This is a genomic window from Bradyrhizobium sp. ORS 86 (genome assembly GCF_045571475.1).
Lineage (GTDB): Bacteria > Pseudomonadota > Alphaproteobacteria > Rhizobiales > Xanthobacteraceae > Bradyrhizobium.
The window spans coordinates 3,922,344-4,036,921 of sequence record NZ_CP120699.1; the positions used below are offsets into that span (position 1 = coordinate 3,922,344).

Consider the following 114,578-nt stretch of genomic DNA (forward strand, 5'->3'; position numbering starts at 1 on the left):
GCGGTACGCACGCTGGGGCTGGAGATCAGGGCGGGGCTGCATGCGGGCGAATACAAGGTGAGCGGGGCGGAGGTCATCGGTCTCGCGATTCACATCGGCGCGCGCGTCGCCGCGAAAGCGCGAGCCGGCGAGGTCCTGGTCTCGAGCGCGGTCAAGGAGCTGATGTCGGAGTCTGGAATCCGCTTCAAGGATCGCGGCGCGCATCAGCTCAAAGGCGTGCCGGAGCGATGGCGCCTCTACCGGGTCGAACACTGAGGTGTCCCGCGAGAGCGGATACCCACCCCGAAGCGGCAGGGTTGGTTACATCCAACCTGGTTAGCCCTGATTAACCAGCGCCGCACTTCGATCGTGCCGTTTAAAACTGTCGCAATCCGCAATAATTATTGAGTATCTTGCGGCCGGCGATTCCCGTTAAGGGACCATGTCGCCGCTTCGGCAAATTTTCGGCGATTTTTGGGGACATTGAAACCGCATGTGCGGCATCGTCGGCATTCTTGGACGCGCTCCGGTCGCGGAGCAATTGGTGGATTCGCTCAAGCGGCTGGAGTATCGCGGCTATGATTCAGCCGGGGTGGCCACGCTGGAGAGCGGCGCGCTGGCGCGCCGCCGCGCCGAAGGCAAGCTGAAGAATCTGGAGGCCCGGCTCGAGGCCAAGCCGCTCGGCGGCCATACCGGCATCGGCCACACCCGTTGGGCGACCCACGGCAGGCCGACCGAGAACAACGCGCATCCGCACGCGACCGAGCGCGTCGCCGTGGTCCACAACGGCATCATCGAGAATTTCCGCGAGCTGCGCGAGGAACTCGAGGCCAAGGGCACGGCGTTCTCGACCGAGACCGACACCGAAGTGGTGGTGCATCTGGTCGACGACCTGCTCAAGGGCGGCGTCAAGCCGATCGAGGCGGTGAGGGCAGTGCTGTCGCAACTGCGCGGCGCCTTTGCACTCGGTTTCATCTTCGCCGGCGAGGACGATCTGATGATCGGCGCCCGCAACGGCCCGCCGCTCGCGGTCGGCCATGGCGACGGCGAGATGTATCTGGGGTCGGATGCGATCGCGCTCGGGCCGTTCACCGACACGGTGAGCTATCTCGAAGACGGCGACTGGGTGGTGCTGACCCGCAAGGGCGCGACCATCTTCGACAAGGACAACGCGATCGTTCAGCGCGAGGCGATCAAGCACACCACCGCGACCGCGCTGGTCGACAAGGCCAACTACCGCCACTTCATGGCGAAGGAGATCCACGAGCAGCCGGAAGTGGTCGGGCATACGCTCGCCCGCTACGTCGACATGGCAACCGAGCGCGTCACGCTGCCGGTGAAGCTGCCGTTCGACTTCAAGGACATCCAGCGCGTTTCGATCACGGCGTGCGGGACCGCGAGCTATGCCGGCTTCATCGGAAAGTACTGGCTGGAGCGGCTGGCGCGGCTGCCGGTCGAGCTCGATGTCGCCTCCGAGTTTCGCTATCGCGAGGCGCCGCTGCGCAAGGGTGATCTCGCGATCTTCATCTCGCAGTCCGGCGAGACCGCCGACACGCTGGCGGCGCTGCGCTACGCCAAGGCGCAGGGCGCGCATACGCTGTCGGTCGTCAACGTGCCGACCTCGACGATCGCGCGCGAGAGCGAGACCGTGCTGCAAACGGTCGCCGGTCCTGAGATCGGGGTCGCCTCGACCAAGGCCTTCACCTGCCAGCTCATGGTGCTGGCCTTGCTCGCCGTCGCCGCCGGCAAGGCGCGCGGCGAACTCTCCGATGCCGACGAGGCCAAGCTGGTGCACGGGCTCGTCGAGATCCCGCGCCTGATGTCGGAAGCGCTCACATCGGAGCCGCAGATCGAGAAGCTGGCGCGCGAGCTCTCGAAGTCGCGCGACGTGCTCTATCTCGGCCGCGGCACCAGCTATCCGCTGGCACTGGAAGGCGCGCTGAAGCTGAAGGAGATCTCCTACATCCATGCCGAGGGCTATGCCGCCGGCGAGCTCAAGCACGGGCCGATCGCACTGATCGACGAGCACATGCCGGTGGTGGTGATCGCGCCCTACGACAAGGTGTTCGAGAAGACCGTCTCCAACATGCAGGAGGTCGCCGCGCGCGGTGGCAAGATCATCCTGATGACCGACGCCAAGGGCGCGGCGGAGGCAACGATCCAGTCGCTGCTGACGATCGTGATGCCCGACATGGGATCAGCCTTCGCGCCGATGGTCTATGCCGTGCCGGTGCAGCTCTTGGCCTATCATACCGCTGTGGTGATGGGCACCGACGTCGACCAGCCGCGCAATCTGGCCAAGTCGGTCACGGTCGAATAGTCGCAAGCGGCGCCGTCACGAGCCTCTTCAAAAACCTGCTCGGATGGCTTAGCTGGGAGATGAATTACGGCCGCTTCGACGACCTGGAACCGCAATGACCTCCAACCAAGTGCCTCCCCTCAAGCCGGGTGATCTGCCGCCGGACGCCCCCCGGGGGCTGATGGCACGTTTTCGCAACTATTTCCTCACCGGCCTGGTCGTGGCCGGACCGGTCGCGATCACGTTGTATCTGACCTGGTGGTTCGTCACCTGGGTCGACGGCCTGGTCCGCCCATTCGTGCCGATCGCCTACCGCCCGGAGACCTATCTGCCGTTCGGCCTGCCCGGAGCGGGTCTGGTCGTCGCCGTGGTCGCGCTGACGCTGTTGGGCTTCCTGACCGCCAACCTGGTCGGCCGCTCGCTGGTCGATCTCGGCGAAAGGCTGCTCGGGCGGATTCCCGCGGTGCGCGCGATCTATCGCGGTCTGAAGCAGGTGTTCGAGACGCTGTTCTCCAGCAATGGATCGAGCTTCCGCCGCGTTGGGCTGGTGGAGTTTCCGTCGCCGGGCATGTGGTCGATCGTGCTGATCTCGCAGTCGCCGAGCGCCAACGTCTCGGCCAGCCTGCCAGGCAATGAGGAGCACATCTCGGTGTTCCTGCCGTGCTCGCCGAACCCGACCACCGGGTTCTTCTTCTACGTGCCGAAGAGCAAGATCATCGAAGTCGAGATGAGCGCCGAGGATGCCGCGACGCTGATCATGTCGGCCGGCGTGGTGCAGCCCGGCACCAACGACCAGAAGCGCGCCGCCGCGCTCGCCGGCATGGCCAATGCTGCGCGCATCGCCAACCAGGCCTCGCTGCAGCCGACGGCGCCAGCCAAGGTCGAGTAGGGGCATCCGCTCTCCCTCGTCATTGCGAGGAGCTCGCGACAAAATTGCGAAGCAATTTTGCGCTGAAGCGACGAAGCAATCCATCTATCCGCATATGCGGCGCGATGGATTGCTCCGCTGCGCTTGCAATGACGATGGGGAGGCGCGCGATGACGGCGGAATGCGTTAGCCGGCGCCGATCAGCGGCACGGCTTCGTCGCGTTCGTAGAGATAGAGCAGGCAGCGCAACGCTTCGCCGCGCTCGCCCTTCAGCTTCGGATTGTCCTTCATGATGCGCAGTGCCTCGTCGCGGGCCTGGGTGATGAGCTGGCCGTGCACGTCGGAGCGCGCGATGCGGTAGCCGGGCAGGCCGCTCTGCCTGACGCCGAGCACATCGCCTTCGCCGCGCAGCTTGAGATCCTCTTCCGCGATCCTGAAGCCATCGGTCGTCTCGCGGATCACCTTGAGCCGTGCCTTCGACATCTCGCCGAGCGGCTCCTTGTAAAGCAAGAGGCAGGTCGAGGCCTCCGAGCCGCGGCCGATGCGACCGCGCAGTTGATGCAGTTGCGCAAGCCCAAAGCGCTCGGCGTTCTCGATCACCATGATGGTCGCGGCCGGGACGTCGACACCGACCTCGACCACGGTGGTCGCCACGAGCAAGCCGATCTCGTGCGCGGCGAACTGTGCCATCACGCGATCTTTTTCGGCGCCCTTCATCTGGCCATGCACCAGGCCGACGCGATCGGCGAACCGCTTTTGCAAAGACTCGAACCGCTCCGTCGCGTTGGTGAGATGCTCGGTGCCCTCGGCCTCGGATTCATCGACCAGCGGGCAGATCCAGTAGACCAGCTTGCCGGCGGCGAGCGCGCGGCCGACGCCATCCATGACGTCCTCGATCCGGCTCATGGGCACGGCACGGGTGTCGATCGGCTGGCGCCCTGCGGGCTTTTCGCGCAGCTCAGAGACGTCCATGTCGCCGAAGTAAGTCAGCACCAGCGTGCGCGGGATCGGGGTCGCGCTTAGCACCAGCACGTCGACGGCCTCGCCCTTGGAGGTGAGCGCGAGGCGCTCGCGCACGCCGAAACGATGCTGCTCGTCGACCACGGCGAGCGCCAACGCCTTGTACACGACGTCGTCCTGGATCAGCGCATGGGTGCCGACCAGAAGATCGATCTCGCCGGCTTCAACCCGTGCCAAAAGCTCGCGTCGTTCCTTGCCTTTCTCCCGGCCGGTGAGGATCGCGACCCGCAAGCCGGCGCGCTCGGCGAGCGGCGCGATCGTCTTGATGTGCTGACGCGCCAGAATTTCAGTCGGCGCCATCAGCGCAGCCTGCTTGCCGGCCTCCGCCACGGCGGCGGCTGCGAGCAGCGCCACCACGGTCTTGCCGGAGCCGACGTCTCCCTGCACCAGGCGCAGCATGCGTACCGGCTGGCGCAGATCCTCGGTGATCGCCGCGACCGCGTCGCGCTGCGATTTGGTCAGCGCATAGGGCAGAGCATCGATGATCTTCTTGCGCAGATGCCCGTCGCCGGCATTGCGGTCGCCGGCGGGGCGGCGCAACTGCGCACGGATCAGGGCCAGCGCGAGCTGGCCCGCGAGCAGCTCGTCAAAGGCCAGCCGCGACCAGAACGGACCGTCGGGCAGGATGTCGGTCAGCTCGACCGGAACATGCACGCGGGTCAGCGCCTCCCGCAGCGGCGGAAAGTTGCAGCGGCGCAGCACTTCGGGGCTGATCCATTCCGGCAGATCCGGCAGCTTTGTCAGCGCCTGCGCGATCGCGCGGCGGAGCGAACCGAGCGCAAGGCCTTCCGTGAGCGGATACACCGGATCGATCCCGGACAGCTTTGCAAAGCTGGCCTCGTCGACCACACGGTCGGGATGCACGATCTGCGGGACGCCGTCGTACATTTGCAGCGTGCCGGACACATAACGCTTCTCGCCGACCGGCAGCAGCTTCTCGACATAGCCCGGCTGGGCTCGGAAGAAGGTCAACACGACATCGCCGGTCTCGTCGCTGGCATAGACGAGGTAGGGCGCGCGCGAATTGCGCGGTGGTGGCGGACGGTGGCGGTCGACGGTGACCTCGAGCGTCACCACGGTTCCCGGCGAAGCGTCGCGGATCTTCGGCCGTGTGCGGCGGTCGATCACGCTGGCCGGCAGGTGCAACAGCAGATCGACCAGCCGCGGCGTCTCGCTGCGGTCGAGCAGATAGCGCAACAACTTGTCCTGCTTCGGGCCGACGCCTTGCAGGGTCGTGACCGGGGCAAACAGCGGATTGAGCAGGCTGGGGCGCATCGGTGTCCTTCACACATGACCCGCGTCATGCGCGGGCGCCTGTCCTCGACCCGATCGAGGATGACCCGCGCATCCATCTTCAAAAGAGGATGGATTGCCGGGTCAAGCCCGGCAACGACGGCATCCCCAAAGGCTTCGACGGGCGCAAAGCCCGGCAATGACGGCATACCCCCAAAGCCGAGGGAAAGGGCTGACATGGCCCGTCTCCGTCGCTATATCAGCCGTCGCCCGGCACGTCCGGGCTTTTGGCGTTGGATGGATTTGGCTTATGACGGGATCGACACGGTCGAGCAGCGGGCTCGATGACCGCCGCAAGCGGCTTTTGTTTCGCTGCTGGCATCGCGGCATCAGGGAGATGGACCTGATCCTCGGCCGCTTCGCCGATGCGACGATCGGCGATCTCACCGATCAGGAACTCGGCGATCTCGAACGCCTGATCGAGGTGCCGGATCCCGACCTCTATGCCGCGCTGACCGGCGACAGAGTATTGCCGGCCGAACATGCCACCGCGCTGTTTGACCGCATCAAGTCGTTTCGTGTCGCGGACGCCAACGCATGAAACCAGCAGCCAAATCACCGGCCGCGATGCTGGCGCCGGGCCGGGTGCTGACCATCGCCAATGTCGCGGAGGGCGCCGAAGGGCTCGTCATCTCGGATCTGGCGCGCGCGATCGCGGCAAAGCCGAAACGATCCGCCGTGAGCCTTGCCGTGGTGTGCCGCGACGGCGCGCGCGTACAGCAGCTCGCCCGGGCGCTGGAGTTCTTCGCGCCCGATATCAGCGTGATGCAGATCCCGGCCTGGGACTGCCAGCCCTATGATCGCGTCTCGCCGCATGCCGGCATCCTGGCGCAGCGCCTGACCACGCTCGCCAAACTGTCGCGGCTTGCGGGAAGCGACAAGCCGCTGATCGTGCTCACCACGGTGAACGCCGCCGTGCAACGGGTGCCGGCGCGCGAGCTGGTCGCGGCGCAGGCGCTGTCGGTTGCGCCCGGCAACGTCGTGCCGATGGATTCGATCGTCGCCTGGCTCGAGCACAACGGCTACACCCGTTCGTCCACGGTGCGTGAGCCCGGCGAGTATGCCGTGCGCGGCGGCATCCTCGATCTGTATCCGGCCGGCCTCGACCAGCCGGTTCGCTTCGACTTCTTCGGCGACTCGCTGGAGTCGATCCGCACGTTCGATGCCGAGACCCAGCGCACGCTGCTCGACATGCGTGGGCTCGATCTCGTGCCGGTCTCGGAATTCCAGCTCACCACGGAAACCATCCGCCGGTTCCGCATGGGCTATGTTGCGGCGTTCGGCGCGCCGGAGCGTGACGACCAGCTCTATGAAGCCGTGTCCGAGGGCCGCCGCCATCCCGGCATGGAGCACTGGCTGCCGCTGTTCCAGGAACGGATGGACACGCTGTTCGACTATCTCGACGGTGCCGTGGTCGCGATCGAGCCGCAGGGCGAGGACGCCGCCCGCGAGCGCTTCAAGCAGATCGTCGACTATTACGAGGCGCGCCGCGAGGCGCTGGAGCATCCGGGCGGTGGCGCGATCTATAAGCCGCTGCCGCCGGACAAGCTTTATCTGACCGAAGACGAATGGACCAAGCTGCTCGGCGACGCGCCGCTGGCGCGGCTGACGCCATTCGCGGTGCCCGAAGGCGCGGGCGAGGTGTTCGATGCCGGCGCGCGGCAGGGCCGTAATTTCGCACCCGAGCGCGCCGATACCAACGTCAACGTATTCGAGGCTGTGGTCGGCCATGTCGGCGCGCTGCAATCGCAGCGCAAGAAAGTGGTTGTCGCGCTGTGGAGCGAAGGCTCGCGCGACCGCATGGGCGCGATGCTGCGCGACCACAAGCTGTTGAACCTCACCAACGTCAATACCTGGCGGATCGTGCAGGCGACGCCGCGCAACGAGACCATGCTGGCTGTGCTCGGCATGGAATCCGGTTTTGAAACCGACGAATTCGCGGTCATCAGCGAACAGGACATCCTGGGCGACCGCCTGGTGCGGCCGCGCAAGGCGAGCCGCAAGCTCGACAATTTTATCTCGGAGGTGACGAGCCTCTCGACCGGCGATCTCGTCGTGCATGTCGAGCACGGCATCGGCCGCTTCGTCGGCCTGCAGACGCTGGAAGTCTCCGGCGCGCCGCATGACTGCCTCGAGCTGCATTATGCCGCCGACACCAAGCTGTTCCTGCCGGTCGAAAACATCGAGCTGCTGTCGCGCTACGGCTCGGACAGCGCCAATGTCGAGCTCGACCGGCTCGGCGGCGGCGGCTGGCAGGCCCGCAAGGCCAAGCTGAAGAACCGCATCCGCGAGATCGCCGGCGAACTGATCAAGATCGCGGCCGAGCGCCAGCTCCACGAGGCGCCGAAGTTCCCGCTGCAGCCGCACGTCTATGACGAGTTCTGCGCGCGCTTCCCCTATGAGGAGACCGAGGACCAGCTCGGCGCGATCACATCGACGCTGAAGGACCTCGAAATCGGTCGCCCGATGGATCGCTTGATCTGCGGCGACGTCGGCTTCGGCAAGACCGAGGTGGCATTGCGCGCGGCCTTTGCGGTCGCGCTGGAGGGGCGGCAGGTCGCCGTCGTGGTGCCGACCACGCTGCTGGCGCGGCAGCACTCAAGAACCTTCATGGAGCGGTTCCGCGGCTTCCCGGTGAACGTCGCGCAGGCCTCGCGGCTGGTGTCGACCAAGGAATTGAACCAGGTCAAGAAGGGGATCGCCGACGGCAGCGTCGACATCGTGGTCGGCACTCATGCGCTGCTCGGCAAGACCATCAAGTTCAAGGACCTCGGCCTCTTGATCGTCGACGAGGAGCAGCATTTCGGCGTCAGCCACAAGGAACGGCTGAAGCAGCTCCGCGCCCAGGTGCACGTGCTGACGCTGTCGGCAACCCCGATCCCGCGCACGCTGCAACTGGCGCTGACCGGCGTCCGCGAGCTCTCGATCATCGCATCGCCCCCGGTCGATCGCCTGGCGGTGCGGACTTTCGTCGCGCCGCATGATCCGTTGATGATCCGCGAGGCGCTGCTCCGCGAACGCTATCGCGGCGGGCAGGCGTTCTACGTGGTGCCGCGCATCGAGGACCTCGCCAGCGTCAAGGATTTCCTCGACAAGAACGTGCCGGAGATGAAGGTCGCTGTCGCCCACGGCCAGATGCCGCCGACCGTGATCGAGGACATCATGTCTGCGTTCTACGACGGCAAATATGACATCCTGCTCTCGACCACGATCGTGGAATCCGGTCTCGACATCCCGAACGCCAACACGCTGATCGTGCACCGTGCCGACATGTTCGGCCTGGCGCAGCTCTACCAGCTCCGCGGTCGGGTCGGCCGCTCCAAGCTGCGCGCCTATGCGCTGTTCACGCTGCCGGCACAGCAGAAGATCACGGCACAGGCGGAGCGGCGGCTCAAGGTGTTGCAGTCGCTCGAGACGCTGGGGGCCGGCTTCCAGCTCGCCTCCCATGACCTCGACATCCGCGGCGCCGGCAATCTGCTCGGCGAGGAGCAGTCGGGCCACATCAAGGAAGTCGGCTTCGAGCTGTACCAGTCGATGCTGGAGGAGGCGATCGTCAACCTCAAGGCCGGTGTCGCCGAGCCCGCCGCGGACCGCTGGTCGCCGCAGATCACGATCGGCATGCCGGTCTTGATCCCCGAGGACTACGTCAACGACCTCAGCGTGCGGCTGTCGCTGTACCGGCGGCTCGCCGATCTCGAGACCGACGAGGAGATCGACAATTTCGCCGCCGAGATGCGCGATCGCTTCGGAGTGCTGCCGGACGAGGTGCGCTATCTGTTCAAGGTCGCTGCGATCAAGGCGTATTGCCGCAGAGCCAATGTCGAGAAGGTCGACGCCGGGCCGAAGGGCGCCGTGATCAGCTTCCGCGACAACGCCTTCGCCCAGCCCGAGCGGCTGGTCGCGTTCATCCGCCAGCACGGCCAGGCCGCGAAGGTGCGGCCCGACATGAAGGTCGTGTTCTTCCAGGATTGGGAGACGCCGGAGGAGCGGCTCGCCGGCACCACCGATATCCTGCGCCAGCTCGCCAACCTCGCCGAGAGCAAGAAAGCGGCGTGAGGCATCATCTCCAAGCTGTCCCGTCATTGCGAGGAGCGAAGCGACGAAGCAATCCATGCAGCCGTTGGCGTTGTTCTATGGATTGCTTCGCTTCGATCGTAATGACGGCCGCACTGTTCCCGCGCTACGATGCCGCGCGCTCCGGCGTCTGGTTGAGACGCGCGAGCAGTGATGTCGCACTGTCGCCTGGCAGCAGCGCGGCCACGTTGATGATCGGTTCGGCGCGCGTGTCGCGGCGCCCGTGATGAGTATGCCGCATCACGCTCGCGAGGCGTCGCGTGATCGCATGGGCGTTGCGCAGGTCGGTCCCGGTGAACACCACGATGATCGACTTGTCGTCCTGCACCGCGCCAAAATCGGCCTGGCGCATCAGCTTGCTGATAATCCGTGCGCCGTCGAATTGCGCGCGGGGATGGGCGTTGTCGAAGTCGAACCGCGCCACCGACAGCGTGCCGCCACGCTCGGCGGTTTGGTAGATCGTGGTGGCGAAGTCGCGGTCGAACGCCGCCTTGGTGAGCAGGCCCGTGCGGGCATCGATCAGGCCCTTGGCGTCGATCGCGCGCAGCATCCGGCCAAGCCGCGCCTCGAAGGCATGCTGCCGGATCAGCGGCAGGGCGATATCGGCGATGCGTAGCGGCCCGGCGGCGATGATCTCGAGATTGGGCAGATCGTAGCGCGGCGACAACTCGTTCGAGACGACGATCACGGGCAGGGGGCGGAAGCGAACGTCCTCGGTCAGCACCGTCAGGAATGCATCCATCACGCGTGGCGTAAATCCTTCGGCCAGCACGATGCCATCTATATCGCGGCTCGAGAGATGCTTGGCCGCGGCTTCGATGCTCAGTGCACCGACCACGCCGGCGCGTTCGCCGAGCGCGACCGACAGCGCCGGGTAGGCGCCGCCACGCCCGATCAGCAACGTGGTGGCTTCGCCGACGGGATCGATATCCGACATTGCGATCGGCGTCGGCGGCACCAGGCGCCGCATCACGGTCGCATGCAAAGCGCGCACGCGCAGGCAGGCATTGAGCCGCGCGATCAGCCGGTCGGGCAGGCCGCGCCTCTGGAAGAACGCGATCGCTGTTTCGGGCAGGGCGGTCGCGGGATCAACCGCGATCAGCGGCAGGTAGGGGGCGCGGGCGGCGGCGCGCTTGGCGAGTGTTGCCAAGGTCGGGTAATCGACGCCCTCCGTTGCAGCGATGATGGCCGCCGGCTTCACCTGTTCGATGGCGCGCGCGGCCTCGCTCCAGTCCGTGGCCACGACCGGGAACAGTTTCGTCTCGTCGAGAACGGCGGCGAATGACGGCTTCGCCGTCGCCGACACGATAAGGACCGGACCTTGTTGGGACATGGAAGAAAGCTCGGGACCTGTGCGCGGATGCGCAATGGCCCGAATGCTAAATCGGCACGCTTAATGTGGTGTCAACACAACCGTGAGAATGCGATCTATGCGGCGGGCGTGCGGTCGCGAAATGCCTCGACCATCAACGGGTTAAGCCCGAGCTCGGTCAATGCGTCGCGAGCCCGCGCATTGTCCTGCGCCCGTCCGGCGAGCTTATGGCCGCTGAGCCGGTCCGGCAGTGCCGTCAGGAGCCCGCCCTGGCCGAGGCGGCGCGACCATTCCTGGAGGTCCTGCGCCCGAAACCGGTAGCCGCCAACCGTCATGATACCAGACGGCGGCGCGGTGATGTTGATAGCACCGGTCGCGCGATCGGCCCGCGCGGCATATTCGGTGTCGACGAAATCGCGCGATGGCGGGGCGATCATGAGCTCACCGGGGGGCGGCGGCGGCGCGTAGGCAGCGGCCGGCACCATCGGGCCGCGGAGCCCCAGCGTCCCCTTCGGTGTCAGCAAGATCTCGCCGGCGATCGATGCGCCCGGCGCTTCCCGGGGGGCGCCTTGCGGGCCCAGCTTGATCGGGGCGGGTGATCCATCCTCGGCGCTACGGCGGGCACCGAACAGCCCGGCCTCGCCGAACAAATAGACATCGGTCAACGTCGAGCGCTGCGAGGTCCAGCATGCGCTGGAGGCGACCTGCTCCGGCGCACGCCACAAGCCGATGACGTTGCGCAGGGTGGGGAAGCGCTCCGACAGCCCACGCTCGTCGAGCCGCAGTGCGAGCTGCGCGGGGGCGATCAGCGTGTCGCAGGCATGGTCATTGAACTGCGTCTCGAGCACCTCCTCGTCGAAGGGGTGATGCAGCACCAGCGTTCCACCCGACAGCAGCCAGGCCACCAGCGATGCGCAGAGGCCCGCAAACGACATCGGCGCGAAAGCCGACATGATGGTGGCGCCCTGCGTCAGGTCGCTCTCCAGCGACATCGCGAGCCCGCCCGCGATCAGGCTGAAATGCGCGCGTGGCACGGGACGCAAGCCTTCACTGGTGACGTCGAAAGAAATCAGCGCGGCCTTGCGGCCATCTTGAATGATCGGACGCGAGGTCTGGGAGTCCTGCAGGATCGCCTGATCGAGCGAGGCCATGCCTTCGGGCAGATCGTCGCCGAAACCGCAGACATGACGGATCGAGAATGCCTCCGCTGCGGCGTTCATGGCGAGGTCGGCATGGGAGACGCCATCGATCCTGCTCGAGGTGACGATCGCCCGCGCCGCCGTACGGTTGAGTGCCGCCGTCAGCTCGGCGTGCCGCCACAACAGCGGCAGCGGCACCACGACCAGTCCGACGCGATGAGCCGCCAAGACCGTCAGCGCAAACTCGACCGTGCAAGGGAGCTGGACCGCGATCACCGAATTGGCCGGTAATCCGCTCTCGACGAAGTGGGCCGCGATTGCCGAGATCGCGCGATCGGCCTGCGCATAGCTGAGACGTTTGCGGGTCTGGCCGGTGATGCGTTGCTTGTTGAGGGGGTCGACGAGCGCCAGCGCGTCGGGCTGCCGTGCCAGGATCCGCTTGAACAGGGTATCGAGCGTTGGCGAGGTGATCGGCTGGTTCACGGGTTCAACGTCGGTTGCAACACTTGCTTCGCATCAAGACTCGGATCACTCCAGATCGTCAGTTGGATTGCGAACCGGCCTTCTGCCACCAGGTCTCCGGCAGGTAGCCAGACAAGGCCGTGGTCGAAGGTCGTTCTATCCGATTCCAGCGCGCGATCCATTGTTCTCCGACGTCAAAGAGGGGGATAGCGTAGAAGCCTGACATCAGCACCCGGTCCAATGCCCGCACCGCCGAGACAAAGGCCGGCCGGTCCCGCGCCGCCAGCAGCGCCGCGATCATGGCGTCGATAGCCGGATCTTTGGCGCCCATGTAGTTCCGCGTTCCCGGGACGTCGGCTGCCTGGCTCCCCCAGTAGAACGCCTGCTCATTGCCGGGTGACAGCGACTGGTCCCAGCGATTCGGGATCATATCGAAGTCGTAGGCGAGCCTGCGCTGCTCGAACTGCACCGCGTCGACCACACGCACCGAGACGTTGATGCCTGCGCGCCTCAGGTCGCGCTGATAGGCGAGCGCAATGCGCTCGTGCTCGCGCGTCGTCACCATGATCTCGAAGCTGAGCGGCGTTCCCGTTGCGCGCTGCTTCAGCACCGTGCCGTCGATCGCGTAACCTGCCTCGGACAGCAGCGCGAGCGCGTTGCGCAGCACCGTGCGGTCGCGTCCTGACCCGTCGGTGACCGGGAGATGGTACCGGCCGTCGAGGATATCCGAAGGGATGTGCGCGAGGTATGGCTTCAGCAAAGCGCGCTCGCGATCGTCGGCAGGGCGGCTGTAAGCCGACAATTCCGACCCGGCAAAGTAGCCGCCCGAGCGCGAATACAGTCCGAAATAATAGTTGCGGTTGATCCACTCGAAGTCGAACAACATCGCCAGCGCCCGACGCACCCTGACATCGGCGAACGTCGGCCGCCGGCTGTTGAACACGAAGAACTCGGAGGGGTGCGGAATGCCGATCTTGTTGGTGTCGCGGATCACCTCGCCATCGCGAACAGCGGGGAAGTCGTATCCCTCGTGCCAGCGCAACGGCTCGTTCTCGACCCTGAGGTCGTAGAGACCGCGTTTGAAGGCCTCGAACAGGCCGTTGGCCTCACGATAGAAGTCGAGCCTGATCTCGTCGAAGTTCCAAAGGCCGCGGTTGATCGGCAAGTCGCGCCCCCAGTAGTCGGGATTGCGAGTGAAGGTCACGCTGGCTCCGGGGCTGACGGCCGTGACCCGGTACGGTCCGGAGCCGATCGGCGCGGCCAATGTGGTGTCCTCGAACTTCGCGACGTCGATGGCATGCCGCGGCAGGATCGGCATCAGACCGAGGATCAGCGGCAATTCGCGATCGGCGACGCCGCCGAAATCGAACCGCACCGTGAGCGGGTCGAGCGCCTCGGCTTTTGCGACTTTCGAATAGTACTGGTGATGCAGTGGTCGGCCGTGATCACGCAGCAGCGCCAGCGAGAACAGCACATCATCGGCCTGCACCGGCCGGCCATCCGAAAAGCGCGCACGCGGATCAATGTGGAAGGTGACGTAGCTCCTGTCATCGTCGGTCTCGACGCTGCGGGCGAGCAGACCATACAGCGTGAAAGGCTCGTCATTGCCTCGCGCCATCAGGCTTTCGTAGACATAGCCGCGCTCATACGCATAGCCCCTGATTTGTTGCACCGGAACGCCCCGGACGATCAGCGGGTTGAGGCTGTCGAAGGTGCCGATCAGGCCCTGCACCATCCGGCCGCCCTTGGGGGCGTCTGGATTGGCATAGGGCAGATGGGAAAAGTCGGGCGGCAGCGCCGGAGCGCCATGCATGGCGATCGCATAGCTTTCGGCGCCCCCCGCAGGAGCCGCTCCCGTTGCCAGGATGGCCAACACAAGGAACAGGCTGGCGAGCGCGCGGCGCCCGAACCGCCCTGGAACAGGCGGGTGAAGTGTCGGATTTGATTCGCAAAACGTCACGGCGAGAGCTTTATCACAGGCTGCTGCGACTCGCCGTGACGGCGGCGCAAATCCGTTTGTCGGCATTGATCTTTCCGCGCGCCGCTGTATTGAAGGCGTGCAATCGAGCCGGGCAGCAACACCTGTCACGTATCCGCCTCAATTGACTAGGAGACAGCCGCCCAAACGGCTAACTGTCGGCGCCTGCAGCGGTTTCGGGCGCTGCCGTTCAGAAAGGGTTTTCCGCAATGAATTTCCGTATCTTGGCCGCCTCGGTTCGGCCGCAGGGGCGAATTGTCGCCCTGATGGCGGCAACGGCATTGTCTGCAACGCTCCTGGTTCCTGCCGCTCAGGCCCAGCAGCCGGCGCTGGCACCGAAGGCTGCGCCCAAGGCGGCACCGAAGGCGGCCCCGAAGGGCGCGCCGGCACCAGCGGCCCCGCAGCAGGCCGCTCCGCCGGCCGCGCAGCCGCCGCAGGATCAACAGATTCAGCTCATCTACGCCCCCTGGACCAAGTTCTGCCTGAAGGGCCAGGAGGCCAACGCCAAGCAGGTCTGCTTCACCGGCAAGGACGGCCGGATCGAGTCCGGTCAGCCCGTCATCGCGGCCGTGGTCATCGAGCCGGAAGGCGAGCCGAAGAAGATCCTGCGCGTGACATTGCCGCTCGGCATGCAGCTCGTTCACGGCACCCGCATCATCATCGACAACAATCCGCCGCAGCAGGCGCCTTACGTGATCTGCTTCCAGAACGGCTGTATGTCGGACTATGAAGCGACGCCGGAGATGATCAACAACCTGAAGAAGGGCCAGAACCTGGTGGTTCAGGCGATCAACTCCAACGGCGCGCCGCTGACGCTGCCGCTGCCGCTGAACGGCGAGTTCGCCAAGGCCTATGACGGTCCGCCGACCGATCCGAAGCAGTTCGAGGAAAACCAGAAGAAGCTGCAGGAAGAGCTGCAGAAGCGCGCCGAAGAGCAGCGCAAGAAGCTCGAGGGCGCGGGCGCTGCCGCTCAGCCCGGAGCGCCGGCGGCGGCTACCCCGCCGTCCAAGTAAGCTCGCCAAAACCATCGCACGACAAAAGGCGCCGGGACGGGCGCCTTTTTTCGCTGGCATAGGCCGCCGTTCGCTTCATTCAAGGTGCGGCGTCATGCGATCGCGTCTGGCTGATAGCGGTTTGCCGCGCTGGTCGCGCTGCACATCGTGTGCGATGTTTTGCGGTGGGTACGTTCCGATCGCGTGAGAATCGTGCGTTGCCCGGCCCGGGACGACCCCGGCATCGACGCAAAATCACAGAACAAACCTGGGAGGCCAGACGAAAGCGCAGCACGCGCCTTCGATCCGCAGGCACGCGTGTGTTCTGTGACCTCTGGCTCTCGTTTGCGGAAAAGTGACGGCTCGGTGCGGCTGGAACGCTCGGATCGCAAGACCGTCCGCAATGTAGTCATGGAATCCAGTTGATGTCTCAACGAGCAAGCCAGCAGCGGCTAGAACCGCTCAATCGTCCGTTGGGGCACCCGCCAGATCGCCGCACGTCGCTCGAGGGCAATGCCGGCGTCAGGCAGGACAACACCGCGTTCCATCCGGGCGTCGTGCATTTCGCGCTGGCGATGGGTGGCTTCGCGATCGGCATCACCGAATTCGCGACCATGAGCCTGCTGCCGTTCTTCGCGCGCGACCTGCACATCACGGCGCCGGAAGCCGGCCACGCGATCAGCGCCTACGCGCTTGGCGTCGTTGTCGGTGCGCCTGTGATCGCAGTGCTGTCGGCGCGGGGCGCGCGGCGGACCACGCTGATCGCGCTGATGGCCTTCTTCGCACTGATGAACGGCCTCTCGGGTCTCGCACCTGACTATCATACCATGCTGGTGCTGCGCTTCCTCGCGGGATTGCCCCACGGCGCCTATTTCGGCATTGCCATGCTGGTTGCTGCCTCGCTCGTGCCGATGGACAAGCGGACCGGCGCGGTGGGCCGCGTGCTCCTCGGCCTCACCATCGCGACGACAATCGGCGTCCCGCTGGCCAATGGGGTGGGGCAGGCGATCGGCTGGCGCTGGGCCTTCGCGATCGTCGCCGGTCTCGGCTTGCTCACCGCCGTCCTGGTTTTGATCTTCGCCCCGCGCGACGCCGTCAATACGGGAGCGAGCCCGTTGCGCGAACTCTCCGCGCTCGGACGCAAGCATGTCTGGCTGACGCTGGCGATCGGCGCCATCGGCTTCGGCGGGCTGTTCTCGGTCTACACTTATCTCGCCTCGACCATGCTGGCGGTGACGCATGTGTCGCCGGCGCTGGTGCCGGTCGCGCTATGCGTGTTCGGGGTCGGGCTGACGGCGGGCAACATCATCGTGCCGCGCTTCGCCGACCGCGCACTGATGGCGACCGCCGGCGGGCTGTTGCTGTGGTCGGCGGCGACGCTGGCGCTATATCCGCTGGCGGCGGCGAATTTCTGGACGCTGATTATCGACGTGCTGCTGATCGGGCTCGGCGGCGCGCTCGCCACTGTCTTGCAGACCCGGCTGATGGACGTGGCGGGCGAGGCCCAGAGCCTCGCGGCCGCGCTCAACCATTCCGCCTTCAACATCGCCAACGCATTGGGGCCCTGGCTCGGCGGAATGGCCGTCGCCGCAGGTTACGGCTGGACATCCACCGGTCTCGTCGGTGCTGGATTGGCGCTATCTGGCTTTGTCGTCTGGGCGATCGCCGCGGCGCTGGCGGCGCGCGAAGGGATCTGAGCCGCCGCCATCATGACACCGATGGCGTCATGAGATCTGCACGAAAGGGGAGGTCGCTAGTTCAGTGACGGATTGCGCGGACGATAGCCGCCCGACTTGTCCTTGATGAAGATCTCGGCCACCTGCGAATGCCGGATCGGCTCGCCGGAGTCGTCGGGCAAGAGGTTCTGCTCGGAAACATAGGCCACGTACTCGGTCTCCGAATTCTCGGCGAGCAGGTGGTAGAACGGCTGGTCCTTGTGGGGACGGACGTCCTCGGGGATCGACAGCCACCATTCCTCGGTGTTGTTGAACTCCGGGTCGATGTCGAAGATCACGCCCCGGAAGGAGAACACCCGGTGACGGACGATCTGCCCGATCTGAAACTTGGCGGTGCGCGCTTTGATCATGGCTCGTCGATAGACCATCATTGTGGCTGATGCTAGGGGCAAGGGAGTGATTTAGCCCTTGGTTGACCGATTCTCGTCCGGGGCTGACCGACCCGGAATACCGCCGAGAATCCACTTTCAGAATGATCGATATCCTCAATCTGGCGCTGCCGTATTTCGGCCTGATCTTCATCGGCTATGCGTGCGGCAAAGCCAAGGGGCTGCCTGAGAGTGGGCTCGCCTGGATGAATTTCTTCCTACTCTACGTCTCCCTGCCGGCCTTGCTGTTCGGGATCATGTCGAGGACCCCGTTTTCGGAGCTGAACAACCCGCCGTTTCTGATCGCGACCACGCTTGGAACCGTGATTGCCTTCTTCCTGGCGATGGTCGCCGGTAAGGCGATCGGCGGGCTCTCGCTGCGCGAAGCAACGCTCGCCGGCCTGTCGGGCGCCTACGGCAATATCGGCTATATGGGTCCGGGACTGGCGCTGGCCGTGCTCGGCGCCAAGGCGGCGGCGCCGACCGCGCTGATCTTCTGCTGCGACAGCATCTTCCTGTTCTCGATCGTGCCGCTGCTGATCGAGCTCACCGATCGCGATCATCCTTCGCTGCTGCATGCGCTCGGCGTGGTGATGCGCCAGATCCTGCAGAACCCGCTGATCATGTCGGCGGTGCTCGGCGCCTTGGTCGGCGCGCTTCATGTTCCGCTCCCGGTTGCGCTCGACCGGACCATCCAGTTTCTGCAGAACGCCGCCGCGCCGACGGCGCTGTTCGTGCTCGGCGTGACGGTCGCGCTGCGGCCGTTCAAACGGGTGCCGTGGGAGGTGCCCGGCGTGATCGCGATCAAACTGTTGATCCACCCGCTCGTGGCGTTTGGCCTGATGCTGCTGTTCGGTCCGTTCGCGCAGCCGTGGGCCGCCACCGCCGTGCTGATGGCCTCGCTGCCTCCGGCGTTGAACGTGTTCGTGATCGCCCGGCAGAACGACACCTGGATCGAGCCGGCCTCAGTTGCCGTGCTGATCGGGACCTTCGCCTCGGTGATCACGCTGACCAGCGTGATGTGGTTCATCCAGACCGGACGGCTGGCCTTCCCTTGATCGCCGCGGTCACCGCCGCCATGACGGCGCCAGCCCCTCGCGCATCGCGAGGCGGCGCAGCGGGCCGATCGCGCCGATCAGATGCAAGCCGGCGGCCCGCGCGGTCTGCATCGGCAGGAAATCGCTGAGCAGCGAGCGGTTGGCAAGATCGATTGCCCAGGTCCGGCTGGCGACGTCGGGGCGCCGCGCCAACTGGTAGCGCGACAGCACCCGCGGCGCGCCCGGGTCTTCGCCGCGCGAGACGGCCTGGCCGGCGATCTCGGCAATATCGGCGGCGTCGCGCAGTCCCATATTGAGACCCTGCGCGCCGATCGGCGGCAGCACATGCGCGGACTCGCCGACCAGCGCAACGCGGTCCTTGGCGAATTGCCGGGGCCGCTCGATGGCGAGCGGAAACACATGGCGTCCAGGTTCGACGTGGACGCGGCCGAGGATGGAATGGGATTGCCGCTCCGCCGCCGCGGACAGGTCGTCATCGCCGAGCGCCTTCAGCCGCTCGGCCTCCTTGAGCGCGCAGACCCAGACCACGCTGCTCCGGTTGCCGGAGAGCGGCACGAACACGCAGGGGCCGTGCTCGGTGTGAAATTCGGTCGAGATATTCCGGTGCGGCCGCGCATGCGTGATGTTGAAGGTGAGGGCGGATTGCCCGAGGTCGCGCCTGACAACCTCAATTCCGGCGGCCTCGCGGGACAGCGAGTTGCGCCCGTCGGCACCGACCACGAGGCGGGCCGACAAGGACGGACCCTGCCGCGTCTGCACCGTGACTGCCGTAACGTCAGGAAGAATCGCGGCGGCTTCGTCATCGAACCGCGTCAGCGCCGGCAGTTCGCCGGCGCGCTCCTCGAGCGCTGCGACCAGCGACCGGTTGTCGATGTTGAAGCCGAATTGCTCGCGCCCGATCTCCTCGGAAGAGAAGCGCACCTCGGGCGCACGGATCAGGCGGCCGGTATCGTCGACCAGACGCATCGTCTTGAGCGCCGCCGCTTTGTCGCCACAGCGCCGCCAGACATCCAGCCGTTCCAAGAGATCGGTCGAGGCTCCCAGCAGCGCGGTGGTGCGATTATCGGCATAAGGCGCCCGGCGCGCCAACAGCGCAGTCCTCGCGCCGGCAACGGCCAGGGCGACCGCGGCCGTCAGGCCGGCGGGACCGCCGCCGATTACAATAACGTCATAAACCTGAACATCGTCGGTCATATCAGGACAAATGACATGGTTGGCCCGATTTTCAAGCCGTCGGTGGCGGGCAAAGTTTCCGACGATTTACGCGGCGGAACGCCGCAACAGCGCACATGCAAAGCGGGCCGATTCCTGATAGCACTGCGGCTAAATGGACCAGATCAGCCAGCCGGATGCCGTGCCGGAACGGATGCGGACCGCCGCATTTTCCGTTCACATTTTCACGGCGCTGGGAGCGGGCGTTGCGCTGCTGGCGATGCTGGAGGCGGTGCGCGAGCACTGGGCCAGCATGTTCGGCTGGCTCGGGGTCGCGCTGATCATCGATGGCATCGACGGTCCGCTGGCGCGCAAGCTCGACGTGGTGCGCTTGCAGCCGAACTGGTCCGGCGAGGTGCTCGACCTGGTGGTCGATTTCGTCACCTATGTGTTCGTGCCGGCCTATGCGATCACCGCAAGCGGCATGCTGCTGCCGCTGGCCGCGCCCATCCTGGGCATCGGCATCGTGGTCTCGAGCGCGCTCTATTTCGCCGACCGCCGCATGAAGGCCGAGGACAACCATTTCCGCGGCTTCCCGGCGCTGTGGAATGTGGCAGCGTTCTATCTGTTCCTGCTGCATCTGCCGCCGATACTGTCGACGCTCGCGGTGGCGATCCTGATCGCGCTGACCTTCGCACCCTTCCATGTGCTGCATCCGCTGCGCGTGGTACGGCTGCGCTGGCTGACGCTTTGGCTGCTCGCGGCCTGGGCGCTGCTCGCCCTCTACACCGTGGCGAAAGGCTTCATAGTCGGGACGTCAGTCACAGTCGCACTCTGCGTCATCGCGGCCTACATCGTCGGCAGCGACACCTTGATCCGCCGCGTGAGGGCACTCAGAGCATGATGGAATTGATCGCGAGCCCGGAGGCCTGGGCGGCGCTGTTGACATTGACCGCCCTGGAGATCGTGCTCGGCATCGACAACGTGATCTTTCTCTCGGTGCTCGTCTCGAGGATTCCGCAGCCGCAGGCCAACCGCGCGCGGCAGATCGGCCTGTTGCTGGCGCTGGTGTTCCGCATCGTCCTGCTCAGCATCCTGGTGTGGCTGATCGGGCTGACGCAGCCGGTGATCACCATCAAGAGTGTCGCGCTGTCGTGGCGCGATCTCATCCTGATCGGCGGTGGCCTGTTTCTGATCGCCAAGGCGACTCACGAAATTCACGGCGAGGTCGAGGCGCGCGACGCTGGCGAGGAGGCCAAGCCGACGGCCAGCGCGTTCTTCTGGGTGATCGTGCAGATCATTATCGTCGACTTGGTGTTCTCGCTGGATTCGATCATCACCGCGATCGGCATGGCGCAAGACCTCGAGATCATGATCGCGGCAGTCGTGATTGCCTGCATAATCATGTACGTCTCGTCGGGGCCGGTGGCGCGATTCGTCGCGGAGCACCCGACCACCAAGATGCTGGCGCTGGCATTCCTGGTGCTGATCGGCGTGGCGCTGGTGGCGGACGGATTCAAATTCCACATCCCGCGCGGCTACATCTATTTCGCCATCGCGTTCTCGGCCGCGGTCGAGATGTTCAACGTGCTGGCGCGACGCAACCGCCGGAGGGCGGCGGGATAGGCCGGCTCGGTTGACAAGACGGCTCTGATGGCATTCGCTCGCCTCACTTGAGATCAAGGGAGCGATCGACATGACCAAGGCTGTGCGGGTGCACAAAGTGGGGGGCCCGGAAGTCCTGACCTATGAGGATGTCGAGGTGCCTTCTCCCGGGGCGGGCGAGGTGCGTATTCGGCAGCACGCGGTCGGCCTGAACTTCATCGACGTCTATTTCCGCACCGGCCTCTACAAGGCGCCTGGCCTGCCGTTCATCGCCGGCAATGAGGCGTCCGGCGAGGTTGTGGCTGTCGGTTCCGGGGTAACCAACTTCCATCCCGGCGATCGCGTCGCTTATTACCACAACCTCGGCGGCTACGCCTCCGAGCGCGTCATCCCGGCCGAGAAGCTCGTGAAGCTGCCCGACCACATCACCTATGAGCAGGGCGCCGTGCTCATGCTCAAGGGCCTGACGGTCTGGTATCTCCTGCACAAGACCTTCAAGGTCGAGCCCGGCCATCGTGTATTGATCCACGCCGCGGCTGGCGGCATCGGATTGCTCGCCTGCCAGTGGGCGCATGCGCTCGGGGCGCATGTCATCGGCACCGTCGGCTCAAAAGCGAAGGCCGATCTCGCGCTCGCCAACGGCTGCGACCACGTCATCCTCTACAACGAGGAGAACTTCGTCGAACGAGTCAAGCAGATCAGCCGCGGCGAGCTCTGCGACGTGGTCTATGACGGCGTCGGCAAGACCACCTTTCCGGGATCGCTGTCGTGCCTGCGCCCGCGCGGCCTGTTCGTCTCGTTCGGCAACGCCTCCGGTCCGGTGCCGCCGTTCCCGCTCGCCGAGCTCAACAATCACGGCTCGCTGTTCGCGACGCGGCCGAAGCTCAATGACTATGTCGGCACCCGCAAGGAGCTGCTCGAGGGCGCCGACACGCTGTTCGCGGCCGTGATCAACGGCAAGCTGCACGTGCCGATCAACCATGCCTATGCGCTGAAGGATGTGGCGAAGGCGCATATCGACCTCGAGAGCCGGGCGACCACGGGCGCGGCGATCCTGAGGCCGTAGTTCCACGTCGTTCCGGGGCGATGCGCAGCATCGAACCCGGAACCTCGAGCTCCCGGGTTCACGCTCCGCGTGCCCCGGAATGACTGCGATCATTGCTACGCCACTCTTCGTGCCGCGCCGACCTTCGTCAGCACCATATCCAGGCAATCGATCATCGCCGCGATCTCCTCACGCGTCACGTTGAGTGCCGGCATGAAGCGCAGCGTATCCGGCTGTGGCGAGTTGATCAGTACGCCGGCTGCGAAAGCCTGCGCGACGACCGCCACACCGATCGGCATCTTGAGATCGAGCGCGAGCAGAAGGCCGCGGCCTCTGATGCCACCGAGCCCGTGCCGCGACGACAGCCGCTGCAATTCGCTCTCGAGAAACAGGCCGGTATCGGTCACCGATTTCAGGAAGTCGGGCTCTCCGACTTGCTCCAGCACGGCGAGGCCGGCCGCGCACATCAATGGATTGCCGTTGAACGTGCCGCCCTGGTCGCCGTGATCAAAGCAGGAGGCATGCTCGGTTGCGAGCAGCGCCGCGAGCGGCACGCCGCCGCCAATGCCCTTGCCGAGCGTCATGATGTCGGGCTCGATCCCGGCATGCTGATGCGCGAACAGCTTTCCGGTCCGCCCGATGCCGGTCTGGATCTCGTCGACGATCAGGAGCAGGCCGCGCTGCTGAGTCAGCGCCCGCAACTCATGCAGGAATTGATCGGTCGCAGGCCACACCCCGGCTTCGCCCTGGATCGGCTCCAGCATCACGGCGACGGTCGAGGTTGAGATCAACCGGCGGACCGATTCGATGTCGTTCAGCTTCGCTTTCCGGAAGCCCGGCACCTTGGGCTCGAACAGCGGCTCGAACGCCTTCTTGCCCGAAGCCGACATGGTCGCGAGCGTGCGGCCGTGGAAGCCGCCCTCGAAGGTGATGATCTCGTGGGCGCCGTTCTTGTACTTGGCGCCGAATTTGCGCGCGAGCTTGATCGCACCTTCATTGGCTTCCGCGCCCGAATTGGCAAAGAACACCTGATCGAAGCAGCTCTGCTCGACCAGCGCCTTTGCGAGCTGAAGGCTGGGGCCGTTGTAGAAGGCGGGGCTCGGCGTCAGCAGCCGCTTGGCCTGCGCGGCCAGCGCCTCGGCAACCGCGGTCGGTGCATGGCCGAGCGGATTGACGGCCCAGCCCTGCACGAAATCGAGATAGCGGTTGCGGCTATCGTCCCAGAGGTAGGAGCCCGCGCCGCGCACGAACACGACCTCGGGGCGAGCGGTGATGTCCATCAGCGCGTCGAACGGATGGGCAGCGTTGGTCATGTCGATCTCCTCTGGGGTCAGTGTGGGGAAAGGGCAGGCCGAAAAGCGAGAAGGCCGCGCTTTGGGGCGCGGCCTTCTCGAAAACCTTGGCTGATCTAGTTAATCAGCGCTGGCGTCGGACACGGCGCGACCCATCATCGTCGTTGGTACGACGACGGCAGATGGCGCGGCGGTTGGTCCGGTTCAACTTCATGGCGCAGGCCCATACAGCCGAAGCGCCTCGCATGTCAAGCGTGTCAGAACCCTGCGACGCTGCCGTGCAGATCGTATTCGTCGGAGCGTTCGATCTTGGCGGTGACGATTTCGCCGACCTTGAGGGGGCGGCGGCTCGACAGATAGACGGCGCCGTCGATCTCCGGCGCATCGGCCTTTGACCGGCCCTTCGCCACGGTCGGTCCGACTTCGTCGACGATCACCTGCTGACGGGTGCCGACCTTGCGCTTCAGGCGCCTTGCCGAAATCCTCTGCTGGCGCGCCATCAGCGCATTCCAGCGCTCCTGCTTGACCTCGTCAGGTACGGCGTCGGCAATCGCGTTCGACGCGGCGCCGGCGACCGGTTCGTATTTGAAGCAGCCGAGACGGTCGATCTGGGCTTCCTCGAGCCAGTCGAGCAGGTAGGCGAAATCGGAATCGGTCTCGCCGGGGAAGCCGACGATGAAGGTCGAGCGCAGCGTCAACTCGGGACACTGCTCGCGCCACTTCTGAATCCGCGCCAGCGTCTTCTCCTGCGCCGCTGGCCGCTTCATCGCGCGCAGCACGTCCGGGCTCGCGTGCTGAAACGGGATGTCGAGATAGGGCAGCACCTTGCCTTCGGTCATCAGGCCGATGACCTCGTCGACATGCGGGTAGGGGTAGACATATTGCAGCCGCACCCAGGCACCGAGCTCGCCGAGCTCCTTTGCGAGATCGAAGAACTTGGCGCGGACGCTGCGGTCCTGCCACGGGCTCTCGGCATATTTCAGGTCGACGCCATAGGCTGAAGTGTCCTGCGAGATGACGAGCAGCTCCTTGACGCCGGCCTTCACCAGCCGCTCGGCCTCGCGCAGCACGTCATTGGCCGGCCGCGAGACCAGGTCACCGCGCAGCTTCGGGATGATGCAAAAGCTGCAGCGGTTGTTGCAGCCTTCGGAAATCTTCAAGTAAGCGTAGTGCCGCGGCGTCAGCTTCACGCCCTGCGGCGGCACCAGGTCGAGATGCGGATTGTGGGCCGGCGGCAGCGCACGGTGCACGGCCTCCAGCACGCTCTCATATTGCTGCGGGCCTGTGATCGAGAGCACGCCGGGATAGGCGGACTCGATCTGCTCGGGCTCGGCGCCCATGCAGCCGGTCACGATCACCTTGCCGTTCTCGGCCATGGCCTCGCCGATCGCCGACAGCGATTCCTGCTTGGCGCTGTCGAGGAAGCCGCAGGTATTGACAATCACGATGTCGGCGCCGTCATGATTGCGCGCGAGCTCATAGCCTTCCGCGCGCAATCTCGTGATGATGCGCTCGGAATCGACCAATGCCTTGGGGCATCCCAAGGAAACAAAGCTCACTTTGGGCGCGGCGGCCTGCTGCATAGATTTGATCTGCCTGATTGATGGGCAGGAGCTAGTCCCAATTGCCGAGAATTACAACCCTTTCCGGGCGCAATCGGCGTGTTATGGATGCGCCTTGCCGGGATTTGCGTGAGCGCTTTCGAGCCAAGTGGGTACCGGTCCGCGTTGAAGAACACGGGTCCAGACAGGAGGATGAGAGCATGACGCCGTCCAGTTGGATCGCATCGTGCCCGGTGGTCGATGAACGTTGAGACGTCTCCCAAGATCGTCATAGTCGACGAAAGCCCGATCCGTGCGGCTATCCTGGAGGAGGGGCTGCGGGAGGCGGGCTATTCGGACGTCGTCCATATCAGCGAGATGCAGAGCCTGCTGGCGCGGATCTACGCGCTCGATCCCGAAATCATCGTCATCGACCTCGAGAACCCGAGCCGCGACGTGCTGGAACAGATGTTCCAGGTCAGCCGCGCGGTCCGGCGGCCGATCGCGATGTTCGTCGACCAGAGCGACGCCGCCTCGATCCAGGCATCGGTGGATGCGGGGGTTTCTGCCTACATCGTGGACGGCCTGAAGAAGGAGCGCATCAAGCCGATCCTCGACCTCTGCGTCTCCCGCTTCAATGCCTTTGCCAAGCTGCAGGACGAGCTCGATCGCACCAAGCACGCGCTGGAGGAGCGCAAGGTGATCGACCGCGCCAAGGGCATCCTGATGAAGATGAAGGGGCTGACCGAGGAAGAGGCCTACGTGCTGATGCGCTCGACCGCCATGCGCGAGAAAAAGAAGATCGGGGAGATTGCGCAATCGATCCTGACAGCGTCGGAGCTGCTGAAATGACCATACCATTGCGCATCGGGTTCATTCCGCTGGTCGATGCCGCTGCGCTGATCGTCGCCGCCGACAAGGGCTTCACGGGGGCCGAAGGCCTCGACGTCACCCTGGTGCGGGAAGTGTCGTGGTCGAACGTCCGCGACAAGCTGAATATCGGACTATTTGACGCCGCCCACCTGCTGGCGCCGGTCGCGATCGCCTCGAGCCTCGGGCTCGGTCACGTCAAGGTTCCGATCGCTGCGCCGTTCAATCTCGGGCTCAATGGCAATGCGATTACGGTATCACCGGCGCTTTACGCCGACTTGATGGATGAGATTGACGGCGATCGCTTCGATCCGATGGCCACGTCGCGCGCGCTCGCCCGCGTGGTGGCGAAGCGGCGGGCGCGCGGCGCCGAACCGCTGACCTTCGGCATGACCTTCCCGTTCTCGACGCACAATTATCAATTGCGGTTCTGGATGGCCGCCGGCGGTGTCGATCCCGACGAGGATGTCCAACTCGTGGTGCTGCCGCCGCCCTACATGGTGGACAGCCTCGCCAACGGGCATGTGGACGCGTTCTGCGTCGGCGCGCCCTGGAATTCGATCGCGGTCGATCTCGGCATCGGCCACATCCTGCATTTCGTCGCCGACATCCTGCTCAGCGCGGTGGAGAAGGTGCTGGCGGTGCGCCAGAACTGGTCGGAGAAGCATCCCGACGTGGTGGCGGCGCTGGTGCGTGCGCATCTGCGAGCCGCCGAATTCATTGAGGATCCGCAGAACCGGTCCGAGGTGGCGCACATCCTCGCGCAGCCGGAACGGATCGGCGTCGACGCCAGCGTCGTCCAGCGCACGCTTGACGGCAGGTTGAAGATCGCGCCCGACGGCGCGATGCGGGAAAGCCGCCGCTACCTGCTGGTCGGCCGCGAGGCCGCGGCGCGGCCTGATCCGGCACAGGCCGCCTGGCTCTATGCGCAGATGGTCCGCTGGGGGCAGGCGCCCTTCAAGCCGGATGCGCTCAAGGCCGCGATGGCCGTGTTCAGGCCGGACCTTTACGATGCCGCATCGGGGCGCTCGGCAGGGCCCGCCAACCCGATCGGCGCCTTTGCCGGTCCACCGTTCGATTCCAATGACGTTCCGGGGCACCTGGCCGCCTTCAAGATTGGGCGCTGGAAACCTTGAATTGCCGTTTCCCTGGCTGACGCACGACAGCCGGTTCCAGCAGGCGCGCGTGGGACCGGTTCCCGATGGTTTGAATTCGAGCGAATAAGGTTCTCGCGTGAAGCCCTTGCGAAGTATTTTTTGCTCGATGCCGACTTCGTGAAGGCGGGACCATCACTATTTTCGCGCGCCGCTTGAATCATCGCGCGAACGATATTCCATAAGCCTGCAAATGGGGCGTTGGAGATCGACCATGCGCGAGCTATCGGCGGAAGCCCGCCTGCATCTTTACGCGCGAACCTTTTCACGGAAGACCGGGACCAGGATTCACACTGCGGCGCTCTACGGCGCCTTTGCGGTGATCGCGGCAATTGTGTTCGGCACGCTCTCCGTTCACCCGTTCTGACGCTTCGGGCCGAAGGTTCTCAGCGAAATCCCAAAGGGGTCGGCGGTCGCGCCGGCCCCTTTGCTTGCGGGAAACTCAGTGCGCGGTCTTGAACGGCGCGACCGTGATGCCGGCATGCTTCAATGCCTCACGGACGCCGCGCGCGATTTCGACGGCCCCACGGGTATCGCCATGGATGCAGACGGTATCGGTTTGCATCTTGATCACCTTGCCGGTGACGGACACCACCGCGCCGTCCTGCACCATCCGCACCACGCGGTCGGCGATCGCCTTGGGATCGTGCAGCACCGCGCCGGGCTTCTTGCGCGAAACTAGGTTGCCGTCGTCTTCGTAAGCGCGATCGGCAAACACTTCATGCGCCATCCGCAGGTTGGCGGCCTCTCCCGCACGGACCAGCTTCGAATTCGCCAGCACCACGAAGACGAGGCTGGGATCGACCGCCTTGATCGCGTTGGCGATTGCCTTCGCGGTCATGTCGTCTTCGCAGGCGACGTTGGAGAGCGCGCCGTGCGCCTTCACGTGGGTGACCTTGTGGCCGGCGGCAGTCGCAATCGCCTGCAAGGCGCCGATCTGATAGGCGACGAGGTTCTCGATCTCGGACGATTTCAGTCCGGGCACCGGGCGGCGGCCGAAGCCGTGCAGGTCGCGATAACCGGGATGTGCGCCGACGCTGACGCCGCGCGCCTTCGCAAGCTCGACCGTCTGCCGCATGATGTCGGCATCGCCGGCGTGGAAGCCGCAGGCGACGTTGACCGAGGTCGCAAGCTCGATCATCGCGGCATCATTACCCATTTCCCAAGGACCGAAGCTTTCGCCGAGATCGCAATTGAGGTCGATGGTTGAGGTCATGACGATCGCTCCGTTGTTGTTAGTGAGCTCTGTTGTTTGCATGATCTCCAAACATATTGCACGTGCCGCGAAGGAAAACCGCTCACACGTTTCCGGATCATGCTTATGGCACGGCGACCTGCCAGGTGGCGGCGTCGACGGCGCTGACGGCCTGGCCTGCGACGTTAGCATCTCTTAGCGCTTCAACGTTGAGCCCGAAATCCTCGATGCCGCGCAGTCGTTCCGGCAGGGAGCGCAGCAGCTCCTGGAACTTGCTTGCCTCCGCCTGCGCCTCGGCCATCGTTACGGCCTTGAATCGGAACGGGCGGCCGGCCGAGATCTGCGCGAAGCGGCCGAAGTCGGCTGATATCAAGGTTGCGATCTTCGGATAGCCGCCGCTCGTGCCGCGGTCCGGCATCAGCACGATCGGCTGGCCGTTGCCCGGGATCTGGACGCTGCCATTCACCGTGCCGTCCGACACGATGTTGTGGCCGTCGAGATGCTTGATGACAGGACCTTCGAGCCGGTAGCCCATGCGGTCGCTGGTGGCCGATATTTTCCATTCGCTGTCGAGAAACAGCTTTTTGCTCTCCTCGGAGAATTCGTCATCCTGCGGTCCGAACACGATGCGGATCGGCGCGTCATTGGTGGCCGGCAGCTCGATCCGGCGCTCGGCCGCGCCGCTCGCAGCTTGCGTCGTCAACTCGTCGCCATCCTGCAATGGCCGCGGATAGGGGCTCCCGAGCCCGGCGCGAGCGTTGACCGCGAGGCTTCCGAACATCGGCTCGCCTTCGATGCCATGTTCAATCGCGAGGTAGCTGAACGATCCGCCGCGGGCAAAGCCAAGCGTGAGGGTCTCGCCGTCCGCGAGCGCGGCGGAACTGTTGACCGCGATCGCGCGGCCGCCGATCTCCGCATTGCGTGACGCACCCGCAAGTCCCACCCGCACGGCGCCGCCGCGCGCCGTAAAGGTCGCGCCGAACGGGCCGATCTCGATCGCGGCGGCGAACAGCTCGTTGCCGACCAGCGCATTGGCAGCGGCCAGCGCCAACCGGTCCATGGCGCCGCTCGGCGTCAGGCCGTAGCGCTGCGATCCCGGCCGGCCGCCGTCCTGAACCGAGCTTGCGGGACCGATCGAGGCGACGACAAGCTTGCTCATGGCGTCACCAGTTCGGCGATGAATTCGCCGGCTTCGGCGGCGCGGTCCTGCTCGGCGAAAGTCCTGGCATCCACCGCCGTGAAGGTGATGGCGTCGCCCGGCTCCAGCAGGAAAATCGGATCGCGATGGAGCTGGTAGGTCCTGACAGCGGTGCGTCCGAGCAGATGCCAGCCGCTCGGGCCGGCAAGGCACTGGATGCCGGTCTGGATGCCGCCGATCGAAATGGTGCCGGCGGGGGTCAGCAGCCGCGGATCCTTCCGACGCGGCATGTGTAGGAACTCGTCCAGGCCGCTCAGGTAGGACCACCCGGGCGTAAAGCCGATCATCGCGACACGATAATCACCGGCTGTGTGACGCGCGACGATCTCGTCCGGCGTGGTATCGAGCGCCTTCGCCACGTCCTCAAGGTCGATGCCGTTCTCGCCGCCATAGGCAACGGGGATGCGCCAGCGCCGTGCGCCAGTCGCGGTCGGCAGCGCCTGGGCTGCCCGCGCGAGAAGCTGTTCGCCGAGCGCGTCGAAGCCAATCTGCACGGGATCGTAATGCACCAGCAGCGAGCGATAGGTCGGCACGGTCTCGGTGATGCCTGCAATCGGCTCCGCGGCGATGATGCGGTCGAGCGCCAGCACGCGCCGATTGGCAGCATCGTCGATGGTGCGGCTGAATTCCACCGTGATGGCACTGTCGCCACTCGGCAAAAGGCGGGGAGGGCTTAAGGGGTCGGCCATTGGGTCAAGCAAACTCGTCGCGCATCAAGCTAGCGTGTTTTAGCCCGGAACGGAATTCACCGCGTGCAAAATGATGCAGCAACTTCAATAAATTAATCGGCATGCCGACGATAAATTTGGATGATCGGAGGATTTCGCCACGGCCCTTGACGCAAGGGCTTCGCCCCGCAAGATGCAGCCGTTTGTTTCCTCCCACCGGAGCCTCAAGTCCCGATGTCCCTGTCTGCCGAAGCGCTCGCGACGCTGTCGCACGTCTCCACCGCCACCATCACCACGGTCCTGCTCAAGAAGGGCCTGCGTAACGTCTGGATGCGCGGCACCAAGCCGCTGCGGCCGGGCACAAAGCGGTTGGTCGGCCCCGCCTTCACGCTGCGCTTCGTGCCGGCTCGCGAGGATCTGGCGACGCCGGAATCCTGGTCGTCACCGATCTCGACCCGCACCGCGATCGAGGCAATGCCAGAAGGCTGCATTGCCGTGGTCGACGCCATGGGCATCACCGATGCCGGCATCTTCGGCGACATCCTCTGCGCCCGCATGGTCAAGCGCGGCGTGACCGCCCTGATCACCGACGGCGTCGTGCGCGATGTGGAGGGCGTGCTCGGCACCGGCCTTCCGGTGTGGTGCGACGGCTATGCAGCGCCGCCGTCGGTCGCGGGCCTGACCTTCGTCGGCTGGGGCGAGCCGATCGGGTGTGGCGGCGTTGCCGTGTTCCCGAACGACATCGTCGTCGCCGACCAGGATGGTGCGGTGCTGATCCCGCAGGCGTTCCTCGACCACGTGCTGGCGGAAGGGCCGGAGCAGGAACGGATGGAGGCGTGGATCGTCAACGAGGTGAACAATGGCGCCCAATTGCCCGGGCTCTATCCGATGAACGCCGAGACCAAAGCACGCTACGCCGCCAGCAAGAAATAACTTGAGAAGAGCGAGGTAAGCCCATGGATATCCACGTTGCCGGCTCGCGGCCAACCCGCCGCGCGCCGAAGGAGAATTTTACCGGCACCGTGCTGCAGGACCCCATCAACATGGCGCCTGCACCGGCGCGGCTGAACGCCTCGCGCGTGTCGTTCGAACCCGGCGCACGGACCGCCTGGCACACCCATCCGCTCGGCCAGACGCTCTATGTGATCTCGGGCATCGGCCGGGTGCAGGCCAAGGGCGGCCCCATCAGGGAGATTCGTCCCGGCGACGTCGTCTGGATTCCGCCGAACGAGAAGCACTGGCACGGCGCATCGCCCGGCAACGGTATGACCCACATCGCCATGCAGGAGGCGCTCGACGGCGTCTACTCGACCTGGATGGAGCACGTCACGGACGAGGAATACAACGGCAAGGTCGGCTGAGCCCCTGATCTGTGGCCCGGATTGCGCGGCGCTCAATCCGGGCCACGACATTCGATCACGACCAAGTGCGCCGAAGTGATGGACTTCGGCTGACTAGTCAAACCATGCGGCGTAGATCTTCTTGTAGGTGCCGTCTTCCTTCGAGATGTGGAGCCACTGGTCCACGAAATCCTTCAGCGCCACGTCGCGCTGCAGCCAATAGGCCTTTTCTGCAAAGTCGAACGGCTTGTCGGGATGCACCGCGCAGAGCACGCCCGGATGCAGCTTCTGTTGATAGCGTGTCTCTGACGCGTCGGTCATCATCAGGTCGGCGTCGCCCTTGGCGATTTCGTCGAAGATCTTCGTGTTGTCGTTGAACACACGGATCTCCGCGCTCTTTACGTTAGCGCGCGCGAAGCGCTCATTGGTGCCACCGGGATTGACGACGATGCGGATGCCCGGCCTGTCGATCTCGGCGAGCGTGTCGTACTTGCCCTGGTCGGCGCAGCGCGCAATCGGAGTCTTGCCTTCGCGCATGATCGGGGTCGAGAACAGGCCCTTCTTCTGCCGGTCGAAGGTGATGGAGACGCCGCCCATCGCGATGTCGAAATTGTCGGCCTCGAAATCCTTCATCATTTGCGGCCAGGACGTCGGCACGAATTCGACCTTGACTCCGAGCGCCTTGCCGAGCGCTTGCGCCATATCGACGTCGAAGCCGCGGAACGTCTTTGTCTCCTTGTCGAGATACGTGAAGGGCAGATAGTCGCCGGTCATGCCGACGCGCAGCGTGCCGCGCTTCAAAATGTCGTCGAGGCGAGACGGCGCTTGCTGCGCGTGAGCCACAGACAACAGCAGGGCCATGGCGAGGCTGACCAATACACGAAACATCAACTTCTCCGACAATTCCGATCATCGCAGTAACCGGCTCACGCCAGCGTCGCTAGCGGTCAACGGCCGGCACCGACCTCGATAAGCTAGGGCTCGTTGTTGTCCCTGGGGACGGGACCGGCGGGCACCGTGCGGCTGATCATCTCCTGCTTGAAATGCTCGAAGCGCTGCCGTGCCTCGGCCTCGCGATCGTCGACGAACTTGATCGCCGCGTTCGCCTCCATGGGACCGTTGACCAGCGGCGTCGATCCCTCGCCCAGGATCTCGTCGACGTAATAGCGTCCGTCGTCCTCACGCACCGTCCAGCGGAAGCGAAGTGCCGCCATCGGACCAGGGCCAGCTTTGGAATAGCCGTTGGCCTCAATCGGTTGGACCTTGACCTCGACCGGCAGGATCGGCTCCGGCTGGATTTGCTCTGCTTCGCTTGGCATCGGCTCGGCCTGCGTGGGCTCGCTCGGCAAGGGGTCGTCCGACGGAGGCAGAGGCGGAGGCAGCGATACGGCCGCCGACGGCTCCTCGACTGGGGCAGCCGGGGCCGGCGGATTGTCCGCCGCCTTGGCCAGTCCAGGAGGCGTGGTCGACTGGTCGAGAATGCTCGCGATCGCCGCAAGCGCGTTGTCGGTCGGGTCGTCGTGAGGCACGATTCGGTCTCCAGGCAAGGGTTCGCCGGCGCGACTCTATCTACCTGATCTAGCTGCCGTTTGTCAGCCTAAGCACAAATCGGTGGGCGCTTGTCGCGCCACGGGCGGACCTGCTCGAGCTGGCCGGCAAGACGGAACAGGCGTCCTTCTTCGCCGAGTTTGGCCGCGAACATCATCCCGAGCGGGAGTCCGGCCTTATTCCAGGCCAACGGCACCGACATCGCCGGCTGACCGGACATGTTGAACATCGAGGTGCCCGGCATGTAGCGGCGCAGGACCGGCGCGATGTGGCTCAGGTCCTCGGACATCGTGTTCAGCTCGCCGAGTCGAAGTGGCGGCGCACACAGCGTCGGGCTGAGGAAGACGTCGCAGCCTTCGAAGAAGGTCGCGAGCCCGCGTGAAATCTGGAACGCGGCAAGCTGAGCGGCGACGTAATCCGCCGGTGTCAGCTTGAGGGAATTCTGTGCGCTGGCGAGTGTCAGGTGCTCGACATCGTCGGAAGTCAAAGCACGGCCGAACCGTTGCTCGAGCAGCCGCACCGTCAACGCCGTGTTGCCGCCGACGATCGCGGTCATCACCGGAGCTGGATCGGCAGCAAGCACGGGCGCACGCTCTTCGACATGATGGCCGAGGCCAGCCAGGAGGTTGGCGACATCGCGAACTGCCGCGGCAATCTCCGGGTCGATCGCATCGCCGTAGGGTGACTTGTCGGTGAAGCTGATACGGAGCTGGCCCGGATCGCGGCCCACCTCCTGCGAGAACGGCCGCTCCGGAGGCGGCGCGACATAGGGGCTCGATGGTTCGGGACCGTGTACCGCGTCCATCATCACTGCGCTGTCGCGGACGCTGATGCTGAGCACATGGCCGACGGAGAAGCCGCCCCAGCCTTCGCCGCGGTCGGGGCCGACCGGGTTGCGCGCCCGGGTCGGCTTCATGCCGAACACGCCGGAGGCGGAGGCGGGGATCCGGATCGAGCCGCCGCCGTCGCTGGCATGCGCGACCGGCAGGATGCGCGCCGCGACCGCCGCGCCGGCGCCGCCGGAGGAGCCGCCCGAGGAGTGATCGAGATTCCACGGGTTGCGGGTTGGCCCGAACAGGCGGGTTTCCGTCGTCGGCATCAGCCCGAATTCCGGGCTCGAGCTCTTGCCGAAAATCGTGACGCCGGCGTCGAGAAAGCGCTGGGCCAGCGTGCTGTTGTGATCGGCGACGAACTCTTTCAGCAGGCTGGCGCCCGACGTAGTGCGCGTGCCCTCGAGCGGATCGAGATCCTTCAGGAGGAACGGCACGCCGGTGAAGGGGCCGTCAGGCAGACCCTTGGCGATCTGGTGCTCGGCATAATCGTAATGCTTGACAACGACCGCGTTGATCTGGGGGTCAACCTTTGCGGTACGCGCGATCGCCTCGTCGAGCAGCTCCTTTGGAGTCACTTCCTTCTTGCGGACGAGCTCCGCGAGACCAACCGCGTCGTAATTTCCGAATTCCTTGAAACCCATATGGATGCTCCGCATCGCCGGGCCGACCGACTGGATCGGCCGCGGCGCGAATGAGGGAGACTGAAGCTCAGTCGAGGACGTCCTGATTGATGATGTTCTGGCGCAGCGGATTGCCGTCCAGAACGCTCAGGATATTGCGCGCTGTCTGCTCGCTCATCCGATCGACCGCCTCGACGGTAACGCCGGCGACGTGCGGCGCCATGATCACGTTCGGCAAGTCGTGCAGGGGCTGGCCGACCGGCGGCGGCTCGACTTCGAAGACGTCGAGACCGGCACCGGCGAGCTTGCCCGAGACCAGTGCATCGTGCAGCGCCCTTTCATCGACGATGCCGCCGCGCGCGGTGTTGATGAGGTATGCGGTCGGCTTCATCCGCCTGAGCCGGGCCGCGTTGAACATGCCGACCGTCTCCGGCGCCTTCGGGCAGTGGATGGTGACGAAATCCGCACGCGGCAGTGCTGCGTCGAGGTCAGGCACCGCTTCGCAGTCGGCCGCCGTAATCTCCGCGGCGGACTTGTAGGGATCGTACACCAGCACATTCATTTCCATCGCCAGGCAGCGCTTGGCGGTGCGCGTGCCGATGCGGCCGAAGCCCACGATCAGAACCGTCTTGCCGTAGAGATCGAACGGCAACACACCGAGACGGCTCGCCCAGGTACCTTCCTTCACCATGGCGTGCATTTCCTGCGCGCGCTTGGCCAGCGTCAGCATCATGAACAGCGCCTGTTCGGCGACCGACGGGGAGTTTGCGGTGCCTGCGACCATCAGCGGGACCTTGCGGCGGGATAGCGCGGGCACGTCGACGGCGTCGTAGCCGACACCGATCCGCGTCACCACCTTCATGTCCTTGGATGCCTCAAGCTCAGCTTCGCCGAACCGGGTCGCGCCGAGCGCCACGCCATGCACCGGCGCGTGCTGCTCGAGCATGGCCTGGAAATCCTTGGCTGAGATCAGGTTGGGAAACTCGATGAGTTCGATGTCGTCCCGCTCGTTGAGGAGAGCGCGTGCCCCCGGCGACAATGTCTGGGTGACAAAAATCTTGTTCTTGTTGGTGGCCATTTCCTGCCCTTGAGGTTTCTTGTGCGCCGTCAAAGGACGGCGCCGGTCACCTCGTTTAGCAAATGCATATTGTTGAGGTCCACAGCCAATCGGAGCGGGCTGCCATCCTGCGCGCCGGCATTGGGGCTTACCCGGCCGCAGACCTGGGTGCCGTCGAGCGTAAAATAGACCAGGGTCTCCATGCCCATCGGCTCGGTAACGTCGAGCTGCGCGTCGAACGGCTCGACGCCGGGCTCGGCATGCGGTCTGGACTCGGCGAGATGCTCGGGCCGGATGCCCAGCAGCAGCTTGTCGGTCCGCGGCACGGTCTGGTAGCGGGCCGCCCGCTGTGGCGGCACCGGGAAGGCGAGGCGGTCGGTCAGCCGTATCTGGAGCCTGCCTGCGTCGTCCTCGAGCCGGCACGGCACGAAGTTCATCGCCGGCGAGCCGATGAAGCTCGCCACGAACCGGGTCGCCGGCTTGTGGTAGAGCTCGTTCGGCGTGCCGATCTGCTCGATGCGGCCGTGGTTCATCACCACGACGCGGTCGGCCAGCGTCATCGCCTCGACCTGATCGTGGGTGACGTACACGGTCGTGGTGCGAACCTTCTGGTGCACCTTCTTGATCTCGATCCGCATCTGCACGCGCAGCTTGGCGTCGAGGTTGGACAGCGGCTCGTCGAACAGGAAGACCTTCGGATTGCGCACAATCGCGCGTCCCATCGCGACGCGCTGGCGTTGGCCGCCGGAGAGTTGCTTCGGCTTGCGGTCGATCAGGTCGGTGATGTCGAGCATGCGCGCGGCTTCGGCGACCCGGGTCTTGATCTCGGCTTTCGGATAGTGCTTCAGCCGCAGCCCGAACGACATGTTCTCGGCGACTGTCATGTGCGGGTACAGCGCGTAGTTCTGGAACACCATCGCGATGTCACGGTCCTTCGGCGGCACGTCGTTGACGACGTCACCGCCGATCATGATGTCGCCGTCGGAAATGTCCTCGAGGCCGGCAATCATCCGCAGCGTCGTCGACTTGCCGCAGCCGGACGGTCCGACCAGCACCACGAACTCATGGTCGGCGATGTCGAGATCGATGCCGCGCACCGCCTCGACATCGTCATAACGCTTCACCACTTTGCGCAACGTCACGTCTGCCATGAGTTCAACCCTTTGTCGCACCGGCGGTCAGGCCGGCAATGTAGTAGTCCATTAGGAACGCGTAGATGATCAGCGGCGGCGCGGCGCCGAGCAGGGCGCCGGTCATGATCTGCCCCCAATTGAAGACGTCGCCCTTGATCAGGGTGGTGATGATTCCGACCGGCAGCACGAGCTGATCGGTCGACGTCGTAAACACCAGTGGATAGAGGAACTGTGCCCAGGACACCGTGAAGGCGAAGATCGTCGCTGCGATCAGGCCGGGAAGCGCAACCGGGATGAAGATCCGCGTCAGTGTCTGGAACCAGCTCGCGCCGTCGATGATCGCGGCTTCATCGAGCTCCTTCGGGATCGAGGCGAAATAGCCGATCATGATCCAGGTGCAGAACGGCACCGTCAGCGTCGGATAGATGAACAGCAGAACGTACCAGCGGTTGACGAGCTGAATGCCGGTCCAGTCGCCGAACTGCGCGAACATCTTGAACAGCGGAATGAACAGCAGGCTGTCCGGAATGAGATAGGTGAGGAATACTCCGGTCGCGAGCGTAGCCGAGCCCCAGAACTTCATCCGCGCCAGCGCGAAGGCGGCCGGCACGCTGATCAGCATGGTGATGGTTACCACGATGATCGAGACCCAGGCCGAATTCCAGAAGAAGCGCAGGAACTGGTTCGAGGTGAGAAGGCTGACGTAGTTCTCCAGCGTGGGGTGAAAGACCCACCATGGATTGGTCGCCGCCGAGATTTCAGCACTGCTCTTCAGCGAGGTGATCAGCATATAAAGCGGCGGCGTCAGCGAGAAGATCGCAAACAGCACCAGGAAGAAATAGGACCACCGCAGCGCCCAGGCGCGGTCGCGGCTCATGCTGCCGTATTTGACCTTCCGTCGAGGTCCGGACTTGTCGATCGTGACCGTGCTCATCAGGCTTCGTTCCCGCGTTTGGTGACGTCGCGGAGGATGAAGATCGCCGCGATTGCCAGGATCGGCACCATGAACAACGAGACGCTGGCGCCGAGCGGAATATCGCTGCCCTCGATGCCGACGCGGAATGCCCAGGTTGCGAAGATGTGGGTGTGGTCGAGCGGACCACCGGCAGTCAGGATGCGCACGATGTCGAAATTGGCGAAGGTCACGATCAGCGAGAACAGGGTCGTGATCGCGATGATGTTGCGCATCATCGGCAGCGTCACATACCAAATGCGCTGCCACCAGTTGGCGCCATCGATGGCGGCCGCCTCGTAGAGCTGCTCGGGCACCGATTTCAGCGCCGCCAGATACATGATCATGAAGAACGGCGCGCCGTACCAGACGTTGACCAGGATAACGGAGAACCGCGCCCACATCGCGTCGCCGGTCCACGGGATCGGTCCGATACCGAACAGCGAGAGCGTGTAGTTGAACGCGCTGTAGGAGGGGTCGAACAGCCAGAGCCAGGCCAGCGTGCTCATCGCCGGCGGGATCACCCATGGCACCAGCAGCATGCCGCGCCATTTCCGCTGCTTCTTGGCCGGCACGTTGTGCACGAAATGCGCGACGATGAAGCCGATCAGTGCTTTGAAGATTACTGCCGAGATGGCGAAAATGCAGGATTGCTTGACCACCAGCCAGAAGGTGTCGCGCCTGAACAGGAACTCGAAATTGCCGAAGCCGACAAATTTCGTCATCGCCTTGTTCAGCGTCGCCAGGTGCAGAGAATAAAGCGCCGGATAAAGCACGAGTACGGCAACGAGGAGGATCAAGGGCAGCGTCATGAGGAACGCGACCATCGACTTGCGCCGCAGCGCGTTGCGTAAGCTGGTGCGCCTGCGCGAGGCTGTCGCGACGCGGTTCGACTGCAGAGTGACATCAACCATGACGCAGGTCCTTTGCGCGGTTGGTTGTAGGACCGGCCGCCAAAGGGCGGCCGGTATGGAAGGTGAGCCCTCGTGCGGCTGACGTCGCTGGCCTTCGAGGACTCAGGTTGTCGTCAGCTTCGCATGAAGCCTTCGCACTCGCCCTCGGCCCAGGCGAGCGTGCTCTCCATGCTCTCACCCTGGTAGTATCTCAGGCACATCTTGGTCAGCGTGGCCTGGAAGTAGATTTGCTGCGCGACCTTGGGCGGCGCCGGCGAGGCCGCAATCGACAGCGTCTGATGGTTGTAGGGGTTCGGATAATGGTAGAGCGTGCCCTTCGGCGGCTCTTCTTCGGCCCAGACCTTCAAGGTCGTGAGCTTCTCGTAGGCCGGCAGATCATACCCGCCGCTCGCGACCACCATCTTCTCGATCGATGCCGGCTGCGACAGGAACGACAGCAAGCTCTTGGCTGCCTCCTTGTTCTTGGAGAACGACCAGATCGACCAGAAGAACGGCAGGTAGGGGGCGAAGCGTCCCTTGGGCCCGGCCGGGAAGCCGTGGGTCCAGCATTGCTCCGCCACCTGCGGCGCATCGCGTTTGGCGACCGCCCATGCGCTTGGCGGGTTCATGATCATCGCACCCTTGCCGGATACTAGCCACTTGTTGTTGGAGGCATCGTCCCAGGCCGAGACGTCGGGCGGCAGGAAGGCGATCAGCTTCTTGTAGAAGTCGAGGGCTTGGCGCACGGCGTCGGTCTTGACCGTCAGGTTGCCCTTGGCGTCGACGAGCTGCGCGCCGAATGACTGAAAGATCGCGCCTGCGGTGTCGACGCTATCGCTGGTCTCGCCGAGACCGATCCCGAATGGGTAGCCGCCCTTATGACAAGCTTCCGCTGCCTTCAGGAATGTATCCAGCGTCCAGTTGTCGGCTTTTGGCGGGCTTCCGGCCGGATACATCGCCTGCACGTCAATGTTGGCGAGCTTCTTCATGAGGTCGATGCGCGAGCAGGGGCCTTTGATCTGGCTGCCGACGCTGGCGGGAACTCCGAGCCATTTGCCATCGGCCTGACCGAGATACTTGACCGTGCCGTTGACCTCGCCGTTCAGCTTGATGAGCGGCTCCATGATGTCATTGACCGGCTCGAGCAGCTCGGCGTTGGACTGCGGCCACCACGTCGGCATCTGGAAAATGTCGTGACCGGATTTCGCCTGGGCCTCTGCGGCGATTGTCACGATGTTCTTGTTGCCCTGGCTCGTGATGTAGTCGAGCTGGACCTCAACCTTCTCTTTTGCGGCCCATTCGTTGACCAACTCAGTTGAGGCCTTGTTGGCGCCTGGCACCCAGTGGTCCCAGAAGCCCATCGAGAGCTTGCCGGCAGCGTAGGCGCCACGGACGTAAGGGGCTGTAATCAGCGCCGCCGACGACAGCGCTGTCGCAGTAACGAATTGTCGTCGTGAAAGCTTCTTCCGTGACATGGCATTCCCTCCCTGGCGAGCCGACGGACAAAAGACTTTGGAAATCTCATTGTTATTCTTCTCTGCGCCGCGTTTGCGCGACGTCGTGAGATTTCGTTGTTGCCGATCAGAACAGAATTGCCGGCGTCTGTCGAGAAATCACAGAGCGGCACGCATTGAACTAATGTTGTGGTCAAATCGCAGGCAATCTCGCGCGCGTGATTGCGATTGCAGGCCGATTGCAGCGGCTTCGGCGATCATGCTGCGTCGCACGCGTGAGCAGTCGCGCACAGCCGTTGCGACGGTGCGCCGTTGAGCCGCAGGTTCCCTGCCTGGCATCAAGGCGGAGCAGGCGGCGGGCAGGTCGTCAGCGTCACACGCGCCGCCGATAGACTTGGCAAAGCCGGAAACGTTAAGCTTTGGATCGGTCGACGAGACGCACTGCCCGCATGAACTCTAAGCCTTCAATCTCATCAGCGATCATGGAGATCCGATCATGCCTATCCCGGTTGCGAGGCCGCATGCGCGGTGGAAACTGTGCGCCGCGGTCGGAGCGGTCACCGCCATGCTGCTTGCGACGCCCCACATCGTCGATGCGCAGATCGTGCAGGGCGTCGAAAACGGGGCTCGCGAAGGTTCGAAGGCCGCCGGACCGGTCGGCGGCGTCCTCGGCGGCGCGATCGGAGGGGTAGTCGGGGTGGTGACCGGCGTCACCGGCGTCTTCACCGGCAACAATGCCAACACTCCCAGTAACGCAGCCGGCAAGAACGCGCAGTCTCAACCGGCTCCGGGCGACAGGCAGGGGATCAGGGGCACGAAGTCAGCCAAGGCTGCCAAAGACCGGGGAACGAAGCAGCCGGCCGTGCTGACCCAGGAGGGGGCGCCGCAACTCACCGCCGAGCAGATCGTCGCCAACAGCGACGCCAACATCGAACGGATCAAGACGGAGTTGAACCTGACGCCCGAGCAGGAGAAGCAATGGCCCGGATTTAGCAGCGCGATGCACTATCTCGGGCACAATGGTGCCGACCGCGTCAACTTGCGCATCGCGCGGGCGCAACGCGATCCGCCCGACGACATCATCGAGCAGATGCGCAACGAGGCCCAGTTCCTCAACGATCGCGCCGTCGATCAGCGCAACGTCGCTGATGCGGCTGAGCCGCTCTACGCCACTCTGGACGACAAGCAGAAACAGATATTCGTCAATGAAATGGTACGCCTCAGCCACGAGCGCGGGCTCGACTGACGACGAGCAGGACCAAGCCGCGACGAATAGCCGGGCCGCCAGGCCCTGGGGTAGGTTAAAGGCGCGACTCCCGGCTATCCTGCCGCAGCGGCGCGGCGGCGCCACATCGTCATTCAATCTTGAAGAAAAACGGACCGGATCGCGCCCGACTGATGGCCGAGTTGGGGCCTTGTCGGGAACCGGATGCCGTCAATGAACGAGGGACCGACCGGACCGCCGGCCGGCCGATCAGGGGTAGGGCGATCCCACGATCTCAGTTCAGCTCTTCGGAAAGTTCAACTCCACGCCGATGCCATCGGGGTCGTAGAGGAAGATCTGGGTGTCACCGGTCCGTGGCACGATCTGCTCACGGAATTGGACGTTCATGGCCTGCAGACGCTTGCGAACCCCGTGGACGTCGGTGGCGGCGAAGGCGATATGGTCGAGGCGCCCGGTGTCCTCGTATTTCTTTTCAGTGCCGCGCACCACGATGCCCTCGCGCGGCTTGCGGGTGCCCATCAGGTGGACCGTCGCCTGGCCGCCCGAATAGAGCCAGTAGCCGGGGAAATCGAGTGGCGGGCGATCACCGTTCTCGAGGCCAAGCACGTCGCAATAGAAATCCTTGGGCCTCTCGAGGTCCTGTGGCTCGATGGTGTAATGCTGCAGTCCGCCCAATGGCATGGTTCTTCTCCTTGAGAAGTCAGGTTAGACAAAGGCGAGGTCCGCGTCGGCACCCAGCATCCAGGCGCCCACCGTCTCGAAGTGACTGAGCCGGCCCTGCAATTGCTGGGTCACGGTGTGGATGTCGCGGAAGCGCCGTTCGAGCGGATGGCCCTCGAAGATCGCGGTGGCGCCAGCGGCGTTGTAGGCAAAGTCGACGGCTTCGCGCGCCTTGTGGATCGCGTGCGTTGCCGCCATCCGGATGGTCATGCGTTGCGCGACTGTAATGCTCTGGCCGGCAACCAGATCCTTCCAGATATCGGCCATCGACTGCAGCAGGAAAGCGCGGGCAGCACGTAGATTGACCTCGGCCTGCGCCAGGCCCGACTGCACCACCGCATTGTCCCGGATCGGGCTCTTCATGCCACGCGGCACCTTGTTGCGGGCGACATCGACGAAGTTGTCGAGCGCGCTGCGGGCAATGCCGCAGGCAACGCCGGCAAAGCCGATCTGATAGCAGGTGTGGTTGCTCATTCGGTACAGCGGACCGGCCTCACGGCATTCGCGGTCGAACTCGCGGGTGATCGAATGGTCGGAGCGGACGAAGAAGTCATTGAGCGCGAACTGGTCGCTGGCGGTGCCGCGCAGGCCGACCGTGTTCCAGATGTCGGTCCATTCGACGTCTTCGGTCCGCACCAGCATGGTTCGCTCGAGCTGCTCGCCATTGGCGTCGCGTTTGGGCGAGCCGTCGGCTGCATAGATTGGGCAGTGGGCGCCGAGCCAGGTGGCGTGCCGGCCGCCCGAGGCGAACGACCAGACGCCCGTGACCCGATAGCCGCCCTCGCATTCCACAGCCTTGACCTTCGGCCCCGGCCCCCAGGCGAGCACGGCGCGCGGCTCACCAAAGATCTCCCGCGCCACCGGCAGGTCGAGATAGGCCGCCGACATCGCGCAGCCGCCGGCCTGGCTCAGGCACCACGCCGTCGAGGCATCGGCCTCGGCAATGGTCTCGATGACGTGAAAGAAGGTGACGGGATCAGTCTCGATCCCGTCCGACGAGCGCGGCAGCAACAGGCGGAACAGCCGAGCCTCGTGCAGGCGGTCAAGCACATCGGGCGGCAGCCGGCGCATTGTCTCGATGTTGTCGGAGGCAGCGGCGACGTCGCCCCGGATTGCTTCGGCGCGGGCGATCACTTCGCAATCGCCGACAAGATCGTCTGAGGTCATGGTCATGACGCCTCCGTCAGGCTTGCCGGATCGTCGCCGAGGCCGCGACGTCGGCCGCCGCGTTCAGCTCCTTATCGATCTGCTCGATCGACTTGCCCCGGGTTTCCAGGCCGAAGAAGTAATAGACGACGCCCGCCATCAGGAACCAGCAGCCGAGATAGACGAAGGCGGTCGGAATCTGGGTCAGCGGCACATCCGGCTTGAGGTAGTTGTTCGAGCCGACGATCAGGGCAAGGCCGACGGGCCCGATGATCTTGCCGATGCCGCCGAAGCCATAGGCCGAGCCCATGCCAGTGGTGCGCAGATGCGATGGCCAGACCTCCGCCGCGTAGGGCCCGACGATCGCAAAGCCGCCGTCGGCGAAGAAGAACGCGGCACCCAGCAGCAGCCAGAAGGCGGACATGCCGAACAGCGTCGCGTCATAGTGGTAGCCTGCAATGATCGTCAGCGCGCCGGCTCCGAAGCCGAGCAGACCGCCCGCGGTGCGCCGTCCCAGCAACTCCGAGAAATAAGAGAATGCGACGCGGCCGATGAAGCCGGAGATGCTGAGCAGGATCATCATCTTGGCGGCCTGCTGCGGGGTCACCTTGAGGAGCAGCACGAACAGCGCGGGCGCCCAAAGCGTAACGCCGTAGACGCCGGTTTGCGCGCCGGCATTGCCGAGCCAGGAGACGAGCAGGCTGCGCGGGTATTTGAACAGGTCAAGCCAACTCGTCTTGATGATCGGACCGGCGTCAGCCGCGGTCGGCAACGGTAGGTCCGACGGCTGCACCTGCAATGCCCAGGCCAGCGATTTGCGGGCTTCGTCATAGCGCCCTTGCCGGCACAGCCAGCGCGGCGACTCCGGAACCCATATCCGCACGAGCAGCACAAGAAGCGACGGCAATACGCCGATCGCGAACAACAGCCGCCACTGGTCGGTGCCCACGAATGCCCCCAGCACGGCGCCAATTCCGACGCCGAGCGGAATCACGCAGGTGACGAGGCCGCCGACCCAGCCGCGCTTGTGCGAAGGCATGAACTCCTGCACCAGCGGCAGGTCCACACAATAAAGCCCTCCGACGCCGGTGCCGACGAAGAAGCGCAGGATCGCCAGATAGATCCAACCATTGTCCGGTGTGAAATAGAGCAGGCCGGTCGCGATCGAGAAATTCAGCACCGTGCCGATGAACACGATGCGGCGTCCGATCCGGTCGGCGAGCCAGCCCCAGAGATAGGCGCCGATAATAGCGCCGATGCCCGAACTCATCAGCACGGTGGCGGACTGGCCGAATGTGAGTTTCCACGGCCCGATCAGGAAAGCGAGCACGAAGCCGATCAGGAAGTAGTCGAAGAATTCCAACGCATCGCCAATAATCGCGGCAGCAAGGATCTTGATCTGGTTGCCGGTCAGAGTCGTCCGGCGATCGAGAATCTCGAACATGGCGTCTCCCCTTGGCGCCTGTTCTTTTCTTGTTCAGGGCGGGCGTCGCGCCATCGCACCGCCGACGCCGTGAGGCTATCCTTCCGGTGTCGCGAACGACAAGCCGGCGTTGACGCGGGGCTCGTCTGCACCCAGGCGATACGCGTTCGGCCTGCTGCTTCGCACAAATCGCGGTGCGAAAGCCTGGTGTGATGGCGTCGCGCCGTTGACTCATTCGCCGTCAATCGCCAAGGCTCGGCGCGTGGACGGTCAAGGGTTAAGCCGGATGGACGAAAAGCGTAAGCATCCGCGAACGGAGGTCAACGAGCCCGCTTATGTCTCGTCGGGCGGCGCCGTCATGCATTGCGTGATCGTGAACATCTCGCCTGAGGGCGCGGCCATCGAAGTCGAGAACCCAGCCTACGTCCCGCATCGCTTTCGCCTGGTTTTGGCCAGCGACGCCTCGGTGGTCTACGAGTGCCAGGTGATCTGGAGCAAGAAGACCCGGATCGGTGTGAGCTTCGTGGCGACAGCCTGAACGGCGATCGGCGGGGCCTCAATCGGGCCCGCGATGCCCTCACGGGCTTTGATCAACTGGGGACGCTGTTTCCAGCAACAAAAGACGGCCTCGGCGCGTCCTTAGGACGATGTGCCGAAGCCGTCGGGATGGTCGTTTGCCGATTACGAACAGCGCCTCAACGCCGTGGCGCCCCGGTTCGTTCCGTGTTCCTGAAAACTCTTCTCCGACGGCTCAGCGCCACATCCCGCGCATCCTGGCGCGGATGTCGATCGGCGAGGCACGGTTTGCCGACGAAGGTTCCGCAGCGGTCGCGCGAGGCCAGGAGGTTCGCTCGAACATCGGTAGCAGCCTTTCCGGGATGAACCGGGTGCGCGAGGCGTACATGTGGCGGTCGCCCCTGGCGGCCTGGCCATGCACGAAGAAGCGCTGTGGCACCAGGAGGTGGAGATCGTCCTTGGCGCGGGTCATGGCGACATAGAGCAGGCGGCGCTCTTCCTCGAGTTCGGCCGATGTACCGGCGCCGAGGTCCGACGGCATGCAGCCATCGACGACGTTGAGCACGTAAACGGACTTCCACTCCTGGCCTTTGGCCGAGTGGATCGTCGACAGGATCAGATAGTCCTCGTCCAGCAGCGGCACGCCGGCCTGATCGCTGGTCGCATCCGGCGGGTCGAGCGTCAGTTCGGTGAGGAAGCGTTCGCGCGATGGATAGCCTGTCGCAATCTGCTCCAACTGAATCAGGTCGGCGCGGCGAACCTCGCTGTCCTCATGGATGCGGTCGAGATGCGGCTCATACCATAGGCGCGCTCGCTCGATGTCGACCGGCCACTCCGAGTAGCGGAGGTTTTCGACCGCCTCGACAAACAGCCGCCAATCCGCGCCGGCCCGAGGCGGCGCGGGGAGCGAAACAAGCGCGGCGACCGGATCGGCCGCTTCCGCCATGCGGTCGAGCACACGCTGAGCTGAAGCCGGCCCGACGCCGGGCAGCAGATGCAGAATACGAAATCCCGCAACACGGTCGCGCGGGTTCGCGACGAAGCGCAGCAGCGCCAGCATGTCCTTGACATGCGCCGCGTCGAGGAATTTGAGGCCACCGAACTTCACGAACGGAATGTTACGGCGGGTCAGCTCGACCTCCAGCGGCCCGCTGTGCGAGGAGGTCCGGAACAGCACGGCCTGGTGCTTCAAGAACGTGCCTTCCTCGCGGGTCGCCAGGACCTGCTCGACGACGTAACGGGCCTGATCGGCCTCGTCACGGACGGTGACGAGCAGCGGCTGGCGCGTCGAGATTCGGTCGGTCCACAGGTTTTTCGTGAAGCGTTCCTTAGCGAGCGAGATCACGCCGTTGGCTGCCGAGAGGATCGGCTGGGTCGAGCGATAGTTGCGATCGAGCGTGACGATCTCGGCCGCCGGGCTGAACTGGCCCGGAAAATCAAGGATGTTGCGCACGGTCGCAGCGCGGAAGGAGTAGATCGACTGCGCGTCGTCGCCAACGACAGTCAATCCGCGGCCGCCCGGTTTGAGCGCCAGCAGGATCGAGGACTGCAGCCGGTTGGTGTCCTGATATTCGTCGACCATCACGTGGTCGAAGCGGTTACCGATCTCGTCCGCCAGAGTCGGCTCCGTGACCACCTGCGCCCAGTAGAGCAGGAGGTCGTCGTAATCGAGCACGTTCTGCTGCTGCTTGGTCTCGACGTACGTTGCGAACAGTTGCTTCAGTTCGTTGGCCCAGCCCGCGCACCAGGGGAACGATTGGCCGAGCACCGTCTCGATCGGCATCTCCGCATTCACGCAGCGCGAATAGATCGCAAGGCAAGTGCCCTTGGTCGGAAACCTGCTCTCCGTCCTGGAAAAACCGAGATCATGACGGACCAGGTTCATCAGATCGGCGGCATCCTCGCGGTCGTGGATCGTGAATGCGGGATCGAGCCCGACCCGCTCGGCAAACTCGCGCAGCAGCCGTGCACCGATGCCGTGGAACGTGCCGGCCCAGCTCAGCGCATCCGTCATCACCGAGGCCCGATCACCGAGCACGCGGCGTGCGATGCGTTCGACGCGAGCGGCCATCTCGCCGGCGGCGCGACGCGAAAACGTCATCAGCAGGATCCGGCGCGGGTCGGCGCCCGCAACGATCAGATGCGCCACGCGATGGGCGAGGGTGTTGGTTTTGCCCGACCCCGCACCTGCGATGACCAACAGCGGCGGTCCGATGGTTCCATCGGCGGCGACACCATGCTCGACCGCGCGGCGCTGCTCGGGATTGAGCGCGTCCAGATAGGTTGCGTTGGCAAGATCAGGCACGAATCACCCCCCGCTCGACGCTAACAGACATCGCCACGATTGGGGCCAATGTGGCAGCCTGGAGCGAAGAAATTGCATTGACATTGGCGCAGCAGATTGCACAACCGCGCCATGGGTGATCCGTCCAAATCCGATACGCCGCTCAAGGCGACATTCAAGGTGAGGCTGAACGGCGAGACGGTGACGCTTGCGACGGTCGGCCAGGCCTATCGCTTCATCACCAATCTCAACTCCGTCGAATGGATGGAATTCCGCTCGCTGCACGATGATGCCGTTGTGGCACTCGAGAAGGCGGCCGGCAACGCAATGCTGACGGTGCAGGCGACCAACGCGCTGCGCGCGCTGTTCGTCCGCGCCAGGATGCTCTGAATAGATCCACAAAAGAGACGGGCCGCCTCGGCCCTCCGCGGCGGCCCCAGATGGCGGCCGAAGCACGATCAGCCTCAGGCCGTGGTGTGTACCGCCGTTACCTTGTTTGCGGCCATAACGGAAATGCCCTTACGAAATGGCGATCGATTCGGCTGTAGCAGCGACACCACAGTCAGAGACCGGTGTCGTCGACGAGCCGGTCATACACAAGCGCCGACCGGAGATTCACGGTCGCGGTTCTCAGGTAGCGCGGCTCGCGCATCGCGTTGTTGAACATCATGATCACCATCTTCCAATGCGGGCGCTCGCGTTGGTCCGAATGCAGCTTGGACAGGTAATCCGCGGCGTCGCCGACGGTCTCCAACATCCGCCCGTTGTTCAACGCGATCGGGAACGCGAGCGGTGATCGCTTCTCAAGTTCCAGCACGCGAGGCTCTCCGGGCAGGCGGCAACAACGCGAACAGCTCTAGCTGCGTCGCCGGGTGCCGTCGAGGGCAGACGTCTCAGAAGGAGTCGGCCAACGCGATCTCCGCCTTCAGGGCATTGATGCGCCGCTCGGCTTCCTCGCGTGTCAGATCTCTCGTGTACTGCTTCGGCTGGTAGGCCTCCTCGGCGAGGCTTTTCAACCGGACCGCCTGAGCGCGGGTCATCTGCGTGCCGACGCGCTCTGCGACCCCACCAAATCTCAGTGCTGCCATGCCCATATTTCCACCTCGTTGGCCATCTCGTGACTTGACAATATGTTCTATTTTTGTTCCAACAAGCCATGGACAACAAGATTAATGAAATCCGCCGCAAGATCAGCGCTTTGCGCACTGAAATGACTCTGGTCGAAGCCGCGATCCGGGAGCAGATCAATCATGATCTCGATTGCAGTGAGGCGTCGTACCGGCTGATGGCAATGCGGGCCGAGGTGGCCGAGTTGATCAGCCGTTGGAAAGCCGCCGGCGGCGGCGATCATCTCCCAACTGTTCGCGAACGCTTGAGCCGGAGCCACGGAGATCGCCCCGCAGTGAAGACGAAGCTCGACAAGCGTAAATCTGGACCTGGCCATCTCGTCCGGGCTTGATCTGCGACGACACGAGGGCCGCATCGGCCCTGCCGACCCGAAAGAAGCTTCGGGCGGGAACTGACGTGCGGGATCGGCATTTTCTCGTTGATGAGGGATGCCGTTGCATTGTCCAGCGCAATGATCGCCGATCCGACCGCGCCACCGCGGACATCGATGAATGACGATCGCAGTCCGCTCTTGACGCTGATTTCCTGCGTCGCCTGCAACAAGACCATGCGGCTCGAGACCAGCTATCCCGACAGTCGGGGCAAGGACATTCTCCAGTATCGCTGCAGCAGATGCGGCAGGATCGAGCGGATACGACTGGTCCGGCGGACCTGGCCGCCTCGCTAGCCGTCAGCGTCGCAGGCAGGAAAAGTTCCCGGCCCAAGGAACTTTATTTTCCCGTTGCGATTAACAGACTTGGTTCGTTGTCTCCACAAGCCCGGTCATCACAGTTTTCTCGCTTGATTAGATTGCAGGCTCTCATTCTTATGGTCCCGCTGGGCCGCGCGAATCTTCGAATTTGCAACCAGCGTGCAGGGGAAATTCCATGACCGACCTCGGTTCCGCTTCGCGCCCCCGTACCGAAGGTCGCCGCGCCAAATCAGAGATCGAGTCGTCGCAGGATCTGCTGCAGTCGCTACAGGCGATGCGTGCCGGCGATTTTTCCGTTCGGATGCGCGGCGATTATCTCGGTATCGAGGGCAAGATCGCCGACGCCTTTAACGAAATTGCGGCCGCCAACGAGCGGATGGCGCAGCAGCTCGCACGCGTCGGTCAAGTCGTCGGCCGCGAGGGACAGACCCGCCAGCGCGTCAATTTCGGGCTCGCCAGCGGCGCCTGGGCCGACATGGAGGGCTCGGTCAACAGCCTGATCGACGATCTGCTGTGGCCGACCCGGGAGGTGACGCGTGCGGTGGCCGCGGTGGCGCAGGGCGATCTGCTGCAAAGGGTACAGCTCGACGTCGAGGGCAGGCCGCTGCGGGGTGAATTTCTGCAGTCGGCAAACATCGTCAACACGATGATCAAGCAGCTCTCGGTGTTTACCTCCGAGGTCACCCGCGTGGCGCGCGAGGTCGGCACCGAGGGCAAGCTCGGCGGCCAGGCCCAGGTGCCGGAGGTGACCGGGGTCTGGAAAGACCTGACCGAGAGCGTCAACTCGATGGCCAACAATCTGACCGGCCAGGTCCGCAACATCGCCGAAGTGACGATCGCGGTTGCCAATGGCGACCTGTCCAAAAAGATCACCGTCGACGTCCGTGGCGAAATCCTGCAGCTTAAGGAGGCCATCAACACGATGGTCGATCAGCTCCGCTCCTTCGCTTCCGAAGTGACGCGGGTGGCGCGCGAGGTCGGCACCGACGGCAAGCTCGGCGGCCAGGCGATCGTGCCCGGTGTCGCCGGCACCTGGAAGGACTTGACCGACTCCGTCAACGCGATGTGCGGCAACCTGACCGCCCAGGTGCGTAACATTGCCAACGTGACCACCGCGGTGGCGCGCGGCGACCTCTCGCGCAAGATCACGGTCGACGTCAGCGGCGAGATTCTGGAGCTCAAGGATACCATCAACACGATGGTGGACCAGCTCAACTCCTTCGCCTCCGAAGTGACGCGCGTCGCGCGCGAGGTCGGCACCGAGGGCAAGCTCGGTGGCCAGGCCCAGGTGCCGGGCGTCGCAGGCACGTGGAAGGACTTGACCGACAACGTCAACTTCATGGCGTCGAACCTGACCGCGCAGGTTCGCAACATCGCCGATGTCGCGACCGCGATCGCGGGCGGCGATCTTTCGAAGAAGATCACGGTGAACGTGTCGGGTGAAATCCTTCAGCTAAAGGAAACGCTCAACACGATGGTCGACCAGCTCAATGCCTTCGCCTCCGAGGTGACGCGCGTCGCGCGCGAGGTCGGCACGGAAGGTAAGCTAGGTGGCCAGGCCGAGGTGCGCGGCGTGGCCGGCACATGGAAGGACCTGACCGAGAGCGTCAATTCGATGGCGTCGAACCTGACCGCGCAGGTCCGCAACATCGCCGCGGTGACGACCGCGGTCGCCGGCGGCGACCTGTCCAAGAAGATCACGGTGGACGTCCGCGGCGAAATCCTCGAGCTGAAGGACACCATCAACACCATGGTGGACCAGCTCAACGCCTTCGCCGGCGAAGTGACGCGCGTGGCGCGCGAGGTCGGCACCGAAGGCAAGCTCGGCGGTCAGGCCGAGGTGCGAGGCGTTGCCGGCACCTGGAAGGATTTGACCGATAGCGTCAACTCGATGGCGTCGAACCTGACCGCCCAGGTCCGCAACATCGCGGAGGTCGCGACCGCGGTGGCGAAGGGCAACCTGTCGAAGAAGATCACCGTGAACGTGTCGGGCGAGATCCTGCAGCTTAAGGAAACGCTCAACACGATGGTCGATCAGCTCAACGCGTTTGCGGGTGAGGTGACGCGCGTCGCCCGCGAGGTCGGCACTGACGGCAAGCTCGGCGGCCAGGCCGAGGTGCCCGGCGTCGCCGGCACCTGGAAGGACCTGACCGACAGCGTCAATTCGATGGCCGGCAATCTGACGGCACAGGTCCGCAACATCGCGGAGGTCGCGACCGCGATCGCCGGCGGCGACCTGTCGCGCAAGATCACGGTCGACGTGCGCGGCGAGATCCTCCAGCTCAAGGAAACGCTGAACACCATGGTCGACCAGCTCAACCGCTTCGCCGGCGAGGTGACGCGTGTGGCGCGCGAGGTCGGCACCGACGGCAGCCTGGGCGGCCAGGCCAACGTGCCAGGCGTTGCCGGCACCTGGAAGGATCTGACCGACAGCGTCAACTCGATGGCCGGCAATCTCACCGCGCAGGTCCGCAATATCGCTGAAGTGACCACGGCGGTTGCGCGCGGCGACCTGTCGCGCAAGATCACGGTCGACGTGAAGGGTGAAATTCTCGAGCTGAAGAACACCATCAACACGATGGTGGACCAGCTCAACGCATTCGCCGGAGAGGTGACGCGCGTCGCCCGCGAAGTCGGCACCGAAGGCAAGCTCGGCGGTCAGGCCGAGGTGCCCGGTGTCGCCGGCACCTGGAAGGACCTCACCGACAACGTCAACTTCATGGCGTCGAACCTGACCGCGCAGGTCCGCAACATCGCGGAGGTTGCGACTGCGATCGCCGGCGGCGACCTGTCGAAGAAGATCACCGTGGACGTGCGCGGCGAGATCCTGCTGCTCAAGGACACCCTGAACACGATGGTCGAACAGCTACGCTCATTCGCGGCCGAAGTGACGCGCGTCGCGCGCGAGGTCGGCACCGAGGGGCGGCTCGGCGGTCAGGCCGTTGTGCCTGGCGTCGGCGGCACCTGGAAGGATCTGACCGACAACGTCAACCTGTTGGCGGCGAACCTGACTACCCAGGTCCGCAACATCGCCGAAGTCACCACGGCGGTTGCGCGCGGTGACCTGTCGCGCAAGATCACGGTCGACGTGAAGGGCGAAATCCTCGAGCTGAAAAACACCATCAATACGATGGTGGACCAGCTCAACGCTTTTGCCGGCGAGGTGACGCGCGTGGCGCGCGAGGTCGGCACCGAAGGCAAGCTCGGCGGCCAGGCCGAGGTGCGCGGCGTGGCCGGTACCTGGAAGGACCTCACCGACACCGTCAACGTCATGGCGGCCAACCTGACGGAGCAGGTCCGCGGCATCGTCAAGGTGGTGACCGCGGTCGCCGACGGCGACCTGAAACAGAACCTGACGGTGAAATCGAAGGGTGAGGTGGCCGCGCTTGCCGACACCATCAACAACATGACGGAGACGCTCGCGACGTTCGCCGAACAGGTCACCAGCGTGGCACGCGAGGTGGGCGTCGAGGGACGGCTGGGTGGTCAGGCCAACGTGCCCGGCGCGGCCGGGACCTGGAAGGATCTGACCGGCAACGTCAACCTGCTCGCGGCCAATCTGACATCCCAGGTGCGCGCGATCGCGGAAGTGGCGACCGCCGTGACCAAGGGCGACCTGACCCGTTCGATCCAGGTCGATGTGCGCGGCGAGGTGGCCGAGCTGAAGGACAACATCAACACGATGATCGGCAACCTCCGCCTGACCACGGAGCGCAACACCGAGCAGGACTGGCTGAAGACCAACCTGGCGCGCTTCACCAACATGCTGCAGGGCCAGCGCGATCTCGCGACCGTCGGTCGCCTGCTGCTGACCGAGCTGGCACCGCTGATCAATGCGCATATGGGCGTGATCTACCAGGTCGACAGTCCCGAAAACCCGCAGCTCCGCCTCCTGTCGGCCTACGCCAGCGACAGCAGCAATCCGCACCCGCAGATCATCCAGTTCGGCGAGGGATTGATCGGTCAATGCGCTCTCGACAAGCGCCAGCGCCTTGTGTCGGAAATTCCCGGCGACGCGGTGCCGGTCAATTCCGCCCTGATGCGGATCATGCCGCGGAACCTGGTCGTATTCCCGGTGCTGTTCGAGAACCAGGTCAAGGCCGTGATCGAGCTGTCCTCGATCTCGTCCTTCACCACATCGCAGATCACCTTCCTCGAGCAATTGACCGACAGCATCGGCATCGTGCTCAACAGTATCGAGGCGACGATGCAGACCGAGGCGCTGCTCAAGCAGTCGCAGCAGCTCGCGGCCGAGCTTCAGACCCAGCAGAGGGAGTTGCAGCAGACCAACGATCAGCTCGAGCAGAAGGCTCAGCAACTCGCCGAGCGCAACGTCGACGTCGAGCGCAAGAACCAGGAGATCGAGCAGGCGCGGCGCGCGCTGGAAGAGAAGGCGACGGAGCTGTCGCTGACCTCGAAGTATAAGTCCGAATTCCTTGCGAACATGTCGCACGAGCTGCGAACGCCCCTGAACTCGATTCTGATCCTCGGCCAGCAACTCACCGAAAACCCCGACGGCAATCTGACCGGCAAGCAGGTCGAATTCGCCCGCACCATTCATGGTGCCGGCACCGATCTGCTGAACCTGATCAGCGACATCCTCGACCTCTCCAAGATCGAGTCCGGCACCGTGACCGTCGACGCCGAGGAAATTCTCACGTCGAGCCTGCTCGATACTGTCGGGCGGCCGTTCCGGCACGAGGCGGAGAACCGGCATCTCACCTTCAGCATCGACGTCGACAGCAACCTTGCGCGCAGCATGGTGACTGACTCCAAGCGGTTGCAGCAGGTGCTCAAGAACCTGCTCTCGAACGCGTTCAAGTTCACCGCGGAAGGCGGGGTGAGCCTGACCGTGTCGGCCGCTCTCGGCGGTTGGAGCGCCGAACATCCGATCCTGAATACGGCGCCCGCGGTGGTCGCGTTCGAGGTGTCCGATACGGGAATCGGCATTCCCCAGGACAAGCAGAAGTTGATCTTCGAAGCATTCCAGCAGGCCGATGCGGGCACCAGCCGCAAATACGGCGGCACCGGCCTTGGCCTCGCCATCAGCCGCGAGCTCGCAAGCCTGCTCGGCGGCGAGATTCATTTGCGCAGCGCGCCGGGCAAGGGCTCGACTTTCACGCTCTATCTGCCGCTGAAATATTCGGGGCCGAGCATAGCGCTTCGACCGCAGGCACAGGCCGCGCTGATGCCATCCGCGCCGGCACCGTCGCTGCAGGCCTCGTCTGCGCAGGAGCGCGCGATCGAGCCGCTGCCGGACGATCGGCTCAATCTCGAAGCCGGCGATACGATCCTTCTGATCGTCGAGGACGACCCGCACTATGCACGGGTGCTGATCGACCTGGCCCGGGACAAGGGCTTCAAGGTTCTGGTGGCGAGCCGCGGCGCCGAGGCGCTCGACCTTGCCAAGCAGTATCAGCCGGCCGCCGTCTCGCTCGACGTGTTCCTGCCGGACATGCTCGGCTGGACCGTGCTGAGCCAGCTCAAGCACAATCCGCTGACCCGGCACATTCCGGTGCAGATCATCACCCTCGATGAGGATCGGCAGCATGCGCTGGCCCGCGGGGCCTTCTCATTCGTCAACAAGCCGACCACCACCGAAGGCGTCAGCGCGGCGCTCTCTCAGATCAAGGAATACGCCAAGCCGCGGCGCAAGCGCTTGCTGATCGTCGAAGACAACGCTGCGGAACAGCTCAGCATCAGGGAATTGCTCGGGCACGAAGACATCGAGATCGTGACCAGCGAAACTGGAGCAGGGGCGTTGTCGACGTTGCGGGAGAATCCGTGTGACTGCGTCGTGCTCGACCTGCGCCTGCCCGACATGAGCGGTTTTGAGGTGCTCGACCAGATCCGCAAGGACGACAGGCTTTCGAACGTTCCGGTCGTGGTGTTCACGGGACGGGAACTGTCAGCCGAGGAGGACGCGGAACTTCACACGATGGCGCGAAGCATCGTCGTCAAGGGCGTGGAATCGCCTGAACGTCTGCTCGATGAAACGTCACTGTTCCTGCACCGTGTGATCACGGAATTGCCCGCGGCTAAACAGAAGATGCTCGAAAAGCTCAATAGCTCCGATGAGGATCTTATTGGCAAGACGGCGCTGCTGGTCGACGATGACGCCCGCAACATCTTCGCCCTTTCCAGCGTGCTTGAGCGGCGCGGTATGAAAGTGCTGACTGCGACAACAGGTCACGAGGCAATCTCGCTGGTCGAGTCGAATCCGAAGATCGCGATCGTGCTCATGGACATCATGATGCCGCAGATGGACGGTTACCAGACCATCGGTGCGATCAGACAAAACTCCGCCTTCGCGCGGCTGCCGATCATAGCGCTGACGGCGAAGGCGATGAAGGGCGACCGCGAGAAATGCCTGGAGGCAGGCGCGTCCGACTATCTGGCAAAGCCCGTCAATACCGAACAACTGCTGCTCGCGATCCGCATGTGGCTGCACCGCTGATCGGCGCTCGAAAATGATGGACCAAGAAAAGGTAAACATTCTTCTGGTCGATGATCAGCCGGCGAAGCTGCTGGCCTACGAGGTCATTCTGAAGGAGCTTGGCGAGAATCTGGTTGCGGTATCGTCGGGCCGCGAGGCGCTTGAATTCCTGCTCAAGAACGAGGTCGCGGTCATCCTTGTCGACGTCTGCATGCCCGAGCTCGACGGCTTCGAGCTCGCAGCGATGATCCGCGATCATCCGCGCTTCCAGAAGACGGCGATGATCTTCATCTCGGCTATCCAGGTCAGCGATTTCGACCGGCTCCGCGGCTACGAAATGGGCGCCGTCGACTACGTGCCGGTGCCTGTCGTACCGGAGGTGTTGCGCGCAAAGATCCGCGTGTTCGCCGAGCTCTACCGTAAGACGCGGCAGCTTGAGCGGCTCAATGCTGAGCTCGAGGACCGGGTGCGCGCGCGGACCGCCGAGCTCGAGCAATCGACCGCGCGGCTGGTCGAAAGCGAGCAACGCCGCAGCATGGCGATTGCCGCGGGCAAGATGGGGTCGTGGGACTGGGATTGGGTCAACGGCGACTGGATGTGGGATGAGGGCCAGTACAAGATCTTCGGCGTCGATCCGAAATCCTTTGAGCTCACCTCGGAGAATATCCAGGGACTGTTTCACCCCGAGGACGTCGACGAACTTCGGCAAGCGTGGGAAGGCTTCGGCAAGGGGCAAACCTCATATGAAGCCGAATTTCGTGTCCTGCGGCCGGACGGCGAAGTCCGCTGGTGCGTCGGCACCGCAGCGGCCACCAGCGATCGGCATGGTCGCGTGGTACGGGTCAGCGGAGTTACGGTCGACATCACCGACCGCAAGCGTGCCGAGGAGCGTCAGAGTCTGCTGACGCGTGAGGTCGATCACCGCGCCAAGAATGCGCTGGCGCTGGCGCAATCGATCGTCCGGCTGACGCGCGCGCAGAATGTGAGCGCCTACGTGCGGGCGGTTGAGGGACGCATCACCGCACTCGCGCGGGTTCACACGGTGCTGTCGCTGTCGAGCTGGCAAGGAGCGGAGATCCGGCGGCTGGTGACTGAGGAGATCGCGCCCTATTCCGAAGCCGGGCAGATCCAGATCGAGGGCGGCGAGGTGCAGTTGCAGCCTGCGACGGCGCAAACGCTGGCGCTGGCATTGCACGAACTCGTCACCAATTCCGCCAAGTATGGCAGCCTGTCTGTATTGTTGGGCCGGCTCGCGATCACCTGGGAAGTACAGGACGACACGCTGATCCTGGCGTGGGTGGAATCCGGCGGCCCCAAGGTGACCAAACCGAAGCAGAAGGGGTTCGGAACCCGCAGCGTGATCGCCAGTATCGAGACCCAGCTCGGCGGCCGGGCCGATTTCGACTGGCGGGCAGAGGGGCTCATTTGTCGCCTGACCGTTCCACTGCGATCGGTCTTCTCGCCGGAATCCCAGGCTTTCCGCGAAATGTCGGACCAGGATCGCAAACCAGCCGTCCAGTCACAGGTCGGACAAACAATATCCGTGCGATTGTGAGGTGAGGTGCCCGTACCTTCAACTGGACGTCGGTAGCGGGCGCGATAGCGGCGTGCGTCGGACGAGGGCAGCGGCGCGTTAGAGCACGCACGCATAGCGGCGCGCTCGGCGGCTAGCCTTGTCCGTCCTTGAGACCGAATTGCTCGTAGATGGTCAGCGGATCGGTGTCAGGAAATAGCCTGCACTTGGCCTGCGCGAGGTGCAGGGTAACGGCACCAGGTTCACACTTGGCGGTCAGAAGCTTCCGAACGTCCTCCATATGTGCACGCGGCTGATGCTTGGACGGAAGCTGCTCGAGCGCGACAAGCGCTGTGGCCAGGGCCTCGGTAACCACCCAATCGTCGTGTCCGGTAATTCCTTTCCGCGGCATCGCCACACCTCCCGTGCACCGGCGCGACATTCTAACGCAAGGCGGGTGGGGGCTGTCATCAGCCAACATGGTCCGGCCTGCGGGAATTGTGGTTCGAGCGATGCTGCCGCGAGAAGCCGCAGGGAACCCGCTATGGCCAAGCACCAAGGCCATGACTAGAACGGCAGGTGAGGCCAAACCCATTCAGCTCAGCCACCGAATGTTCGAGCCCTACCTCTCAGAATGGAGCCTCGTCCCGGACGGCAGCCCCATGATGACCCCCGCGGCGCGGCTGCTGCCCGTGAGGTTGCGGGGCGAACCCGCGATGCTCAAGCTCACGACGGAAAGGGACGAACGGCTCGGGGCCGCGGTGATGGAGTGGTGGGGAGGAGAGGGCGCAGCACGCCTCCTTGCCCGCGGCAGCGACGCGCTGTTGATGGAGCGGGCGACCGGACCGGCGTCCCTCAGCGAGATGGCGCGAACTGGACGGCAGGTCGGATGTGACGCCGCTCGTGCACTGGTTTCGCGAGCTGGAGCTCGCCGCCTGTTGTCCTGGATTGTCGCTTGGACCGGCCTGTCGCCGGCCCGGTTTCTGGGAGACGGCGATCCGCTCGCCGAGATCGCCCCGCAAATCGCAAAGCTCGCCGCAGCCGAGCTCGACCGGATGGCCTAAGGGCGAGCCGCGACTACGCTGCGACGGCACTCGTTCCAGTCAGCGACACGCTCAAAATGCGCCATGTCGATATGTCGAAGAAGTAGGCAGTCTTGATACGCGCGGAGGCGGGATCCGGTGCCTGGATCACCGTGTGGAATTGCCGCGTCCCATCGCTCAGCGAAATCCGGAATGTCTGCATGGGCCAAACCTCCACCACCGAATGCTGTGGCAGGAAGGGTTAACGTCAGGTTGCACGCGCTCGCTGGCGCCTGCATTCATCTCCGGACGGTCGAGCCATCCGCGGGCCAATGGCGGCAAACGCGCTGCGACGACATGCGTTGTACGCGTTGGAATCACGTAGGATGGGATATGGCGGAAGGGGTGGGATTCGAACCCACGGTACCCTTGCGGGCACGCCGGTTTTCAAGACCGGTGCCTTAAACCACTCGGCCACCCTTCCATTCGCGGATGCGAGCGGCATAGCAAAGTGATGCGGGTCGGGAAAGGGGTTAGGGCAGCCCCTAGGAAATGCGCTTGGGCGCCGAATGGTTGATGGGCTTGATGCTTCAGTTCAGCGCGAAAGCCAGCAGGCTCGAGCACAGCAAGACTAGGCTTGCCGCAGTCAGCGTCAGAAACCCGTCGGAGACCAAATCGTGATTACGCATGATACACCTGCCTGTGACCCGATGCTCATCCGAATTGATTAAAGCTTTCCGAACCGTCGCTCCTGGAAAGAGGTGATGCGTCTTTCCGCTCCAACGGACCATCAGGCCCGATACCGATAGCCTTCCACGGCATGAGCCAAGAAGATCGCTGCACTCACCAAGGCCATAACCGCCGTAACCGTCTCGATCATCGCAAACTTCCTTTGCGCCCCACACGCGAGAGAGAACGATTGCAACCTTGCACAGTCAAAAAGATTCAATTGTTGGAATCGAAGATCGGACCGGACTGATGATTTGCTGCAACAGTGTGTCTGATACCGGGACAGCCGAGCGTGTTGGGCTCATCCGCAGCTCCGTAGATCCACGGATGGGCGCACAACCAATCGTTCACCACAGGGTGGCTCTCCCCATTTCCGCCTTGTTCCGGTTGCGATATCTTCACCATCCGGTGCGGAGGTGGGCCGCATCGTGACAATGGGGACTCCGACCTCTCGCAGTAGGTGCGGGTCCGGCAAAATGGTACTTGGGGCAGATGGGGATCACACGGCCAGATTCGATTGTCCGGACGGCGCGCAGCGCTGTTGCGGTGGCAGCGTGCCTCGTCCTTGCCAACTGCGCGGCGTCGAACAAATTCGCAAGCCGCATTGATCCCAGATACGGCGTATCATCGAGCCCGCGTGTCGTGGCGTTCGGTGAGCCCGTGCCGAAAGGCGGCGGCACCTACCGCGTCGGCAAGCCCTATGTCGTCGCCGGCCGCACCTATGTGCCCGAGGAGAATGTCAACTACCGCGCCGAGGGCATCGCGTCCTGGTATGGCGATGACTTCCATGGCCGCCTGACCGCCAATGGCGAGGTATTCGATATGGCGTCGCTGACGGCGGCGCATCCAACCCTGCCGATGCCGTGCTACGCCCGCGTCACCAATCTGAGCAACGGCAGATCGCTCATCGTTCGCGTCAATGACCGGGGCCCATATCACGGCAATCGCCTCATAGACGTCTCGAACAAGGCCGCCGAACTCCTTGAATTCAAAGGAAACGGCACGGCTCGTGTCCGCGTTGAATATGTCGGCCGCGCGCCGCTCGAAGGGTCGGATGACCGGCAACTGATCGCGACCTTGCGCACGGGAACGCCAGCCCCGGCACCGTCGCTGGTGCGGGTCGCTTCGGCACGGTCGTTCGTGCCTGACATGTCGTCCTCGGCCGGCCGCGTCCGCGGCGATGTCCCGCTGCCGGAAGGGCGACCCTACAGCCTCGGCAACACCTCGGCCGACTACGCGTCGACCAGCGCCACCTCTGAAATCTCAGGCTCGAGCCGCTCGCGCGGCCGCACTCTGAACAATCCGCGGGAAGTGTCCTATGAGGCCGATGCCCGCTATGCCGCGAGCCCGGCACCGTCCTATGTGCCGATCGACGCGCGCGGCCCGGCCGAAGTGCTGAGCGGGCGCGGTCTCTACTGAATCAAGCACTTCGCCGGATTATCTGAGAAACGCAATCAGCGCCTGATTGACTTCGTCGGGCCGCTCCTGCTGGATCCAGTGACCGGCCCCCTCGATAATGAGCTTCTGCTTCAGGTTCGGCAGCACGCGCTCCATGTCGGCGACCCGTTTGGCGCCGATCAGCCCGGTGATCACCGAATCGTTCGAGCCGGCAATGAACAGCGACGGCTGACGGATCTGCGCATCCTGCCAGGGCGCGGTCAGTTCCCAGTTGCGGTCGAGATTGCGGTACCAGTTCAGCCCGCCGCGGAAGCCAGAGACAGCGTAGCTGGCCGCGAATTCCGCGATGTCGGCCTCGGTGAGCCAATTCGGCAGCGGCTTCCCGGACGGCAGCTTGCCCAGGAATCCCTTGGCCTCGTCGACGAACATCGAATCGGGGTCGGACACGCCGCGCCCGAGGATCTGGCGCATGGTGTGGGCGATGTCGCGCTCGAATTCGGCCTCTGCCACGCCGGGCGGCTGGAAGTACTGCCAATAGAAGTTTGTGATGCCGCTCTGGCACAGAGTCTCGAGTGGTCGGCCCCGCCCTCGGAACGGGGGCGGGACGCTGAGGCCGGCGACTTTGCTGAAGATGTCCGGCCGAAACAATGCCGCATGCCAGGCCACCGGTGCACCCCAGTCGTGGCCGATGATCATGGCCTGCTTCTCGCCGAGGGCGGCAACCAGTGCGACCATGTCGCCAACGGTATCGAAGATCGTATAGGCATCGATATCGGCCGGCGCGCTGGTCCGGCCGAAGCCGCGCATGTCAGGGGCGGCGACCCGGAAGCCGGCAGCAGCCAGAGCCTCGATCTGGTGCCGCCAGGAGTAGGACAGTTCCGGCCAGCCGTGGCAGAGCACGACGAGCGGACCTTGTCCCGCTTCGCGCACAAACATGTCGATACCGTTGGCGGAAATGATGTGGGAGGACTGCATCGCGTTTCCGCCTCGTTTGCCGGTTGTGGGTGCGGTGAACTGGTTCCAACGATAGGCAGGTTCACCGCGAGCGGCAATCCGGCCGACCGTGCACAGGCGCGAAAACCTCAGTTGTTTGCGGTACTTCCAATTGTTAGAACGCAGTCTTTCAGGATATCGCCGATGGCAACCGAGACCGCAGTTCCCCGCACCTTCGCCGCTCGAGGCTGGCGCGCCCTGGTTGCCGCGCTCGTCGTGCTCGGCATCGGCTGCGGTGGGGTGGTCTATGCCGCCAACAACAGCGTGCAGGGCGCCAAGAAGGAGGAAGGCGGTTTCGATGGCGATGCGCCGACCGCGATCCTGATCGAGGCCTCCAGCGGCAGCGTCCTGTTTGAAAAGAACGCCGACGAACTGCGCGCGCCGTCCAGCATGATGAAGTTGATGACCGCCGAGGTGGTGTTCAACGCCCTCGAGAAGGGGGATATCAAGCTCACCGACGAGTACCGGATCAGCGAATACGCCTGGCGGCATGGTGGAGCGCCGTCGGGCACCTCCACGATGTTCGCCGCGATCAACAGCAAGGTCTCCGTCGACGACCTCCTGCACGGGGCGATCATCCAGAGCGGCAACGACGCCTGTATCGCGCTGGCCGAAGGCATTGCCGGCAACGAGCACATCTTCGCCGCCGACTTCATGACCAAGCGGGCGCGCGAGCTCGGCATGACCAAGTCGACCTTCGCCAATTCCAACGGGTTGCCCGACCCCGGCAACAAGATGACGGTGCGGGAGCTCGCGATGCTGGCGCGCCACATCATCCTGACCTATCCCGACAGGTACAAGTTGTTCGGCGAAAAGGAGTTCACCTGGAACAAGATCCGCCAGCAGAACCGCAATCCGCTGCTCAACGCGTTGCCCGGTGCGGACGGTCTGAAGACCGGCTACACCAAGGAAGGCGGCTACGGCATGGTCGGATCGGCGGTGCAGAACGACACCCGGCTGATCGTGGTGGTGAACGGTCTTGAGGATTCGGAAGACCGCGCCACCGAAGCCAAGAAGATGCTCGAATGGGGTTTCCGTAACTTCGAGACGCGGACATTGATCGCGGCCAACCAGACTGTCGGTTACGCGCGAGTGTTCGGCGGCGCCACCCGATCGGTCAAGCTCACCAGCCCCGATCCGATCAAGGTGATGGTGTCGAAGAACGGCAACGACAAGCTGATGGCCCGCATCGTCTATAGCGGTCCGGTCAAGGCGCCGATCGAAGCCGGCCAGAAGATCGGTGTCGTCAGAGTGTGGCGTGGCGGCAATGTCGCGATGGAAGCACCGCTCTTTGCCGCGGATGCGGTTGGCACGGGATCGACCATGCGCCGTGCGCTCGATGGCGCCCAGGAGCTCGTCATCGGCATGTTCCGCGCCGGCGTCGAGAAGCTCTGACATGGTTGAAGTCGCGCTCAAACGGCCCAGCTTGCGCGGTCGCTTCATCACCTTTGAGGGCGGTGAAGGATCCGGAAAATCGACGCAGATCCGCAGGCTCGCCGAACGGCTCGATGGCGCCAAGCTGCGCGCCATCGTCACCCGGGAGCCCGGTGGCTCGCCGGGGGCAGAGATCATCCGCCACCTCGTGCTGTCGGGGATGGGCAAGCTGCTTGGGCCGGATGCCGAGACGCTGCTGTTCGCCGCCGCTCGCGACGACCATGTCCGCACAGTGATCCTGCCGGCGCTGAACCAGGGCGTCTGGGTGCTGTGCGACCGCTTCTTCGATTCAACGCGCGTCTATCAGGGCCAGCTTGGGCAGGTGCTGCCCGGCCTCGTCAACGCCATGCAGCGTGTCACGATCGGCGATCTCAAGCCCGATCTGACCTTCATCCTGGACGTGCCGGTCGAGATCGGCCTGCAACGCGCCGCCGCTCGCCGCGGAAACGCCGTGGCTGATCGTTTCGAAGCCGAGGATGTTCAGTTCCACGAAAATCTGCGTGAGGGGTACCGGAAGATCGCAGCGGAGGATCCGCAGCGCTGCGTCTTGATCGATGCCACGGGCGATCCTGATACGGTCGCGGCCAAGATATGGACCGCACTGCGCGAGCGTTTGTTCGCGGCGGCGACGGCAGCCGGTCCCGCATGAGCGCGCGCAAGACCGAGCAGGAGATCGCGGTCCGGCATCCGCGCGAGACGTCCGACTTGTTCGGGCATCGCGAGGCCGAGACCGCATTGCTCGCCGCCTATCGCAGCGGACGGATTCCGCACGCCTGGATGATCGGCGGCGCGCAGGGCATCGGTAAGGCGACGCTGGCCTACCGCATGGCACGGTTCGTCCTGGCGTTCCGCAATCCGACGGCCTCCCAGGTGCAGCAGGCGCCGTCGCTGCGCCTCGATCCGGCGGACCCGGTGGCTCGCCAGGTCACCGCCGGCGCGCATGGTGGACTCCTGGTGCTGGAGCGGGGCCTCAATGACCGCGGCGTGATGCGGACGGTGATCACGGTCGACGAGACGCGCGAGACGATTTCGTTCTTCGGATCGACCGCCGCGGTCGATGGCTGGCGCGTCTGCATCGTCGACACTGTCGATGAGCTTAATCCCAACGCCGCGAACGCGCTGCTCAAGGTCCTCGAGGAGCCGCCGCAGCAATCGCTGTTCTTGTTGGTCAGCCACGCGCCGTCACGGGTGCTGCCGACCATCCTGTCCCGGTGCCGCAAATTGCTGCTGCGGCCGCTCGATGCGGGTGACGTTGTGCGCGCCGCGGCGGCGGCAACGGATATTGCCGCTGACGATCCCGCCCTGGTCGAGGCTTCCGCGGCCTCGGAGGGGAGTGTGGGGAGGGCGCTGTCGCTGCTTGGCGGCGACGCGCTCAAGCTACAGCAGCGCACGGCTGCGCTGCTGGCGACGCTTCCCAGGGTTGATCCCCGTGAATTGCATGCGCTTGGCGAGGCACTCGGCACAAGCGACCGCGCCGCGCTCGCCGCCTTCATCGACGGGATCGATCGTTGGATGAGCGAGCGCATGCGAACCGGCGATGCCAATGCCAATCTGCCGCGCCTTGCACGGCTCGCGGAGGTATGGGAAAAGATCGTCCGCGCTGCGCGCGACACCGAGGCCTATAATCTGGAGCGCAAGCCGCTGGTTTTCTCGGTGTTTTCGATGCTTGCGGACGCAACCCGATAGACGCTTCGTCTGACAACACTCCCGACAATTTGCTTCGACTGACAAAGGATTCCGTGGTGGCGACCGCAAAGAAGAAATCGTCCAAGAAGAACGCGAAGAAGACGAAGACGGCTTCGCCCGCCCGTGCCGCCAGGAAGCAGGGCGCGGCAAAGTCGCGCGCCGCCAAGAAGAGCGGGCGCGTCGGGAAGAAGGCTAAGAAAGCGACCAAGAAAGTCGTCAAGAAGTGGGGCGCGAAGAAGGGGGGCAAAAAGGCGGTCAGGAACGCTGCCAAGAAGGTCGCCAAAAAAGCCGTGAGAAAGGCCGCGAAGGCGGCGCCGAAGCGGCAGACTGCAAAGGGCGCCGCGCCGACGCCTGCAAAGCCTGCCACGTCGAACGCTCCCGCGCCCGGGAAGACACCAAAGGCAGGGCCAGTGCCGAAGCAACCCAAGCGGCCGGCCGTTGCTCCCGTGTCCGCTCCCGCGTCGGCACCGGCCGCCGACCGCGGCAACATCTACTACATCACAACGGCGATCGCGTATCCGAACGGCCAGCCGCATATCGGTCACGCCTATGAGGCGATCGCGACCGACGCGCTGGCGCGCTTCCAACGGCTCGACGGCAAGGACGTGTTCTTCCTCACCGGCACCGATGAGCACGGCCTGAAGATGATCCAGACGGCGCAGAATGAGGGGATGACGCCATTCGACCTCGCGACCCGGAACGCCTCCCGCTTCAAGGAAATGGACGAGCGGCTTAACGTCTCGTTCGACCGCTTCATCCGCACCTCCGAACCCGCGCACCACAAGTCGGTGCAGGCGATCTGGCGTCGCATGCAGGAGAGTGGCGACATCTATATCGACACCTATGCCGGCTGGTATTCGGTGCGCGACGAGGCCTATTACGCCGAGGAGGAGACTGTGGTCGGCGAGGACAATGTCCGCCGCGGCCCGCAGGGCACACCGGTCGAATGGGTCGAGGAGAAGAGCTATTTCTTCCGCCTCTCGGCCTATCAGGACAAGCTGCTGCAGCTCTATGAGAACCAGCCCGATTTCATCGGCCCGGACTCGCGGCGCAACGAGGTGATGAGCTTCGTGCGGGGCGGGCTGAAGGACCTTTCGATCTCACGCACCACCTTCGACTGGGGTGTCAAGGTCCCCGATGATCCCGAGCACGTGATGTATGTCTGGGTCGATGCGCTCACCAACTACATCACCGGCGTCGGCTATCCCGATGAAGCGGATGCGCACTGGCGCTATTGGCCGGCCGACGTGCACGTCATCGGCAAGGACATCATCCGCTTCCATGCCGTCTACTGGCCGGCCTTCTTGATGTCCGCGGGCATACCCTTGCAGAAGCGCGTCTACGCGCACGGCTTCCTGTTCAGCCGAGGCGAGAAGATGTCGAAGTCGGTCGGCAACGTGGTCGACCCCTTCAATCTTGCCGAGCAATATGGCGTCGACCAAGTGCGCTATTTCTTCCTGCGCGAAGTGCCGTTCGGCCAGGACGGCAACTACAACCACGAGGCCATCGTGGCGCGCATCAATGCCGACCTTGCCAACGACTTCGGCAACCTGGCGCAGCGGTCACTCTCGATGATCGCCAAGCAGCTCGGCGGCGTGCTGCCGGAGCCCGGCGCGTTCAGCGAGAATGACAAGGCGATCCTGACGCAGGCCGACGCCATGTTGGAGGCGTCGCGGACCGCCATGGCAACGCAGCAGATCCATCAATGGCTCAACACGGTCTGGGCGGTGGTTGCCGAAGCCAACCGCTATTTTGCCGGTGAGGCGCCGTGGGCGCTGGCGAAGACGGATCCTGTCAGACAGAAGACGGTGCTTTACGTCACCGCCGAAGTCGTGCGTCAGATCGCGATCATGGCGCAGGCCGTGATGCCAGCGTCCTGTGCGAAGATGCTCGACAGTCTCGGCATCGCTGCGGATGCCCGCAGCTTTGCGGCGCTGGCCGAGCGGATCAAGCCGGGTACGATCCTGCCGGCGCCAGTCGGCGTGTTTCCGCGCTACGTGGAACCGAAGACTGAGTGAGCGGTTCGCAGCGTCATGCTCGTCGACAGTCACTGCCACCTGGATTTTCCCGATTTCGCCGATGACCTCGACGCGATCGTCGGTCGCGCCGAGGCGGCCGGCATCGGCCGCGTGGTCACGATCTCGACCCGGTTGAGGCGGCTCGGCGGGCTATTGGCGATCGCCGAGCGCTTTCCCGACGTCTACTGCTCGGTCGGCACGCATCCGCATCATGCCGATGAAGAAGACGGCATTTCTGCAAGCGAGCTCGTCGAGCTCACCAGGCATCCGAAGGTCGTAGCGCTCGGCGAGGCCGGGCTCGATTACTTCTACGAGCACGGTTCGCGTGAGGCGCAGGAGCGCGGCTTCCGCGCTCATATTGCCGCGGCGCGCGCGACGGGCCTGCCGCTCGTCATCCACACCCGCGAGGCCGACGAAGATTGCGGCCGCATCCTCGAGGATGAAGTAGCGAAGGGGCCGTTCAAGGCCGTCCTGCACTGCTATACCGGCGGGCGCGAGCTCGCGATGAAGGCGATCGCCCTTGGGCTGTCGATCTCGTTCACGGGCATCCTGACCTTCAAGAAATCGGACGCGCTGCGTGCCTTGGCCGCCGAACTGCCGGCCGACCGCATCATGGTGGAGACCGACGCGCCCTATCTCGCGCCCGGCAAATTCCGCGGCAAGCGCAACGAACCGTCTTATGTCGTCGAGGTCGCGAAAGTGCTGGCGGAGACGCGCGGCGTTTCGCTCGAGGAGATTTCGCGACAGACCACCGAAAATTTCTTTCGACTGTTTTCCAAGGTGCCGGCCCCGAAGGAGACCGCATGACCGTGACGTTGACGATCCTCGGCTGCGGCTCTTCGGCCGGCGTGCCGCGGCCCGCGTTGGGTTGGGGCGCGTGCGATCCCAGCAATCCGAGAAACCGCCGTCGCCGCTGCTCACTGCTGGTCGAACGCAAGGGGGCGCACGGCATCACGCGGATCGTGGTCGACACGTCGCCCGACCTCCGCGAACAATTGATCGACGCCAATGTCGACCATATCGACGCGGTGTTCTTGACGCATGAGCACGCCGACCAGACGCACGGGATCGATGATCTCCGCTCCGTCGTGCTGCACCAGCGCCGGCGCATTCCGGTCTATTTCAACCAGTCGACCGCCAAGGATATGATGGCGCGGTTCTCGTACTGCTTCATCTCCCCGGAAGGCAGCGATTATCCGCCGATCCTGACGCGCCATGCGATCGAGGCCGGCGAAAGTCATACCACCGAAGGAAAGGGCGGCCCGGTGAAGCTCGACGCCTTCCTGGTGCACCATGGCAAGATTCCCGCGCTCGGGTTTCGTGTCGCCAATGCCGCCTACACGCCCGATCTCCACGACATTCCCGAGGAGAGCTGGCCGGCGCTGCAAAACCTCGACCTCTGGATCGTGGATGGCTTGCGCTATGCACCCCATCCCAGCCACTTCAGTGTCAGTGACGCGTTGTCGTGGATCGAGCGCTTCAAGCCGAAACGCGCCGTCATCACCAACATGCATTCCGACCTCGACTACGAGGTGCTGCGGCAGTCGCTGCCGTCCAACGTGATCCCGGCCTATGACGGCATGCGGTTGGAGCTGCAAAGGGCAGGCTGATCGCTCAGGCGTCATTGCGAGGAGCTCGCGACCAAATTGCAGAAGCAATTTTGCGCTGAAGCGACGAAGCAATCCATCGATCCGTGGGCGCGGAGGCGATGGGTTGCTTCGGGGATGCGCGACCCGTCGGCGCGCAATGAGACTCAGGCCGAGATCGCCTTAGCGGACCCGACCTCGTTGCGCAGCAGGAATTTCTGGATCTTGCCGGTCGAGGTCTTCGGGATCACGCCGAACACCACTGACTTGGGTGTCTTGAAGCCCGACATGTGCTCGCGGCAATAGGCGATGATCTCGGCCTCGGTCGCCTTCGCGCCCGCCTTCAGCTCGATGAAAGCGCAGGGCACTTCGCCCCACTTTGCGTCGGGCTTGGCGACGACGGCCGCGAACAGCACGGCCGGATGCTTGTAGAGGATGTCCTCGACCTCGACGGAGGAGACGTTCTCGCCGCCGGAGATGATGATGTCCTTGGAGCGGTCCTTGATGATGACGTAGCCGTGCTCGTCCAGCACACCGAGATCGCCGGTGTGAAACCAGCCGCCGGCAAAAGCTTCCTGAGTTGCCTTCTCGTTCTTCAAGTACCCCTTCATCACGATGTTGCCGCGAAACATGACCTCGCCAATGGTCTGGCCGTCGCGCGGCACCTCGCGCATCGTCTCAGGATCGAGCACCGTGACGCCTTCCTGCAGCGGATACGACACGCCCTGGCGCCGCTTCAGTTGCGCGCGCTGGTCGGCTGAAAGCCCGTCCCAGCCCGGCTGCTCTGCGCAGACCGAGGCGGGGCCATAGACCTCGGTCAGGCCGTAGACATGGGTCAGCCTGATGCCAATACGCTCGGCGCCTTCGAGCACGGCGACCGGCGGCGCCGCGCCTGCGATCAGTCCGATGACAGGCCTTGCCTTGCTGTCCGCGGGCGCGTTCGGCGCGTTGATCAGCGTGTTGTAGACGATCGGCGCGCCGCACATGTGGGTAACGCCGTGCCCGGCGATCAATTCAAATATCTTTGCCGGATCGACCTTGCGCAGGCAGACATTGACGCCAGCCGTGGCCGCGACGGTCCAGGGGAAGCACCAGCCGTTGCAGTGGAACATCGGCAGCGTCCAGAGATAAACCGGATGCTGACCGAGATTGCCGGCCAGGATGTTGCTGACGGCGTTCAGATAGGCGCCGCGATGGTGAGTCACCACGCCCTTGGGATTGCCCGTGGTGCCCGAGGTGTAGCTCAGCGCGATCGCGTCCCATTCATCGGCCGGCAGCCGTTCCCCGAAAGCAGGGTCACCGATGGCGACCGCTGCCTCGTATTCGATCTCGCCGATCCGTTTGCTGCCGGCGAAGGCCGCATCGTCGACGTCGATCACGAACGGCTTAGGGCCCTTCATCAGCGACAAGGCTTCGGCGATCACATCGGAGAATTCGGGATCGACGAGGATGATCCTGGCGCCGCCATGGTCGAGCTGGAACGCGATCGACGGCGCGTCCAGGCGGATGTTCAGCGCGTTCAGCACCGCGCCGGCCATCGGCACGGCAAAATGCAGCTCGTTCATCGCCGGGACGTTCGGCAGCATCGCCGCGACGGTGTCGCCATATCCGATGCCCTGTCCGGCCAGATAGGACGCAAACCGCTTGCAGCGCTCGTAAGTCTGCTTCCAGGTGAAGCTGCGACCTTCATAGACCGCGCTGACATGGTCGGGATAGACAGCGGCCGAGCGTGCCAGGAAACTCAGCGGTGTCAGCGGCACGTAATTGGCCGGCGTCTTGTCCAATCCGATTGAGTACTGGTTTTGAGCTCCACTCATGGCTCTGTCCAATCGCAAGGTACTTACAGGAAGCCGATCGAAATCCATGGGAAGATGGCGACAATGATCAGGCCGATCAACAGCGCCAGCATGTAACCCCAGATCGGCCGGATGCCTTCGGCCGGATCGACGCGCCCAATGGCGCAAGCGGCATAATAGCCGACGCCGAACGGCGGTGCGAACAATCCGATACCCATCGCCAGGATGATGATCATGGCGTAGTGCACCTCGTGGACGCCGACGGCGTGGGCGATCGGGAACAACAGCGGCCCAAACAGCACGATCGCCGGAATGCCCTCGAGCACGCTGCCAAGGATGACGAAGGCCAGGATCGAAACCGCGATGAAGGTCGCAGAGCCCCCGGGCAAGCCGGTCATCGATGCTGCCAGCGCCCGCGAAAAGCCCGACTGGGTCAGGCCCCAGGCCATGCCGGTGGCCGCGCCGATGATGAACAGGATCGCCCCCGACAGGCACGCCGTCTCGACCAGCATCGGCAACAGCCGCCGCCAGTTGAACTGACGGTAGATCAGAAGGCCGATTACGAAGGCATAGACGATGCCGATGGTCGACACCTCGGTCGCAGTCGCGATCCCTTCGACCACCGCATAGCGGATCACGAAGGGCAAGGCCAACGCGGGCAGGGCGAACACGAAGGCGCGCCCGATTTCGCTCGGCTTGGCGCGCTGCACGTGGCTGAGGTCCTCGCCACGGTAGCGCCACCACACCAGCGCCGAGAGAGTGATCGCGAGCACGACGCCCGGCAGCAGGCCGCCGGTGAACAGCGCCGATATCGAGACACCGGTCACCGAGCCGATGGTGATCAGCACGAGGCTCGGCGGAATGGTTTCGGTCTGCGCGCCGGTAGCGGCGAGTAGGGCGACGAGATCGCCGGGCTTGGCGCCGCGTTGCTTCATTTCCGGAAACAGCACCGGCGCCACCGCTGCCATGTCGGCGGCCTTCGATCCGGAAATGCCCGAGACCAGGTACATGGCGCCGACCAGCACATAGTGCAGGCCGCCGCGCACATGCCCGAGCAGGCTCGCCAGAAACGCGACCATGGCCCGCGCCATGCCGGTCATCTCGATCAGGAGGCCGAGGAAGACGAACAGCGGCACCGCGAGCAGGATCAGGTGGCTCATGCCCTCGTCCATCCGGCCGACCAGCACCATCAGCGGGGTCCGCGTCGTCAGCGCCAGATAGCCCAAGACGGCCATGCCGAAGGCAAAGCCGATCGGCACACCGGCGAAGACGCAGAAGCCGACCACGCCGACGAAGAAGATAATGAGGTTGAGATTGCCGAGGGGCCGTAACACGGGCTGTGCGAACCAGAACAGGGCAATCAGCGCGGCAACCGTGATCACGGCCAACAGCAGGGCCTTGACGTCACCGACGCGCGCCAGCCGGAGCAGCGCGAACAGTGCCATCAGGCCGGTGCCAATCGGCAGCGCCGCCGCGCGCCAGGTGTTGGAAATCTGCAGCGCCGGCGTGGTGATGAAGCTTTCCTCGTAGGCATATTCGTACGCCGGCCGCACGATCAGGATCAGGAAAGCCAGCGCGGCGCAGGTCGCGACGACGTCGAGATAGGCCCGCATGGCCGGCTTGGCATTGGCCACCATCACCGTCATGCGCATATGCTCGCCGCGGCGCAGCGCCACCGCCGAGCCGAGCATCGCAAGCCACAGGAACAGGATTGACGCCAGCTCGTCCGACCAGATCAGCGGCGCGTGCAGCACGTAGCGCGCGATCACGCCCGCGAACAGGATGATGACCTCGGCGACGACCAGGGTCGCCGCCGGGATCTCCACCAGAAGGCCAAGAGCAATATCGATGGAACCGAGGACGGAGCGGCGGCGAGGGGACTGCGACGCCGCCTCGCCGGCCACGGCCGGCGTCATCTCGACATGAGCCATGGCGAGCCTCCCGTTCTATTGATCAGGACAGTTTGCCGACCGACTTCTCGAGCAGCTCCCAGGCCTTCTCGCCATACTTGCCCTTCCATTCGGCGTAGAAGCCGGCGGCGCGCAGCTTGTCGCGGAATGGCGCCACGGCCGGCTGATTGAAGACGAGTCCCTTGCCGGCGAGCTCCTTCTGGACCGACGCATTGAGCTTCTCGGTGTCTTCGCGCTCCTTGACTGCTGCGGCGTTGACATGCTTGGCGACGACGGTGCGGATATCGTCCGGCAGCGCCTGCCAGGCGCGACGGTTCATCAGGAACCAGAAGCCGTCCCACATATGGTTGGTCAGCGAACAGTATTTCTGCACCTCGTACAGCTTCGCTGCCGAGATCAGCGCCAGCGGATTTTCCTGGCCCTCGACGATCTTGGTCTGGAGCGCAGAATAGACCTCGCTGAAATTGATTGAGGCGGGCGATGCGTCGAACGCCTTGAACATCGAGGTCCACAACGGCGACACCGGCACGCGGATCTTGAAGCCCTTCAGGTCATCCGGGCCGTTGATCGGCTTGGTCGACGACGTGGTCTGGCGGAAGCCGTTGTCCCAGATCTTCTCCATGACCTCGAGCCCGGCCTTGTTGATCTCGCCGCGCACATAGGCGCCGAGGTCGCCGTCCATGGCCTTCCAGACCGTCGGATAATCAGGGAATGCGAAGCCGATGCCATTGATCGAGGCCGCCGGCACCAGGGTTGCCAGGATCAAGCCGGACAGCGTGAAGAACTCGACACCGCCAGACCGCACCTGGCTCAGCATGTCGGTATCGGAACCGAGCTGGCTGTTCGGGAACACCTGCAGGTCGAACCGGCCGTTGGTCTCGGTCTTGATCGCCGCGGCCATCTCCCGGGCGCGCGCCACGAACGGATGCGATTCCGGCAGGTTGTTGGCGAACTTGTAGCTGAACTCGGCCGTCTGGGCGCGCGCAACGTACGGGGCGCCAATTCCGCCCAGAACGGCGGAAGCGGCGGAGACCTTCAGCAGCGTGCGTCGTGAAAAGCTCATCGGTTTCTCCCTCGGAGAGGCTTGTTGTTGTTCTGAGATGCCATCCTATACGGACCTGATGCCGCGGGGTCACCAGCGATCTCGGCTCAGGCCGCGCTTATTGCAGCGTCCGTACGCCGCGGCAATATCGGCTTTCAGACGAGGATCGATCACGGCGGATCGACGTGCAGCCCGCAAGGGGCGCGATGAGCTTGGCATTCGGCACGGCGCGATCTCACCAGATGCGATCCAGTGCGAGGAAGTCTCGCTAAATATCTGATCTAATTGTAGATATAAATATTCCATAATATACCTTATGCGAATTAAAGGCAGCCAATCCTCCAGTCGGTTCGACCTTGCCTGCTCTGCCGCGCAAGCCCGATCCAACAGGCTCTTGCGGCAATCGCTCACGCTCAAATCGGGATCGATCGAGACGGAACCGCGCCACTGTCCCGGCGTTGTGCGCAGGCCACGCGAGGGCTTTCGCCATGAGGTTCGAGCTCGGTCAAATTTCAACGCCTGGCGGCTTTGGCCGAGGTTCCAACTTCCTGCTCAGAGTTCTCGCATATGCCGCCTTGGCAGCTATGACTCCGGCCGCACTCGCATCCGACGCTGCGCATCATTCACCGGTCGTGCAGGAGCAGCCCTCCGCCGGAAATGACCGATCGGACCCAGGTCAGCAACCGCAACTGGATCGCGGGCCGGCCCAGCCCACTCCAGCGCAGCCGCCAACACTTTGTCAGGCACTCGCCGCGGCAGCGGCGACCAGGGCTCTGCCAGTCGATTTCTTCACCCGCCTCATCTGGCAGGAAAGTCGCTTCAAGCCGGACGCGATTAGCCCGAAAGGTGCACAGGGCATAGCTCAGTTCATGCCGACAACGGCAAGATCGAGCGGGCTTGAAAATCCATTCGATCCGCTGGAAGCAATAACGAAATCCGGTGATCTGTTGCGCAACCTGCGCAATGAATTTGGCAATCTTGGCCTTGCCGCCGCCGCCTACAACGCCGGACCTGCCCGGGTCCATGAATGGCTCGGCCGCCACCGGCCGCTTCCGCTGGAGACGCGCTCCTACGTGCGAATTATTACCGGACATAATGTCGACGAATGGGCCGAAGGCCAGTCCGGTCCAGCGAATATGCCGTCCATCATGGGGCTGCCGTGCGATACAGCCGGGATGATGTCGCTTGAACCCAAGCCGGATCCCAAACCATGGGGTGTGGAGGTCGTCGGTGCGCCGACACCAGCAAAGGCCCTTGACCGCTACCGCGAATGGCAGCCGAAATACGCCGCGATCATTGGCGACCGCGAACCTCAGGTGGTTGTACGCGGAATCTTGGGCCAGATGGGCGCAGCGCGGGTACGGGTTGGCGAGGACACCCAGTCCGGGGCCAAGCGGCTATGTGAGGCGCTGCGAGCAGCCGGGACCTACTGTGAAGCGCTGCGAAACTGAGTTGGGCCGCATCCCGAGCGCATGATCCGGCACGATGAATCCGGAGACGCGCTTGGAAGCATGGTCGCCTCAGGCAAGCGCAGATTTGACCATGTCCGCCGCCAGGCGAACTGCCGCCTGGCTCGCGCTGACTGATGCGATCCCTCGGCCCGCAATGTCGTAGGCCGTGCCGTGCGCGGGAGTGCAGATTGGAAACGGAAAACCGCCGAGCAAGGTCACGCCGCGGTCGAAGCCCATCAGCTTCATCGCGATCTGGCCCTGGTCGTGATACATCGTCAGCACCGCATCGAAGGCGCCGGCCCTGGCACGCAAAAACACCGTGTCGGCGGGAAACGGCCCCTCGGCGGCAATGCCGTCGTGCTTGCCGGCCGCGACGGCGGGCGCGATGACGTCGATCTCCTCGCGGCCAAAATTGCCGCCGTCGCCGGCGTGCGGATTGAGCCCCGCGACCGCAATGCGCGGCCTGGCGAAGCCGGCGTTGCGCATGCAGGCATCGGTCAACCGGAGCGCGCGATGGATGCGTTCGGTGGAGAGCCGCCCGGCCACATCCTTGAGCGGGATGTGCGAGGTGACACGCGCGTTCCAGAGTTCACCCAGCACGTTGAACTCGCTCGCCGGCGTCTTGAGCCCGGCCACCTCGGCGGAGAACGCGATCTCGTCGTCGTAGTCGGCGCGGGCCAAGCGCATTGCCTGCTTGTTGAACGGTGTAAAGCAAACGGCGTCGACACGCCCGTCCCGGCCGAACTCCAGCGCATGCCGGTAGTTCGTCAGCGCGAATTTGCCGCCGGCAAGGCTAGCAATCCCTTGCTCGATTTCGGCCGGATCAAGATGGCCGAGGTCGACGAAGAGCACCTCGCCCCTCGCCGCACGAAAGTCGGCGCCCTGCTCCACCGTCGTCAGCTCCGGCGTAACGCCGGCGACGCGCGCGCCCTCATCGAAGATGCGGCGGTCACCGATGACAACCAGCCGAGTGCGGGCACGGAGGTCATCCAGCGCCACGAGCTTCGCCGTCAGCTCCGGGCTGATGCCGGCGGGATCTCCCATTGCCAACGCAACGAGGGGCTTTGCAGTCATATGATCACCTTCTCCTGGCTGGTCGTCTCGGCGGTGGGCTTGCGCCAGACGCGGGCGAGCTGAAGCGCGAGCGGAAGCAGCAGCAGCGCGATGCCGGCTACGATCAGGCACGTCACCAGCCGGTTTGCAAAGAATATCCCGAGCGATCCCTTGGACATCAGCATCGATTGCCGGAACGCGTCCTCGGCCTTGTCGCCGATGACGATCGCGAGCACGAGCGGCGCCAGCGGATAGAACAGTTTCTTGAAGAGATAGCCGAGGATGCCGAAGCCGAGCATCATGACCACGTCGAGATATGAGTTCGACACCGAATACGCACCGACGACGCAGATGATCACGATCAGCGGCGCGATCACGACGAAGGGAATCCGCATCAGGGCGGCAAAGACCGGAACGGTCAGCAGCACCAGCGCGACCGCCACGATATTGCCGACATACATCGAGGCAATCAGGCCCCAGACGAAATCCTTCTGATCGACGAACAGCATCGGCCCGGGATTGAGGCCCCAGATCATCAGGCCCCCCATCATGACGGCCGCGGTGGCCGAGCCGGGAATGCCGAGCGAGAGCATTGGCAGCAGCGCGCTGGTCCCGGCGGCATGATCGGCCGTCTCCGGCGAAATGATGCCTTCGACCTCGCCGGTGCCGAAATGGCGGCCACGGCGCGAGAAGCGGCGGGCGATGCCGTAGCTCATGAAGGACGCCGCGGTCGGACCGCCCGGCGTAATCCCCATCCAACATCCGATCGCAGCACTGCGCAGCAACGCCACGCCGTGTCGAGGCAGCCGGGCGACCGCTCGAAGCACCTCACGCCAATCGATCTTCGACGAAACGGCGCGGGCATGAAACTCCTCCTCGACCGCAACCAGCAGCTCGCCGATGCCGAACAGTCCCATCACCGCGACGACGAAGCTCACGCCCTTGACCAGTTCGTCGATGCCCATGGTGAGGCGCACGCTGCCGGACACGGTGTCAATCCCGATCGCGGCGATCGCAAACCCGATCGCGAGTGCCACCACGGTCTTGATCGGTGCCGCGCCGCCCATGCCGACGAAGCTCGCGAAAGCGAGGAAGTACACCGCGAAATATTCCGGCGGCCCAAAAGCGAGCGCGACCTGCGCCACCCACGAGGCGAGGAAAGTGATCAGAATGACGCCGACCAGCGCGCCGAACGCCGCCGAGCCGAACGCGGTGGCAAGCGCCGTCGTCGGGCGGCCGTCGCGCGCCATCGGGTAGCCATCAAAGGTGGTCGCAACCGACGACGGCTCTCCCGGAATGTTGAACAGGATCGACGTCACGGAGCCGCCGAACAGCGCGCCCCAATACATGCTGGAGAGCAGGATGATCGCCGAAACCGGCTGCATGCCGAAGGTCAGCGGCAGGAGCAGCGACACGCCGTTCGGCGCGCCCAGCCCCGGCAGCACGCCGACCAGAATGCCGAGCAGCACACCGGCCGCCATCAGGACCAGATGTGGCACGGTGACCGCGATGGTAAAGCCGTGCAGGAGTTCCTGGAGATTGTCCATCGGTCCTCCCCTTCAGAACCCGAGCGCCGCGGCGAGCGCGCCGTGCGGCAGCGTCACCTGGAACATGCGCTCGAACACGACGTAGAGCGCGAGCGCCGTCGCCGCCGCCATGACCAGCGCCATGGGCACGGATTGCTGCCGGGGGACCGCAAGCACCGCGAACACATACAGCGCCGAGGCAAGATACATCCCGAGCAATGGGATCGCGGCGACGAAAAGCGCGGCCGGCACGAACAGCCCGGCAAGCCGGCGCAGCTCGAGCGGCGTGACGGCGACGGGCACGCTTGCGGGCGTCGCCGCCGGCAGGACACCGCGCACCAGGTTGTAGAGGCTCCCGAGCACGATGATGATGCCGGTCAGGAACGGAAACGTGCCGGCGTCCACGCCCGCAGTCGACCAGCCGATGCCGTTGTCGAGGCTGGAGACGACGACTGCCACACCGAAACCACCGGTGAGGACGGCAGTCGCAAGCTCAAGAGCGCGGCGCGATATCATCAAGGGCTCCTGGTGGCGCGAGACAACAGGGCATCATGGCGCGTGGACGTCCGACTACTTGACGAGCCAGCCCTGCTCGCTCGCGACCTGCTTGACGTGCTCAATGTCCTGCTTGATGAACTTGTCGAGGTCGGGCCCGGTCAGGAACGTATCGACCTGGGAGGTTTTCTCGATGTAGTCCTTCCATTCCGGCGTGGCCTGCACCTTCTTCATGAGGTCGATGTAGAACGCAGTCTGATCGGGCGTGACCTTGCCGGGCAGCCACACCGTACGCGGCTGCTCGTACTGCTTGATGTCGAGCCCCTGCTCGACGCAGGTCGGCACGTCGCTCCAACCTTCTGTCGCCGTGACCTTGGCACCCTGTGGCAGCCGCTTGGGGCTGAAAGCGCAGAGCGGCCGCTGCGTGCCGCCGCGCCATTGCCCGAGGCTCTCGCTGGGATTGTTGACGTGAGAGTCGATGTGCCCGCCTGCGAGCTGCACGGCGGCTTCCGCGCCGCTCTTGAAGGGAATGTAGGTCAGCTTGACGTGACCGACCTTCTCGATCATGCGGGTCAGCACCTCGTCGGTATCCTTCGACTGCGCGCCGCCCATTTTGAAGTCGCCCGATGCTGCCGCTTTAAGGTAGTCCCCTGCCGTCTTGTAGGGCGCGTCCTGCTTGACCCAGAGCAGGAACTCGTCCTGCGCCATCGCCGCGATCGGGGTGAGATCGGTATAGTTGAAAGCGACCTTGGAGACGAGCGGCTGCTGCCAGGCATTCGACGTGCCGAAGATCACCTTGTAGGGGTCGCCCGCAGAGGCCTTGCCATAAACATAGCCTTCAGCACCGCTGCCGCCGCCCTTGTTGACGACGACGATCGGCTGATCGGTGAGCTTGTACTTGGTGATGATGTTCTGCACCGCACGGGCGAGATTGTCGGTCCCGCCGCCCGGCCCGGCCGTGGCCACGAACTCGATCGGCTTTTGCGGTTGCCAGGCGGCACGCGCCGGCATCGTACCGGCGAGCGCCGCTGCAGCCGCGGCAAGCAGAAGTGTTGATGTCCGACGCATGATCTCCTCCGGCTGATCTTTTCTGTTGTTCTGGTCGGTCGTATCGATGTCCGCTAGGCGACGCGCTGCTTCCCCTTCCCGGACGCCGAAACGATTGCGCCTTCTTTCTCGAGCGCTTCGATTTGCTCTGTATCGAACCCATGCTCGGCCAGCACCGCGCGCGTATGCTCGCCATAAACCGGGGCGCCTGACTGCACCTTGCCCGGCGTCTGCGAGAATTTGACGGGAAGACCGATCGTCTTCACAGGGCCGAGCGTGGAATGCTCGACCTCGACGACCATTTCGCGCGCCAGCGTCTGCGGATCGCTCAGCGCCTGCAGCATGTCGTGCACGGGTCCGCACGGTACGCCCTTCTCGTCGAGCACCGCGAGCCAATGCGATCGCGGCCTGGTGCGGAAGCGTTCGCTCAAGACAGCCTCGAGCTCCTTCAGATTCGCCATGCGGTCGGCGCCGGTCACGAAGCGCGGATCGGCGGCGAGTTCGGTGGCGCCGAGCGCTTCCAGCATCAGCAGCCAGTGCTTCTTGTTGGCGCCGCCGACCACGAGCCAGCCGTCGGACGCCTCAAAGGCCTGATAGGGCGCGTTAAGCGGATGCGCCGAGCCCATTGCGCGCGGCGCGGTGCCTGCGGCAAGTGCGATGGTCGATTGCCAGTAAGTCTGCACCAGGGCCGCTTCATAAAGCGACGTCTCGACCCATTGCCCCTCGCCGGTCTTCAGGCGGTGGGTATAGGCGGCCAGAATTCCCATGCTCGCGAGCAGCCCCGCGGTGATATCGGACAATGGCGGACCGCATTTCACCGGCGGCCCGTCGGGACGCTCGCCGGTAAAGCTCATGATGCCGCTCATCGCCTGCGCCACCAGATCGAATCCCCTGCGATGCTTGTACGGGCCGGTGCGGCCAAAGCCCGACAACGAGCAATAGATCAGCGCCGGATATTCCTTGTGCAGCTCTTCATAGCCGAAGCCCAGGCGCTCCATCGCGCCAGGCGCGAAATTTTCGACCAACACGTCGGCGCTCGCGATCAGGCGCCGCAGCACCCGCTTGCCGCCATCGGTCTTGAGGTCCAGCACGATGCCGCGCTTGTTGCGGTTCATCATCAGGAAGGAAGCCGCCTCGTCGCCGATCTTCGGCGGCACCGAGTGGCGTGTGTCATCACCGTTCGGCCATTTCTCGATCTTGATGACATCCGCGCCCATGTCGGCGAGCATCAGCGTGCAGGTCGGGCCCGCCATCACATGGGTGAGATCGATGACCTTGAGGCCGGCAAGCGGTCCCGAACGGCGAGAGGTGGATTGCGATCGATCGCTTGGCATCGGCGCCTGCCCTATTGACCGCGCCACTGCGGCGCGCGCTTGTTGAGGAAAGCATCGAGCCCTTCGCGAAAATCCTGGCTCGTGTAGCACATCAGGATGAGGTCTTCGCCCTCGTCCCGCGTCAGCCGCTTTTGCAGGCGGGCCACCGCCTGCTTGGTTGCGTTCAATGTCAGCGGCGCGTGACCGGCCATCAGCCGGGCGACTTCTTGCGCACGCTGGTCGAGCGCCGCAACATCGTCGACGACCTCGCCCAGCAGTCCCAGGCTTGCGGCCTCGGTGGCATCGATCAGCCGTGCAGTGAAGATCAGATCCTTGACACGCGCGGCGCCAATGAGCGCGATGAGACGGCTGATATTGGACATCGACAGGCAGTTGCCGAGTGTCCGGGCGATGGGAAATCCGATCTTGGTACTTTTCGTGCCGATCCGCAGGTCGCAGGCAGCGGCAATGCCTGCGCCTCCGCCGGTGCAAAACCCGTTGATCGCTGCGATTGTCGGGACCCGACACTGCTCGAGCGTGGTCAGCACGCGATCGATCCGGTTCTCGTAGTCGAGTGCGTCCTGCGGCGCCTTGAATTCGCGGAACTGGTTGATGTCAGTCCCCGAGGCGAAGGCCTTGTCGCCGGCGCCGCGCAGCACAAGCACCTTGATCGAATGATCGCCATTGGCTTGCTCGCAAATCGCGGCGAGCCGCTCATACATGGCGAAGGTGAAGGCGTTGCGCGCCTGCGGTCGGTTGAAAGTAATCCGCCCGACACCGTCCTGCTGCTCCAAAACCAGGTCTTCGCTCGCTGTGACCTCTAGGTCCATTTCCTCACGTCCCGTCGCTTTTTGTCTTTTTGAATGCAAAACTCGAAATATTCAAGCTATAATTCCTGCCATCGCGCTGAAAAGTTCAAATTTGCATGCAAAAAGGGTTTGGCCGTGCTTCACGAGGAGGTTGTCGGACGCATTCGCGCCATCCTGCTGGATGGCGAAATCCCTCCGGGCGCGCGGATCCCCGAGCGCGAATTGTGCGATCGGCTGGAGATTTCGCGCACGCCGCTGCGCGAAGCGCTGAAGGTGCTCGCCGCCGAAGGCCTCGTGCAGTTGCTGCCCCATCGCGGCTCACGCGCGGCAAAGCTGACGGACCGCGACATGCGCGACCTGTTCGAGGTCTGCCAGGGCCTCGAGGCGCTCGCCGGCGAATTGGCCTGCGAACGCATCACGGACGGCGAGATCGACGCGATAGCGGCGACGCATGCGGCCATGGTGCAGCATTACCGCGAGGGCGACTTGATCCAGTACTATCGGGGTAATCGCGCGATTCATGAAGCCATCGTCACCGCGGCCGGAAATCCCGTACTCACGGGCCTCTATGCTTCGGTAACGGCGCGCATTCGGCGCGCGCGCTACGTTACGCCGATGACGTCGCAGCGCTGGGCGCGCGCGGTCCAGGAGCACGAAGCGATTCTCAACGCGCTCCAGCGCCGTGACGGCGTTGGCCTCTCCCACGTCTTGCGCGCCCATCTTCGCCACAAGCGCGAGGAGGTCTTGCAAGCAGGATTCGCAGACACGGACGGAATCGATCTCCCCCGCCAAATCGCGTGAGATGCCTTGCTAGACCCTTTGCGCGTGCTCGTGCCCGCCGCGGTCGCCTAACCTTCTCTGGCGATCCTAGTTCCTAACGGAAGTTTAGTGTTCGGGGGCCGAACAATCTGCCGGTCCGGCGCGTTTTGCCATTGTTCCTCGGACCCCTCACGCGGTTGAGCAGATTGTAATGATCCGTTCGGCGATCGTCAGAACAGTTTCTGTCTGCGCCCAATTTCACTGGGCAGTGATCGTCGCCGGAGTGGTGTTGATGGCGGCAGCGGCCGTCTTCGATGTGACGCGCTTTTCGATCAACACTGACGTCGAACGATTGATCGCGCAGGACTTGCCTTGGCACGCGCGACAGATCGCCTTCATGCGCGCGTTTCCGCAGAAGGGCATCTCGGCGGTCATAACCGCGTCCACGCCGGAAAATTCCGAGCAAGCGACAAACGCGCTTGCGCAGGCTTTGAAACAGAATGCCGGCCTCTTTCCGCGAGTCGCGCAGCCCGACAGTGGAGATTTCTTCGATCGCAACCAGCTTCTGTTAGGCTCGACGTCTGATGTCAGGCGGACCATCGCTGGCCTGACCCAGGCGGAGCCGCTCCTGAGCCAACTCGCGCGGGATCCGAGCCTGCGCGGCGTCATGAACGTGCTGACGTTTGCGGCAGATCAAGTGCGGCACGGACAGCTCACGCTCGAGCAGTTGAAATGGCCCCTCACGCTGGCTGCCGAAACCCTCAATGACGTGTTGTCCGGCAAACCGGCCAGCTTCTCCTGGAAGGAACTGTTGCAGGGGCATCACTCATCCCTGGAGGAGCGGCGGCATTTCCTCGAGATCGAGCCCCATCTTGATTTCACCAAGTTGCAGCCGGGATCGGCTGCCGACCGGGGCATTCACGACGCCGCGGCGCAACTGGACCTCAAGCAGAAGTTTGGCGCTGTCGTCAAACTGACTGGCCAAGTCCCCATGGACGATCAGCAGTTTTCGGTCATACGAGACAGCGCGTTGCGCGACACGCTCACCGCCGCGGCGGGGGTCCTGATCGCCCTGTGGTTGGCGCTGCGATCATGGAAGATCATTGCCGCCGTCTTCTTCAGCCTGCTCGTGGGCCTTGCGACAACCGCAGCGCTCGGGCTCGCAATGGTCGGCTCGTTCAACCTGATCTCGATCGCGTTCTTCGTGCTCTTTGTGGGGCTTGGCGTCGACTTCGGCATTCAGTTCAGCGTGCGATATCGCGCCGAGCGGCACGACCTCGGCAAGTTGCAACCGGCGCTGGAGAGCGCGGCGAAGAAGGTCGGCACCCCCCTCGCCCTGGCCGCGGCGGCAACGGCCGTCGGCTTCTTCGCATTCCTGCCCACCAGCTATAGCGGTCTCTCCGAACTCGGATTGATCGCCGGCTGCGGCATGCTGATCGCGTTTGCGTGCAGCATCACACTGGTGCCGGCGATGCTGGCTCTGCTCAATCCGCCGGGCGAAGCCGCGCATGTCGGTTTCAGGTCGCTTGGACCGCTGGACGATTTCCTACAGCGTCACCGCATCGCCGTTGTGGTGGCAACCATCGGCGTGGTCGTCGCGGCTTCTCCGCTGTTGTTGCACCTGCCGTTCGACTTCAATCCCGTCAACCTGCAGAGCCCAAATTCTCCGGCTGTCGTAACCTATCGAGAATTGCAGAGTGATCCGGAAACCAGCGGCAGCGATGCCGAGGTGTTGGCAACGTCGATCGAACAAGCCACGGCAACAGCGACGCGGCTCAATGCGCTCCCGCAAGTGTCTCGCACCGTCACGGTGAACAATTATGTTCCCAGCGATCAAGATACCAAGATCGCAGAATTGAGATCGGCGTCGGGTAGACTTCGCCCCGCACTCGCGCCGAGAAATCACACCGCTCCAACCGACGAGCAGGCCGTAGCTTCGATAAGGAACGCGGCAAAGACACTGTCGGAAGCCTCCGGAAGCCAACAAGGCGCCGCCGCGGATGCTGCGAGGAACGTGGCGACCCTGCTGACGCGTCTCGCCGAGACGGACGCCGGCACGCGCCAGAAGGCCGAAGCCGCCGTGGTGTCACCGCTGCTCTTCGACCTCGAACAATTGCGCCAAGGCATGTCTCCTCAGCCGATAAGCATTAAGACTCTGCCGCCCGACCTGCTCCGCGACTGGGTGCTGCCCGATGGCAGGGCGCGTGTCGAGGCGCTCCCCAAAGGCGATCCAAACGACAGCCACGTTTTGCAGGAATTTGCCGCAGCGGTTCTCAGCGCAGAACCCACGGCTGCGGGAGCGGCCATCACCTACTACGAGGGCGGCCGCACCATCACGGCCGCCTTTATCGAAGCGGGGGCATTTGCTCTGGTCGCGATTTCAGTCCTGCTCTTTGTCACTTTGAGACGATTCACGGACGTCCTGCTGACCATCGTTCCGCTGCTGCTCGCCGGTGCCGTCACTCTCGAGATCTGCGTACTCGGCGGCCTCGCCCTGAACTTTGCCAACATCATCGCTCTCCCCCTGTTGCTGGGAGTCGGTGTCGCATTCAAGATTTACTACATCATGGCTTGGCGCGCCGGGAAGACTGGCTTGCTGCAGTCGGCCCTGACGCGCGCCGTCGTATTCAGCGCCATGACGAACGCCATCGCATTTGGCAGCATGTGGGCGTCGAACTATCCCGGCATGTCCAGCATGGGAAAGTTGATGGGGCTGGCGCTGCTCTGCACCATGGCTGCCGCGGTGCTGTTCCAGCCGGTTCTCATGGGGCCACCGCGGCAGGTCAGCGAATTCGAGGAAACCCGACAGAACCTCGATCAGGCCGCGGAGTGATCGCATTTTTGCGGAGCGGCTGGACGACCGGACGCAAGCGCACAAAGCTTGACAGGAAAACGCTCAACAGTACGTCGACGTGAGCGTGTGCGACACGAGGCTGAAACGTACGAGCTGGCGATCGCAGGCTGCGTTCAGGCAATGGCGAAACGCCCGAGCCGCGTTCCTGCGCGTGCTCGCGCTGACCAACAGTCTGCAACTAGCCGGTGGGCAGCAAGCCCGCCCGTGGTGGCATCGAGCCGGGGAATGGTTTGGCAACCATCAGGGTTCCGCGCTCGTCAACCTCCAACGCGATCTTCTGCGCGAGCATCACGTCGCCCGCCACCAGGGATCCGATGGGCCGGAAGCACCACCCGATCACGACATGGCCTTTGTCGTCGAGCTCGTAGACGTTGGTCGCGGTTCCATAGCAAATGCGATAGCGCTTGCCGGACTCATTGCCGATGACGTCGAAGCGCTTGTATCTCTCGAACTCGGACCGTTGCTCCGGCGAGAGCCAGCGGGACAACAAGGTCATCCCGCGTGCCTCGATCTTCTCATATGCGCGCCACCGCTCCAGTATCGCGGCCGCCGTCGCATAGAACGCTCCCGCCGCGCGTCGGAACGCCATTAACGCCTCGTGCGGACGAAGCCGCATCATCCGCCCACCAGCCGTGGATAGAACAAGGTTTCTTCCGCCGTCGGATCCAATGATCGCGCCAGCACCGTGTTCCCGCTCGGCCTCCGCGTCGCCGCCGTATAGCCATCCGAGATCAGTTGCTTGAAGCGGGCCTCGGCGCCGGCCAGTTGCTCGCGGTCCCCCGGATCGAAGTTATGACGGGTGTCGCCGGTGTGATCCATGACTAAAAGCGTTGCCATCGCGGTCTCCTTCTGCTGCCGTGACAATCGCAACCCGAACCCAAAGGTTCCTACCTGCCGTACCACGTTGATGTGGCAGTACTACATCTCCGGTGCCGCGCGCATGACTGTCTTTGCCGCCGAAGGCAACGCCCGAACCTTCGGTTATCGGGCGGGCGATGTTGGCTACGTACCGATGTCGATGAGCCACTTCATCGAGAATATCGGGAGCGAACCGGTGCGGTTCCTGGAACTGTTCAAAGCTTCGCGATTCATGGACGTGTCACTCGCGCAATGGATGGCTTTGACGCCTCCGGATCTGGTTGCGGCCCATCTGAAGATTGAACGCGACGTGCTTGACAAGCTGCGCAAGGAGAAGCAGCCGGTGGTTTGAGCCAGGGCGTGCCTCCCTTGAAAATCGCGTCTCTACTTCAGCGCGCGCGCCGATCGCGATGCGGCGCCGCTGCATGTTTTCACTGAGGGAGCTTGCAATGACTGACCGGAATTCATCGACGCGATTTTGTGACCTGGTCGGCAATCGTGCCTGTCGAGCGGCGCTTGGCGAACGAGGGGGCGCGCATCTGACGATCTCCAAGGACGTCCAGATGATGAAGCTCTCCGCGGATAAACCCCCGGCGCACGGACGTCATCATCCTGGACCACCGCCCTCGCGGCGGCACCCGATGATCAGTTGCGGGCCGCAGCGGACATCCTGAATTCCGGCCGGCGCGTAGCGGTCCTGGCTGGACAAGGAGCGTTGGATGCCCGGGTCGAAGTGACGGCGCTTGCGGACAAGCGGCGGCATCGGCGACCTTGGCACCGCGCCGGCCGGAACCGTGGTTGAGGATCAAGTTCAACATCCCGGCGGATGATTGCACTGTCGCAGCCCGGCGAGCCGGCGCCCCCATGGCCGCCATTGCGATATTCGGAGGAGCATTTTCGTTCCCTGGACGTTGGTATCGACGCCAATCACCTGCGAAACCAGACATGGAGAGCGACCATGCCGGAACGACGAACCATACAGAAGGCGAACCGCGACCGACGCTCGGGCAAATCAGCAACCACGCAGGCGGGCGAGTTCGTACGTGAAGAAATTCGCGATGTTCGCCGCGGCAAGCATGGAGCGAGATCGACGCAACAGGCGATCGCGATCGGTTTGTCAAAAGCGAGGCGTGCGGGAGTTCCTCTTCGACCACCCCGGAAAGGCAAGGCGAAAGCGAAAACGCGCAGAAGCGCCGAGTACGCGTATGAGGCAGGTCAAGGCAAACGAAAAACGACCCGCCGGCCCCGCGTGTCGCGTGCCGTATCCCGGACCCTCAAACGAGAACCCCACGGCACGACCTCACGCTCGGCACTGTCGAAACAAGCTCGACGGTCCGCGTCGCGCCGTTCAGCGTCGGCCCGCTCGGCGTCAGCCCGCAAGGCAGCCAAGACCAAGGGATCGACGCGGCGCTCCGCAGCCGCAAGAAAGGCGGCCCGAACCAGGGCACGTCGCAAATAATCCTGGCCGTTACCAATGCCCAGAAGACGATCATGGAAAGGCAAAGCCTATCCATCCGAACCGAGACAGTCGCCGGATGCCAAGAGAACCTATGAACGTTATCTCGACCTGGCTCGTAGCAAGGCATTAAGCGGCGATCTCGTCGCGGCCGAGAACTACCTTCAGCATGCCGAGCACTACCTGCGTCTCATGCGCGAGCGGCGGCCTGTCGAAAACTCGCGCAAGCATTAGATGCAGCCGCGGACAAGGCCGCTTGCTGCAGACGCCGCTCATCTGGTGCCCCCGGAAAGGGCTGGCTGGTTCCCAAAGCAAGAATGGCTCGTCCCGAACACGAGGAACAGTGCCAAGATTGAGGCGTTTTCTTAGCGGGGCGATTAAACGGAGACGAGATATGAGAAACCTGACATTGGCGGTGCTCGCCGGCGCCGGCGCCCTCATAGCCTCCGGCACCTACGCGGCAGCGGACGAGTTCCTGATCAGGGACAACGCTCCTCTGCTCCAGCAGACCCGGCTGGTGTGTAACGACGCCGGGCGATGTTGGCATACCCGGGGTGATCGCGTGATACGCGGTGAGGGCTACTACTATGGGCCGCGGCGTTATTATTACGACGACGACTATGGCTACTATCACCGGCCTGGCATCGGCGTTCAGGGCCCGGGATTTAGCTTTGGTATTGGCCCGGGCTATTAACATCCCTTGAACGCCTCGCTTTGCGCAAAGTCCGCCACAACCCGCCGTTGTTGGGCGGGCTTTGCATATTGTCGGCGGGTCGCAGCCAGTTCTCTGCTTTCGGCCGCGCCTTTGGTGTCACCCATCCGATCTCACCCCACCCGCCCCGCGCGTGACGAAATGCCGCCAAATAGCGATGGTTTAGTCGGCGGCATCGCTCCGCATCGGGTTCGCAATGAGATTGTTCGCGCCACGTCGACCGTCTTTGTTATGCCTTGTGTCGCTGGTGATACTGCTTGACGTGGGCTGCAGCCGACTTCACGCCCAGGTCGTCGCGCCCCTCGACAAGGAGTTGGTCGTGGCGACCAAAGAGGCGCCGCCATTCGCAATGAAGCAGTCGGATGGGAGCTGGAGCGGTATCAGCATCGCGCTCTGGAAAAGGATCGCCGATCAGGCCCATTTGCGATTTCGGCTGGTTGAGACCCAGAGCGTAACGGACCTGCTGGATGGCGTTGCCAACGGCCGCTTCGATGCCGGTGTCGCGGCGGTCACGGTGACCGCCGCGCGTGCTCACAAGGTCGATTTTACTCAGCCTTTTTACAACACTGGTCTCGGCATTGCCGTACCCGTCAGCGAGAACCCCTGGGTCTCGATCGGACGGGCGCTTCTTTCTTTCGGCTTCTTCCAGGCCGTCGCAGTGCTGCTTGGTTTTGCCATGGCGGTCGGCTTCCTGATTTGGGTGTTCGAGCGCCGCAAGACCGAACACTTCGGCGGTGGCGTCAAGGGACTCGGCTCCAGCTTCTGGTGGTCGACCATCGCCATGACGCAGGCCGGGGCCGCGCAGAATGCTCCGACGACCCTCCCCGGACGGATCGTCGCGATGGGGTGGATGATCGCATCCGTGATCGCGATCGCAGTGTTCACTGCCGGTATCACCTCCACCCTGACGCGCAGAGGGCTCGAAGGCTCCGTTCACGGCTTCAACGACCTGCGGTCCGTGCGCGTCGGAGCGGTCGCGAATTCCGCGACGACTGATTACTTCGCCCGTCAGCGGCTTTCCTTTCGAACATTTCCGGACATCCAAAGCGGCCTGTCCGCGTTGGGGCACGGCACGATCGATGCCTTCGTCCATGACAAGCCGCTGCTGACCTGGATGGTTCGGAACGACTTCTCGGCCTCGGTTCGTGTCGTCGACACCAGCTTCAGCAGCGAGAGCTATGCGATCGCGCTGCCGAAAGGCAGCCCCCTGCGGCCGATGCTCGATCTCGCCGTGCTCGATCAGATCGAGAGCGACTGGTGGCAGCAAACGCTGTTCGAGACCCTTGGAAATGCTCGGTCCCGCTGACGTTTCCTTGCAACGCACGTCGTCAGCTCGATGGATCGGCGCCAACTGTCCCTCCGCCTGATTTATACTTCGGTAAACATATCGTGGGAAGGTCGGTCAGTAAGTTGCGTTGGAGTTCACCCGTGATCGATTTTGACGAGCTGCGTAGTCTCGCGGCAGACGTTCGCATCTTCATCGAAGCCTCCGATGACAAGGCCGGCGCGCTCAAGGCCGTGGTCAATGCCTACGACGTGGTGCTGGGTATCTTTCCTTCGGCCGCTGGAATGGATCTCCACGTGGTCAAGGGAACTGAGGTCCTGGACCAGATCGCCCAGACGCAAGTCTCCGGCGATTTCACGCACACCGCCATTGCATTCCAGAATCGGGAACAGGCGATCGCTCTGCAGCAGGCGATGGCGGCTTAGCCACGATCTGCATTCTTCCTCGAAGCTGCATGCTGCGCTGTTGGCTGCCGCAGCGCCCCCGGCACGCGCCGCCGCGATCCGGCCATCGGGCCCGAGGCCCTTCTCGATCGTCACAGGCACGCGCCAATACCTCCCTGCTCGCGGCGTTTTGTGAAATGCCGGCCAATCGTTCGCCTCGACATCGCATGGCCTCTTCGCCTATCCTGCCGGCATGAGCGATCATGAGCACCATCACCACGATCACGACCACTCCGAGCTGTCAGAGACCGAGCTGCGCGTGCGCGCGCTGGAATCGATCCTGAGCGAGAAGGGTTATCTCGAGCCGGCCGCGCTCGATGCCATTGTGCAGGCTTACGAGACCAAGATCGGCCCGCATAACGGAGCCCGGGTCGTCGCCAAGGCCTGGACCGATCCCGCCTTCAAGAAGGCGCTGCTCGAAGACGCCACCAAGGCTGTCGGCACCCTCGGCCATGTCAGCCGGGTCGGCGACCATCTCGTCGCGGTCGAGAACACACCGGGTCGCCACAACATGGTCGTTTGCACGCTCTGCTCCTGCTATCCATGGGAGATGCTTGGCCTGCCGCCGGTCTGGTACAAGGCCGCGCCCTATCGCTCCCGCGCGGTCAAGGATCCGCGCGGCGTCCTCGCCGACTTCGGCGTCAGCCTGCCGAAGGAGACCGAGATCCGTGTCTGGGATTCGACTGCAGAAACTCGCTTCCTGGTGTTGCCGATGCGGCCCGAGGGCACCGAAGGCTGGAGCGAAGAGCAACTCGCCGAGCTCGTGACGCGCGATTCCATGATCGGCACCGGATTTCCGAAGCAGCCGGGTGCCCCGTCATGAACGGCGTCCACGACATGGGCGGCATGGACGGGTTCGGCAAGGTCGAACCCGAGCCGAACGAGCCGATGTTCCATCATGAATGGGAATCGCGGGTGCTGGCGATGGTCCGCGCGATGGGCGCGGCCGGAGCGTTCAACATCGACGCATCCCGCTTCTACCGCGAGACCTTGCCGCCCCACGTTTATCTGTCGAGCTCCTATTACAAGAAATGGCTGCTCGGGCTTGAGGCCTTGCTGCTCGACAAGGGCTTTATCGGCAAGAACGACATCGCGGCCGGCCATGCCGTGACGCCGGCGAGCCCCCTCAAGCGCGGCAAGTTCTCGGTGGCCGACGTCGAGCGCGTGATGGTGCGCGGCAAGTTCGGCCGCGATGCGCCTGCGGCTGCGAAATTCAAGTCCGGCGATCGGGTGCGGGCGAAGAACATCCACCCTGCCACGCACACCCGGCTGCCACGTTACGTGCGCGGTCATGTCGGCGTCGTCGAGCGCGATCACGGCTGTCACGTGTTCCCCGACACCGCTGCAAATGATGCCGGCGAGAACCCGCAATGGCTATATACGGTTGTGTTCGACGGACGTGAGCTCTGGGGACCGGACTCCGACCCGACCATCAAGGTCTCGATCGATGCGTTCGAGCCATATCTGGAGCCGGTGTGATGGATGCGTCCGCGGCGGCTCGCGCGACCGGCGCCATTTCCAGCATTCCCCGCGACGACGCCGGCCCGGTGTTCCGCGCGCCCTGGGAAGCTCAGGCCTTCGCGATGGCGCTGATGCTGCATGACCGGGGCGTGTTCACCTGGACCGAATGGGCGGCCGCCCTCGCCGACCAGATCAAGCGCGCACAGGTCGCGGGTGATCCCGACACCGGCGAGACCTACTACCTGCATTGGCTGGCCACGCTCGAGCACCTGGTGGCCGCGAAAGGCGTGACGACGTCGGAAACGCTGCATCGCTACCGCAACGCCTGGGATCGCGCCGCGGACCGCACCCCGCACGGCAAGCCTATCGAGCTCGCCCCGGCGGATTTCGCGTAGCGCGGAGGTAGTTGGCGCGACGTTTCGCCCGACACGCAGCCATCCGTCGTCCCGGCGAAGGGCAGCGACTGACATTTGGGGTAATGGGTCCTGGCTTTCGCCGGGACGACGCCGGTGATAGTTCTCGCTTGATCTCTCACGTCGTCATTGCGAGGAGCCAACGGGTCGCGCGAACGCGCGCCCGATGACAGGCTCCGCGACGCAACCCATCTCTCCGCCGTCATCCCCCGCGCATGCGGGGGATCCAGTACACTGCGGCCTCTCGGATCAATCACTGCTGCCTCTGGAATACTGGATCGCCCGCCTTCGCGGGCGATGACAGGCGTGGAGATATGGCATTGCGTTCTCGCGACATGAGGCTACGACCTGCGCGCTGCGTATTCCCGCCATCCCTTCGCCCGCAGCTTGCAGGCCGGGCATTCGCCGCAGCCGTAACCCCATTCGTGCTGCGCGCCGCGTTCGCCGAGATAGCAGGTGTGGGAGTGCTCGCGGATCAGGTCGACCAGCCCTGCCCCACCCAGATCATGCGCGAGTTGCCAGGTCGCCGCCTTGTCGAGCCACATCAACGGCGTGTGCAGCTCGAAGTTCTTCGCCATGCCGAGGTTGAGCGCAGATTGCAACGCCTTGATGGTTTCATCGCGGCAATCCGGGTAGCCGGAGTAGTCGGTCTCGCACATGCCGCCAACGATGTGGCGGATGCCGCGGCGATAGGCGAGTGCCGCCGCGAACGTGAGGAACACCAGGTTGCGGCCCGGCACGAAGGTGTTGGGCAGCCCGTCGGCACCCATTGCGATGGCGACGTCGCGGGTCAGCGCGGTGTCCGATATGTCCGACAGTGTCGGGATCGCGAGCGTGTGGCTGTCGCCGAGCTTGACGGCCCACTCCGGACGTTGCGCCCGGATGCCATCCAGCAGGCGGTCGCGGCAGTCGAGTTCGATAGCGTGGCGCTGGCCATAGGTGAAACCGAGCATCTCGACGCGGGCGAAGCGCGACAGGGCCCAGGCCAGGCAGGTCGTGGAATCCTGGCCGCCGGAAAACAGCACCAGCGCGGTATCTGAATTGATCTGATCGTTCATGGAACGGGCTTATAGCGTTTTCGAGCGAAGTGGGCACCGATTCGCGTGAAGAAAACGCGTCCAACCGGAAAACCGCACGTCCGGGCCGCCCGGCCAATCCGTGGACGGTTCCGCGATTTCACCGCGTTTTGCTGGGATCGGCGGCGATGATTTGGCATAAAGCCTGCGCCTTCCTCTCGTCCGGTGCCCCATGACCCCTTCCCGCGACATTTCCCGCCTGATCGAAATCATGGCCGCGCTGCGTACGCCGGTGACTGGCTGTCCGTGGGACCTTGAGCAGAATTTCGCGACGATTGCGCCGTACACGATCGAGGAAGCCTATGAGGTGGCCGACGCGATCACGCGTGGCGATTTCGATGACCTTCGCGACGAGCTCGGCGATCTCCTGCTGCAGGTCGTCTATCACGCCCGCATGGCTGAGGAGCAGAATACCTTTGCCTTCGGCGACGTGGTCGAGGCGATCACGAAAAAAATGATCCGCCGTCACCCGCATGTGTTTGCCGACAAGGACGGCAACATTCAGCCCGCTGGGGTCAAGAGCGCGTGGGAGCGGATCAAAGCCGAAGAGAAGGCCGAGCGCGCCGCGCGCCGGCAGTCCGAGGAAACCGCGCATAGCTCGCTGCTTGCAAGCGTCAAGGCTGGCCTCCCTGCGCTGACGCGCGCGATCGAGCTGCAGTGCAAGGCCTCGACCGTCGGCTTCGACTGGAACGATCCGCGCGCCGTGCTCGCCAAGATCCGCGAGGAAGCCGACGAGATCGATGCCGCGCTCGATCGCGACGACAAGCAAGAACTTGCGGAAGAGACCGGCGACCTGATGTTTGCTGTCGTCAACCTCGCCCGCCACGTCGGCGCCGATCCGGAAACCGCGTTGCGCGGCACGAACGCCAAGTTCGAGCGGCGGTTCGCCTATATCGAGAAGGCGCTTGCTGCGAAGGGCCGCTCGCTCGACGACGCCACTCTTGAGGAGATGGATGGGCTGTGGAACGAGGCGAAGCGCGAGCAGCAAGTGATCCCATCGTCCCGCTCAAGCAAGCCTGGAGAGCGCTGAGCCGGCAGCCCGCCCCGCTTGGTACTGTGAGCTCGAATGAAGCAACCAGATTCACGGCAGAGCCAATTAGGCCCGACGTGCCTCAGTCTTTCCGGTGTCATCGGTTACTTTCGGTGTTATCTCGCGGCCCGATATAAATCTTCATCAAAGCGACGCCCTGCTGTCATTTACGGATCGCTAAATCCTCCTCCTCGATCCAAAACAGGAGGAATGCATGGGGATGCCAAAGCGCGGATGGACGACGGCAATCGGAGTGGCACTTTCTTGGCAAGTGCTCGTGGCGGCGACGGCTTTCGCTGACGACGATAGCGCGCATCACCATGGCCGCCGCATTGAGCACGTGCTGTTGCTGAGCATCGACGGCTTCCACGGCTTCGACCTCACCAATTGCATCGCCAGTAAATTGTGCCCGAACCTGGCAAAGCTTGCTCAGCACGGCACGACCTACGCCAATGCATCCACCACCAAGCCGTCGGATTCGTTTCCCGGCATGCTGGCGCAGGTGACCGGCGGCACGCCGAAATCAAACGGCGTGTATTACGACGACAGCTACGATCGCACGCTGTTCGCGCCGGCCAGCGCCTCGTCCGGCCCCTGCGCGCAAGGTCCGGGCGCGGAGACCAATAATGCCGAGAATCTCGACAAGAACCAGCATTCGATCGACGGCGGCATGCCGGCGAGCCTGACCGGGTCCAACAGCGCGGTCGCGATTGATCCCAACAATTTGCCGGGTCAGCTCACACGGAAGCGTTGCGCGCCGGTGTGGCCGCACAATTTCGTGCGCACCAACACCATTTTCCAGGTGCTTCATCACCATCACCTGAGGACCGCGTGGTCCGACAAGCATCCGGCCTACGACCTCCTCAACGGCAATGATCCGGATTCCCAGCCGGCTGACGGGCCCGGCACAAATATCGATGAATTCTTCGCGCCCGAGATCAATTCCGACCTCAGCAACGCCAACGTGCAGTTGATCAACTCGCTGGGGCTGCATTCGACGGCGCCGGCGCCGGTCACCGATCCCGATTGTCCCGGGCCGAACTGCGGCAGCGACTTTACCGCGACAATCGGCGGCATTGAGTACTACGACGGCATCAAGGTCTCGGCCGTCCTCAATGAGCTCAACGGGTTCAATCATATGGGGACGATCGAGGTGGGCACGCCGGCAATCCTCGGCATGAACTTTCAGGCCGTCAGCGTCGGCCAGAAGCTGAAGATCGGCGGCTACACGGACGCGATCGGCACGCCAAGCGACAATCTCGCCAACGCGATCCGCTTCGTCGACAGCTCCATCGGGCAGATGATGAACACGCTGCAGAACCGCGGTCTCGCGGAACGCACCCTCGTCATCGTCAGCGCCAAGCACGGGCAGTCTCCGGTCGACCGCACCAAGCGGGTTGCACTCGATGACGCCGCGGTCATCGCCGCTCCGATCGGATCGAACTTCGCCTTTGACATCGCCGATGACGGCGTCCTGATCTGGCTCAAGGACAACAGCGGCAACAAGACCGTGGAAGCGATCAACGCGCTGAAAAACTTTGCCGGGGATACCGGCATTGCGAGCTTCCTCTATGGTGATGCGCTGGCCGACATGTTCCGGAACCCGGCCAAGGACTCGCGTGCGCCCGACATCATCGGGATCACGCGAGTGGGCGTGATCTATACCGGCGGCTCGAAAATCGCCGAGCATGGCGGTTTCAATCCCGACGACGTCCATGTCGCGCTTCTGGTATCGAAGCCCGACCTGCCCTCCTCAGTGGTGAACGAGCCGGTTGCCACCGCGCAGATCGCGCCCACGATTCTGAAAGTGTTGGGGCTCGATCCCGAAGAGCTCGAAGCCGTGCGCAGGGAGCACACGAAATCGCTGCCGGGATTTGAGTAGATGATGACTGGCCCAGGGTCGGGGAACGCCCCTTGATATCAAACCGCAAGTCATTGCAGCATCCGGAGCGCGATGAGATCAGCGAGGATCGTGATCGCGCTCCGGTTTCTTGTTTGCATAGACTCGACGGACCGTGAGGCCTGGCGGCATCTCCTGCGTCACGTGCCCTGCGGCACCGCATCGAACCGGTTGACCACGATATCGCGCTTGCTCTCGTCGACCCGCACCGTCATGTCGAAACGTTCGCCGTGCAGCTCCTTGTTCAGCACTTCGGCGTTGCGATGCAGCCAGCTAATGCCGGCGCCGTCGGAGGCGTCGATCGACAGGTTCAGGGTCATGCGCTTGGCCGCAAGCCGGTCTTCGATCGCGGAAAGCAGTTCGTCGATCCCCTCACCCGAGGTCGCCGAGACCAGGAAGCAAGGCCGCTCCGGCGGCCGGCGGGCCGCGATGTTGCGCAGATTTTCCCGTTCCTCGGCATCGAAACGATCGATCTTGTTCCAGACCTCGATGATGCGCTGGCCGCCGTCGGCGTCCGGGTCGATGCCGAGCTGGCGCAGCACCGCCTCGACGTCCTGTTCCTGCGCTTCGGCATCTTCGTGGGAGATGTCACGCACATGCAGGATGATGTCTGCCTCCAGCACCTCCTCCAGCGTCGCCCGGAAGGCGGCCACGAGCTGGGTCGGCAGATTGGAGATGAAGCCGACGGTGTCTGACAGCATCGCCTTGCCGCCATGCGGCAGGTTGAGCGCCCGCAATGTGGGGTCCAGGGTCGCAAATAACATGTCGGCGGCCTGCACATCCGACCGCGTCAGGCGATTGAACAGGGTCGACTTGCCGGCATTGGTGTAGCCGACCAGCGCGACCACGCGGTACGGCACCCGCTGGCGGCCGGCGCGATGCAGCCGCCGCGTTGCCTGCACCTTCTTCAATTCGCCCTCGAGCTTGGTGATGCGCTCGCTGATCAGGCGGCGGTCGGCCTCGATCTGGGTTTCGCCGGGGCCACCCATGAATCCGAAGCCGCCGCGCTGGCGCTCGAGGTGGGTCCAGGACCGCACCAGGCGACTGCGCTGGTAGTTGAGATGGGCAAGCTCGACCTGCAGCGCGCCTTCCTTGGTCTTGGCGCGGCGGCCGAAGATTTCCAGGATCAGGCCGGTGCGATCGAGCACCTTGGTGCTCCACGCCTTCTCGAGGTTGCGCTGCTGGATCGGCGACAGCCCGCAATCCATCACCACGAGCTCGGTCGCATGGCTCGCGACAAGGCCGGAGATCTCCTCGACCTTGCCCTTGCCGAGATAGGTCGCCGGACGGATCTGGCTGATCGGCGCGACCACCTTCTCCACGACGACGAGATCGATGGCGCGCGCCAGACCGGCGGCTTCCTCGATCCGTGCATCGTAGTTGCGGACAGATGAATCCGCTCGCGCGTCGCCATCGCCGCGGCGCGCACGCAGGTAAGGGCCGATGACGATCACCCGCCCGGTACTGCCGTCCCCCGCCGACCGTGGACGGTCGGCGCCCCCTTCACGATTGAAGGGTTCCAATCAGTTCACTCTCAAGCCGGTGCGTCCTCACCGCCTTCGAACAACTGGATCGGAGCGCCGGGCATGATGGTCGAGATCGCGTGCTTGTAGACCAGTTGCGAATGACCGTCGCGCCGCAACAGCAGGCAGAAATTGTCGAACCATGTGACAATGCCCTGCAGCTTCACTCCGTTGACCAGAAATATCGTCAGTGGTGTCTTGGTTTTACGAACGTGATTAAGGAAGGTGTCTTGTAGATTTTGTGCGCGGTCTGCCGCCATTGTTTTTATCCCGCAAGCTTGTGCTTCTTTTTATTGAACCGGTTGTTGCTCTCTGACGGAGCCTCCCCCGGCCACTCACCTGCCCTGAGATCCCCCTCCGGCAGGCATAGCGGTAGGATTAGAGGCCACGAGCGCTTTTTAGGCAAGTCGGTTCACGCGCCACTCCGTAGGAACACGGTGGCAATTCTAAGAGAGCGCGTGAAAAGAGGCAAATATTCACAAGTAAGTAGATAGCACAGACCGACACACAGGGGCGGCCATACCCTTGAAATATCGCGGCAACCGCCCGGACTTGCTTGTAGAGCCCGGCATAGCGCGGCTCCTCACGCGGCGTGGACGCTTCTTCGCCTGGTCCCGCGCGCTGGGAATCAGCCGACCCCCAGAGCCTTAAGCTTGCGGTGCAGCGCAGAGCGCTCCATGCCGACAAACTCCGCGGTGCGCGAGATGTTCCCGGAGAAGCGGCTGATCTGGGCGATCAGGTAGTCCCGCTCGAACACCTCCCGGGCCTCCCGCAGCGGCAGGCCCATAATGTGCTCGCCATTGTTGGAGGTCGGCATCGCCGGCACCATCGAGCCGACATCCTGCGGCAGCATGTCGGCGGTGATGATTGCCTCCGGTCCGCCACCGGCGAGAATCATCACCCGCTCGACGTTGTTGCGGAGTTGCCGGACGTTGCCCGGCCAGACGTGCGATTGCAGCACCGCCATCGCGTCCTGCCCGATCTGCCGCTTCGGCAGGCCGGTGGCAGCCGAGATCTGGTCCATGAAGTAGTCGATCAATTCAGGGATGTCCTCGCGCCGCTCGGACAGCGGGGGGACGCGGATCGGCACCACGGATAGCCGGTGGTAGAGGTCTTCTCGGAAGCGGCCGGCCGCGATCTCTTCCTCCAGATTGCGCGCCGTGGAGGAGATGATGCGGACGTCGACGTGGACCTTGCCGGTGCCGCCCTGGCGCTGAAAGGTCTGGTCGACCAGCACGCGCAGGATCTTGTTCTGGGTCTCGCGCGGCATGTCGGCGATCTCGTCGATGAACAGCGTACCGCCGTGCGCCTCTTCGAGCGCGCCGGGCTTGCGCTGCTGCTCGCCGTTCGTCGATCCCTCGATCCCGAACAGCTCGACCTCCATCCGTTCCGGCGTGATGGCGGCCGCATTGATGACCACGAATGGTCCCTCCGCGCGCCCGGATGCGTGGTGCAGCGTGCGTGCGGCAAGCTCCTTGCCCGAGCCCGCAGGTCCGACGATCAGGATACGGCTGTTGGCCTTGGCGGCACGGTCGATGGTCTGGCGGAGCTGGTTCATGCAAGCCGAGCGGCCGGTCAGGATGCTCGCCGCCGGCGCGAGCTGCTTGAGCTCCTTCACCTCCCGGCGGAGCCGCGAAGTCTCGAGTGCCCGCGTCGCGACCAGGATCAGCCGGTCCGACTTGAAGGGCTTTTCGATGAAGTCATAGGCGCCGCGCTTGATCGCGGCGACCGCGGTTTCGATGTTGCCGTGACCGGAGATCATCACCACTGGCAGATCGGCATTGTCCTTCTTGATCTGCTCGAGCAATTGCAGGCCGTCGAGCTTGGAGCCCTGCAGCCAGATGTCGAGGAAGACCAGATGGGGTCGGCGGTTGGCGATCTCGGCAAGCGCCGAATCGCTGTCACGCGCAGTGCGCGTGGAAAAGCCCTCGTCATCCAGGATGCCCGCAACGAGGTCGCGAATATCAGCTTCATCATCGACAATCAGAATGTCGCTAGCCATGAGTTACACCTGCCTTGTCAGTCGCCCGTCGCGGCTTTGATTTTTGGTTCATTGTTGGTCGTTTCTGCCGGGGGACTGGTCGCCTCTCCCGGCGGATTTTTTTCAGCGTCCGGCGCGCCCGATGCCGCCCTCGCGTCCGGTCCCTGCTCTTTGTTCTCTGGCTTGGCCGCCTGGCCCGATACGGCAAAGCGCAGGCGCATCCAGGCGCCGCGCTGGCCCTCGCAGAAATCTGAGGCGTCCTTGAGCTCGATGCGACCGCCATGATCCTCCAGCACGCGGCCGACGATTGCGAGCCCGAGACCGGTGCCCTTGGCCCGGGTCGTGACATAGGGCTCCAGCAGGCGTGCGCGGGCGACCTTCGGTAGCCCGATGCCGTTGTCGACGACGTCGATGATAATGTCGTCGCTCTCGCGCTGGGCGACGACGTCGATCCGGCCCTTGCCAAGCTCCTCGGGCGGCACCTGCTCGATCGCTTCGGTCGCGTTCTTGATGATGTTGGTCAGCGCCTGCGAGATCAGCCGGCGGTCGAACTGCGCGGGCAGCGGGTCCTGCTTGATGTCGGCCTCGATCTCCAGATCGGGATGCGCGACCCGCATCAGGAATACCGCCTGACGCACCACGTCGGCGACGTCTTCGCCTTCCATCACCGGCTTCGGCATCCGCGCAAAGCGCGAGAACTCGTCGACCATGCGCCTGATGTCGTCGACCTGGCGGACGATGGTGTCGGTGCACTGATCGAAGATCGACTTGTCCTTCGCCTCGGTGATGGTCTTGCCGAACTTGCGGCGGATGCGCTCGGCGGAGAGCTGGATCGGGGTCAGCGGATTCTTGATCTCATGGGCGATGCGGCGAGCAACATCGCCCCAGGCCGAGGTGCGCTGCGCCGACACCAACTCGGTGATGTCGTCGAGCGTAATGATGTAGCTGTCGCGCGCCTGGCTGGTCTTTTCGGCCGAGATCCGCACCGACAGATTCCGCTCGTGACCGTCGCGGTTGATGGTGATCTGGCCCTGCACGAGACGCTGGGTGCCTTCGCGCGCGGTCTTCATCATGTCGTCGAGCTCGGGCAACACGTCGGACAGCGGATGGTCCAGCGTCTCGGACTCGGCGTGCCCGATCAGCTTCTCGGCCGAACGGTTAAGGATGCCGATGCTGCCGGACGCATCGACGCCGATGATGCCGGCGCTCGCCGAGGACAGCACCGCCTCGATGAAGCGGCGGCGGCTGTCGATCAGCTCGCTGGCATTGACCAGTTCGTCGCGCTGGGTGCGCAGCTCCTGCGTCATGTTGTTGAAGGTCTGGCCGAGCTGGGCGAGATCGCCCTCGGATTTGACCACCGGCACCTGCACATGCAGGTCGCCGGTCGAGACCTGGTTCGCCGCACTCATGATATTGCGGATCGGCTCAACCAGCCAGTTGGCGAAATTAAGTCCGATCAGCACCGAGGCCATCAAAATGGTCAGCGCGATCACCGCGAACATCAGCGCGAAGGTGACCTGGATGCCGAGCCGGCGCGATTCGGTCTGGGCATATTCGGCGACGCTGGCCTGGGTCTGCTTCAACTGGCTGATGACCCGCGGATCGAGCAGCCGCGCGACGAACAGAAACGTGTCGGTGAAGCCGCGCAGGCGCACCACCGCCGCCACGTAATTCTCCTCGGGAAAGACCGATATTTCCGGCTTGTTCTCGGTGACGCTGTCGAGCAATTCCTTCGGCGGCGTCAGGAAGGATTGCGATATTCCGGTGTCGGCGTTGGCAAGGATGTTGCCGTCCTTGTCGAGCAGCATCGCCCCGGTCAGGTTGCGGCCGGCTGCACCCACGGTCAGGAACTCCTGAAAGGTCCGCCGGTCCTGGTCGTAGAGCGGCCGCGCATTGGACAGATCGTTGGCCATCGAGAGGATGTCGCCGTTGATGAGCTGCGCGTGCTCGTAGGTATAGGCGCGGGCGACGCTGAGCGAGTTCTGGATCGCTTCCCGCGTTGGCCCGGAAAACAGCCGGTCGAGGCCGCGGTCGAGGGTAACGTTGGCGATGATAGCGACCAGGACCGCCGGCAGCACCGCGATGACCGAGAACAGGCTTACGATCTGGACATGCAGCCGGGCCGCCGCCCTGCCTCGCCGCCGGGCCTGGAGCACCTTCCAGACCTCGGGGATGATGATCCCGACGAGCAGCAGGATGATGGCCGTGTTGATCAGGAGGAACGAGTAGACCACGTGCTTGGTCGGCTCGATCGGGGTCAGGCCGCTCAGCACGACGAAGGTCAGGAATGCTGACAGCAGGGCCGTGACCGCCGCAAACGGCGCCAGCCAGCGCCGCAGGGGAAAGCCCTTCGGCTCGGTTCGGGACGCGTCTAACGTTGAAGGCGTGGTTTCTTCGCTGGTCATACCGGCAAATGAGCTGAATGCTCTCGTCCGCTGAAGTTACGGACTGATGCAATCATACCACATTGTTGCCGAATTACGACATTTCCGCGGCGTCGGCTTGAGGGTGTCCACAGCGGCTCCGGCGGACCCGGTATTGGCCGCGACCGGAGGCCGCCGCCGTCCTATTGCGCCCTTTGCCCAAGGACCGGGTGACTAAGCCCCGCTCCGATAGACCTGGATATCCAGGTCGCGGATCTTCTTGCGCAGGGTATTGCGGTTCAGCCCCAGCAGGTCGGCCGCCCGGATCTGGTTCCCGCGGGTGGCTGCCAGCGCGGCGGTCAGGAGCGGCACCTCAATTTCCTTGAGAATGCGGTGATAGAGGCCGGGCGGCGGTACCCCGTTCGGGAAACCTGAGAAGTGCGACGACAGATAGGCCTCGACGGCACCGCCGAGATTATCGACGCCGATGGTGGTGTTACCCCCCGATGCGACGGCCGGCGGCGCCAGTTCGCCATCGATGACGGACGAGGTGATGACGTCCTGCGGATAAAGCGCGGCGAGCCGCCGGGCGAGGTTTTCCAGCTCGCGGACATTGCCCGGCCAACGGTGCTGCTTGAGCCGCTCCAGCGCCTGGGTGTCGAGCTTCTTCGGCGGCAGGCCGTCCTTCTCGGCGAGCGCGAAGAAGTGCCTGATCAGATCGGGCAGATCCTCGATCCGCTCGCGCAGCGGCGGTAGCCGCAGCGGCACGACATTGAGGCGGAAGAACAGATCCTCCCGGAACAGGCCCTGCTGGATCAGGATGCGCAAATCCTTGTTCGAGGCGGCGACGATGCGCACATCGGTCTTGATCGGGGTGCGGCCGCCGACCGTGGTGTATTCGCCCTGCTGCAGGACGCGCAGCAGACGCGTCTGCGCCTCCATCGGCATGTCGCCGATTTCATCGAGGAACAGGGTGCCGCCTTCGGCCTGCTCGAAGCGGCCGGAGGCGCGGGTGTTGGCGCCGGTGAATGCGCCGCGCTCGTGGCCGAACAATTCGGACTCGATGAGGTCGCGCGGGATCGCCGCCATGTTGACCGCGACGAACGGGCCGTTGCGGCGCCGGCCGTAGTCGTGCAGCGCGCGGGCAACCAGCTCCTTGCCGGTGCCGGACTCGCCTGAGATCATCACGGTGAGGTCGGTTTGCATCAGCCGCGCCAGCACGCGGTAGATTTCCTGCATCGCTGGCGAACGGCCGACCAGCGGAATCGAGTCGAATTCGGAATCGTCGGCGGCGCTGGCCACCCGCTCCTTCGGCTCGGCGAGCGCGCGGCCGACGATGGTGATCAGCTCCTTCAGGTCGAAAGGCTTCGGCAGATACTCGTACGCACCGCGCTCCGAGGCGCGGATCGCCGTCATGAAGGTGTTCTGCGCGCTCATCACGATGACCGGCAGGTTCGGCCGCATCTTCTTGATCCGCGGCAACAGGTCGAACGCGTTCTCGTCGGGCATCACCACGTCGGTAATGACGAGATCGCCCTCGCCCTGGCTGACCCATCGCCATAGCGTGGCGGCATTGCCGGTCAGGCGCACCTCGTAGCCGGCGCGCGAGAGCGCCTGGTTCAGGACGGTCCGGATGGCGGTGTCGTCGTCAGCGACAAGTATGCTACCTGCGGGCATTGGTGTTCCTCATCGTGCATCCTGAGAGGCAGGCGACGGCGTACCCGGAACGTCGTCGCGGTTGCTTTGGTCGTGTTGTTTGGCGGCGCTGTACATCGGCATCAGCACCCGGAATGTGGTCTTCCGCGGCTGCGACTCGCATTCGATGATGCCGCCGTGATCGCCGATGATCTTGGCGACCAGTGCGAGCCCCAGCCCGCTCCCGGTCTGCTTGGTGGTGACGAAGGGATCGAACAGGTTCGGCAGCAGGTCTTCCGGCACGCCGCTCCCGTTGTCCTTGACGCAGAATTCAAGCGGCAGCGAGACCCGCGATTTCTTGCCGGGCACCGACAATCGTACACCCGGACGGAACGCTGTGGTGAGCTGAATCTCCGCATCGGCGCCGAGATCGGCGACGGCTTCGGCGGCGTTCTTCACCAGATTGAGGAACACCTGGATCAACTGGTCCTGATTGGCCAGCACCGGCGGCAGCGACGGATCATAGTCCTCGATGAAGCGGACGTTGCGGGCAAAGCCGGATTGCGCCAGCCGCTTCACATGGTCGAGCACGGAGTGGATGTTGACCGGGCCGCGCGCCACCGGCCGCTCGTCGCCGAACACTTCCATGCGGTCAACCAGCGTGACGATGCGGTCCGCCTCGTCGCAGATCAGCCGCGTCAGCAGCCGGTCCTCGGAGGACGCCTGCTGCTCAAGGAGCTGCGCGGCGCCGCGGATGCCCGACAACGGGTTCTTGATCTCGTGCGCGAGCATCGCGGCGAGCGCGATCACCGAGCGCGCCGCACTGCGGTGCGTGAGCTGGCGGTCCATCTTGTCGGCGATGGTGCGCTCCTGCAGCATCACCACGATGTGGCCGGGCCGTTCGGTCAGCGGCGCGACGTGCAGATCGACATGGCGATCGCCGCCGATGCGCGGTGTCCCGAGATCGACCTTGTATTCATTGACCGGCGAACCGCTCGCCCGCACCTGCTCGATCAGCGCGAGCAGCGGGCTGCCAAATGGCACCAGCTCCTTCAGCGACTGCCGACGCAGAAATTGGGTCGAGATCTCGAAGAAAGCTTCTGCTGCGATGTTGGCGTCGACGATGCGGCCGTCCGGCGCGACCAGCAGCACCGGGTTGGGCAGCGCATTGAGGATCGCTTCCCCGTCGGTGGGCACGGGCCGGCGCTGTTCCATGGCCGACGTCATGCGGCGGCACTCCAAGCAAAATCGTCGTAGGCATCCTCGAGCGAGCGATGCACGCTGGACGGTTCGTCCGAGGTGAGGATCTTCTGCCGCCAGGTCTTCAACGTTGCGGTCGGCGCGCGGCTGCAGGCGGCCGCGGTCTCGAGCGCCCAGCCAAGATGCTTGCGGGCGTGTCTGAGGCCGATGCGCACGCCGTAATGGCTGCAAACTTCGTCATAGAGCGCACGGACGTGCTTGAGCTGCTCGCTGAGCGATGGAGCGGCTTCGGCGATGCCGGTCTCCAGCCGGCGGCCGATCTGGCCCGGCAGCCAGGGTTGGCCCTGCGCGCCACGGCCAATCATGACGGCATCGGCGCCCGACAATTCGAGCGCGGTGACCGCCCTGTCGAACGAGGTGATATCGCCGTTGACCACGACCGGAATCGTGACGACATCCTTGACCGCACGCACCGCATTCCAGTCAGCCTCGCCCTTGTAGAACTGGCAACGGGTGCGGCCGTGCACCGTGATCATCTGCACGCCGGCGGCCTCGGCGCGGCGCGCCAGTTCCGGCGCGTTGAGCGAGCGCTCGTCCCAGCCGAGCCGCATCTTTAGCGTCACCGGCACCTTGACCGCCGAGATCGTCGCCTCGACCAACGCGACCGCGTGGTCGAGATTGCGCATCAGCGCCGAGCCGGATTGGCCACCGGTCACATGCCGGGCCGGGCAGCCCATGTTGATATCGATGATGTCGGCGCCAGCGCCCTCGGCGATCCGGGCGCCCTCCGCCATCCAATGAGCCTCGCAGCCGGCGAGTTGGACGACGTGCGGCCCGATCCCGGCTGCCTCGCAGCGCAGCTTGGACATCGGCTTGCCGTTTACCAAGTCGTCGCTGGCGGTCATCTCGGACACCACAAGCCCGGCGCCAAGCGCAGCGGTGAGTCGCCGGAACGGTGCATCGGTGACACCGGACATCGGCGCGAGGAGAACCCGGTTGGCGACAGCAATGTCGCCTATCTTCAACGGGTTACGAGAAACACTTTGCACGCCGGTCACGGCCGTCTCGTCGGTTCGTCGACCACGCCATTGCAGCCGATTTCATATATTGTGCGCACAAATCTTGTGCAGTCAAGCTTCATGCCTACACTTTAGACAATTCTACCATTTGCGCAAGTGCACTGCAACAAAATCTGCTTTTCCCACAGCAAACCGGAAACGCTCTGTTCTTGCGCACTGGTCGTGCTAAGGGGCTGTGCGCGGCGATCCCGTCGCCCCTCTCCCCATCCCCGATTCGTCTGTCACTGGTTCAAAAATGCCGAAGCCCGCGCGTACCGCAGCCATCGTTGTCGCAGCCGGGCGCGGACTGCGCGCCGGCGCGGGTGGGCCCAAGCAATACCGCACGATCGGTGGTCAGACCGTGATCTACCGGGCGATGGAGGCTTTCTCCGGGCATTCGGACGTGCTCACCGTACAGCCCGTGGTAAATCCCGACGATGCTGCGCTTTTCCAGGAGGCGGTTGCCGGCTTGCGCCACCAGACGCCCGTCCCCGGCGGAGCCACCCGTCAGGCCTCCGTGCATGCGGGGCTCGAGGCACTCGCTCACCAGAAGCCGGATATCGTCCTGATCCACGACGCCGCGCGCCCCTTCGTCACGCCAGCCGTGATCTCGCGCGCGATCGCGGCCGCCGGCCGCACGGGTGCTGCGATCCCTGTGGTCCCCGTCACCGACACGATCAAGCTCACCGGCGAGACCGGCAACGTCGAGGCGACGCCGGAGCGTGCACGCTTGCGCATCGCGCAGACGCCACAGGCCTTTCGTTTCGACGTGATATTGGAGGCGCATCGTCGCGCGGCGCGCGAGGGCCGCAGCGATTTCACTGACGACGCGGCGCTTGCGGAATGGGCGGGATTGACGGTTGCGACATTTGAAGGTGATCCTGCCAACATGAAACTTACGACGCCTGAAGACTTCGTCCGCGAGGAAGCGCGGTTGGCGAGCCAGCTTGGCGATATCAGGACCGGCACCGGTTATGATGTGCACGCGTTCGGCGACGGCGACCACGTCATGATCTGCGGCGTGCGCGTCCCGCACAGCAGAGGCTTCCTTGCCCATTCCGACGGCGACGTCGGGCTGCACGCGCTCGTCGACGCGATACTCGGTGCGCTGGCCGACGGCGACATCGGCTCGCACTTCCCGCCGAGTGACGCCAAGTGGAAAGGCGCCTCCTCCGACCAGTTCCTAAAATACGCCGTCGAGCGCGTCACCGCGCGCGGCGGACGCATCGCCAATCTCGAGGTGACCTTGATCTGCGAGCGGCCGAAGATCGGCCCGCTGCGCGATACGATGCGCGCGAAGATCGCCGAGATTTCCGGCGTCCATATCTCGCGCGTCGCGGTCAAGGCGACCACGAGTGAGCGGCTCGGCTTCACCGGCCGCGAGGAAGGCATTGCGGCCACCGCAAGTGCCACCATCCGCCTACCTTGGGACGACAAAGGTTGGAGCGCGTAACATGGGCGGCAGCGACGCTCGTGCCCTCTCCCGCTCGCTGCTCGACCTGTGCCGGATGCGCAAGCTGACCATCGCGACCGCCGAATCCTGCACCGGCGGGCTGGTTGCGGGCGCGCTCACCGATGTCCCTGGCTCCTCCGATGTGATCGACCGCGGCTTTGTCACCTATTCCAACGAGGCCAAACGCATGATGCTCGGCGTCAAGGCGGCGACGCTCGAAACGTTCGGTGCTGTCAGCAAGGAAACCGCGACTGCAATGGCCATCGGCGCGCTGGAGAAAGCTGGCGTCGATCTCGCGGTCTCGATCACCGGCATCGCGGGCCCGGGCGGCGCGACACCGGGCAAGCCCGTAGGGCTGGTTCATTTCGCCGTCGCCGCGCGCGACGGCCGCATCATCCACCGCGAACAACGATTTGGTGCGATCGGCCGTACGGCGGTGCGGCAGCGCTCGGTGGTCGAAGCCTTGCGCATGTTGATGGAATTGGCGCGGCCCCCGCAGGCCGCCAAGCCACGCCGCGAGACCGTGAGCCGGTTGCGGCCACGGGTTGCCCGCTCACCGCGCAGTCACGCCGCCAAGCGCCGCCGGTTACCGCGCGGATAGCTGCGCATGATGACCCGTGCGCGGCGACTCCCGCCGTTTTGTCGCGCGCCAACTGCGACCCAGTGACGCTTGCCCGGGGGGAACGAGGGACGTTGTCGGCTGTTATCACACGCCCACCTTCGTCCATGATTCCTAGCCCCAACAAGGAGACAATAATGAAGCTGCGAACCATGCTTGTGACCGCGACGACGGCGGCCATGGCGCTTTCAGCCGCACCCTCGTTCGCCGCGCCACTCGCGCCTGCGGCGCTGCAAGATCAGCCGGCGTCGGTCCAGCAGGTGCAGTATCGTTACTGGCATGGAGGTCCCCGCTACGGCTATCGCGGTGGATATTACGGCTATCGGGGCGGATATTACGGCGACCGCGGAAACGGCGCGGCGATCATCGGCGGCCTTGCAGCCGGCGCAATCATCGGCGGCGCGATCGCCGCGAGCCAGGCGAAAGCCAACAACGACGCCTATTGCTCGCAGCGCTTCCGCTCCTACGATCCGGCGTCGGGCACCTATCTCTCCAACAACGGCACACGGCGCCCCTGTCCATAGCCAACAGTCGATCTCACGAGATGACTCCGGAATGCCCGGCCGCGCGCCGGGCATTCACCTTGCGGGACGAAGAAACGAAGCAGAACGAGACGGCCCCTAGGTCGAAAGCTGGGGCTTTCCATAGATCTGGTCCGCCCGCTTCTCGAACGCCGCTGCGAAGCGTGAAAATGCGGCATCGAACATCGAGCCCATCAGCATCGCCAGCATCCGGCTCTTGAACTCGTAGGACAAGAAGAAGCCGACATCGCAATCGGTTTCGGACCTTGGCTCGAAGGTCCAGCGATTCTCCAGATTGCTGAACGGGCCGCGCAAATATTCGACCAGAATCTTCCGGTTGGGCGGGTCGAGGGTCACCTTGCTCGTGAAGGATTCCCGCACCAGCTTGAACGACACGGTCATGTCGGCGATCACGACCTCGGTGCCATCGTCATTCGGTGTGCGCTGGCGCACCTTCAACGACTGGCACAGCGGCACGAATTCCGGATAGCGCTCGACGTCGGCAACCAGATCAAACATTTGCTGCGCGGCGTGGTGCACCCGCCGCTTGCTGGAGAATCGCGGCATCAGTGAATACTCGTGCGCTTTTTCTTCAATGCGAGGTCTTGCAGATAGTCGTCCGCCTGCTCACGATCCGTGAAGCACACCAGCGTTTGATCGGGCCGCAATCCCTGAAAATATGCGACAAGCTTCGGCCGTTGCTGCTGCCGATAGGTCCAGACGTAGCGAAAGAATTCAAGATCGATCTTCTCCGGACAGCCGTCCGCCATCTCGGGGCGCACCTTGCCATAGCTCGCCGCGATCCGCTTGAAGATTCCGAACATGCAGGCCGACCGCGGCAGATCGAACCAGATGACCGTATCCGAAAGCTGCCGCCGCAGTTCGCCTGCGCCGCTCGTCATATAGTTCCCATCCATGATCCAACGCGGTTGCTTCGCGGCCTCGACCATGCGGCTCTGGAATTCCTCCTTCCCGGATTCGACCCAGCCCGGCTTCCAGAACAACGCATCGATCGATACCGTCGGAATGCCGGTGATGTCCGATAGCCGACGCGCGAAGGTCGACTTGCCGGACCCCGACGATCCCATCACCAGAACACGTTGCATTGGTCCAGTCCGAGGCTGGAGCACGATCTGGACCGGTTGGCGCCGGCCCTTCCAATAGATCGTGCTCGATGAAACGATGGAACGCGGCGACGATGTCTCCGCCGTCTACAGCGCGATGGGATCGAATTGAACCGTCATCGCGCTTTCGCTCTTTGCTTGAGCATGATCCTTTCGGAAAGCCGCTTCGCACCTCTCCGGATCATGCGGTCGTATCTCTAGCGGCCGCGGGCCAGACGCGCCGCCTGCAATTTCGCAAAATCCTCGCCGGCGTGGTGCGACGAGCGAGTCAGCGGGCTCGCCGACACCATCAGGAATCCCTTGGTGTAGGCGACACGCTCATAGCCTGCGAATTCGTCCGGCGTCACATAGCGCATCACTGCGTGGTGCTTGCGTGTCGGCTGCAGATATTGGCCGATGGTCAGGAAATCGACGTCGGCCGAGCGCAGATCATCCATCACCTGCAACACTTCGTGCCGCTCCTCGCCGAGCCCGACCATGATGCCAGACTTGGTGAACATTGTCGGATCCATTTCCTTGACCCGCTGCAGCAGCCGGATCGAATGGAAATAGCGTGCGCCAGGGCGGACGGTCAGGTAGCGCGACGGCACCGTTTCCAGATTGTGATTGAATACATCGGGCCTTGCCGCGACCACGCGCTCCAGCGCGCCATCCTTGCGCAGGAAGTCGGGCGTCAAAATCTCGATTGTGGTGGTTGGGCAGCGTGTGCGGATCGCACGGATGGTTTGCGCGAAATGCTCGGCACCGCCGTCGGCCAGATCGTCGCGGTCAACCGAGGTCACAACGACATGGGCGAGGCCAAGCTTGGAGGTTGCTTCGGCAACGTAGTCGGGCTCGTGGGCCTCGAGCGCGACTGGCATGCCGGTCTTGACGTTGCAGAACGCGCACGCCCGTGTGCAGGTATCGCCCATGATCATGAAAGTGGCGTGCTTCTTGTCCCAGCACTCGCCGATATTCGGGCAGCCGGCCTCCTCACAGACCGTGACGAGGCCGTTCTCCTTCACGATCCGGCGCGTATCGGCATAGCCGCGCGTGTTCGGCGCGCGGACGCGGATCCAGTCCGGCTTTGGCGGCGACACGGCGTCCGGCCGGTTCACCTTTTCGGGGTGCCGTGGGCGGACCGGCGTGGTTGAAATAGTGTCGACAATGGTGACCATGGGTGCCTGCAAGTCGCGAGGAGCTTAGCTAATCCGTGTTGGCGCGGCTCGCAACCCGGCACGTGCGACCCTAGCAGACCGCGCAATATATTGGCAGTCTTCCGGCCTGTTCCGCCCCCGATTCCCTCCTGAAAATGGCTCAGAAACCCCAATCGAGCAAAGCGCGGGCGCCGCGCCTCGGCAAGCCGCTGAAACGCTCCTTCTTCGATCGCAGCGTCCATGAGGTCGCGCCCGACCTGATCGGCGCCACGTTCCTGGTCGACGGCGTCGGCGGCATCATTGTCGAGGTCGAGGCCTATCACCACACCGATCCCGCGGCGCATTCCTACCGGGGACCGACTCCGCGCAATCAGGTGATGTTCGGTCCACCGGGGTTCTCGTATGTCTATCGTTCTTACGGCATCCACTGGTGCGTGAACTTCGTATGCGAGGAGGCCGGCTCCGCCAGCGCCGTGCTGATCCGCGCGCTCGAGCCGACGCACGGGATCGCAGCGATGCGCCGCCGACGCGGTTTGGATGACGTTCGCACCCTGTGCTCCGGGCCTGGCAAGCTCTGTGAAGCGCTAGGTATCACCATCGCGCACAGTGAATTGCCGCTCGACCGGGCTCCGATTGCGCTCCATGCCCGCACCGGCACGCCAGAGATCGTCTCAGGCGTGCGAATCGGGATCACCAAGGCAGTCGACCTGCCCTGGCGCTACGGGGTCAAGGAATCCAAGTTCCTCAGCAAGCGATTTTAAGCGCCACGGCGTGCGTGGCGCTTATGAGGCTCGCTTCAGGCGTTCGAGCGCTTCGAGGATCTTGGCCTTGCGCTCGCGTGCAGCCTCGCGCTTCTCCTTCTCCTCCTCGACGAGTTCTTCCGGCGCGTTGGCGACGAATTTCTCGTTGGAGAGTTTGGCGTCGACGCGTTTGATGTCGGCGTCGGCCTTGCCGAGCTCCTTTTGCAGACGCGCCTGCTCGGCGACCAGATCGATGACGCCCTTGAGCGGCAGCGCCACCACGTCGCCGCGGACGAGAAGCTGCACCGCGCCTTCCGGTGGACGATCGGCAAACGAGATATCGGAGAGCCGCGCCAGGCGCTTGATGGTATCGTTCCAGCGGTGCGCGCGATCGCGCGTCTCGTTTGAGGCTCCCGATATCACCAGCGGTGTCAGCGTCGACGGCGGGATGTTCATCTCTGCCTTCACCGAGCGCATCGCGGTGACGAGGTCGACCACCCAGCCGATCTCGACCTCCGCCGCGGGATCGCTGAAATCATCGGCGTCGAGTGTCGCAATGACCGGCGGAATGACCTCGCCATTCGGCCCGGTCATTGCCATCGCAGCCAGATCTTCGCCGCTCAGCGCCGTCGCCTTGCGCGGCCATGTTGCGAGCGCCAGCAAGCCATCACGCTTGGCCGTCACGGCCCACAGCTCTTCGGTGATGAACGGCATGAACGGATGCAACAGCTTCAGGATCTCATCGCGTGTCCAGGCGATCATGGCGCGCGTCTCGGCCTTTGCCGCGCCCTCCTCGCCCATCAGCACGGGCTTGGCCAACTCGAGATACCAATCGCAGAACACATTCCACACGAAGCGGTAGATGGCGCCGGCCGCGTCGTTGAAGCGATAGCCCCGGATCGCCTCGGTCACCTCGCGAGTGACGCGCGAGGTCTCGTGCGCGATCCAGCGGTTCAGGGTTTCCCTGGCGCCCTTCGCATCGAAGCCGTCCGGCTTCACGCACTCGTTCATCTCGGCGAAGCGGCAGGCGTTCCAGAACTTGGTCGCGAAGTTGCGGTTGGTCTCGACCAGATGCGGCGACAGGCGAATGTCGTGGCCCTGGGCAGCCTCGCGCGTCAGTGCAAAACGCAGCGCGTCGGCGCCGTATTCGTCGATCACACCGAGCGGATCGATGACGTTGCCCTTCGACTTCGACATCTTGGCGCCCTTCTCGTCGCGGACGAGACGGTGGATGTAAACAGTCGAGAACGGCGCCTCCTTCATGAAGTGAAGCCCCATCATCATCATCCGCGCGACCCAGAAGAAGATGATGTCGAACCCCGTGACCAGCGCGTTGGTCGGGTAGTAGCGCTTCACCTCCGCCGTGTCATCCGGCCAGCCCAGCGTCGAGAACGGCCATAGTGCTGACGAGAACCAGGTGTCGAGCACGTCTTCGTCGCGGGTGATGAAGCCCTCACGCTTGGCGGGGTCGAGCGCCATTTCGTGGCCCTGCTCCGGCGTAATGACCTCCTGCTCGACATAGTAGCCGAGCGCGTTGCCGACAGCCTCTTCCTCGGTCTCCGCGACGAACGCCTTGCCGTCAGGGCCATACCAGGCGGGAATCTGATGGCCCCACCAGAGCTGGCGCGAGATGCACCAAGGCTGAATGTTCTCCATCCACTCGAAATAAGTCTTCTCCCAGTTCTTCGGCACGAAAGTGGTTTCGCCCGAACGCACTGCCGCCATCGCCGGCTGCGCCATCGTCTTGGCATCGACATACCACTGGTCGGTCAGATAAGGCTCGATCACGACGCCGGAGCGGTCGCCGTGCGGCACCATGTGGGTGTTCGGCTCGATCCGTTCGAGGAAACCAAATTCGTCCAGCCGGGTCACGATCTTTTTGCGCGCGGCGAAGCGCTCGATCTGATGAAACTCTTCCGCGAAATCCGAAGCGCCCTCTGGCAGGCCACGCAGATAGTCCTCGTTGCCGACCAAGTTGAGACTGCCCTCCTGGTCGAGGACGCTGATCTGCGGCAGGCCGTGACGCTTGCCGATCTCGAAATCGTTGAAGTCGTGCGCTGGCGTCACCTTGACCGCGCCAGAGCCCTTCTCCGGATCGGAATAGTCGTCGGCGACGATCGGAATCTTGCGCCCGACCAGCGGCAAAATGACGTGCTGGCCGACCAGATCCGTGTAGCGCTCATCGTCCGGATGCACCGCGACCGCGGTGTCGCCGAGCATGGTTTCGGGACGCGTGGTTGCGACCACGATGAACGACTTGGGATCATCAGGGCTGAACGTCCGCCCCTCGATCGGATAGCGCAGATACCAGAGGCTGCCCTTGACCTCGACCTGCTGCACTTCGAGATCGGAGATCGCGGTCAGCAGCTTGGGGTCCCAATTGACCAGCCGCTTGTCCTTGTAGATCAGCCCCTGGCGGTGCAATTCGACGAACACCTTGACGACTGCACGCGACAGCCCCTCGTCCATCGTGAAGCGCTCGCGCGACCAATCGCAGGAGGCGCCCAGGCGTTTGAGCTGATTGACGATGGTGCCGCCGCTCTCGGCTTTCCACTGCCAGACCCGTTCAAGAAATTTGGCGCGGCCCATCTCGCGTCGGCCCGGCTCCTGGCGTTCCATCAATTGCCGCTCGACCACCATCTGGGTCGCGATGCCGGCATGGTCGGTTCCAGGCTGCCACAGCACGTCGCGGCCACGCATCCGCTCGAAACGGCACAGGATGTCCTGTAGCGTGTTGTTGAGCGCGTGCCCCATGTGCAGCGAGCCGGTCACGTTCGGCGGCGGGATCACGATGGTGAAGGGCGTGGCGTCCTTGCGTTCGGGCCGTCCGGCTTTGAACGCACCGCTCTCCTCCCAAATCCGGGACATCCGGCGCTCGATATCGGCGGGCTGGTAGTTTTTCTCGATCATGACAATGCGGTTTCGACCATGGAAACGGCTAGAAAGCCGCCCCAACGCACCAAGTCAACCGGACCTGCGCGCAGAAACGACGATTAGGCGAACTTTGGGTGGCTGAATGAGGTCCGCAAGGCCCGCGGACCAGGCCTACCGTCCGCGAGATACCCGCTCGATTTCGGCCTTGACGATGCGCTCGACCAGCCCCGGCAAGTTGTCGTCCAGCCAGGCTTTGAGCATCGGCCGCAGCATCTCCTTGACCAGGTCCTCTAGCGTTCGCGCATTGTTGCTGAGTACGGTATTGGCCAGGGAATTGAAGGCGGATTCGACCGCCCGCATCGTGGTTCCCGACAGGATAGGCTGCATCGACGCGGTGTCGATCGGCGGCGGCTCATGAGCCGCCGGCCGCATGCGCGCGGAGGCTTCCGCGAATTCGACGTCGTCCTGCGGCTCGACCTTGTGGAACGACGCGGCTGCTTCCGGAGCGGGCGTCGGATCCGGCAGCGCCATCTCGTCGGTGAGTTCGAACACGTCGCCATCCGGTTGCGGTGGCCGGATCTCGGACGGCGGCGTCGCCTCATCGAGGCTGGCCAACAGAGAATCGATATCGTCCTGGCTGTTGCTCGCCGCCGGCGCAGCCGGCGCTGGCTTTGGGCTCGGCACGGCAACCTTCGCGGCGGATGGTGGCGCTGGCGGAGGGCTCTTCATTGCGGGTTTAGCCTGCGGTGGCGGCTCGACCTTAGGCGGTGGCGCCGCGGCCGCCACCTTCTCGACAGCAGCGGGTTTGTCGGCGGTGGCCGGCTTCGCCTCGTCGTCGGCAATGATGCGACGGATCGACGCCAGAATCTCCTCCATCGAGGGCTCTTGGACCTTCGCAGGTTGCGTCATCGACGACTCCACATCGAAACCATTTTACATCAAGCCGGGAGGATTCGCCGGTTCCGATTTTGCAGGCCGAGATTTTCGTCGCTCACGCCCGACTTGTCCCCAGATCAAGCCCGCCTACGGCTTCGCGCAAGCTCGTGTCGCCCAAGACACGAGCTGTCGGCCACCGTAGGGGTGACCGCGCCGCGAATCGCCTTGCTGCCCAACGAAACGGTATGTCAGGGCATTTATCGAATGCAAGCAAACGCGCCCGCTTGTGGTCCTGATTGACTCAGAACCACAAGCTAAGCGCGTCAGGCGATGTTGGTGTGGCGGTTAGCGGCCGTCGGGCGTGCGGACGCCGGCCCAGCTATCGCGCACCTGATGGTAGTGCACGCTGGGATCATAGACATTGGTCTTGAGGCCCATCACTTGCGGTGACAGACGACCGATCGCGTTCAGCACGTTGTAGGAGGCGACGACGCGATCGTGCTGCGCGGTCACCAGCGCATTGCGGGCGTTGACGAGGGCCTGCTGCGCGTTCAACACGTCGAGCGTGGTGCGCTGGCCAGCCTTGGCCTCCTCGCGCACGCCGTTCAGAGCGATTTCCGACGCAGTCACCTGCGCTTGCGCCGACGCCACCTGCGACTTGCCGGCAAGCAACTGGCCCCACGCGGTGACGACATCGGCGCGTGCCTGAT

At 64.2% G+C, this 114,578-nt stretch carries 100 protein-coding genes, 1 tRNA gene and 2 pseudogenes (2 of these 103 cut by a window edge); 49 read left to right on the forward strand and 54 right to left on the reverse strand.

The window, feature by feature from the left end; all coding sequences use genetic code 11:
• The 3 genes from P6U25_RS18090 to P6U25_RS18100 all read left to right on the forward strand — a co-directional run.
• On the forward strand, window positions 1-255 hold the 3' portion of the coding sequence (locus P6U25_RS18090; RefSeq protein ID WP_407146115.1) for an adenylate/guanylate cyclase domain-containing protein. Its footprint begins 540 nt before the window's first position; the window shows 255 of its 795 coding nt (coding positions 541-795); the start codon falls outside the window, past its left edge; the stop codon is at window positions 253-255.
• Between the two features lie 217 nt (window positions 256-472).
• Window positions 473-2,299 carry a glutamine--fructose-6-phosphate transaminase (isomerizing) gene (gene glmS / locus P6U25_RS18095; RefSeq protein ID WP_407146116.1) on the forward strand — a complete coding sequence of 609 codons (1,827 nt, stop codon included), beginning with the start codon at window positions 473-475 and terminating at the stop codon, window positions 2,297-2,299.
• Window positions 2,300-2,393: 94 nt separating this feature from the next.
• Window positions 2,394-3,167, forward strand: coding sequence for a DUF502 domain-containing protein (locus P6U25_RS18100; RefSeq protein WP_407146117.1), 774 nt, complete (start codon window positions 2,394-2,396; stop codon window positions 3,165-3,167).
• Between the two features lie 165 nt (window positions 3,168-3,332).
• Here P6U25_RS18100 and recG read toward each other — a convergent pair whose 3' ends face one another.
• Window positions 3,333-5,441, reverse strand: coding sequence for an ATP-dependent DNA helicase RecG (recG, locus tag P6U25_RS18105; RefSeq protein WP_407146118.1), 2,109 nt, complete (start codon window positions 5,439-5,441; stop codon window positions 3,333-3,335).
• A 268-nt stretch (window positions 5,442-5,709) separates the two neighbouring features.
• Between recG and P6U25_RS18110 the strand changes: the two genes are divergently transcribed.
• Both P6U25_RS18110 and mfd read left to right on the forward strand, forming a co-directional pair.
• Entirely contained in the window at window positions 5,710-6,000 is a 291-nt protein-coding gene (locus P6U25_RS18110) for a succinate dehydrogenase assembly factor 2 (protein WP_407146119.1), read from the forward strand.
• Complete coding sequence (gene mfd / locus P6U25_RS18115) at window positions 5,997-9,515, forward strand: transcription-repair coupling factor (protein WP_407146120.1); 3,519 nt, start codon at window positions 5,997-5,999, stop codon at window positions 9,513-9,515. Before P6U25_RS18110 ends, mfd begins: the two co-directional genes overlap by 4 nt.
• Window positions 9,516-9,639: 124 nt before the next feature.
• Here the strand turns inward: mfd and P6U25_RS18120 are convergent, their stop codons facing one another.
• The 3 genes from P6U25_RS18120 to P6U25_RS18130 all read right to left on the reverse strand — a co-directional run bounded on the left by P6U25_RS18120 (window position 9,640) and on the right by P6U25_RS18130 (window position 14,259).
• Window positions 9,640-10,866, reverse strand: coding sequence for a GGDEF domain-containing protein (locus P6U25_RS18120; protein WP_407146121.1), 1,227 nt, complete (start codon window positions 10,864-10,866; stop codon window positions 9,640-9,642).
• A 95-nt stretch (window positions 10,867-10,961) separates the two neighbouring features.
• A complete protein-coding gene (locus P6U25_RS18125; RefSeq protein WP_407146122.1) occupies window positions 10,962-12,467 on the reverse strand; it encodes an AMP-binding protein in 1,506 nt (501 codons plus the stop codon).
• A gap of 58 nt (window positions 12,468-12,525) precedes the next feature.
• Window positions 12,526-14,259, reverse strand: a complete 1,734-nt coding sequence (locus tag P6U25_RS18130; protein WP_407146123.1) for an extracellular solute-binding protein — start codon at window positions 14,257-14,259, stop codon at window positions 12,526-12,528.
• A gap of 374 nt (window positions 14,260-14,633) precedes the next feature.
• On the opposite strand from P6U25_RS18130, the gene P6U25_RS18135 reads away from it, so the two are divergent.
• Together P6U25_RS18135 and P6U25_RS18140 are read left to right on the forward strand one after the other, a co-directional pair.
• Window positions 14,634-15,437 carry an invasion associated locus B family protein gene (locus tag P6U25_RS18135; RefSeq protein ID WP_407146124.1) on the forward strand — a complete coding sequence of 268 codons (804 nt, stop codon included), beginning with the start codon at window positions 14,634-14,636 and terminating at the stop codon, window positions 15,435-15,437.
• Between the two features lie 404 nt (window positions 15,438-15,841).
• Window positions 15,842-17,113 carry an MFS transporter gene (locus P6U25_RS18140; RefSeq protein WP_407146125.1) on the forward strand — a complete coding sequence of 424 codons (1,272 nt, stop codon included), beginning with the start codon at window positions 15,842-15,844 and terminating at the stop codon, window positions 17,111-17,113.
• A 56-nt stretch (window positions 17,114-17,169) separates the two neighbouring features.
• On the opposite strand, the gene hspQ is transcribed toward P6U25_RS18140, so the two are convergent.
• Window positions 17,170-17,502, reverse strand: coding sequence for a heat shock protein HspQ (hspQ, locus tag P6U25_RS18145; RefSeq protein WP_280971526.1), 333 nt, complete (start codon window positions 17,500-17,502; stop codon window positions 17,170-17,172).
• Between the two features lie 122 nt (window positions 17,503-17,624).
• Between hspQ and P6U25_RS18150 the strand changes: the two genes are divergently transcribed.
• The gene (locus tag P6U25_RS18150) at window positions 17,625-18,578 is read left to right on the forward strand and encodes an AEC family transporter (protein ID WP_407146126.1); all 954 of its coding nucleotides are present in this window, start codon (window positions 17,625-17,627) and stop codon (window positions 18,576-18,578) included.
• A gap of 9 nt (window positions 18,579-18,587) precedes the next feature.
• Here the strand turns inward: P6U25_RS18150 and P6U25_RS18155 are convergent, their stop codons facing one another.
• The gene (locus P6U25_RS18155) at window positions 18,588-19,772 is read right to left on the reverse strand and encodes a UbiH/UbiF family hydroxylase (RefSeq protein WP_407146127.1); all 1,185 of its coding nucleotides are present in this window, start codon (window positions 19,770-19,772) and stop codon (window positions 18,588-18,590) included.
• Between the two features lie 133 nt (window positions 19,773-19,905).
• Here P6U25_RS18155 and pcsA point away from each other — a divergent pair, with 133 nt between their 5' ends.
• From pcsA to P6U25_RS18170, 3 genes are all read left to right on the forward strand, one after another.
• On the forward strand, window positions 19,906-20,634 hold the full coding sequence (pcsA, locus tag P6U25_RS18160; protein WP_407146128.1) for a phosphatidylcholine synthase: 729 nt from the start codon (window positions 19,906-19,908) through the stop codon (window positions 20,632-20,634).
• Entirely contained in the window at window positions 20,631-21,356 is a 726-nt protein-coding gene (locus P6U25_RS18165; RefSeq protein ID WP_407146129.1) for a TerC family protein, read from the forward strand. The genes pcsA and P6U25_RS18165 overlap by 4 nt, the downstream gene beginning before the upstream one ends.
• A 70-nt stretch (window positions 21,357-21,426) precedes the next feature.
• Window positions 21,427-22,401, forward strand: coding sequence for a quinone oxidoreductase family protein (locus P6U25_RS18170; RefSeq protein ID WP_407146130.1), 975 nt, complete (start codon window positions 21,427-21,429; stop codon window positions 22,399-22,401).
• A 95-nt stretch (window positions 22,402-22,496) separates the two neighbouring features.
• On the opposite strand, the gene P6U25_RS18175 is transcribed toward P6U25_RS18170, so the two are convergent.
• On the reverse strand, window positions 22,497-23,693 hold the full coding sequence (locus P6U25_RS18175; RefSeq protein WP_407146131.1) for an acetylornithine transaminase: 1,197 nt from the start codon (window positions 23,691-23,693) through the stop codon (window positions 22,497-22,499).
• 236 nt (window positions 23,694-23,929) lie between these two features.
• The gene (rimO, locus tag P6U25_RS18180; RefSeq protein WP_407146132.1) at window positions 23,930-25,255 is read right to left on the reverse strand and encodes a 30S ribosomal protein S12 methylthiotransferase RimO; all 1,326 of its coding nucleotides are present in this window, start codon (window positions 25,253-25,255) and stop codon (window positions 23,930-23,932) included.
• 219 nt (window positions 25,256-25,474) lie between these two features.
• Here rimO and P6U25_RS18185 point away from each other — a divergent pair, with 219 nt between their 5' ends.
• The 3 genes from P6U25_RS18185 (at window position 25,475) to P6U25_RS18195 (ending at window position 27,604) form a co-directional block, all read left to right on the forward strand.
• Window positions 25,475-26,065 (forward strand): ANTAR domain-containing response regulator, encoded by a 591-nt coding sequence (locus P6U25_RS18185; protein ID WP_407146133.1) that lies wholly within the window; start codon window positions 25,475-25,477, stop codon window positions 26,063-26,065.
• The gene (locus P6U25_RS18190) at window positions 26,062-27,219 is read left to right on the forward strand and encodes a CmpA/NrtA family ABC transporter substrate-binding protein (protein WP_407146134.1); all 1,158 of its coding nucleotides are present in this window, start codon (window positions 26,062-26,064) and stop codon (window positions 27,217-27,219) included. Before P6U25_RS18185 ends, P6U25_RS18190 begins: the two co-directional genes overlap by 4 nt.
• A 232-nt stretch (window positions 27,220-27,451) precedes the next feature.
• Window positions 27,452-27,604, forward strand: coding sequence for a hypothetical protein (locus P6U25_RS18195; protein ID WP_407146135.1), 153 nt, complete (start codon window positions 27,452-27,454; stop codon window positions 27,602-27,604).
• A 75-nt stretch (window positions 27,605-27,679) separates the two neighbouring features.
• Here P6U25_RS18195 and P6U25_RS18200 read toward each other — a convergent pair whose 3' ends face one another.
• From P6U25_RS18200 to pxpB, 3 genes are all read right to left on the reverse strand, one after another.
• Window positions 27,680-28,453, reverse strand: a complete 774-nt coding sequence (locus P6U25_RS18200; RefSeq protein WP_407146136.1) for a LamB/YcsF family protein — start codon at window positions 28,451-28,453, stop codon at window positions 27,680-27,682.
• Between the two features lie 103 nt (window positions 28,454-28,556).
• Window positions 28,557-29,591: a biotin-dependent carboxyltransferase family protein gene (locus P6U25_RS18205; RefSeq protein WP_407146137.1), complete on the reverse strand. Its 1,035-nt coding sequence runs from the start codon at window positions 29,589-29,591 to the stop codon at window positions 28,557-28,559.
• Window positions 29,588-30,319 carry a 5-oxoprolinase subunit PxpB gene (gene pxpB / locus P6U25_RS18210; protein WP_407146138.1) on the reverse strand — a complete coding sequence of 244 codons (732 nt, stop codon included), beginning with the start codon at window positions 30,317-30,319 and terminating at the stop codon, window positions 29,588-29,590. Before pxpB ends, P6U25_RS18205 begins: the two co-directional genes overlap by 4 nt.
• Before the next feature lie 213 nt (window positions 30,320-30,532).
• On the opposite strand from pxpB, the gene P6U25_RS18215 reads away from it, so the two are divergent.
• Window positions 30,533-31,231: a ribonuclease activity regulator RraA gene (locus P6U25_RS18215; RefSeq protein ID WP_407146139.1), complete on the forward strand. Its 699-nt coding sequence runs from the start codon at window positions 30,533-30,535 to the stop codon at window positions 31,229-31,231.
• Window positions 31,232-31,254: 23 nt separating this feature from the next.
• Window positions 31,255-31,659, forward strand: a complete 405-nt coding sequence (locus P6U25_RS18220; protein ID WP_407146140.1) for a cupin domain-containing protein — start codon at window positions 31,255-31,257, stop codon at window positions 31,657-31,659.
• 93 nt (window positions 31,660-31,752) lie between these two features.
• On the opposite strand, the gene P6U25_RS18225 is transcribed toward P6U25_RS18220, so the two are convergent.
• The 8 genes from P6U25_RS18225 to P6U25_RS18260 form a co-directional block, all read right to left on the reverse strand.
• On the reverse strand, window positions 31,753-32,526 hold the full coding sequence (locus tag P6U25_RS18225; RefSeq protein WP_407146141.1) for a transporter substrate-binding domain-containing protein: 774 nt from the start codon (window positions 32,524-32,526) through the stop codon (window positions 31,753-31,755).
• An 86-nt stretch (window positions 32,527-32,612) separates the two neighbouring features.
• A complete protein-coding gene (locus P6U25_RS18230; RefSeq protein WP_407146142.1) occupies window positions 32,613-33,167 on the reverse strand; it encodes a hypothetical protein in 555 nt (184 codons plus the stop codon).
• A gap of 68 nt (window positions 33,168-33,235) precedes the next feature.
• A complete protein-coding gene (locus P6U25_RS18235) occupies window positions 33,236-34,660 on the reverse strand; it encodes an amidase (RefSeq protein WP_407146143.1) in 1,425 nt (474 codons plus the stop codon).
• Window positions 34,661-34,727: 67 nt separating this feature from the next.
• Entirely contained in the window at window positions 34,728-35,717 is a 990-nt protein-coding gene (locus tag P6U25_RS18240; protein ID WP_407146144.1) for a hydroxyacid dehydrogenase, read from the reverse strand.
• A 29-nt stretch (window positions 35,718-35,746) separates the two neighbouring features.
• Window positions 35,747-36,847, reverse strand: a complete 1,101-nt coding sequence (locus P6U25_RS18245) for an ABC transporter ATP-binding protein (protein WP_407146145.1) — start codon at window positions 36,845-36,847, stop codon at window positions 35,747-35,749.
• Between the two features lie 4 nt (window positions 36,848-36,851).
• Window positions 36,852-37,763: a carbohydrate ABC transporter permease gene (locus tag P6U25_RS18250; RefSeq protein ID WP_407146146.1), complete on the reverse strand. Its 912-nt coding sequence runs from the start codon at window positions 37,761-37,763 to the stop codon at window positions 36,852-36,854.
• A complete protein-coding gene (locus tag P6U25_RS18255; RefSeq protein WP_407146147.1) occupies window positions 37,763-38,695 on the reverse strand; it encodes a carbohydrate ABC transporter permease in 933 nt (310 codons plus the stop codon). The genes P6U25_RS18250 and P6U25_RS18255 overlap by 1 nt, the downstream gene beginning before the upstream one ends.
• Before the next feature lie 113 nt (window positions 38,696-38,808).
• Window positions 38,809-40,149 (reverse strand): ABC transporter substrate-binding protein, encoded by a 1,341-nt coding sequence (locus P6U25_RS18260; RefSeq protein WP_407146148.1) that lies wholly within the window; start codon window positions 40,147-40,149, stop codon window positions 38,809-38,811.
• Window positions 40,150-40,624: 475 nt separating this feature from the next.
• Here P6U25_RS18260 and P6U25_RS18265 point away from each other — a divergent pair, with 475 nt between their 5' ends.
• Window positions 40,625-41,374 (forward strand): Spy/CpxP family protein refolding chaperone, encoded by a 750-nt coding sequence (locus tag P6U25_RS18265; protein WP_407146149.1) that lies wholly within the window; start codon window positions 40,625-40,627, stop codon window positions 41,372-41,374.
• 258 nt (window positions 41,375-41,632) lie between these two features.
• Here the strand turns inward: P6U25_RS18265 and P6U25_RS18270 are convergent, their stop codons facing one another.
• From P6U25_RS18270 to P6U25_RS18280, 3 genes are read right to left on the reverse strand one after another with little or no spacing between them, the layout of a single operon-like run.
• A complete protein-coding gene (locus P6U25_RS18270; RefSeq protein ID WP_407146150.1) occupies window positions 41,633-42,034 on the reverse strand; it encodes a VOC family protein in 402 nt (133 codons plus the stop codon).
• A gap of 24 nt (window positions 42,035-42,058) precedes the next feature.
• Window positions 42,059-43,246 (reverse strand): acyl-CoA dehydrogenase family protein, encoded by a 1,188-nt coding sequence (locus P6U25_RS18275; protein WP_407146151.1) that lies wholly within the window; start codon window positions 43,244-43,246, stop codon window positions 42,059-42,061.
• Window positions 43,247-43,256: 10 nt separating this feature from the next.
• The gene (locus P6U25_RS18280) at window positions 43,257-44,663 is read right to left on the reverse strand and encodes an MFS transporter (protein ID WP_407146152.1); all 1,407 of its coding nucleotides are present in this window, start codon (window positions 44,661-44,663) and stop codon (window positions 43,257-43,259) included.
• Window positions 44,664-44,928: 265 nt separating this feature from the next.
• Here P6U25_RS18280 and P6U25_RS18285 point away from each other — a divergent pair, with 265 nt between their 5' ends.
• Window positions 44,929-45,180 (forward strand): PilZ domain-containing protein, encoded by a 252-nt coding sequence (locus P6U25_RS18285; RefSeq protein ID WP_407146153.1) that lies wholly within the window; start codon window positions 44,929-44,931, stop codon window positions 45,178-45,180.
• Between the two features lie 213 nt (window positions 45,181-45,393).
• Here P6U25_RS18285 and P6U25_RS18290 read toward each other — a convergent pair whose 3' ends face one another.
• Complete coding sequence (locus P6U25_RS18290; RefSeq protein ID WP_407146154.1) at window positions 45,394-47,463, reverse strand: ATP-dependent helicase; 2,070 nt, start codon at window positions 47,461-47,463, stop codon at window positions 45,394-45,396.
• Window positions 47,464-47,574: 111 nt separating this feature from the next.
• Between P6U25_RS18290 and P6U25_RS18295 the strand changes: the two genes are divergently transcribed.
• Window positions 47,575-47,832, forward strand: coding sequence for a hypothetical protein (locus P6U25_RS18295; protein WP_407146155.1), 258 nt, complete (start codon window positions 47,575-47,577; stop codon window positions 47,830-47,832).
• A gap of 172 nt (window positions 47,833-48,004) precedes the next feature.
• On the opposite strand, the gene P6U25_RS18300 is transcribed toward P6U25_RS18295, so the two are convergent.
• Both P6U25_RS18300 and P6U25_RS18305 read right to left on the reverse strand, forming a co-directional pair.
• Entirely contained in the window at window positions 48,005-48,259 is a 255-nt protein-coding gene (locus tag P6U25_RS18300; protein WP_407146156.1) for a hypothetical protein, read from the reverse strand.
• 76 nt (window positions 48,260-48,335) lie between these two features.
• Window positions 48,336-48,530 carry a DUF3072 domain-containing protein gene (locus tag P6U25_RS18305; RefSeq protein WP_407146157.1) on the reverse strand — a complete coding sequence of 65 codons (195 nt, stop codon included), beginning with the start codon at window positions 48,528-48,530 and terminating at the stop codon, window positions 48,336-48,338.
• A 68-nt stretch (window positions 48,531-48,598) separates the two neighbouring features.
• Here P6U25_RS18305 and P6U25_RS18310 point away from each other — a divergent pair, with 68 nt between their 5' ends.
• The 4 genes from P6U25_RS18310 to P6U25_RS18325 all read left to right on the forward strand — a co-directional run bounded on the left by P6U25_RS18310 (window position 48,599) and on the right by P6U25_RS18325 (window position 57,252).
• On the forward strand, window positions 48,599-48,901 hold the full coding sequence (locus P6U25_RS18310) for a hypothetical protein (protein ID WP_407146158.1): 303 nt from the start codon (window positions 48,599-48,601) through the stop codon (window positions 48,899-48,901).
• A 108-nt stretch (window positions 48,902-49,009) separates the two neighbouring features.
• On the forward strand, window positions 49,010-49,237 hold the full coding sequence (locus tag P6U25_RS18315) for a hypothetical protein (protein ID WP_407146159.1): 228 nt from the start codon (window positions 49,010-49,012) through the stop codon (window positions 49,235-49,237).
• A gap of 199 nt (window positions 49,238-49,436) precedes the next feature.
• Window positions 49,437-55,718 carry a HAMP domain-containing protein gene (locus P6U25_RS18320; RefSeq protein WP_407146160.1) on the forward strand — a complete coding sequence of 2,094 codons (6,282 nt, stop codon included), beginning with the start codon at window positions 49,437-49,439 and terminating at the stop codon, window positions 55,716-55,718.
• A gap of 16 nt (window positions 55,719-55,734) precedes the next feature.
• Complete coding sequence (locus tag P6U25_RS18325; RefSeq protein WP_407152552.1) at window positions 55,735-57,252, forward strand: HWE histidine kinase domain-containing protein; 1,518 nt, start codon at window positions 55,735-55,737, stop codon at window positions 57,250-57,252.
• 112 nt (window positions 57,253-57,364) lie between these two features.
• Here the strand turns inward: P6U25_RS18325 and P6U25_RS18330 are convergent, their stop codons facing one another.
• Entirely contained in the window at window positions 57,365-57,622 is a 258-nt protein-coding gene (locus tag P6U25_RS18330) for a hypothetical protein (RefSeq protein ID WP_407146161.1), read from the reverse strand.
• Between the two features lie 199 nt (window positions 57,623-57,821).
• Between P6U25_RS18330 and P6U25_RS18335 the strand changes: the two genes are divergently transcribed.
• Window positions 57,822-58,274 (forward strand): aminoglycoside phosphotransferase family protein, encoded by a 453-nt coding sequence (locus P6U25_RS18335; RefSeq protein WP_407146162.1) that lies wholly within the window; start codon window positions 57,822-57,824, stop codon window positions 58,272-58,274.
• A gap of 13 nt (window positions 58,275-58,287) precedes the next feature.
• On the opposite strand, the gene P6U25_RS18340 is transcribed toward P6U25_RS18335, so the two are convergent.
• The gene (locus P6U25_RS18340; RefSeq protein ID WP_407146163.1) at window positions 58,288-58,455 is read right to left on the reverse strand and encodes a hypothetical protein; all 168 of its coding nucleotides are present in this window, start codon (window positions 58,453-58,455) and stop codon (window positions 58,288-58,290) included.
• Window positions 58,456-58,626: 171 nt separating this feature from the next.
• Window positions 58,627-58,716: transfer RNA gene (locus P6U25_RS18345), tRNA-Ser, on the reverse strand.
• A gap of 737 nt (window positions 58,717-59,453) precedes the next feature.
• Here P6U25_RS18345 and P6U25_RS18350 point away from each other — a divergent pair.
• Window positions 59,454-60,380: a septal ring lytic transglycosylase RlpA family protein gene (locus P6U25_RS18350; protein ID WP_407146164.1), complete on the forward strand. Its 927-nt coding sequence runs from the start codon at window positions 59,454-59,456 to the stop codon at window positions 60,378-60,380.
• A gap of 18 nt (window positions 60,381-60,398) precedes the next feature.
• On the opposite strand, the gene P6U25_RS18355 is transcribed toward P6U25_RS18350, so the two are convergent.
• Window positions 60,399-61,334, reverse strand: a complete 936-nt coding sequence (locus P6U25_RS18355; RefSeq protein ID WP_407146165.1) for an alpha/beta fold hydrolase — start codon at window positions 61,332-61,334, stop codon at window positions 60,399-60,401.
• A gap of 162 nt (window positions 61,335-61,496) precedes the next feature.
• Between P6U25_RS18355 and P6U25_RS18360 the strand changes: the two genes are divergently transcribed.
• The 6 genes from P6U25_RS18360 to P6U25_RS18385 are packed head-to-tail and all read left to right on the forward strand — an operon-like array spanning window position 61,497 to window position 68,100.
• A complete protein-coding gene (locus P6U25_RS18360) occupies window positions 61,497-62,747 on the forward strand; it encodes a D-alanyl-D-alanine carboxypeptidase family protein (RefSeq protein WP_407146166.1) in 1,251 nt (416 codons plus the stop codon).
• Between the two features lies 1 nt (window position 62,748).
• Window positions 62,749-63,435: a dTMP kinase gene (gene tmk, locus P6U25_RS18365; RefSeq protein WP_407146167.1), complete on the forward strand. Its 687-nt coding sequence runs from the start codon at window positions 62,749-62,751 to the stop codon at window positions 63,433-63,435.
• Window positions 63,432-64,472, forward strand: a complete 1,041-nt coding sequence (locus P6U25_RS18370) for a DNA polymerase III subunit delta' (RefSeq protein ID WP_407146168.1) — start codon at window positions 63,432-63,434, stop codon at window positions 64,470-64,472. Before tmk ends, P6U25_RS18370 begins: the two co-directional genes overlap by 4 nt.
• Before the next feature lie 56 nt (window positions 64,473-64,528).
• Window positions 64,529-66,490 carry a methionine--tRNA ligase gene (gene metG / locus P6U25_RS18375; protein WP_407146169.1) on the forward strand — a complete coding sequence of 654 codons (1,962 nt, stop codon included), beginning with the start codon at window positions 64,529-64,531 and terminating at the stop codon, window positions 66,488-66,490.
• A 15-nt stretch (window positions 66,491-66,505) separates the two neighbouring features.
• Window positions 66,506-67,297: a TatD family hydrolase gene (locus P6U25_RS18380; RefSeq protein ID WP_407146170.1), complete on the forward strand. Its 792-nt coding sequence runs from the start codon at window positions 66,506-66,508 to the stop codon at window positions 67,295-67,297.
• On the forward strand, window positions 67,294-68,100 hold the full coding sequence (locus tag P6U25_RS18385) for an MBL fold metallo-hydrolase (RefSeq protein ID WP_407146171.1): 807 nt from the start codon (window positions 67,294-67,296) through the stop codon (window positions 68,098-68,100). Before P6U25_RS18380 ends, P6U25_RS18385 begins: the two co-directional genes overlap by 4 nt.
• 143 nt (window positions 68,101-68,243) lie before the next feature.
• On the opposite strand, the gene P6U25_RS18390 is transcribed toward P6U25_RS18385, so the two are convergent.
• From P6U25_RS18390 to P6U25_RS18400, 3 genes are read right to left on the reverse strand one after another with little or no spacing between them, the layout of a single operon-like run.
• The gene (locus tag P6U25_RS18390; protein ID WP_407146172.1) at window positions 68,244-69,893 is read right to left on the reverse strand and encodes an acyl-CoA synthetase; all 1,650 of its coding nucleotides are present in this window, start codon (window positions 69,891-69,893) and stop codon (window positions 68,244-68,246) included.
• 23 nt (window positions 69,894-69,916) lie between these two features.
• Window positions 69,917-71,803, reverse strand: coding sequence for a TRAP transporter large permease subunit (locus tag P6U25_RS18395; RefSeq protein ID WP_407146173.1), 1,887 nt, complete (start codon window positions 71,801-71,803; stop codon window positions 69,917-69,919).
• Window positions 71,804-71,825: 22 nt separating this feature from the next.
• Window positions 71,826-72,845, reverse strand: coding sequence for a TRAP transporter substrate-binding protein (locus P6U25_RS18400; RefSeq protein WP_407146174.1), 1,020 nt, complete (start codon window positions 72,843-72,845; stop codon window positions 71,826-71,828).
• A 467-nt stretch (window positions 72,846-73,312) separates the two neighbouring features.
• Here P6U25_RS18400 and P6U25_RS18405 point away from each other — a divergent pair, with 467 nt between their 5' ends.
• On the forward strand, window positions 73,313-74,275 hold the full coding sequence (locus tag P6U25_RS18405) for a lytic transglycosylase domain-containing protein (RefSeq protein ID WP_407146175.1): 963 nt from the start codon (window positions 73,313-73,315) through the stop codon (window positions 74,273-74,275).
• Between the two features lie 69 nt (window positions 74,276-74,344).
• On the opposite strand, the gene P6U25_RS18410 is transcribed toward P6U25_RS18405, so the two are convergent.
• From P6U25_RS18410 to P6U25_RS18435, 6 genes are read right to left on the reverse strand one after another with little or no spacing between them, the layout of a single operon-like run.
• Entirely contained in the window at window positions 74,345-75,349 is a 1,005-nt protein-coding gene (locus P6U25_RS18410) for a 4-hydroxythreonine-4-phosphate dehydrogenase PdxA (RefSeq protein ID WP_407146176.1), read from the reverse strand.
• The gene (locus P6U25_RS18415) at window positions 75,346-76,875 is read right to left on the reverse strand and encodes a tripartite tricarboxylate transporter permease (protein WP_407146177.1); all 1,530 of its coding nucleotides are present in this window, start codon (window positions 76,873-76,875) and stop codon (window positions 75,346-75,348) included. Before P6U25_RS18415 ends, P6U25_RS18410 begins: the two co-directional genes overlap by 4 nt.
• A gap of 12 nt (window positions 76,876-76,887) precedes the next feature.
• Window positions 76,888-77,370: a tripartite tricarboxylate transporter TctB family protein gene (locus P6U25_RS18420; RefSeq protein ID WP_407146178.1), complete on the reverse strand. Its 483-nt coding sequence runs from the start codon at window positions 77,368-77,370 to the stop codon at window positions 76,888-76,890.
• Between the two features lie 54 nt (window positions 77,371-77,424).
• Complete coding sequence (locus tag P6U25_RS18425) at window positions 77,425-78,417, reverse strand: Bug family tripartite tricarboxylate transporter substrate binding protein (RefSeq protein ID WP_407146179.1); 993 nt, start codon at window positions 78,415-78,417, stop codon at window positions 77,425-77,427.
• Window positions 78,418-78,470: 53 nt separating this feature from the next.
• Entirely contained in the window at window positions 78,471-79,730 is a 1,260-nt protein-coding gene (locus tag P6U25_RS18430; RefSeq protein WP_407146180.1) for a CaiB/BaiF CoA transferase family protein, read from the reverse strand.
• Between the two features lie 11 nt (window positions 79,731-79,741).
• Complete coding sequence (locus P6U25_RS18435) at window positions 79,742-80,539, reverse strand: enoyl-CoA hydratase/isomerase family protein (protein WP_407146181.1); 798 nt, start codon at window positions 80,537-80,539, stop codon at window positions 79,742-79,744.
• Window positions 80,540-80,572: 33 nt separating this feature from the next.
• Here P6U25_RS18435 and P6U25_RS18440 point away from each other — a divergent pair.
• From P6U25_RS18440 to P6U25_RS18450, 3 genes and pseudogenes are all read left to right on the forward strand, one after another.
• Window positions 80,573-80,779 (forward strand): annotated as a pseudogene (locus tag P6U25_RS18440) (GntR family transcriptional regulator); the annotation flags it as partial.
• Window positions 80,780-80,866: 87 nt separating this feature from the next.
• Window positions 80,867-81,319: a GntR family transcriptional regulator gene (locus P6U25_RS18445; protein ID WP_407152553.1), complete on the forward strand. Its 453-nt coding sequence runs from the start codon at window positions 80,867-80,869 to the stop codon at window positions 81,317-81,319.
• Window positions 81,320-81,488: 169 nt separating this feature from the next.
• The gene (locus P6U25_RS18450; protein ID WP_407146182.1) at window positions 81,489-84,110 is read left to right on the forward strand and encodes an MMPL family transporter; all 2,622 of its coding nucleotides are present in this window, start codon (window positions 81,489-81,491) and stop codon (window positions 84,108-84,110) included.
• A 199-nt stretch (window positions 84,111-84,309) separates the two neighbouring features.
• Here the strand turns inward: P6U25_RS18450 and P6U25_RS18455 are convergent, their stop codons facing one another.
• Complete coding sequence (locus P6U25_RS18455) at window positions 84,310-84,747, reverse strand: hypothetical protein (protein ID WP_407146183.1); 438 nt, start codon at window positions 84,745-84,747, stop codon at window positions 84,310-84,312.
• Window positions 84,747-84,968: a hypothetical protein gene (locus P6U25_RS18460; RefSeq protein ID WP_407146184.1), complete on the reverse strand. Its 222-nt coding sequence runs from the start codon at window positions 84,966-84,968 to the stop codon at window positions 84,747-84,749. The genes P6U25_RS18455 and P6U25_RS18460 overlap by 1 nt, the downstream gene beginning before the upstream one ends.
• Between P6U25_RS18460 and P6U25_RS18465 the strand changes: the two genes are divergently transcribed.
• The 8 genes and pseudogenes from P6U25_RS18465 to P6U25_RS18500 all read left to right on the forward strand — a co-directional run bounded on the left by P6U25_RS18465 (window position 84,949) and on the right by P6U25_RS18500 (window position 90,741).
• Window positions 84,949-85,341: a cupin domain-containing protein gene (locus P6U25_RS18465; RefSeq protein WP_407146185.1), complete on the forward strand. Its 393-nt coding sequence runs from the start codon at window positions 84,949-84,951 to the stop codon at window positions 85,339-85,341. The two genes, P6U25_RS18460 and P6U25_RS18465, sit on opposite strands and share 20 nt — an antisense overlap.
• A 1,200-nt stretch (window positions 85,342-86,541) precedes the next feature.
• Window positions 86,542-86,640, forward strand: a pseudogene (locus P6U25_RS18470) (DUF4167 domain-containing protein); the annotation flags it as partial.
• Between the two features lie 199 nt (window positions 86,641-86,839).
• Window positions 86,840-87,139 carry a hypothetical protein gene (locus P6U25_RS18475; RefSeq protein ID WP_407146186.1) on the forward strand — a complete coding sequence of 100 codons (300 nt, stop codon included), beginning with the start codon at window positions 86,840-86,842 and terminating at the stop codon, window positions 87,137-87,139.
• A gap of 256 nt (window positions 87,140-87,395) precedes the next feature.
• Entirely contained in the window at window positions 87,396-88,463 is a 1,068-nt protein-coding gene (locus tag P6U25_RS18480; RefSeq protein ID WP_407146187.1) for a transporter substrate-binding domain-containing protein, read from the forward strand.
• Window positions 88,464-88,585: 122 nt separating this feature from the next.
• Window positions 88,586-88,867 (forward strand): hypothetical protein, encoded by a 282-nt coding sequence (locus P6U25_RS18485; RefSeq protein ID WP_407146188.1) that lies wholly within the window; start codon window positions 88,586-88,588, stop codon window positions 88,865-88,867.
• 211 nt (window positions 88,868-89,078) lie between these two features.
• Window positions 89,079-89,708: a nitrile hydratase subunit alpha gene (nthA, locus tag P6U25_RS18490; RefSeq protein WP_407146189.1), complete on the forward strand. Its 630-nt coding sequence runs from the start codon at window positions 89,079-89,081 to the stop codon at window positions 89,706-89,708.
• Window positions 89,705-90,364, forward strand: coding sequence for a nitrile hydratase subunit beta (gene nthB / locus P6U25_RS18495; RefSeq protein WP_407146190.1), 660 nt, complete (start codon window positions 89,705-89,707; stop codon window positions 90,362-90,364). The genes nthA and nthB overlap by 4 nt, the downstream gene beginning before the upstream one ends.
• Window positions 90,364-90,741, forward strand: a complete 378-nt coding sequence (locus P6U25_RS18500) for a nitrile hydratase accessory protein (protein ID WP_407146191.1) — start codon at window positions 90,364-90,366, stop codon at window positions 90,739-90,741. The genes nthB and P6U25_RS18500 overlap by 1 nt, the downstream gene beginning before the upstream one ends.
• Before the next feature lie 359 nt (window positions 90,742-91,100).
• Here the strand turns inward: P6U25_RS18500 and queC are convergent, their stop codons facing one another.
• A complete protein-coding gene (gene queC, locus P6U25_RS18505; protein ID WP_407146192.1) occupies window positions 91,101-91,817 on the reverse strand; it encodes a 7-cyano-7-deazaguanine synthase QueC in 717 nt (238 codons plus the stop codon).
• Window positions 91,818-92,007: 190 nt separating this feature from the next.
• Here queC and mazG point away from each other — a divergent pair, with 190 nt between their 5' ends.
• Together mazG and P6U25_RS18515 are read left to right on the forward strand one after the other, a co-directional pair.
• The gene (mazG, locus tag P6U25_RS18510) at window positions 92,008-92,865 is read left to right on the forward strand and encodes a nucleoside triphosphate pyrophosphohydrolase (RefSeq protein ID WP_407146193.1); all 858 of its coding nucleotides are present in this window, start codon (window positions 92,008-92,010) and stop codon (window positions 92,863-92,865) included.
• A gap of 214 nt (window positions 92,866-93,079) precedes the next feature.
• The gene (locus P6U25_RS18515; RefSeq protein ID WP_407146194.1) at window positions 93,080-94,747 is read left to right on the forward strand and encodes an alkaline phosphatase family protein; all 1,668 of its coding nucleotides are present in this window, start codon (window positions 93,080-93,082) and stop codon (window positions 94,745-94,747) included.
• 158 nt (window positions 94,748-94,905) lie between these two features.
• On the opposite strand, the gene hflX is transcribed toward P6U25_RS18515, so the two are convergent.
• The 7 genes from hflX to dusB all read right to left on the reverse strand — a co-directional run bounded on the left by hflX (window position 94,906) and on the right by dusB (window position 104,492).
• Complete coding sequence (hflX, locus tag P6U25_RS18520; RefSeq protein WP_407146195.1) at window positions 94,906-96,288, reverse strand: GTPase HflX; 1,383 nt, start codon at window positions 96,286-96,288, stop codon at window positions 94,906-94,908.
• Window positions 96,289-96,299: 11 nt separating this feature from the next.
• A complete protein-coding gene (gene hfq / locus P6U25_RS18525) occupies window positions 96,300-96,548 on the reverse strand; it encodes an RNA chaperone Hfq (RefSeq protein WP_006020546.1) in 249 nt (82 codons plus the stop codon).
• A gap of 368 nt (window positions 96,549-96,916) precedes the next feature.
• Window positions 96,917-98,290, reverse strand: coding sequence for a sigma-54-dependent transcriptional regulator (locus P6U25_RS18530; protein WP_407146196.1), 1,374 nt, complete (start codon window positions 98,288-98,290; stop codon window positions 96,917-96,919).
• Between the two features lie 17 nt (window positions 98,291-98,307).
• The gene (locus tag P6U25_RS18535) at window positions 98,308-100,674 is read right to left on the reverse strand and encodes an ATP-binding protein (protein ID WP_407146197.1); all 2,367 of its coding nucleotides are present in this window, start codon (window positions 100,672-100,674) and stop codon (window positions 98,308-98,310) included.
• Window positions 100,675-100,866: 192 nt separating this feature from the next.
• A complete protein-coding gene (gene ntrC, locus P6U25_RS18540; protein ID WP_407146198.1) occupies window positions 100,867-102,309 on the reverse strand; it encodes a nitrogen regulation protein NR(I) in 1,443 nt (480 codons plus the stop codon).
• A gap of 9 nt (window positions 102,310-102,318) precedes the next feature.
• Window positions 102,319-103,494 (reverse strand): two-component system sensor histidine kinase NtrB, encoded by a 1,176-nt coding sequence (locus tag P6U25_RS18545; RefSeq protein ID WP_407146199.1) that lies wholly within the window; start codon window positions 103,492-103,494, stop codon window positions 102,319-102,321.
• Complete coding sequence (dusB, locus tag P6U25_RS18550) at window positions 103,491-104,492, reverse strand: tRNA dihydrouridine synthase DusB (protein ID WP_407152554.1); 1,002 nt, start codon at window positions 104,490-104,492, stop codon at window positions 103,491-103,493. Before dusB ends, P6U25_RS18545 begins: the two co-directional genes overlap by 4 nt.
• A 289-nt stretch (window positions 104,493-104,781) precedes the next feature.
• On the opposite strand from dusB, the gene P6U25_RS18555 reads away from it, so the two are divergent.
• The 3 genes from P6U25_RS18555 to P6U25_RS18565 all read left to right on the forward strand — a co-directional run bounded on the left by P6U25_RS18555 (window position 104,782) and on the right by P6U25_RS18565 (window position 107,121).
• Window positions 104,782-105,978, forward strand: a complete 1,197-nt coding sequence (locus P6U25_RS18555) for a bifunctional 2-C-methyl-D-erythritol 4-phosphate cytidylyltransferase/2-C-methyl-D-erythritol 2,4-cyclodiphosphate synthase (protein ID WP_407146200.1) — start codon at window positions 104,782-104,784, stop codon at window positions 105,976-105,978.
• 1 nt (window position 105,979) lies between these two features.
• Window positions 105,980-106,579, forward strand: a complete 600-nt coding sequence (locus P6U25_RS18560; protein ID WP_407146201.1) for a CinA family protein — start codon at window positions 105,980-105,982, stop codon at window positions 106,577-106,579.
• A 155-nt stretch (window positions 106,580-106,734) separates the two neighbouring features.
• The gene (locus P6U25_RS18565; RefSeq protein ID WP_407146202.1) at window positions 106,735-107,121 is read left to right on the forward strand and encodes a BA14K family protein; all 387 of its coding nucleotides are present in this window, start codon (window positions 106,735-106,737) and stop codon (window positions 107,119-107,121) included.
• Window positions 107,122-107,217: 96 nt separating this feature from the next.
• Here P6U25_RS18565 and P6U25_RS18570 read toward each other — a convergent pair whose 3' ends face one another.
• From P6U25_RS18570 to lipA, 3 genes are all read right to left on the reverse strand, one after another.
• Window positions 107,218-107,685: a type II toxin-antitoxin system RatA family toxin gene (locus P6U25_RS18570; protein ID WP_407146203.1), complete on the reverse strand. Its 468-nt coding sequence runs from the start codon at window positions 107,683-107,685 to the stop codon at window positions 107,218-107,220.
• The gene (locus P6U25_RS18575; RefSeq protein ID WP_407146204.1) at window positions 107,685-108,224 is read right to left on the reverse strand and encodes a DNA topology modulation protein; all 540 of its coding nucleotides are present in this window, start codon (window positions 108,222-108,224) and stop codon (window positions 107,685-107,687) included. The genes P6U25_RS18570 and P6U25_RS18575 overlap by 1 nt, the downstream gene beginning before the upstream one ends.
• 215 nt (window positions 108,225-108,439) lie before the next feature.
• Window positions 108,440-109,399: a lipoyl synthase gene (gene lipA / locus P6U25_RS18580; RefSeq protein ID WP_407146205.1), complete on the reverse strand. Its 960-nt coding sequence runs from the start codon at window positions 109,397-109,399 to the stop codon at window positions 108,440-108,442.
• Window positions 109,400-109,533: 134 nt separating this feature from the next.
• Here lipA and P6U25_RS18585 point away from each other — a divergent pair, with 134 nt between their 5' ends.
• Window positions 109,534-110,139: a DNA-3-methyladenine glycosylase gene (locus P6U25_RS18585; protein WP_407146206.1), complete on the forward strand. Its 606-nt coding sequence runs from the start codon at window positions 109,534-109,536 to the stop codon at window positions 110,137-110,139.
• Between the two features lie 21 nt (window positions 110,140-110,160).
• Here P6U25_RS18585 and P6U25_RS18590 read toward each other — a convergent pair whose 3' ends face one another.
• The 3 genes from P6U25_RS18590 to P6U25_RS18600 all read right to left on the reverse strand — a co-directional run.
• Entirely contained in the window at window positions 110,161-113,028 is a 2,868-nt protein-coding gene (locus tag P6U25_RS18590) for a valine--tRNA ligase (protein ID WP_407146207.1), read from the reverse strand.
• A gap of 135 nt (window positions 113,029-113,163) precedes the next feature.
• Entirely contained in the window at window positions 113,164-113,901 is a 738-nt protein-coding gene (locus P6U25_RS18595) for a PopZ family protein (protein WP_407146208.1), read from the reverse strand.
• Between the two features lie 312 nt (window positions 113,902-114,213).
• Window positions 114,214-114,578, reverse strand: partial view of a TolC family outer membrane protein gene (locus tag P6U25_RS18600; RefSeq protein WP_407152555.1) — the end only. The gene runs 1,039 nt beyond the window's last position; 365 of the gene's 1,404 nt are visible here — the last part of the coding sequence; its start codon lies off the right edge, out of view; the stop codon is at window positions 114,214-114,216.

Coding starts and splice junctions, on each gene's coding strand:
- P6U25_RS18595 (WP_407146208.1), bottom strand. CDS start 113,901: ATGACGCAACCTGCGAAGGTCCAAGAGCCCTCGATGGAGGAGATTCTG.
- P6U25_RS18530 (WP_407146196.1), bottom strand. CDS start 98,290: ATGGCTAGCGACATTCTGATTGTCGATGATGAAGCTGATATTCGCGAC.
- P6U25_RS18320 (WP_407146160.1), top strand. CDS start 49,437: ATGACCGACCTCGGTTCCGCTTCGCGCCCCCGTACCGAAGGTCGCCGC.
- P6U25_RS18430 (WP_407146180.1), bottom strand. CDS start 79,730: ATGCCAAGCGATCGATCGCAATCCACCTCTCGCCGTTCGGGACCGCTT.
- P6U25_RS18200 (WP_407146136.1), bottom strand. CDS start 28,453: ATGACCTCAACCATCGACCTCAATTGCGATCTCGGCGAAAGCTTCGGT.
- P6U25_RS18190 (WP_407146134.1), top strand. CDS start 26,062: ATGACCATACCATTGCGCATCGGGTTCATTCCGCTGGTCGATGCCGCT.
- P6U25_RS18110 (WP_407146119.1), top strand. CDS start 5,710: ATGACGGGATCGACACGGTCGAGCAGCGGGCTCGATGACCGCCGCAAG.
- mazG (WP_407146193.1), top strand. CDS start 92,008: ATGACCCCTTCCCGCGACATTTCCCGCCTGATCGAAATCATGGCCGCG.
- P6U25_RS18245 (WP_407146145.1), bottom strand. CDS start 36,847: ATGGCAGACGTGACGTTGCGCAAAGTGGTGAAGCGTTATGACGATGTC.
- ntrC (WP_407146198.1), bottom strand. CDS start 102,309: ATGCCCGCAGGTAGCATACTTGTCGCTGACGACGACACCGCCATCCGG.
- rimO (WP_407146132.1), bottom strand. CDS start 25,255: ATGCAGCAGGCCGCCGCGCCCAAAGTGAGCTTTGTTTCCTTGGGATGC.
- P6U25_RS18560 (WP_407146201.1), top strand. CDS start 105,980: ATGGGCGGCAGCGACGCTCGTGCCCTCTCCCGCTCGCTGCTCGACCTG.
- nthB (WP_407146190.1), top strand. CDS start 89,705: ATGAACGGCGTCCACGACATGGGCGGCATGGACGGGTTCGGCAAGGTC.
- P6U25_RS18380 (WP_407146170.1), top strand. CDS start 66,506: ATGCTCGTCGACAGTCACTGCCACCTGGATTTTCCCGATTTCGCCGAT.
- P6U25_RS18260 (WP_407146148.1), bottom strand. CDS start 40,149: ATGTCACGGAAGAAGCTTTCACGACGACAATTCGTTACTGCGACAGCG.
- P6U25_RS18500 (WP_407146191.1), top strand. CDS start 90,364: ATGGATGCGTCCGCGGCGGCTCGCGCGACCGGCGCCATTTCCAGCATT.
- P6U25_RS18395 (WP_407146173.1), bottom strand. CDS start 71,803: ATGGCTCATGTCGAGATGACGCCGGCCGTGGCCGGCGAGGCGGCGTCG.
- queC (WP_407146192.1), bottom strand. CDS start 91,817: ATGAACGATCAGATCAATTCAGATACCGCGCTGGTGCTGTTTTCCGGC.
- recG (WP_407146118.1), bottom strand. CDS start 5,441: ATGCGCCCCAGCCTGCTCAATCCGCTGTTTGCCCCGGTCACGACCCTG.
- P6U25_RS18465 (WP_407146185.1), top strand. CDS start 84,949: ATGACTAAAAGCGTTGCCATCGCGGTCTCCTTCTGCTGCCGTGACAAT.
- P6U25_RS18330 (WP_407146161.1), bottom strand. CDS start 57,622: ATGCCGCGGAAAGGAATTACCGGACACGACGATTGGGTGGTTACCGAG.
- P6U25_RS18150 (WP_407146126.1), top strand. CDS start 17,625: ATGATCGATATCCTCAATCTGGCGCTGCCGTATTTCGGCCTGATCTTC.
- P6U25_RS18185 (WP_407146133.1), top strand. CDS start 25,475: ATGAACGTTGAGACGTCTCCCAAGATCGTCATAGTCGACGAAAGCCCG.
- P6U25_RS18100 (WP_407146117.1), top strand. CDS start 2,394: ATGACCTCCAACCAAGTGCCTCCCCTCAAGCCGGGTGATCTGCCGCCG.
- P6U25_RS18215 (WP_407146139.1), top strand. CDS start 30,533: ATGTCCCTGTCTGCCGAAGCGCTCGCGACGCTGTCGCACGTCTCCACC.
- P6U25_RS18335 (WP_407146162.1), top strand. CDS start 57,822: ATGTTCGAGCCCTACCTCTCAGAATGGAGCCTCGTCCCGGACGGCAGC.
- P6U25_RS18235 (WP_407146143.1), bottom strand. CDS start 34,660: ATGGGTTTCAAGGAATTCGGAAATTACGACGCGGTTGGTCTCGCGGAG.
- P6U25_RS18410 (WP_407146176.1), bottom strand. CDS start 75,349: ATGACTGCAAAGCCCCTCGTTGCGTTGGCAATGGGAGATCCCGCCGGC.
- P6U25_RS18325 (WP_407152552.1), top strand. CDS start 55,735: ATGGACCAAGAAAAGGTAAACATTCTTCTGGTCGATGATCAGCCGGCG.
- tmk (WP_407146167.1), top strand. CDS start 62,749: ATGGTTGAAGTCGCGCTCAAACGGCCCAGCTTGCGCGGTCGCTTCATC.
- P6U25_RS18305 (WP_407146157.1), bottom strand. CDS start 48,530: ATGGCAGCACTGAGATTTGGTGGGGTCGCAGAGCGCGTCGGCACGCAG.
- glmS (WP_407146116.1), top strand. CDS start 473: ATGTGCGGCATCGTCGGCATTCTTGGACGCGCTCCGGTCGCGGAGCAA.
- P6U25_RS18225 (WP_407146141.1), bottom strand. CDS start 32,526: ATGTTTCGTGTATTGGTCAGCCTCGCCATGGCCCTGCTGTTGTCTGTG.
- P6U25_RS18535 (WP_407146197.1), bottom strand. CDS start 100,674: ATGACCAGCGAAGAAACCACGCCTTCAACGTTAGACGCGTCCCGAACC.
- P6U25_RS18570 (WP_407146203.1), bottom strand. CDS start 107,685: ATGCCGCGATTCTCCAGCAAGCGGCGGGTGCACCACGCCGCGCAGCAA.
- P6U25_RS18455 (WP_407146183.1), bottom strand. CDS start 84,747: ATGCGGCTTCGTCCGCACGAGGCGTTAATGGCGTTCCGACGCGCGGCG.
- P6U25_RS18195 (WP_407146135.1), top strand. CDS start 27,452: ATGCGCGAGCTATCGGCGGAAGCCCGCCTGCATCTTTACGCGCGAACC.
- hspQ (WP_280971526.1), bottom strand. CDS start 17,502: ATGATCAAAGCGCGCACCGCCAAGTTTCAGATCGGGCAGATCGTCCGT.
- P6U25_RS18590 (WP_407146207.1), bottom strand. CDS start 113,028: ATGATCGAGAAAAACTACCAGCCCGCCGATATCGAGCGCCGGATGTCC.
- P6U25_RS18360 (WP_407146166.1), top strand. CDS start 61,497: ATGGCAACCGAGACCGCAGTTCCCCGCACCTTCGCCGCTCGAGGCTGG.
- P6U25_RS18310 (WP_407146158.1), top strand. CDS start 48,599: ATGGACAACAAGATTAATGAAATCCGCCGCAAGATCAGCGCTTTGCGC.
- P6U25_RS18275 (WP_407146151.1), bottom strand. CDS start 43,246: ATGACCATGACCTCAGACGATCTTGTCGGCGATTGCGAAGTGATCGCC.
- P6U25_RS18415 (WP_407146177.1), bottom strand. CDS start 76,875: ATGGACAATCTCCAGGAACTCCTGCACGGCTTTACCATCGCGGTCACC.
- pxpB (WP_407146138.1), bottom strand. CDS start 30,319: ATGGCCGACCCCTTAAGCCCTCCCCGCCTTTTGCCGAGTGGCGACAGT.
- P6U25_RS18475 (WP_407146186.1), top strand. CDS start 86,840: ATGAGAAACCTGACATTGGCGGTGCTCGCCGGCGCCGGCGCCCTCATA.
- P6U25_RS18175 (WP_407146131.1), bottom strand. CDS start 23,693: ATGACCAACGCTGCCCATCCGTTCGACGCGCTGATGGACATCACCGCT.
- P6U25_RS18450 (WP_407146182.1), top strand. CDS start 81,489: ATGATCCGTTCGGCGATCGTCAGAACAGTTTCTGTCTGCGCCCAATTT.
- P6U25_RS18340 (WP_407146163.1), bottom strand. CDS start 58,455: ATGCAGACATTCCGGATTTCGCTGAGCGATGGGACGCGGCAATTCCAC.
- P6U25_RS18555 (WP_407146200.1), top strand. CDS start 104,782: ATGCCGAAGCCCGCGCGTACCGCAGCCATCGTTGTCGCAGCCGGGCGC.
- P6U25_RS18400 (WP_407146174.1), bottom strand. CDS start 72,845: ATGAGCTTTTCACGACGCACGCTGCTGAAGGTCTCCGCCGCTTCCGCC.
- P6U25_RS18270 (WP_407146150.1), bottom strand. CDS start 42,034: ATGCCATTGGGCGGACTGCAGCATTACACCATCGAGCCACAGGACCTC.
- P6U25_RS18420 (WP_407146178.1), bottom strand. CDS start 77,370: ATGATATCGCGCCGCGCTCTTGAGCTTGCGACTGCCGTCCTCACCGGT.
- P6U25_RS18130 (WP_407146123.1), bottom strand. CDS start 14,259: ATGCATGGCGCTCCGGCGCTGCCGCCCGACTTTTCCCATCTGCCCTAT.
- hfq (WP_006020546.1), bottom strand. CDS start 96,548: ATGGCGGCAGACCGCGCACAAAATCTACAAGACACCTTCCTTAATCAC.
- P6U25_RS18165 (WP_407146129.1), top strand. CDS start 20,631: ATGATGGAATTGATCGCGAGCCCGGAGGCCTGGGCGGCGCTGTTGACA.
- P6U25_RS18405 (WP_407146175.1), top strand. CDS start 73,313: ATGAGGTTCGAGCTCGGTCAAATTTCAACGCCTGGCGGCTTTGGCCGA.
- P6U25_RS18265 (WP_407146149.1), top strand. CDS start 40,625: ATGCCTATCCCGGTTGCGAGGCCGCATGCGCGGTGGAAACTGTGCGCC.
- mfd (WP_407146120.1), top strand. CDS start 5,997: ATGAAACCAGCAGCCAAATCACCGGCCGCGATGCTGGCGCCGGGCCGG.
- P6U25_RS18120 (WP_407146121.1), bottom strand. CDS start 10,866: ATGTCCCAACAAGGTCCGGTCCTTATCGTGTCGGCGACGGCGAAGCCG.
- P6U25_RS18445 (WP_407152553.1), top strand. CDS start 80,867: ATGCGCGACCTGTTCGAGGTCTGCCAGGGCCTCGAGGCGCTCGCCGGC.
- P6U25_RS18255 (WP_407146147.1), bottom strand. CDS start 38,695: ATGGTTGATGTCACTCTGCAGTCGAACCGCGTCGCGACAGCCTCGCGC.
- P6U25_RS18585 (WP_407146206.1), top strand. CDS start 109,534: ATGGCTCAGAAACCCCAATCGAGCAAAGCGCGGGCGCCGCGCCTCGGC.
- P6U25_RS18240 (WP_407146144.1), bottom strand. CDS start 35,717: ATGGCCACCAACAAGAACAAGATTTTTGTCACCCAGACATTGTCGCCG.
- P6U25_RS18170 (WP_407146130.1), top strand. CDS start 21,427: ATGACCAAGGCTGTGCGGGTGCACAAAGTGGGGGGCCCGGAAGTCCTG.
- P6U25_RS18370 (WP_407146168.1), top strand. CDS start 63,432: ATGAGCGCGCGCAAGACCGAGCAGGAGATCGCGGTCCGGCATCCGCGC.
- P6U25_RS18350 (WP_407146164.1), top strand. CDS start 59,454: ATGGGGATCACACGGCCAGATTCGATTGTCCGGACGGCGCGCAGCGCT.
- lipA (WP_407146205.1), bottom strand. CDS start 109,399: ATGGTCACCATTGTCGACACTATTTCAACCACGCCGGTCCGCCCACGG.
- P6U25_RS18515 (WP_407146194.1), top strand. CDS start 93,080: ATGGGGATGCCAAAGCGCGGATGGACGACGGCAATCGGAGTGGCACTT.
- P6U25_RS18545 (WP_407146199.1), bottom strand. CDS start 103,494: ATGACGTCGGCCATGGAACAGCGCCGGCCCGTGCCCACCGACGGGGAA.
- P6U25_RS18425 (WP_407146179.1), bottom strand. CDS start 78,417: ATGCGTCGGACATCAACACTTCTGCTTGCCGCGGCTGCAGCGGCGCTC.
- P6U25_RS18280 (WP_407146152.1), bottom strand. CDS start 44,663: ATGTTCGAGATTCTCGATCGCCGGACGACTCTGACCGGCAACCAGATC.
- P6U25_RS18135 (WP_407146124.1), top strand. CDS start 14,634: ATGAATTTCCGTATCTTGGCCGCCTCGGTTCGGCCGCAGGGGCGAATT.
- pcsA (WP_407146128.1), top strand. CDS start 19,906: ATGGACCAGATCAGCCAGCCGGATGCCGTGCCGGAACGGATGCGGACC.
- P6U25_RS18250 (WP_407146146.1), bottom strand. CDS start 37,763: ATGAGCACGGTCACGATCGACAAGTCCGGACCTCGACGGAAGGTCAAA.
- P6U25_RS18205 (WP_407146137.1), bottom strand. CDS start 29,591: ATGAGCAAGCTTGTCGTCGCCTCGATCGGTCCCGCAAGCTCGGTTCAG.
- P6U25_RS18460 (WP_407146184.1), bottom strand. CDS start 84,968: ATGGCAACGCTTTTAGTCATGGATCACACCGGCGACACCCGTCATAAC.
- P6U25_RS18575 (WP_407146204.1), bottom strand. CDS start 108,224: ATGCAACGTGTTCTGGTGATGGGATCGTCGGGGTCCGGCAAGTCGACC.
- P6U25_RS18155 (WP_407146127.1), bottom strand. CDS start 19,772: ATGACCGACGATGTTCAGGTTTATGACGTTATTGTAATCGGCGGCGGT.
- P6U25_RS18140 (WP_407146125.1), top strand. CDS start 15,842: ATGTCTCAACGAGCAAGCCAGCAGCGGCTAGAACCGCTCAATCGTCCG.
- P6U25_RS18385 (WP_407146171.1), top strand. CDS start 67,294: ATGACCGTGACGTTGACGATCCTCGGCTGCGGCTCTTCGGCCGGCGTG.
- P6U25_RS18285 (WP_407146153.1), top strand. CDS start 44,929: ATGGACGAAAAGCGTAAGCATCCGCGAACGGAGGTCAACGAGCCCGCT.
- P6U25_RS18355 (WP_407146165.1), bottom strand. CDS start 61,334: ATGCAGTCCTCCCACATCATTTCCGCCAACGGTATCGACATGTTTGTG.
- P6U25_RS18565 (WP_407146202.1), top strand. CDS start 106,735: ATGAAGCTGCGAACCATGCTTGTGACCGCGACGACGGCGGCCATGGCG.
- nthA (WP_407146189.1), top strand. CDS start 89,079: ATGAGCGATCATGAGCACCATCACCACGATCACGACCACTCCGAGCTG.
- P6U25_RS18390 (WP_407146172.1), bottom strand. CDS start 69,893: ATGAGTGGAGCTCAAAACCAGTACTCAATCGGATTGGACAAGACGCCG.
- P6U25_RS18435 (WP_407146181.1), bottom strand. CDS start 80,539: ATGGACCTAGAGGTCACAGCGAGCGAAGACCTGGTTTTGGAGCAGCAG.
- P6U25_RS18295 (WP_407146155.1), top strand. CDS start 47,575: ATGGGTGATCCGTCCAAATCCGATACGCCGCTCAAGGCGACATTCAAG.
- P6U25_RS18220 (WP_407146140.1), top strand. CDS start 31,255: ATGGATATCCACGTTGCCGGCTCGCGGCCAACCCGCCGCGCGCCGAAG.